Origin of the sequence: Pseudomonas moraviensis, from assembly GCF_900105805.1 — a bacterium.
Taxonomy (GTDB): domain Bacteria; phylum Pseudomonadota; class Gammaproteobacteria; order Pseudomonadales; family Pseudomonadaceae; genus Aquipseudomonas; species Aquipseudomonas moraviensis_A.
In genome coordinates this window covers 1,079,546-1,191,004 of sequence record NZ_LT629788.1, presented here as the reverse complement: position 1 = coordinate 1,191,004, position 111,459 = coordinate 1,079,546, and the positions used below count along the sequence as shown (strand labels likewise).

Annotated in this window: 112 protein-coding genes (2 of these 112 only partly in view); 57 read left to right on the top strand and 55 right to left on the bottom strand. The window is 60.7% G+C overall.

What is annotated here, in order from left to right:
• A protein-coding gene (locus tag BLU71_RS05735) for a hypothetical protein (RefSeq protein WP_173867309.1) crosses the window boundary here: on the top strand, nt 1–339 show its 3' portion. It extends 63 nt beyond the left edge of the window; only the last 339 of its 402 coding nucleotides appear in the window; the start codon falls outside the window, past its left edge; the stop codon is at nt 337–339.
• On the opposite strand, the gene ligD is transcribed toward BLU71_RS05735, so the two are convergent.
• Nucleotides 340–2,979 carry a DNA ligase D gene (ligD, locus tag BLU71_RS05730; RefSeq protein WP_083352516.1) on the bottom strand — a complete coding sequence of 880 codons (2,640 nt, stop codon included), beginning with the start codon at nt 2,977–2,979 and terminating at the stop codon, nt 340–342.
• Nucleotides 2,980–3,173: 194 nt separating this feature from the next.
• On the opposite strand from ligD, the gene BLU71_RS05725 reads away from it, so the two are divergent.
• Together BLU71_RS05725 and BLU71_RS27240 are read left to right on the top strand one after the other, a co-directional pair.
• Complete coding sequence (locus tag BLU71_RS05725) at nt 3,174–3,632, top strand: REP-associated tyrosine transposase (protein WP_080902509.1); 459 nt, start codon at nt 3,174–3,176, stop codon at nt 3,630–3,632.
• Nucleotides 3,526–3,861 (top strand): hypothetical protein, encoded by a 336-nt coding sequence (locus BLU71_RS27240; RefSeq protein ID WP_156889213.1) that lies wholly within the window; start codon nt 3,526–3,528, stop codon nt 3,859–3,861. Before BLU71_RS05725 ends, BLU71_RS27240 begins: the two co-directional genes overlap by 107 nt.
• Before the next feature lie 735 nt (nt 3,862–4,596).
• On the opposite strand, the gene BLU71_RS05720 is transcribed toward BLU71_RS27240, so the two are convergent.
• Nucleotides 4,597–5,334: a tellurite resistance TerB family protein gene (locus BLU71_RS05720; protein WP_083354303.1), complete on the bottom strand. Its 738-nt coding sequence runs from the start codon at nt 5,332–5,334 to the stop codon at nt 4,597–4,599.
• Between the two features lie 259 nt (nt 5,335–5,593).
• Between BLU71_RS05720 and pcsA the strand changes: the two genes are divergently transcribed.
• The gene (pcsA, locus tag BLU71_RS05715; RefSeq protein ID WP_042609341.1) at nt 5,594–6,316 is read left to right on the top strand and encodes a phosphatidylcholine synthase; all 723 of its coding nucleotides are present in this window, start codon (nt 5,594–5,596) and stop codon (nt 6,314–6,316) included.
• A gap of 122 nt (nt 6,317–6,438) precedes the next feature.
• On the opposite strand, the gene BLU71_RS05710 is transcribed toward pcsA, so the two are convergent.
• From BLU71_RS05710 to BLU71_RS05695, 4 genes are all read right to left on the bottom strand, one after another.
• On the bottom strand, nt 6,439–7,251 hold the full coding sequence (locus BLU71_RS05710; protein ID WP_083352515.1) for a class I SAM-dependent methyltransferase: 813 nt from the start codon (nt 7,249–7,251) through the stop codon (nt 6,439–6,441).
• A gap of 235 nt (nt 7,252–7,486) precedes the next feature.
• The gene (locus BLU71_RS05705; RefSeq protein ID WP_083352514.1) at nt 7,487–8,698 is read right to left on the bottom strand and encodes a cytochrome c biogenesis protein DipZ; all 1,212 of its coding nucleotides are present in this window, start codon (nt 8,696–8,698) and stop codon (nt 7,487–7,489) included.
• 90 nt (nt 8,699–8,788) lie between these two features.
• The gene (locus BLU71_RS05700; RefSeq protein WP_083352513.1) at nt 8,789–9,169 is read right to left on the bottom strand and encodes a hypothetical protein; all 381 of its coding nucleotides are present in this window, start codon (nt 9,167–9,169) and stop codon (nt 8,789–8,791) included.
• A gap of 33 nt (nt 9,170–9,202) precedes the next feature.
• The gene (locus tag BLU71_RS05695) at nt 9,203–9,466 is read right to left on the bottom strand and encodes a DUF2790 domain-containing protein (protein ID WP_042609337.1); all 264 of its coding nucleotides are present in this window, start codon (nt 9,464–9,466) and stop codon (nt 9,203–9,205) included.
• 298 nt (nt 9,467–9,764) lie between these two features.
• On the opposite strand from BLU71_RS05695, the gene BLU71_RS05690 reads away from it, so the two are divergent.
• The 4 genes from BLU71_RS05690 to BLU71_RS05675 all read left to right on the top strand — a co-directional run bounded on the left by BLU71_RS05690 (nt 9,765) and on the right by BLU71_RS05675 (nt 14,012).
• The gene (locus BLU71_RS05690; RefSeq protein ID WP_039762337.1) at nt 9,765–10,505 is read left to right on the top strand and encodes a response regulator; all 741 of its coding nucleotides are present in this window, start codon (nt 9,765–9,767) and stop codon (nt 10,503–10,505) included.
• Entirely contained in the window at nt 10,502–11,812 is a 1,311-nt protein-coding gene (locus tag BLU71_RS05685) for an ATP-binding protein (protein WP_042609336.1), read from the top strand. Before BLU71_RS05690 ends, BLU71_RS05685 begins: the two co-directional genes overlap by 4 nt.
• A 150-nt stretch (nt 11,813–11,962) precedes the next feature.
• Nucleotides 11,963–13,009 carry a class I SAM-dependent methyltransferase gene (locus tag BLU71_RS05680; protein WP_083352512.1) on the top strand — a complete coding sequence of 349 codons (1,047 nt, stop codon included), beginning with the start codon at nt 11,963–11,965 and terminating at the stop codon, nt 13,007–13,009.
• A gap of 160 nt (nt 13,010–13,169) precedes the next feature.
• Complete coding sequence (locus tag BLU71_RS05675; RefSeq protein ID WP_083352511.1) at nt 13,170–14,012, top strand: NAD-dependent protein deacetylase; 843 nt, start codon at nt 13,170–13,172, stop codon at nt 14,010–14,012.
• 85 nt (nt 14,013–14,097) lie between these two features.
• On the opposite strand, the gene BLU71_RS05670 is transcribed toward BLU71_RS05675, so the two are convergent.
• The gene (locus BLU71_RS05670) at nt 14,098–15,714 is read right to left on the bottom strand and encodes a L,D-transpeptidase family protein (protein WP_083352510.1); all 1,617 of its coding nucleotides are present in this window, start codon (nt 15,712–15,714) and stop codon (nt 14,098–14,100) included.
• Between the two features lie 153 nt (nt 15,715–15,867).
• Between BLU71_RS05670 and BLU71_RS05665 the strand changes: the two genes are divergently transcribed.
• Nucleotides 15,868–16,581 carry a murein L,D-transpeptidase catalytic domain family protein gene (locus BLU71_RS05665; protein WP_064363540.1) on the top strand — a complete coding sequence of 238 codons (714 nt, stop codon included), beginning with the start codon at nt 15,868–15,870 and terminating at the stop codon, nt 16,579–16,581.
• Here the strand turns inward: BLU71_RS05665 and BLU71_RS05660 are convergent.
• Nucleotides 16,578–17,198 (bottom strand): cell wall hydrolase, encoded by a 621-nt coding sequence (locus BLU71_RS05660; protein WP_083352509.1) that lies wholly within the window; start codon nt 17,196–17,198, stop codon nt 16,578–16,580. The genes BLU71_RS05665 and BLU71_RS05660 overlap by 4 nt on opposite strands.
• 197 nt (nt 17,199–17,395) lie before the next feature.
• On the opposite strand from BLU71_RS05660, the gene BLU71_RS05655 reads away from it, so the two are divergent.
• The 5 genes from BLU71_RS05655 to BLU71_RS05635 all read left to right on the top strand — a co-directional run bounded on the left by BLU71_RS05655 (nt 17,396) and on the right by BLU71_RS05635 (nt 23,736).
• A complete protein-coding gene (locus tag BLU71_RS05655; protein ID WP_042609330.1) occupies nt 17,396–18,247 on the top strand; it encodes a CAP domain-containing protein in 852 nt (283 codons plus the stop codon).
• 119 nt (nt 18,248–18,366) lie between these two features.
• Nucleotides 18,367–19,365, top strand: a complete 999-nt coding sequence (gene moaA / locus BLU71_RS05650; protein WP_041480911.1) for a GTP 3',8-cyclase MoaA — start codon at nt 18,367–18,369, stop codon at nt 19,363–19,365.
• 25 nt (nt 19,366–19,390) lie between these two features.
• Nucleotides 19,391–20,290, top strand: a complete 900-nt coding sequence (locus BLU71_RS05645) for a bestrophin family protein (protein WP_064363544.1) — start codon at nt 19,391–19,393, stop codon at nt 20,288–20,290.
• Nucleotides 20,291–20,942: 652 nt separating this feature from the next.
• On the top strand, nt 20,943–22,307 hold the full coding sequence (locus BLU71_RS05640; RefSeq protein ID WP_083352508.1) for a glutamine synthetase family protein: 1,365 nt from the start codon (nt 20,943–20,945) through the stop codon (nt 22,305–22,307).
• Between the two features lie 145 nt (nt 22,308–22,452).
• Complete coding sequence (locus tag BLU71_RS05635; protein ID WP_083352507.1) at nt 22,453–23,736, top strand: NAD(P)/FAD-dependent oxidoreductase; 1,284 nt, start codon at nt 22,453–22,455, stop codon at nt 23,734–23,736.
• Nucleotides 23,737–23,840: 104 nt separating this feature from the next.
• Here the strand turns inward: BLU71_RS05635 and BLU71_RS05630 are convergent, their stop codons facing one another.
• On the bottom strand, nt 23,841–24,626 hold the full coding sequence (locus BLU71_RS05630; protein WP_064363547.1) for a DeoR/GlpR family DNA-binding transcription regulator: 786 nt from the start codon (nt 24,624–24,626) through the stop codon (nt 23,841–23,843).
• Between the two features lie 83 nt (nt 24,627–24,709).
• Here BLU71_RS05630 and BLU71_RS27450 point away from each other — a divergent pair, with 83 nt between their 5' ends.
• A complete protein-coding gene (locus BLU71_RS27450) occupies nt 24,710–24,874 on the top strand; it encodes a hypothetical protein (protein ID WP_165839223.1) in 165 nt (54 codons plus the stop codon).
• A 7-nt stretch (nt 24,875–24,881) separates the two neighbouring features.
• Here the strand turns inward: BLU71_RS27450 and BLU71_RS05625 are convergent, their stop codons facing one another.
• Complete coding sequence (locus BLU71_RS05625; protein WP_173867294.1) at nt 24,882–25,775, bottom strand: LysR family transcriptional regulator; 894 nt, start codon at nt 25,773–25,775, stop codon at nt 24,882–24,884.
• Between the two features lie 85 nt (nt 25,776–25,860).
• Here BLU71_RS05625 and BLU71_RS05620 point away from each other — a divergent pair, with 85 nt between their 5' ends.
• On the top strand, nt 25,861–26,637 hold the full coding sequence (locus BLU71_RS05620) for an NAD(P)H-dependent oxidoreductase (protein ID WP_083352505.1): 777 nt from the start codon (nt 25,861–25,863) through the stop codon (nt 26,635–26,637).
• Nucleotides 26,638–26,833: 196 nt separating this feature from the next.
• Here the strand turns inward: BLU71_RS05620 and BLU71_RS05615 are convergent, their stop codons facing one another.
• On the bottom strand, nt 26,834–27,853 hold the full coding sequence (locus BLU71_RS05615) for an AbrB family transcriptional regulator (RefSeq protein WP_083352504.1): 1,020 nt from the start codon (nt 27,851–27,853) through the stop codon (nt 26,834–26,836).
• A gap of 134 nt (nt 27,854–27,987) precedes the next feature.
• Nucleotides 27,988–28,410 carry an HD domain-containing protein gene (locus BLU71_RS05610; RefSeq protein WP_083352503.1) on the bottom strand — a complete coding sequence of 141 codons (423 nt, stop codon included), beginning with the start codon at nt 28,408–28,410 and terminating at the stop codon, nt 27,988–27,990.
• A gap of 159 nt (nt 28,411–28,569) precedes the next feature.
• Between BLU71_RS05610 and BLU71_RS05605 the strand changes: the two genes are divergently transcribed.
• The gene (locus BLU71_RS05605; protein ID WP_042609320.1) at nt 28,570–29,001 is read left to right on the top strand and encodes a hypothetical protein; all 432 of its coding nucleotides are present in this window, start codon (nt 28,570–28,572) and stop codon (nt 28,999–29,001) included.
• Nucleotides 29,002–29,061: 60 nt separating this feature from the next.
• On the opposite strand, the gene BLU71_RS05600 is transcribed toward BLU71_RS05605, so the two are convergent.
• The 6 genes from BLU71_RS05600 to BLU71_RS05575 all read right to left on the bottom strand — a co-directional run bounded on the left by BLU71_RS05600 (nt 29,062) and on the right by BLU71_RS05575 (nt 35,428).
• A complete protein-coding gene (locus BLU71_RS05600) occupies nt 29,062–29,346 on the bottom strand; it encodes a hypothetical protein (protein WP_042609319.1) in 285 nt (94 codons plus the stop codon).
• A 188-nt stretch (nt 29,347–29,534) separates the two neighbouring features.
• On the bottom strand, nt 29,535–29,819 hold the full coding sequence (locus BLU71_RS05595; protein ID WP_042609318.1) for a hypothetical protein: 285 nt from the start codon (nt 29,817–29,819) through the stop codon (nt 29,535–29,537).
• A gap of 196 nt (nt 29,820–30,015) precedes the next feature.
• On the bottom strand, nt 30,016–30,564 hold the full coding sequence (locus BLU71_RS05590) for a cupin domain-containing protein (RefSeq protein WP_011333561.1): 549 nt from the start codon (nt 30,562–30,564) through the stop codon (nt 30,016–30,018).
• Nucleotides 30,565–30,958: 394 nt separating this feature from the next.
• Nucleotides 30,959–32,242, bottom strand: a complete 1,284-nt coding sequence (locus BLU71_RS05585) for an NAD(P)/FAD-dependent oxidoreductase (protein ID WP_083352502.1) — start codon at nt 32,240–32,242, stop codon at nt 30,959–30,961.
• A gap of 49 nt (nt 32,243–32,291) precedes the next feature.
• Nucleotides 32,292–33,782, bottom strand: coding sequence for an aldehyde dehydrogenase (locus BLU71_RS05580; RefSeq protein WP_083352501.1), 1,491 nt, complete (start codon nt 33,780–33,782; stop codon nt 32,292–32,294).
• Between the two features lie 269 nt (nt 33,783–34,051).
• Complete coding sequence (locus BLU71_RS05575; RefSeq protein WP_007918694.1) at nt 34,052–35,428, bottom strand: glutamine synthetase family protein; 1,377 nt, start codon at nt 35,426–35,428, stop codon at nt 34,052–34,054.
• Between the two features lie 282 nt (nt 35,429–35,710).
• Between BLU71_RS05575 and BLU71_RS05570 the strand changes: the two genes are divergently transcribed.
• The 5 genes from BLU71_RS05570 to BLU71_RS05550 all read left to right on the top strand — a co-directional run bounded on the left by BLU71_RS05570 (nt 35,711) and on the right by BLU71_RS05550 (nt 40,964).
• On the top strand, nt 35,711–36,472 hold the full coding sequence (locus BLU71_RS05570) for a gamma-glutamyl-gamma-aminobutyrate hydrolase family protein (protein WP_083352500.1): 762 nt from the start codon (nt 35,711–35,713) through the stop codon (nt 36,470–36,472).
• A gap of 290 nt (nt 36,473–36,762) precedes the next feature.
• On the top strand, nt 36,763–37,905 hold the full coding sequence (potA, locus tag BLU71_RS05565; RefSeq protein WP_042609314.1) for a polyamine ABC transporter ATP-binding protein: 1,143 nt from the start codon (nt 36,763–36,765) through the stop codon (nt 37,903–37,905).
• Nucleotides 37,902–38,816, top strand: a complete 915-nt coding sequence (locus tag BLU71_RS05560; protein WP_064363558.1) for an ABC transporter permease subunit — start codon at nt 37,902–37,904, stop codon at nt 38,814–38,816. The genes potA and BLU71_RS05560 overlap by 4 nt, the downstream gene beginning before the upstream one ends.
• The gene (locus BLU71_RS05555; RefSeq protein WP_083352499.1) at nt 38,813–39,691 is read left to right on the top strand and encodes an ABC transporter permease subunit; all 879 of its coding nucleotides are present in this window, start codon (nt 38,813–38,815) and stop codon (nt 39,689–39,691) included. Before BLU71_RS05560 ends, BLU71_RS05555 begins: the two co-directional genes overlap by 4 nt.
• A gap of 175 nt (nt 39,692–39,866) precedes the next feature.
• Nucleotides 39,867–40,964 carry a polyamine ABC transporter substrate-binding protein gene (locus BLU71_RS05550; protein ID WP_083352498.1) on the top strand — a complete coding sequence of 366 codons (1,098 nt, stop codon included), beginning with the start codon at nt 39,867–39,869 and terminating at the stop codon, nt 40,962–40,964.
• Between the two features lie 252 nt (nt 40,965–41,216).
• On the opposite strand, the gene thpR is transcribed toward BLU71_RS05550, so the two are convergent.
• Nucleotides 41,217–41,756, bottom strand: a complete 540-nt coding sequence (gene thpR / locus BLU71_RS05545; protein ID WP_083352497.1) for an RNA 2',3'-cyclic phosphodiesterase — start codon at nt 41,754–41,756, stop codon at nt 41,217–41,219.
• Between the two features lie 107 nt (nt 41,757–41,863).
• Here thpR and BLU71_RS05540 point away from each other — a divergent pair, with 107 nt between their 5' ends.
• Complete coding sequence (locus BLU71_RS05540) at nt 41,864–42,058, top strand: hypothetical protein (protein ID WP_064363697.1); 195 nt, start codon at nt 41,864–41,866, stop codon at nt 42,056–42,058.
• A 125-nt stretch (nt 42,059–42,183) separates the two neighbouring features.
• On the opposite strand, the gene BLU71_RS05535 is transcribed toward BLU71_RS05540, so the two are convergent.
• The gene (locus BLU71_RS05535) at nt 42,184–43,326 is read right to left on the bottom strand and encodes an HlyD family secretion protein (protein ID WP_083352496.1); all 1,143 of its coding nucleotides are present in this window, start codon (nt 43,324–43,326) and stop codon (nt 42,184–42,186) included.
• Complete coding sequence (locus BLU71_RS05530; RefSeq protein WP_042609308.1) at nt 43,323–44,978, bottom strand: MFS transporter; 1,656 nt, start codon at nt 44,976–44,978, stop codon at nt 43,323–43,325. The genes BLU71_RS05535 and BLU71_RS05530 overlap by 4 nt, the downstream gene beginning before the upstream one ends.
• Before the next feature lie 309 nt (nt 44,979–45,287).
• Here BLU71_RS05530 and BLU71_RS05525 point away from each other — a divergent pair, with 309 nt between their 5' ends.
• From BLU71_RS05525 to BLU71_RS05500, 6 genes are all read left to right on the top strand, one after another.
• Nucleotides 45,288–46,583, top strand: coding sequence for an OprD family porin (locus tag BLU71_RS05525; protein WP_064363563.1), 1,296 nt, complete (start codon nt 45,288–45,290; stop codon nt 46,581–46,583).
• 275 nt (nt 46,584–46,858) lie between these two features.
• Complete coding sequence (locus BLU71_RS05520; RefSeq protein ID WP_083352495.1) at nt 46,859–47,683, top strand: NAD-dependent epimerase/dehydratase family protein; 825 nt, start codon at nt 46,859–46,861, stop codon at nt 47,681–47,683.
• Between the two features lie 44 nt (nt 47,684–47,727).
• Entirely contained in the window at nt 47,728–48,621 is an 894-nt protein-coding gene (locus BLU71_RS05515; RefSeq protein ID WP_083352494.1) for an SMP-30/gluconolactonase/LRE family protein, read from the top strand.
• Between the two features lie 60 nt (nt 48,622–48,681).
• The gene (locus BLU71_RS05510; RefSeq protein ID WP_083352493.1) at nt 48,682–49,653 is read left to right on the top strand and encodes a TRAP transporter substrate-binding protein; all 972 of its coding nucleotides are present in this window, start codon (nt 48,682–48,684) and stop codon (nt 49,651–49,653) included.
• A 76-nt stretch (nt 49,654–49,729) separates the two neighbouring features.
• A complete protein-coding gene (locus tag BLU71_RS05505; protein WP_065616079.1) occupies nt 49,730–50,257 on the top strand; it encodes a TRAP transporter small permease in 528 nt (175 codons plus the stop codon).
• Nucleotides 50,257–51,537 (top strand): TRAP transporter large permease, encoded by a 1,281-nt coding sequence (locus BLU71_RS05500; RefSeq protein ID WP_042609302.1) that lies wholly within the window; start codon nt 50,257–50,259, stop codon nt 51,535–51,537. The genes BLU71_RS05505 and BLU71_RS05500 overlap by 1 nt, the downstream gene beginning before the upstream one ends.
• A 113-nt stretch (nt 51,538–51,650) precedes the next feature.
• Here the strand turns inward: BLU71_RS05500 and BLU71_RS05495 are convergent, their stop codons facing one another.
• The 3 genes from BLU71_RS05495 to BLU71_RS05485 all read right to left on the bottom strand — a co-directional run bounded on the left by BLU71_RS05495 (nt 51,651) and on the right by BLU71_RS05485 (nt 54,210).
• Nucleotides 51,651–52,451, bottom strand: a complete 801-nt coding sequence (locus tag BLU71_RS05495; RefSeq protein ID WP_064363566.1) for a sulfite exporter TauE/SafE family protein — start codon at nt 52,449–52,451, stop codon at nt 51,651–51,653.
• Nucleotides 52,452–52,460: 9 nt separating this feature from the next.
• Entirely contained in the window at nt 52,461–53,705 is a 1,245-nt protein-coding gene (locus BLU71_RS05490; protein WP_064363567.1) for an NAD(P)/FAD-dependent oxidoreductase, read from the bottom strand.
• Between the two features lie 163 nt (nt 53,706–53,868).
• A complete protein-coding gene (locus BLU71_RS05485) occupies nt 53,869–54,210 on the bottom strand; it encodes an ArsR/SmtB family transcription factor (RefSeq protein ID WP_083352492.1) in 342 nt (113 codons plus the stop codon).
• A gap of 92 nt (nt 54,211–54,302) precedes the next feature.
• Here BLU71_RS05485 and BLU71_RS05480 point away from each other — a divergent pair, with 92 nt between their 5' ends.
• On the top strand, nt 54,303–55,166 hold the full coding sequence (locus tag BLU71_RS05480; protein WP_083352491.1) for an MBL fold metallo-hydrolase: 864 nt from the start codon (nt 54,303–54,305) through the stop codon (nt 55,164–55,166).
• 87 nt (nt 55,167–55,253) lie between these two features.
• Here the strand turns inward: BLU71_RS05480 and bkdR are convergent, their stop codons facing one another.
• Entirely contained in the window at nt 55,254–55,742 is a 489-nt protein-coding gene (gene bkdR / locus BLU71_RS05475) for a Bkd operon transcriptional regulator BkdR (protein ID WP_039762201.1), read from the bottom strand.
• A gap of 185 nt (nt 55,743–55,927) precedes the next feature.
• Here bkdR and BLU71_RS05465 point away from each other — a divergent pair, with 185 nt between their 5' ends.
• The 5 genes from BLU71_RS05465 to BLU71_RS05445 all read left to right on the top strand — a co-directional run bounded on the left by BLU71_RS05465 (nt 55,928) and on the right by BLU71_RS05445 (nt 62,130).
• Nucleotides 55,928–57,163 (top strand): 3-methyl-2-oxobutanoate dehydrogenase (2-methylpropanoyl-transferring) subunit alpha, encoded by a 1,236-nt coding sequence (locus BLU71_RS05465; protein ID WP_083352489.1) that lies wholly within the window; start codon nt 55,928–55,930, stop codon nt 57,161–57,163.
• A gap of 1 nt (nt 57,164) precedes the next feature.
• Complete coding sequence (locus BLU71_RS05460) at nt 57,165–58,223, top strand: alpha-ketoacid dehydrogenase subunit beta (protein ID WP_003224000.1); 1,059 nt, start codon at nt 57,165–57,167, stop codon at nt 58,221–58,223.
• Nucleotides 58,224–59,495: a dihydrolipoamide acetyltransferase family protein gene (locus tag BLU71_RS05455; RefSeq protein WP_064363571.1), complete on the top strand. Its 1,272-nt coding sequence runs from the start codon at nt 58,224–58,226 to the stop codon at nt 59,493–59,495. It abuts the gene before it with no gap.
• A gap of 7 nt (nt 59,496–59,502) precedes the next feature.
• Nucleotides 59,503–60,876: a dihydrolipoyl dehydrogenase gene (gene lpdA, locus BLU71_RS05450; protein WP_083352488.1), complete on the top strand. Its 1,374-nt coding sequence runs from the start codon at nt 59,503–59,505 to the stop codon at nt 60,874–60,876.
• 234 nt (nt 60,877–61,110) lie between these two features.
• On the top strand, nt 61,111–62,130 hold the full coding sequence (locus BLU71_RS05445; RefSeq protein ID WP_008086978.1) for a branched-chain amino acid aminotransferase: 1,020 nt from the start codon (nt 61,111–61,113) through the stop codon (nt 62,128–62,130).
• A gap of 135 nt (nt 62,131–62,265) precedes the next feature.
• On the opposite strand, the gene BLU71_RS05440 is transcribed toward BLU71_RS05445, so the two are convergent.
• The 3 genes from BLU71_RS05440 to BLU71_RS05430 form a co-directional block, all read right to left on the bottom strand.
• Nucleotides 62,266–63,168: a TIGR03915 family putative DNA repair protein gene (locus BLU71_RS05440; RefSeq protein ID WP_083352487.1), complete on the bottom strand. Its 903-nt coding sequence runs from the start codon at nt 63,166–63,168 to the stop codon at nt 62,266–62,268.
• Nucleotides 63,165–64,385 (bottom strand): putative DNA modification/repair radical SAM protein, encoded by a 1,221-nt coding sequence (locus BLU71_RS05435; protein ID WP_042609293.1) that lies wholly within the window; start codon nt 64,383–64,385, stop codon nt 63,165–63,167. The genes BLU71_RS05440 and BLU71_RS05435 overlap by 4 nt, the downstream gene beginning before the upstream one ends.
• Before the next feature lie 112 nt (nt 64,386–64,497).
• On the bottom strand, nt 64,498–65,250 hold the full coding sequence (locus BLU71_RS05430) for an ArsR/SmtB family transcription factor (protein WP_064363574.1): 753 nt from the start codon (nt 65,248–65,250) through the stop codon (nt 64,498–64,500).
• A gap of 79 nt (nt 65,251–65,329) precedes the next feature.
• On the opposite strand from BLU71_RS05430, the gene BLU71_RS05425 reads away from it, so the two are divergent.
• On the top strand, nt 65,330–66,439 hold the full coding sequence (locus BLU71_RS05425) for a cytochrome P450 (protein ID WP_083352486.1): 1,110 nt from the start codon (nt 65,330–65,332) through the stop codon (nt 66,437–66,439).
• Nucleotides 66,440–66,531: 92 nt separating this feature from the next.
• Here BLU71_RS05425 and BLU71_RS05420 read toward each other — a convergent pair whose 3' ends face one another.
• Both BLU71_RS05420 and BLU71_RS05415 read right to left on the bottom strand, forming a co-directional pair.
• Complete coding sequence (locus tag BLU71_RS05420; protein WP_083352485.1) at nt 66,532–67,851, bottom strand: Nramp family divalent metal transporter; 1,320 nt, start codon at nt 67,849–67,851, stop codon at nt 66,532–66,534.
• 115 nt (nt 67,852–67,966) lie between these two features.
• Nucleotides 67,967–68,503, bottom strand: coding sequence for a chalcone isomerase family protein (locus BLU71_RS05415; RefSeq protein WP_064363577.1), 537 nt, complete (start codon nt 68,501–68,503; stop codon nt 67,967–67,969).
• Between the two features lie 145 nt (nt 68,504–68,648).
• On the opposite strand from BLU71_RS05415, the gene BLU71_RS05410 reads away from it, so the two are divergent.
• The gene (locus tag BLU71_RS05410) at nt 68,649–69,422 is read left to right on the top strand and encodes a hypothetical protein (protein ID WP_083352484.1); all 774 of its coding nucleotides are present in this window, start codon (nt 68,649–68,651) and stop codon (nt 69,420–69,422) included.
• 84 nt (nt 69,423–69,506) lie between these two features.
• Nucleotides 69,507–70,064 (top strand): hypothetical protein, encoded by a 558-nt coding sequence (locus BLU71_RS05405; protein WP_083352483.1) that lies wholly within the window; start codon nt 69,507–69,509, stop codon nt 70,062–70,064.
• Here the strand turns inward: BLU71_RS05405 and BLU71_RS05400 are convergent.
• The 4 genes from BLU71_RS05400 to BLU71_RS05385 all read right to left on the bottom strand — a co-directional run bounded on the left by BLU71_RS05400 (nt 70,054) and on the right by BLU71_RS05385 (nt 73,809).
• Nucleotides 70,054–70,770: an alpha/beta hydrolase gene (locus BLU71_RS05400; RefSeq protein ID WP_083352482.1), complete on the bottom strand. Its 717-nt coding sequence runs from the start codon at nt 70,768–70,770 to the stop codon at nt 70,054–70,056. The genes BLU71_RS05405 and BLU71_RS05400 overlap by 11 nt on opposite strands.
• Before the next feature lie 181 nt (nt 70,771–70,951).
• On the bottom strand, nt 70,952–72,064 hold the full coding sequence (locus tag BLU71_RS05395) for a succinylglutamate desuccinylase/aspartoacylase family protein (RefSeq protein ID WP_042609285.1): 1,113 nt from the start codon (nt 72,062–72,064) through the stop codon (nt 70,952–70,954).
• 187 nt (nt 72,065–72,251) lie between these two features.
• Nucleotides 72,252–73,031 carry an ABC transporter substrate-binding protein gene (locus BLU71_RS05390; RefSeq protein WP_064363581.1) on the bottom strand — a complete coding sequence of 260 codons (780 nt, stop codon included), beginning with the start codon at nt 73,029–73,031 and terminating at the stop codon, nt 72,252–72,254.
• 349 nt (nt 73,032–73,380) lie between these two features.
• A complete protein-coding gene (locus BLU71_RS05385; RefSeq protein WP_042609283.1) occupies nt 73,381–73,809 on the bottom strand; it encodes a rhodanese-like domain-containing protein in 429 nt (142 codons plus the stop codon).
• 101 nt (nt 73,810–73,910) lie between these two features.
• On the opposite strand from BLU71_RS05385, the gene ftrA reads away from it, so the two are divergent.
• From ftrA to BLU71_RS05370, 3 genes are all read left to right on the top strand, one after another.
• Complete coding sequence (gene ftrA / locus BLU71_RS05380; RefSeq protein WP_065616067.1) at nt 73,911–74,885, top strand: transcriptional regulator FtrA; 975 nt, start codon at nt 73,911–73,913, stop codon at nt 74,883–74,885.
• Between the two features lie 129 nt (nt 74,886–75,014).
• Nucleotides 75,015–76,253: an S-type pyocin domain-containing protein gene (locus tag BLU71_RS05375; protein WP_083352481.1), complete on the top strand. Its 1,239-nt coding sequence runs from the start codon at nt 75,015–75,017 to the stop codon at nt 76,251–76,253.
• Nucleotides 76,250–76,585: a hypothetical protein gene (locus BLU71_RS05370; RefSeq protein WP_083352480.1), complete on the top strand. Its 336-nt coding sequence runs from the start codon at nt 76,250–76,252 to the stop codon at nt 76,583–76,585. The genes BLU71_RS05375 and BLU71_RS05370 overlap by 4 nt, the downstream gene beginning before the upstream one ends.
• Nucleotides 76,586–76,647: 62 nt before the next feature.
• Here the strand turns inward: BLU71_RS05370 and BLU71_RS05365 are convergent, their stop codons facing one another.
• Nucleotides 76,648–76,986 carry an FKBP-type peptidyl-prolyl cis-trans isomerase gene (locus BLU71_RS05365; protein WP_065616063.1) on the bottom strand — a complete coding sequence of 113 codons (339 nt, stop codon included), beginning with the start codon at nt 76,984–76,986 and terminating at the stop codon, nt 76,648–76,650.
• 134 nt (nt 76,987–77,120) lie between these two features.
• Between BLU71_RS05365 and BLU71_RS05360 the strand changes: the two genes are divergently transcribed.
• Nucleotides 77,121–78,167 (top strand): M4 family metallopeptidase, encoded by a 1,047-nt coding sequence (locus tag BLU71_RS05360; protein ID WP_064363587.1) that lies wholly within the window; start codon nt 77,121–77,123, stop codon nt 78,165–78,167.
• Nucleotides 78,168–78,181: 14 nt separating this feature from the next.
• Nucleotides 78,182–78,493, top strand: coding sequence for a protealysin inhibitor emfourin (locus tag BLU71_RS05355; RefSeq protein WP_064363588.1), 312 nt, complete (start codon nt 78,182–78,184; stop codon nt 78,491–78,493).
• 1 nt (nt 78,494) lies between these two features.
• Here the strand turns inward: BLU71_RS05355 and BLU71_RS05350 are convergent, their stop codons facing one another.
• Together BLU71_RS05350 and BLU71_RS05345 are read right to left on the bottom strand one after the other, a co-directional pair.
• The gene (locus tag BLU71_RS05350) at nt 78,495–79,007 is read right to left on the bottom strand and encodes a hypothetical protein (protein WP_064363589.1); all 513 of its coding nucleotides are present in this window, start codon (nt 79,005–79,007) and stop codon (nt 78,495–78,497) included.
• An 88-nt stretch (nt 79,008–79,095) separates the two neighbouring features.
• Nucleotides 79,096–79,404, bottom strand: coding sequence for an RcnB family protein (locus BLU71_RS05345; RefSeq protein ID WP_042609276.1), 309 nt, complete (start codon nt 79,402–79,404; stop codon nt 79,096–79,098).
• Nucleotides 79,405–79,604: 200 nt separating this feature from the next.
• Between BLU71_RS05345 and BLU71_RS05340 the strand changes: the two genes are divergently transcribed.
• The 4 genes from BLU71_RS05340 (at nt 79,605) to BLU71_RS05325 (ending at nt 85,090) form a co-directional block, all read left to right on the top strand.
• Nucleotides 79,605–80,201, top strand: a complete 597-nt coding sequence (locus BLU71_RS05340; RefSeq protein WP_173867292.1) for a LemA family protein — start codon at nt 79,605–79,607, stop codon at nt 80,199–80,201.
• Between the two features lie 21 nt (nt 80,202–80,222).
• The gene (locus BLU71_RS05335) at nt 80,223–82,184 is read left to right on the top strand and encodes a M48 family metallopeptidase (protein ID WP_083352479.1); all 1,962 of its coding nucleotides are present in this window, start codon (nt 80,223–80,225) and stop codon (nt 82,182–82,184) included.
• A gap of 829 nt (nt 82,185–83,013) precedes the next feature.
• Nucleotides 83,014–84,306: an MFS transporter gene (locus BLU71_RS05330; protein ID WP_016775219.1), complete on the top strand. Its 1,293-nt coding sequence runs from the start codon at nt 83,014–83,016 to the stop codon at nt 84,304–84,306.
• A 13-nt stretch (nt 84,307–84,319) separates the two neighbouring features.
• Nucleotides 84,320–85,090, top strand: coding sequence for a substrate-binding domain-containing protein (locus BLU71_RS05325; RefSeq protein WP_083352478.1), 771 nt, complete (start codon nt 84,320–84,322; stop codon nt 85,088–85,090).
• Here BLU71_RS05325 and BLU71_RS05320 read toward each other — a convergent pair.
• On the bottom strand, nt 85,080–85,994 hold the full coding sequence (locus BLU71_RS05320; protein ID WP_083352477.1) for a LysR family transcriptional regulator: 915 nt from the start codon (nt 85,992–85,994) through the stop codon (nt 85,080–85,082). The genes BLU71_RS05325 and BLU71_RS05320 overlap by 11 nt on opposite strands.
• A gap of 251 nt (nt 85,995–86,245) precedes the next feature.
• On the opposite strand from BLU71_RS05320, the gene BLU71_RS05315 reads away from it, so the two are divergent.
• On the top strand, nt 86,246–88,054 hold the full coding sequence (locus BLU71_RS05315) for a monovalent cation:proton antiporter-2 (CPA2) family protein (protein WP_083352476.1): 1,809 nt from the start codon (nt 86,246–86,248) through the stop codon (nt 88,052–88,054).
• A gap of 115 nt (nt 88,055–88,169) precedes the next feature.
• Here the strand turns inward: BLU71_RS05315 and hcnC are convergent, their stop codons facing one another.
• From hcnC to BLU71_RS05290, 5 genes are all read right to left on the bottom strand, one after another.
• Nucleotides 88,170–89,429, bottom strand: coding sequence for a cyanide-forming glycine dehydrogenase subunit HcnC (hcnC, locus tag BLU71_RS05310; RefSeq protein ID WP_083352475.1), 1,260 nt, complete (start codon nt 89,427–89,429; stop codon nt 88,170–88,172).
• Nucleotides 89,422–90,831 (bottom strand): cyanide-forming glycine dehydrogenase subunit HcnB, encoded by a 1,410-nt coding sequence (hcnB, locus tag BLU71_RS05305; protein ID WP_083352474.1) that lies wholly within the window; start codon nt 90,829–90,831, stop codon nt 89,422–89,424. Before hcnB ends, hcnC begins: the two co-directional genes overlap by 8 nt.
• Nucleotides 90,828–91,142 (bottom strand): (2Fe-2S)-binding protein, encoded by a 315-nt coding sequence (locus tag BLU71_RS05300; RefSeq protein ID WP_083352473.1) that lies wholly within the window; start codon nt 91,140–91,142, stop codon nt 90,828–90,830. Before BLU71_RS05300 ends, hcnB begins: the two co-directional genes overlap by 4 nt.
• Nucleotides 91,143–91,380: 238 nt before the next feature.
• Nucleotides 91,381–91,929, bottom strand: a complete 549-nt coding sequence (locus BLU71_RS05295) for a hypothetical protein (protein WP_317615018.1) — start codon at nt 91,927–91,929, stop codon at nt 91,381–91,383.
• A gap of 211 nt (nt 91,930–92,140) precedes the next feature.
• Nucleotides 92,141–93,070: a hypothetical protein gene (locus tag BLU71_RS05290; RefSeq protein WP_016775227.1), complete on the bottom strand. Its 930-nt coding sequence runs from the start codon at nt 93,068–93,070 to the stop codon at nt 92,141–92,143.
• A 308-nt stretch (nt 93,071–93,378) separates the two neighbouring features.
• Between BLU71_RS05290 and BLU71_RS05285 the strand changes: the two genes are divergently transcribed.
• Nucleotides 93,379–94,062, top strand: a complete 684-nt coding sequence (locus BLU71_RS05285; RefSeq protein WP_083352472.1) for a response regulator transcription factor — start codon at nt 93,379–93,381, stop codon at nt 94,060–94,062.
• On the top strand, nt 94,040–95,434 hold the full coding sequence (locus BLU71_RS05280) for a sensor histidine kinase (RefSeq protein ID WP_065616057.1): 1,395 nt from the start codon (nt 94,040–94,042) through the stop codon (nt 95,432–95,434). The genes BLU71_RS05285 and BLU71_RS05280 overlap by 23 nt, the downstream gene beginning before the upstream one ends.
• Nucleotides 95,435–95,562: 128 nt before the next feature.
• On the opposite strand, the gene BLU71_RS05275 is transcribed toward BLU71_RS05280, so the two are convergent.
• The 4 genes from BLU71_RS05275 to BLU71_RS05260 form a co-directional block, all read right to left on the bottom strand.
• Entirely contained in the window at nt 95,563–95,976 is a 414-nt protein-coding gene (locus BLU71_RS05275; protein ID WP_065616056.1) for an SRPBCC family protein, read from the bottom strand.
• Nucleotides 95,977–95,997: 21 nt separating this feature from the next.
• Nucleotides 95,998–96,795 carry an SDR family NAD(P)-dependent oxidoreductase gene (locus BLU71_RS05270; protein ID WP_064363601.1) on the bottom strand — a complete coding sequence of 266 codons (798 nt, stop codon included), beginning with the start codon at nt 96,793–96,795 and terminating at the stop codon, nt 95,998–96,000.
• Nucleotides 96,796–97,147: 352 nt separating this feature from the next.
• A complete protein-coding gene (locus BLU71_RS05265) occupies nt 97,148–97,816 on the bottom strand; it encodes an HAD-IA family hydrolase (RefSeq protein ID WP_083352471.1) in 669 nt (222 codons plus the stop codon).
• Nucleotides 97,817–97,873: 57 nt separating this feature from the next.
• Nucleotides 97,874–98,293 (bottom strand): response regulator, encoded by a 420-nt coding sequence (locus BLU71_RS05260; RefSeq protein ID WP_065616054.1) that lies wholly within the window; start codon nt 98,291–98,293, stop codon nt 97,874–97,876.
• A gap of 200 nt (nt 98,294–98,493) precedes the next feature.
• Between BLU71_RS05260 and BLU71_RS05255 the strand changes: the two genes are divergently transcribed.
• Nucleotides 98,494–99,435, top strand: a complete 942-nt coding sequence (locus tag BLU71_RS05255) for a class I SAM-dependent methyltransferase (RefSeq protein ID WP_065616053.1) — start codon at nt 98,494–98,496, stop codon at nt 99,433–99,435.
• A 113-nt stretch (nt 99,436–99,548) separates the two neighbouring features.
• Here the strand turns inward: BLU71_RS05255 and BLU71_RS05250 are convergent, their stop codons facing one another.
• Entirely contained in the window at nt 99,549–100,172 is a 624-nt protein-coding gene (locus BLU71_RS05250) for a TetR/AcrR family transcriptional regulator (protein WP_083352470.1), read from the bottom strand.
• A gap of 160 nt (nt 100,173–100,332) precedes the next feature.
• Between BLU71_RS05250 and BLU71_RS05245 the strand changes: the two genes are divergently transcribed.
• The gene (locus BLU71_RS05245; RefSeq protein WP_083352469.1) at nt 100,333–100,773 is read left to right on the top strand and encodes a hotdog fold domain-containing protein; all 441 of its coding nucleotides are present in this window, start codon (nt 100,333–100,335) and stop codon (nt 100,771–100,773) included.
• Between the two features lie 64 nt (nt 100,774–100,837).
• Here BLU71_RS05245 and BLU71_RS05240 read toward each other — a convergent pair whose 3' ends face one another.
• Nucleotides 100,838–101,524, bottom strand: a complete 687-nt coding sequence (locus BLU71_RS05240) for a GNAT family N-acetyltransferase (protein ID WP_042609256.1) — start codon at nt 101,522–101,524, stop codon at nt 100,838–100,840.
• 151 nt (nt 101,525–101,675) lie between these two features.
• Here BLU71_RS05240 and BLU71_RS05235 point away from each other — a divergent pair, with 151 nt between their 5' ends.
• Nucleotides 101,676–102,161, top strand: coding sequence for a DUF3592 domain-containing protein (locus BLU71_RS05235; RefSeq protein ID WP_083354302.1), 486 nt, complete (start codon nt 101,676–101,678; stop codon nt 102,159–102,161).
• 4 nt (nt 102,162–102,165) lie between these two features.
• Here the strand turns inward: BLU71_RS05235 and BLU71_RS05230 are convergent, their stop codons facing one another.
• Together BLU71_RS05230 and BLU71_RS05225 are read right to left on the bottom strand one after the other, a co-directional pair.
• Nucleotides 102,166–102,723 (bottom strand): YceI family protein, encoded by a 558-nt coding sequence (locus tag BLU71_RS05230; protein WP_042609254.1) that lies wholly within the window; start codon nt 102,721–102,723, stop codon nt 102,166–102,168.
• Nucleotides 102,724–102,797: 74 nt separating this feature from the next.
• Nucleotides 102,798–104,156 (bottom strand): MATE family efflux transporter, encoded by a 1,359-nt coding sequence (locus BLU71_RS05225; RefSeq protein WP_064363607.1) that lies wholly within the window; start codon nt 104,154–104,156, stop codon nt 102,798–102,800.
• A 198-nt stretch (nt 104,157–104,354) separates the two neighbouring features.
• Between BLU71_RS05225 and BLU71_RS05220 the strand changes: the two genes are divergently transcribed.
• Together BLU71_RS05220 and BLU71_RS05215 are read left to right on the top strand one after the other, a co-directional pair.
• On the top strand, nt 104,355–104,924 hold the full coding sequence (locus tag BLU71_RS05220; RefSeq protein ID WP_083352468.1) for a chorismate mutase: 570 nt from the start codon (nt 104,355–104,357) through the stop codon (nt 104,922–104,924).
• 124 nt (nt 104,925–105,048) lie between these two features.
• Nucleotides 105,049–105,528, top strand: a complete 480-nt coding sequence (locus tag BLU71_RS05215) for a phage infection protein (protein ID WP_083352467.1) — start codon at nt 105,049–105,051, stop codon at nt 105,526–105,528.
• Between the two features lie 74 nt (nt 105,529–105,602).
• Here the strand turns inward: BLU71_RS05215 and BLU71_RS05210 are convergent, their stop codons facing one another.
• On the bottom strand, nt 105,603–105,938 hold the full coding sequence (locus BLU71_RS05210) for a hypothetical protein (protein ID WP_042609250.1): 336 nt from the start codon (nt 105,936–105,938) through the stop codon (nt 105,603–105,605).
• Between the two features lie 176 nt (nt 105,939–106,114).
• Between BLU71_RS05210 and BLU71_RS05205 the strand changes: the two genes are divergently transcribed.
• Entirely contained in the window at nt 106,115–107,770 is a 1,656-nt protein-coding gene (locus tag BLU71_RS05205; RefSeq protein ID WP_083352466.1) for a sensor domain-containing diguanylate cyclase, read from the top strand.
• A 398-nt stretch (nt 107,771–108,168) separates the two neighbouring features.
• On the opposite strand, the gene BLU71_RS05200 is transcribed toward BLU71_RS05205, so the two are convergent.
• Both BLU71_RS05200 and BLU71_RS05195 read right to left on the bottom strand, forming a co-directional pair.
• Nucleotides 108,169–108,546, bottom strand: a complete 378-nt coding sequence (locus BLU71_RS05200) for a c-type cytochrome (protein WP_065616045.1) — start codon at nt 108,544–108,546, stop codon at nt 108,169–108,171.
• A 40-nt stretch (nt 108,547–108,586) separates the two neighbouring features.
• Nucleotides 108,587–109,918 (bottom strand): PLP-dependent aminotransferase family protein, encoded by a 1,332-nt coding sequence (locus tag BLU71_RS05195; protein WP_083352465.1) that lies wholly within the window; start codon nt 109,916–109,918, stop codon nt 108,587–108,589.
• Between the two features lie 89 nt (nt 109,919–110,007).
• Between BLU71_RS05195 and BLU71_RS05190 the strand changes: the two genes are divergently transcribed.
• The gene (locus tag BLU71_RS05190) at nt 110,008–110,901 is read left to right on the top strand and encodes a DMT family transporter (RefSeq protein WP_083352464.1); all 894 of its coding nucleotides are present in this window, start codon (nt 110,008–110,010) and stop codon (nt 110,899–110,901) included.
• 3 nt (nt 110,902–110,904) lie between these two features.
• Here the strand turns inward: BLU71_RS05190 and BLU71_RS05185 are convergent, their stop codons facing one another.
• Nucleotides 110,905–111,459 carry the 3' portion of an AraC family transcriptional regulator gene (locus BLU71_RS05185; protein WP_083352463.1) on the bottom strand. Its footprint extends 261 nt past the window's final position, so 555 of the gene's 816 nt are visible here — the last part of the coding sequence; the start codon falls outside the window, past its right edge; the stop codon is at nt 110,905–110,907.

Genomic DNA, 111,459 nt, shown 5'->3' with positions numbered 1-111,459 from the left:
CCCTTGCTTGAAACGCCCGGAGCGGATCTGCGCATCCTGCGCCTGACTCGCGCAGAGGAAAAAATCCTCCTGGCGCGTCTCGAACAACTCAAAGACCTCGACGACCTCAAACGTCTGCAACAGCGCATGTATGAGCAGTTGGGCATCCGCGTCGACGTCGCACCGGGTTTCAACGAGGTACGCACCATGCGCGGCATTGCCATTCAGATTGACGACTTGCCGGGCCTGTGTCGAAAAACCCGTGCGGCAATCCCGGCGGCGATTCGCAAGGGTCTGGAAAACCACCCGCAAATCGCCTTCGAACTGCTCAACGCCCACGACTTGCTGCGCGACACCTGATCACTTTTTCATACCGACGCGCTTGCGCATCTCGGCGGTAATGGTCTGACGGGTTTTCTTCATGTCCGCCCAAGGCTCATCGCCGACTTCGGTCAGACGCTCGTGCACGTTGTAAATGTTCCAGTGATTACCGCCCTTGATTTCCGCGACCTCCTCTCGGTACAGCGGCACGGAAACCGGCATGCCTTCCCGCGCCCGTGCGGCATAGGCGCAGATGGTGGTGGCGCCGAGGCCGTTGCGCAGGTAATCGATAAAGATCCGCCCGACACGGTTTTTCGGTCCGGACACCGCCGAAATACGATCCGGCAGCAACTTGGCCATGTGGCTGACGATGGCGTGACTGAAGTCCTTCACTTCGTCCCAGCCGTGCTTGCGCGTCAAGGGCACCACCAGGTGAATGCCTTTGCCGCCACTGGTTTTCAGGAAGGCTTTGAGTCCCAGTTCATCGAGCACGGTGAGAGTCAGCGCGGTGGCTTCTACCATGCTTTTCCATGGCAACGCCGGATCCGGGTCGAGGTCGAGGACGAAGCGATCGGGCTTGTCCAGATCCACCGTCGTGGCGTTCCAGGTGTGCAGCTCCACCGTGCTCATCTGCACCGCGCCGACCAGCGCTTCGGGATTGTTGATCATCATCACTGGCTGGCCGGTGACGTCCTTGTCCAGTGTCGAAATCCCGGGGATGGCCAGGCGTTCGGCGTTCTTCTGAAAGAACAGTTCGCCGGCAATGCCATCCGGTGCGCGCACCAATGCCACGGGGCGATCCTTGAGTTGCGGGAGGATGTGTTCAGCAACGCTGGCGTAATACTGCGCCAGTTGCATCTTGGTGGTGCCGCTGACTGCATCGATCACCCGATCCGGGTGCGTGATGCGCACCTTGCCGCCGGCCAGCCCCGCCTGCGACGGTGCGGTTTCGGCTTTGCTGGCGGCGGTTTTCTTCGCTGGTTGTTTGGCGGCGGTTTTGGTTTTTTCGGTGGTTTTGGTTTTTTCGGTCTTCTCGGATTTTTCAGACTTGGCAGCTTTCACAGGCTTCGCTCGCTCCTCTGTAATGTCCTTGGCCGGTTTGTCATCGCGCAAACCATGGAACACGGCGTGCCGCACCGAGCCGTCCTTGGTCATCTCGGCGAACGCCACCTCCGCCAGCAATTTCGGTTTCAGCCAGTGCACGCCCTTGGCCTCGAAACCACTGGGCGGATTGACCACCGCAGCGCTTTTGGTCTGTAGCGGCTTGAGCTGGGCGAGGATGCTTTTCAACGTGGTTTCGTTGAACCCGGTGCCAACCTTGCCGGCATAGCGCAACTCGCCGCTGTCACCGTCGTGCAGACCGAGCAGCAAAGCACCGAAGGCACTGCGCGCACCTTTCGGATCGGTATAGCCAACGATGACGAACTCTTGCCGATGCTTGCATTTGAGCTTGATCCAGTCGCCACTGCGCCGCGACACGTAGGGCGAACCGAGGCGCTTGCCGATCAGGCCTTCCATCTGCATCTGGCAGGCGCTGTTGAGCAGTGCGTCGGGAGTTTCTTCGAAGGCTTCGGAGAAGCGCAGCGGTGAAGAATCTTTCTGTGCGCCAAGGATCGTGCTCAGCGCCGCACGCCGCTCTTCGACCGGAACATCACGCAGGTCGACGCCGTTGAGGTACGGCACGTCGAACAGGTAATAAACGATGTTGCCGCTGCGTCCGGCATCGAAGGCATTTTGCAGCGCCTGAAAATCCGGCACACCCTGCTCGTTGGCCACGACCATTTCGCCGTCAAGCCACGCCGATTCAAGGCCCAGTGCCGCCAGCGCCTTGGCCTGCTGCGGCAGTTTATGCGTCCAGTCGTGGCCATTGCGGGTAAACAGCTGCACCTCATCGTGATCGATCCGCGCCATGATCCGATAGCCATCGAACTTGATCTCGTAGCTCCACTGCCCTTCTGGCGCGCTATCGACCAATGTGGCCAGTTCCGGTTTGATCAACGCCGGCAGCTTGGCCTTGCGCGCGCCATTAAGCTGTCCAGACGCCTGTTTGCGTGGCTTGGCCGGGGCCTTCTTCAGCGGTTTGGCCTGTTCGGCGGCGAGCGTGGGTTTGCCGACAATCGTGCGCTCACTGAGCACGCTGTCGGGTTCGGCGACCAGCACGTCGAAGTCATCCTGCGGGCGCGCGGCATTGTCTTGATGCTTGATCAGAAACCATTGTTCTTTCTTGCCCGGCATGTGCGTGCGTACCAGATTCCACACGCCGCCGAGCTTCTCGCCCTGCAACTCGAACTTGAGCCGACCCTTGGCATAGGCCTTGTGCGGATCCTCCAGCGGAATCCACACGCCGCGATCCCAGACGATCACATCGCCCGCGCCGTAATGCCCCTCGGGAATGCTGCCCTCGAACGTCGCGTAATCGAGCGGATGATCCTCGACATGGATCGCCAGGCGCTTGACCTTGGGATCCAGCGACGGCCCCTTCGGCACCGCCCAGCTCTTCAGCGCGCCATCGAGTTCCAGGCGAAAGTCGTAATGCAGGTGCGAAGCATCGTGCTTCTGGATGCAGAACTGCAAAGCATGATCCTTGGCAGACTTGCGCCCCGGGCGCTTGACCGCAGCCGGTTCCGAAGTCGCGGAAAAATCACGCATGCGGTTGTAATCGTCGAGGTTCCTGTTCATGAGCACACCGATGGCAGACGGGTTCTGTTATGCAGAAGAGCGACACGGCGGCGGAAAAATTCAATCGACGTAAAAAAGCCCCGGACGGATGGAGCGGCCGGGGCTTGTAACGACACATCCAGTAATTGCCTGGGCTGGCTAAACACGGTGCAGACGCTAAGGTTTTTTCAGGATCTTGAAAGGGAGGCAATGGAATGCCTGCTGCTGCAAAAGCCTGTCGTCTGCGAAAGGGTCGGTACTCTGAAACCGGAAGAATTTATCTGCTTACAGCAGTGGTCAATCAACGCGAGCGTGTTTTCACCAACTGGCACGACGGTAGATTGCTGGTCAACGAGTTGAGACGGTGCAGTGAAGCCGGGTTAGCTACCTCTCTGGCTTGGGTCGTCATGCCAGACCATCTGCATTGGCTCGTTGCGCTTGATAAGGGTTCGCTTGCAGATTTGATGTGTCGCGTCAAATCGCGAAGTTGCCAGGCATACAATCGAAGACATGGGCGCCAGGGACAATTATGGCAGCGAGGTTATTACGACCGCGCCTTGAGGCGGGATGAAGATCTCAAAGCCGCTGCGCTCTATGTCGTCAAGAATCCTGTGCGAGCCGGTCTGGTGGCGCGCCTCGGGGACTACCCGCTGTGGGACGCAATCTGGCTTTGAAGATCAAAAGATCGCAGCCTTCGGCAGCTCCTACGGTTGCACCGTATTTCAAATGCAGGAGCTGCCGAAGGCTGCGATCTTTTATTTTGAGAACGCCGCACTCTGTGCAGGCAGGACACCATGCGAGCCGGTCTGGTGGCGCGCCTGGGGGATTACCCAATTTGGCTTTGAAGATCAAAAGATCGCAGCCTTCGGCAGCTCCTACGGTTGCACCGTATTTCAAATGTAGGAGCTGCCGAAGGCTGCGATCTTTTATTTTGAGAACGCCGCACTCTGAGCAGGCAGGAACAGCATGCTGGCCGGTCTGGTGGCGCGTCTCGGGGACTACCCGCTGTGGGACGCAATCTGGCTCTGAAGATCAAAAGATCGCAGCCTTCGGCAGCTCCTACGGTTGCACCGTATTTCAAATGCAGGAGCTGCCGAAGGCTGCGATCTTTTACTCTGAAAACGCCGCACTCTGTGCAGGCAGGACAGCATGCGAGCCGGCCTGGTGGCGCGCTTGGGGGATTACTCAATTTGGCTTTGAAGATCAAAAGATCGCAGCCTTCGGCAGCTCCTACGGTTGCACCGTATTTCAAATGTAGGAGCTGCCGAAGGCTGCGATCTCTTATGTTTGAAAACGCCACACTCTTTGCGGGCAGGAACACCATGCGAGCCGGTCTGGTGGCGCGCTTGGGGGATTACCCAATTTGGCTTTGAAGATCAAAAGATCGCAGCCTTCGGCAGCTCCTACGGTTGCACTGTATTTCAAATGCAGGAGCTGCCGAAGGCTGCGATCTCTTATGTTTGAAAACGCTACACTCCTTGCGGGCAGGAACACCATGCGAGCCGGTCTGGTGGCGCGCTTGGCGGATTACCCAATTTGGCTTTGAAGAACAAAAGATCGCAGCCTTCGGCATCTCCTACGGTTGCACCGTATTTCAAATGTAGGAGCTGCCGAAGGCTGCGATCTTTTGACGTTGGGTCAGGCTTGCCCTTTGGCCTGCTGTTCCAGATGCACCTGCAGTTCGGGATCAATCCGCAACGCTGCGGCCAGTTCATCCAGATAGCTGCGTTCGGCATCCTGTTGGTCGTCCACCAGCATCACGCTGGCCAGATACATTTCCGCGGCCACGGCCGGGTCGCCGTCCGCAGACTGCGCTACTTCGCTGGGATCCAGCGGTTTGGCGACTTCGGCGTCGAGCCATTGCTGCAACTGCGGATCCGCAGTGTGTTTGCCGATTTCGCTGCTGATCAGGTGCTTCTCTGCGTCGTCGATACGCCCGTCAGCCTTGGCGGCGGCGATCAAGGCGCGGAGCACCGCGTGGCTGTGGGTTTCGATTTGCGGGCCGGCGAGCAGGTCGGCGGTTTGTGGCAGGTCTGGCGGCGCCTTGCTGGCCTGGCTGCGTTGCCAGGCTTGATACGCCTGGTAGGCCATCATGCCCAGCGAAGCGAGGGCCGCGTAATGGGTGCCGCCGGAACGACTTCGGTTGCCGCCACCCAAGGCACTTCCCAAGCCGCCACCACCGAGCAAGCCTCCCAGTAACCCACCCAAGCCGCCGAGTCCGCCGGAAGCCGCGCCAGCACCTGCGCGGGTCTGCCCTCCACCGCCCAACAGGCCGCCAAGCAATCCGCCCAGGCCATCGCCGGCCGCAGCACCACGTTGTTGACCCGCCGAGGCCTGGCCTCGCAGCAGTTGTTCGAGCAAATCGCTGGTGTTCATGTCGTCATCCTCAAGGCCCCGGCCCGATTGCGTCAGGCAACGATAGACCGACGCGGCCATAGCGCCAGCACCGTTTGGCTGACGCCCGATAATCGATGAATCGCTACGCAAGAAATTTTCCGCCAGCCAGCTAAGATTCAAGGGTGGTGAACCTTATCCCGGCCAAACCGGTCGATAGCTGCAACCCGACCCGGTTTGCCGACGCCCTTCCTGACGATGGGCGATACCCGGCTTGCTTCACTTTCTGGAGAACGCCCCCGTGATATCCACCGTACACATCGCCAGGCTGAAAGCATGGGGCGCCCATGGTTTTACCGCGACCGGCGTGGTCACCGCCTTCCTTGCCACCCTCGCCCTGCTGGAAAACCAGCCGATCCATTGCCTGATGTGGCTGGGCGTAGCGCTGATCGTCGACGGCCTCGATGGCGCACTGGCGCGCAAGGTCAATGTGCAATCGGTGTTGCCGAGTTTCGACGGCTCGATTCTTGATCTGGTGATCGACTACCTGACTTATGTGTTCATCCCGGCACTGTTTATCTACCGCTACATTCCCCTCCCCGATTACACCTTGTTGCTGACGGTGTCGGTGATTCTGGTGTCCTCGCTGTTCTGCTTCTGCAACGTCAACATGAAGAGCAAGGACAACTACTTTGTCGGTTTCCCGGCGGCCTGGAACGTGGTTGCGCTGTGCCTGTACATCATTGGCCCGGGGCCGTGGATCACCTTCCTCACCGTGATCGGTCTGGCGCTGCTGACGGTGACGCGGATGAAGTTCCTGCACCCGTTCCGCGTTCGCCGCTTCATGCCGATCAACATTGCGGTGACGGCGATCTGGCTGTTGTGCAGTCTGTCGCTGGTGCTCAATCACCCGGTAATCAACCCGCTGGTGATGGGCTTGTGGCTGCTGATGTCGGCATATTTCCTGGGGATCTGCATCTGGCGCACGGCGCTGGAGTGGTTTGATCGCGGCCACTCGAAATAAGCAAATCCCCCTGTAGGAGTGAGCCTGCTCGCGATAGCGGTGGGTCAGCTGAAAATCATTCGACTGATACACCGCTATCGCGAGCAGGCTCACTCCTACAGGGGTTGTTTATTTGTCCGGAACTAACGTTTGGTTATCACCACTTCCAGATACTCACTCGGCACCACCAGCGACGCCTCCCCCGCCCGGTTCGAGCGGTTGAGCAACTCTGTCAGATCCTCCTCCAGCGCCTGCCCAGCCTCTGGCGTCAACACCGCAAACGCCTTGTGCACCGGCCCGTACCAGTGGCGAAAGATGTCAATGAAATGCGCCGCGGAGCGATAGCGGAAGTTGAAATGGTTGCGCGTCACCCGCACGACAAAATCGCGATCATCGAAATGCTTGTGCAGCCATGCATCCGAGCCCCAATTCGATGGAGGCTGTGCAACCGCAGGCGGTGGCAGATGCTGACCGAGGATCTTGAACATCTGACCGACGAAGCCCTCCGGCGTCCAGTTCGCCATACCGATCCGCCCGCCCCGACGACAGACCCGGCCCAGCTCACTCGCAGCGGTCACCTGATCGGGCGCAAACATCACCCCAAACGTGGACAGCACGGCGTCGTAGCTTTCGTCGGGAAACGGCAGCGCTTCGGCATCGGCCACATGGAAAATCACCTCCAGATGCTCGGCCCGGGCGCGGTCCTGACCGCGCTCCAGCAGTGCCGCCACGTAATCGGTCGAGGTCACCACACAACCGCGCCGCGCCGCTGCCAGAGTGGCGTTGCCGTTGCCGGCAGCGACATCCAGCACTTCTTCGTCACAACGCAGATCGCAGGCTTCGGCGAGGCATTCGCCGACGATTTGCAACGTGGTGCCGATCACGGCGTAGTCGCCACTGGCCCAAGCGACTTTCTGACGTTCCTTCAGGGCAGTGAGATCAATCGGGGTACTCATGACAGCGAGCTCCGTGGCAGAGAGAATGCACAGGCTGCGACGCGGACCGTGCTTGCTCACTATCGCGCCGAGGCTGCCCGGCGTCCCTGTCAATCGTCCGGCGAGCCCATAAACCGGGGACTTTGCCGATGAGCGGTGGAAATCTGTCAAGCCCATGAAACAGGTTGGCTGGCATAGGGCTGCAGATACTGGCAATGGCTCATGGGTCGCGACCCATGAGCCATTGTTGTTGTCATCAAGCCGCCGGCGCCTTGGCCTCCTCCAGCAACTGCTTGATCATCTGCTCCTGCTCCGCATAACGACCTTCACCGAAGTGGCTGTAACGCACTTGGCCCTTGGCGTCGATCAGGTAATGCGCCGGCCAGTACTGGTTGTCGAAGTGGCGCCAGATCGCATAGTCGTTGTCGATCGCGACCGGGTAGGTGATGCCGAGTTTTTTCACCTGATCCTTGACGTTGTCGATGATGCGTTCGTAGCCGTACTCCGGCGTATGCACGCCGATCACCACCAGGCCGTCCTTCTCATACTTCTGCGCCCAGTCTTTGACATACGGAAGGGTGTGCTGGCAGTTGATGCAGTCGTAGGTCCAGAAATCCACCAGCACCACTTTGCCGCGCAGGGATTCGGCGCTGAGTTCCGGGGAGTTGAGCCACTGCACGGCGCCGGACAGCGACGGCATCGCGCCTTGGGCGTCGTCCATCATCGAATCCGCGCGGACCTTGCTGACGAAGTAGTCGACCACTTTTGGCACGTTTTCCAGGACGTTTTTCTCGACGCTGGCAACGCCTTCCGAAGAGGTGTTGGCGAGCAGGGTTTTGTCCGCGCCGGTGGCGATCACTGCGACCGTAGCCAGCACCGCAACCCCGGCACCGCGGCGCAACCAGCCACTGAACGGGATCGACGGCTTCAGTCGATTGACCAGACCGCGCCCGGCGAAGATCAACGTGCCCAGCGACAAGGCGCTGCCGGCACCGTAAGCCAGCAGCAACAGGCTGGTCTGGGCATTGGCACCTTGCAGCATCGCGCCGGTGAGAATTACTCCAAGGATCGGCCCGGCACAAGGCGCCCACAACAGGCCGGTGGCGACACCGAGCATGATCGAGGCCATGGGTCCTGCGCGTTTACGGGTGTCCTGATCGAGGCGATTGCCCAACGCGACAAAGGGTTTGGTCAGCCAGTCGCCGACCCGGGCCGAGATCAGCGACAGGGCAAACAGCGCCATGACCAACAGGGCCACGTGGCGGCCGGTGTTGCTGGCCTCAATCACCCACTCGCTGCTGACCACGGCGAGGCTGGAGATCAACGCAAAGGTCAGCGCCATGCCGCCGAGGGTGAGCAGGATCGAGGAGCGTGTACGGTTGGCGCCAGCGAACAGAAACGGCACCACCGGGAGGATGCACGGACTGAGGACGGTCAGCAGACCGCCGAGAAATGCGATGAGGTACATGACGGGTCACCTTGAAATGGGGGCTGGGCGCACAACCGGGCAGCGAGGGGATATGTCCGCCTCGCTAGCTCGCTTTATTGACGCCGTGGCTCATGCGTTCTGGCCGTCCAGCAACTGCGCTTGTGGCGTGCGACTGGCACCGTTTTCCGCGACCAGTTGGCCCTGCGGTGTGCGGCTGGAACCGTCAGCGGCAAGCGTCTGGCCCTGCGGCGTGCGGCTCGAACCATCAGCGGCAAGCGTCTGGCCCTGCGGCGTGCGGCTGGAGCCGTCAGCGGCGAGCGTCTGGCCCTGCGGCGTGCGGCTGGAGCCGTCAGCGGCGATCAGTGCATCGCTGCCCTCCTTCGCCACTGTGGTCAGCTGGAAGCAGGTGCTGCTGGCGCAACTGCTCTGCTCCAAGGCACTGTTGGCGTGGGCGGCGGCACCGGTGAAGGCGAAGGCTGCTGCGGTCAGAAAGCGCGAGACGTTGTTCATGGCAAAACTCCTTGCAGAAAAAGTAGGGATGACTCAGTTCTGGTTGTTGCAGCCGTCAGCGAATTTGCTGTAATCCAGCTCGCGGGTCTTGCCGGCGGAATCGAGGTAGGTCATGCGCGCCTCGGTGATGCCGCAGGTCACCGAGGTGTCTTCGGTCATCGACAGCACTTTCTTGATATCCAGATGGGTGCCGTAGGTGTAGGTTTGCCGGCTGACGTCAGCTTCGGCGTGGGCCGACAGGGTGCAGATGTTCAGAGCGGCGAACAGGCAGGCGGCGAATACGGATTTGTTGTTCATGGTGGTGTCCTCAAGGCTTCAGTGGGTTTTGAGCCGAGGCAATCTGTGTGTGCCTCGATGGAGCCTATTTGAGGCGCTCGAGGTATCGCGTCTGTGTCAGGAAAGGACGAGAATCACTCGTTGTGTATCCACGCCATGTGTAGATACACAGCGATACAAACCCCGGTAAAAATCGCGTTTTTGCGTCGGCGTGTATCCGCCGTTGCGGCAGATACACTGCAATACAAAGGCAGGCAGGCGTGCGGTTTCCGGCGCTATAGACTGCACGGCATTCCCCTTTTGACAGAGGCTTGAACCGATGGAACATGTCGATCACATTCTCATCGTCGACGACGACCGCGAGATCCGTGAACTGGTAGGCAACTACCTGAAGAAAAACGGCCTGCGCACCACAGTGGTCGCCGATGGCCGGCAGATGCGCAGCTTCCTGGATGCCAATACTGTCGACCTGATCGTGCTCGACATCATGATGCCCGGCGACGATGGTCTGCAGCTGTGCCGCGAATTGCGCGTGGGCAAACACAAGGCGACGCCGGTGCTGATGCTCACCGCGCGCAACGATGAAACCGACCGCATCATCGGCCTGGAAATGGGCGCCGACGATTACCTGACCAAACCGTTCGCCGCCCGCGAACTGCTGGCGCGGATCAACGCGGTATTGCGCCGCACCCGCATGCTGCCGCCGAACCTGGTGGTCACCGAAGCCGGACGCTTGCTGGCCTTCGGTCGCTGGCAACTGGACACTTCGGCGCGTCACCTGCTCGACAGCGACGGCACCATGGTTGCCCTCAGTGGCGCCGAATACCGCCTGCTGCGGGTGTTCCTCGACCACCCGCAACGGGTGCTCAGCCGCGATCAGTTGCTCAACCTGACCCAGGGACGCGAAGCCGACTTGTTCGACCGTTCCATCGATCTGTTGGTCAGTCGCTTGCGTCAACGTCTGCTTGACGATGCCCGCGAACCGGCCTACATCAAGACTGTGCGCAGTGAAGGTTATGTGTTTTCGCTGCCGGTCGAACTGCTTGGGGCGTCGGCATGAAACTCAAGCTGCAATGGCCGCGCACCCTCGCCTCGCGCCTCTCGCTGATTTTTCTGATCGGGCTGATTCTGGCGCAGGGCCTGTCGTTCGGCGCGCAGTATTACGAGCGCTACCAGAGCGCGAAAAGCACCATGCTCGGCAACCTTGAAACCGACGTCTCGACCTCGATGGCGATCCTCGATCGCCTGCCCGCCGCCGAACGCGAGGCCTGGTTGCCGCGCCTGGCACGGCGCAATTACGGCTACCTGCTCAATGAGGGCGAACCGGGCATGCCGGTGACCTCGGCTGAAGAATCCGTTGCGATTGCCTCGATTACCGCGGCCATCGGCGGCACTTATCCATTGGTGTTTACCGAGGTTCCCGGCGGTCCGAGACGGCATTTCCAGGGCCATCTGCGCCTGAGCGACGGTAGCCCGGTGACCATCGATATCCGTCCGGCGATGGTGCCGCTGTCGCCGTGGTTGCCAGTGGTGCTGCTGGGCCAGCTGGCGCTGCTGATCCTCTGCACCTGGCTCGCCGTGCGCATCGCCATTCGCCCCCTCACCCGCCTGGCCAATGCGGTGGAAACGCTCGACCCCAACGCGCATCCGATCAAACTCGACGAGCAGGGACCGACCGAAGTGGTCCACGCAGCGCGGGCGTTCAACGCCATGCAGACGCGCATCGCCGCCTACCTGAAAGAACGCATGCAACTGCTCGCCGCGATTTCCCACGACTTGCAAACACCGATCACCCGGATGAAATTGCGTGCGGAGTTCATGGACGACTCGGTGGAAAAAGACAAACTGAGCAGCGACCTCGGCGAGATCGAACATCTGGTGCGCGAAGGCGTGGCCTACGCCCGCAGCGTTCACGGCGCCACCGAAGAAAGCCGCCGTACCGATCTCGACTCGTTCCTCGACAGCCTCGTGTTCGACTATCAGGACATGGGCAAGGACGTGCAGCTCGGCGGCAAGAGCAAAGCGGTGATCGAAACCCGTCCGCAAGCGCTGCGCCGGGTCCTGGTGAACCTGACCGACAACGCCCTGAAATTCGCCGGCGCCGCGCAACTGCAGGTCGAAGCGCAGGGCAACAGCCTGTCGGTGAAAGTCCTCGATCGCGGCCCGGGCATCGCCGAGGCCGAACTGGCGCAGGTGCTGGAACCGTTTTATCGCGTGGAAAACTCGCGCAACCGCGACACCGGTGGCACCGGACTCGGGCTGGCAATTGCCCAGCAATTGGCGATGGCGCTGGGTGGTTCGCTGCTGCTGAGCAATCGCGAGGGCGGCGGCCTGTGCGCTGAGCTCAGGTTGCCGCTGCCACGCTGAGAAAAACACCGACTAGACTCAATCAGTACCCAGTCGAGGGGGCCGCAGGACTTCTGCTGTGCCCTGCCCCTATCCGTGACCACCGCCCGGTGGCGCCTGCCTCGACATTCAACGCCGCCGGACCTTGATCCTGTTTCAGGAGCACACGTGATGAATGAGGCGAAGCTCAACGAATTCATGGGCAAACTGGTCAGCGACATGGGCGGCGCGGCGATGCTGGCCAATGTCATCGTCGGCGAAGAACTCGGTCTGTACCGGGCGATGGCCGACAGCCAACCGATCAGCCCCGAAGCCCTCGCAGCAAAAACCACCTGCAATCCGCGTCTGGTACGCGAGTGGCTCAGCGCCCACGCCGCATCCGGTTACATGGAGCACCTCGACGGTCAGTTTCGCTTGCCGGAAGAACAGGCGCTGGCGTTGGCCGTGGAGGATTCGCCGGTGTACGTCGCCGGCGGTCTCGGCGTAGTGGCGTCGTTTTTCCATGACAAGGACAAACTGGTCAAAGCCATGCGTGGCAATGGCGCGCTGTCCTGGGGCGATCACCACCCGTGCATGTTCAGCGGCACCGAACGCTTCTTCCGCCCCGGCTACAAAGGTCACCTGATCGCTGAATGGCTGCCGGCACTGGAAGGCGTGGTGGCGAAACTGGAACGCGGCGCCAAAGTCGCCGACATCGGCTGCGGCCACGGCGCCTCGACGGTGATCATGGCCCAGGCGTTTCCCAGGTCGCAGTTTGTCGGCTTCGACTTCCACGCGCCCTCCGTCACCGTCGCCACGCAACGGGCCGAAGAAGGTGGCGTGGGCAACCGCGCCAGATTCTTCGAGGGCACGGCGAAAAACTATCCCGGCAGCGACTACGACCTGATTTGCTTTTTCGATTGCCTGCACGACATGGGCGACCCGGTCGGCGCCGCCCGCCATGCCCATGAGGCGCTGAAAGACGACGGCACGGTGTTGCTGGTCGAACCCTTCGCCAACGACAAACTGGACGACAATCTCAACGCGGTCGGGCGCCTGTTCTACGCCGCCTCGACGTTTATTTGCACACCCAATTCGCTGTCACAGGAAGTCGGCCTCGGGCTCGGTGCCCAGGCCGGAGAGCTACGCTTGCGCAAGGTATTCACCGAAGCCGGGTTCAAGCAGTTCCGCCGCGCCGCGCAGACACCGTTCAACCTGATACTGGAGGCGCGCAAGTAACCGACTGAAAACGCGAAACCTGTGGCGAGGGAGCTTGCTCCCGCTGGACTGCGCAGCAGGCCCTTCTTCTGCGGCCGCTTCGCCCCCCAGCGGGAGCAAGCTCCCTCGCCACAGTGGTTGATGCTAACCTGCGGGCACTGCCCATTCTGGAGTGCTGAGCATGCTCGACAGCCCGATCCGCGAACACCTCGATACGCTGGTGCAGGCCATGACCGAGGATAAGTTTCTAGTCCTGACCGGCGCTGGCATCAGCACGCCTTCGGGCATTCCGGACTACCGCGACAGCGACGGCGTGCGTCGCGGGCGGCAGCCGATGATGTATCAGGAATTCCTTTCTGCCCCGGAATCACGCCGTCGCTATTGGGCCCGAGCCATGCTCGGCTGGCCGCGCGTGCGCCAGGCGCGGCCGAATGCAGCGCATCAGGCGCTGGCGACGCTGCAGCAGCGTGGCCGGATCAGCGATCTGATCACGCAGAACGTCGACACCTTGCACGATCAGGCCGGTAGTCACGATGTGATCGAACTGCATGGCAGCCTGCATCGAGTGCTGTGTCTGGACTGCGGGCAGCGCAGTCCGCGCGATGAGATTCAGCGCCAGATGGAAGCGGAGAATCCCTATCTGAGCGGCGTTGATGCGGTGCAGGCGCCGGATGGCGATACCTTGCTCGACCCGGCATTTGAAGCGCGCTTCCAGGTGCCGCAGTGCCCGCATTGCGCGGGTGAGCGGATGAAACCGGATGTGGTGTTTTTTGGCGAGAACGTGGCACAGGCGACCGCAGCGCGGGCCATGGCAGCTGCCGAGAATGCGGCGGGGTTGCTGGTGGTTGGGTCATCGTTGATGGCGTATTCGGCGTTTCGTTTGTGTCGCGTGATTGCCGAGCGTGGCAAGCCGCTGATGGCGATCAATCTGGGCAGGACCCGGGCGGATGATCTGCTGGATTTGAAGATTGAAGGGTCGTGTGAGGTGCTTTTGCCTTGGATAGTTGAAAAGCTGGAACGGTGAGATTTTGAGTATTGGGTTCGGCTTGAAATCGGCCCCTCACCCTAGCCCTCTCCCGAGGGAGAGGGCTAGGGTGAGGTGGTCTGGCTCAATGCGCCCGATCCAGGCCCACCAATAAAGCGCTGTCGCGACTGTAGATATCCGGCGCGTATCGCACGTGGCCGCTGCTGTCGACTTGCGCCGTCCAGTAGGTCATCAGGATCGGCACGGGGGAAGACAGGCGAAATTCGTGGGTGGTACCGCTGGCGAGCAGTGTGTCGGTGCGGGTCTTTTCTGCCGGCGACAGCAGCAGATCGCGCAGTTGCAGCGGATGCTCGACACGCACGCAACCGGAGCTGAACGCCCGTGGACCTTTTTCAAACAGCGCCTTGCTCGGCGTGTCGTGCAGGTACACCGAGAACGGGTTGGGGAAACGAATGACCATTTGCCCCAGCGGATTGCGCGGGCCGGCGTCCTGGCGCAGGAGGATGTTGCCGGGGTTGTCCCAGTCGATGTCCGCTGCCGCCAGGGGCTGACCGTTGGCATCGAGCACTTGCAGGTTCTGGCGGCTGAGGAAGGTCTGGTCCTTGCGGATTTCCGGCAGCTTGTCTTCTTTCCAGATGGTGGGCGGCACAGTCCAGGTCGGGTTCAGCGTGAGCCGGGTGACGCGGGATTTCAGCAGCGGTGTCTGGCGCTCGGCGCGGCCGACCTGGGTGCGGGTCTGCCACACCGGCTGACCGCCCTGATACAGCGTCAGCTCAGCGGCCGCGACGTTGACCACCAGACCGCTGGGCTCCATGTCCTGGGCCATCCAGCGGAAACGTTCGAGATTGACGCGCAACTGATCGCGGCGAGTCAGCGGGCTGATGTTCAGCTCGGCAATCGTACCCGGCCCGACCACGCCGTCAGCCTGCAACGAGTGACTGGCCTGAAAATGCTTCACCGCTTCCACCAGCACGTCATCGTAGGCGTTGTCCGGCGTCACGATCACGTCTGCCAGATAACCTTCGTTGTACAGACGCCGGGCGAGTTCCGGCACGCGCTGGTCTTCCATCGCCGGGCGCAGCAGCGGCCCGTTGCCGACCGGCTGCCACTGCGGCAGGGCCTGCAAACGTTGTGCGGCATACAACTGACGCAGGCTCTGATACTGAGGCAGATGCGGACGGGCGAGGTCGAACGCTGCAGCAATGTCGTTCACCCCCGGCACGGCAATGCTGAGCAACTGCGCCTGACGATCGGTCGGCGGGCCGTCGACATGCCACAGCGGTTCGAAATGCGACTGCAACAGACGACCGTAATGCAGATCCTGCAAGGCCTGCAGGTAATGGCGGCTGATATCGATATCGGCACACAACTCGCCGTCCTGCGGCGGTGACGCCGGCACAGCATAGCGATTGGGATTCAGCCCATCGTCGGCCAACAGCTGCAATTGCGCGCGCAATGCCGGCAATCGAGCCGACTCACTGGCCCACACAGGCATCCAGTCCTGCTGTGCATAGAACGCCTGCAATTGACTCAGCGCCGGGCCGTTGAGACGCGGAGCAATGGCCGGGCACGACTGCGCCAGGCTGATCAACACGGCCTGCAACGGGCTGCGCGGCTCCACCGGCAGGTCCGTCGTCGGCGTCGCCAGGGTTTCGAGCGGGGGCAGCGGCTCATCGGCGCAAGCGACAAACGGCGCAGCGAGCAAACAAATGCTCAAGTAGCATGCGTACTTTTTGAACAACTGCTTTACTCCAATCCATGGCCGTCCAGATGACGGTCAACCTTACATCAGGTGCGCTGAACAGTCAGGCTCCAGCCTCGGAGCCTGCGGGTATTGACTGGGAGTCAGGAGCCAAAGTGCCGTTTATGTAGCAAGTTGAGGACACTTTATAAAATGTTGACGTTTTTGCGCCGACTTCTGTTGAGCACCGCGACCCTTGTCGCCGTGACCAGCCCAGTATTTGCCGCCGGCAAGCCATCGCCGGTTCTCTATAACAGCCTCGCCCACGCCGCGCCGGAACTCAATCCCCAAGCGCTCAAAGGTGCATTGAACGCCATGCAGTGCGCGGTCAACAACGGCGCAAAGCCCTCGCGGCATCTGGCGATCATCGACTATTCGCAACCGTCCACCGAACGTCGTCTGTGGATCTTCGACCTGAGCAAACAGAAATTGGTGCTGCGGGATCTGGTCGCCCACGGTTCCAATTCCGGGGAAAACTTCGCCACACAGTTTTCCAACCGCGAAGGCAGTTATCAGTCCAGTCTCGGCCTGTTCCGCACCCAGGAAAGCTACGAAGGCACCCACGGCTATTCACTGCGCATGGACGGCCTGGAACCCGGTTTCAATGATCTGGCCCGCGATCGCGCGATCGTGATTCATGCCGCCAGCTACGTGAACCCGCTGTGGAGCAAGCGTCAGGGCCGCATCGGCCGCAGTCAGGGTTGCCCCGCCGTGCGGCCGCAGATTGCCAAACAGGTGATCGATCGCCTGAAGAACGGCCAGTTCATGTTTTCCTGGTACCCGGATCAGCGCTGGCTGCAAAAGTCACCGTACCTGAACTGCCAGCCGCAGCAGGTGGCGAGCATTCTCAACACCCACGCCAGTTAACGCGCGTCGCCGCCGGCGGGTTTGTAGAACAGGAACCTGCCGGTCTGCGCGGTGTTGCGATAAGCCTTGGCCCAGCTCGGGTGCACGCCGCGGTCGTGAAAATACAGGGCGCCGCGGGTGCGGTCCTTGAGCTGGCGATTCAACGCCTTGCCAGCGATTTCCTTGGCCAGCGCGTATTCGGCGTCTTCCTTGACCTGATCGGGCTTGCCATCGCACCACCAGGAAAACTGGCAGTTGCCGCTTTCCGAGCCTTGCTTGACCACCGCGCACACCGTGTCGGGAAAGCCTTCATGGCCAAGGCGATTCATCACCACGCTGGCGACGGCCTCCATTTCCGGGGTGTCCTTGCCCTTGGCTTCCCAATAGATGCTGCGCGCCAGACAGGTCAGCGGATCGTCCAGCGGCGCGGCGCCGGCCGGGTCCACTGCCTGCGCTTCGGTGGGGGTGATGGCCTCGGATTTCGGCGCCGGAGCAGCACTGACTTTATCCGCCGCTTTCTCCTCCAGCACCTCGGCTTTCTGTTCCGCCTTGGCCTCGATAGGGGCCTGAGCGCCGGCCCATGCTGCGCCGGCAAAAACAATCCACAACAAACCGCCCGCCAAGCCTTTCAATCCCATGTCGGTTCTTCCGTCAGCGCCCGTCGGGGGCAAGATGTTACGTCGGTGAGACGCCCGGTTTGCGGGGTCTTCGCAGAGTGTAGCGAGCAAATACGCGGGCACACCAGTGCAGAAAAAATCCGCCGCAAAGAAAAACACATTCACCCACCGGGGGCCTTTCGCGCATCATGGGCGCATTCAGCTCAAGGGAGATTTCCATGCGCTTCATGCCGTCCGTTTTGCGTTGTGCCGCATTGTCGCTGGGCGTGGTGTTCGCCACCTCGGCGCTGGCCGCCGATGAACTGCAATTGATCGAGTCGATCAACAGCTATCGCAGCCAGCCGCAGCGTTGCGGCAGCCAGGCGTCGAACGAGTTGCCACCGTTGTCGGCCGACCCGCGCCTGCGACTGCCCGCCAGTGGCGCGGTCGATTTGCAGCAGGCCATGGCCAGCGCCCGCTATCCGATGGTCAACGTTCAAGCGATCACTCTCAACGGCCCGCGCGATGCGGCGTCAGCAATGAAGGCGATTCAGGAAAGCTTCTGTCAGGTGGTGCTCGACCCGCAGTTTGTCGATATCGGCGTCAACCGCGTTGACCGTGACTGGCGCATCGTCCTCGCGCGGCCGTTGCTGACGGCGAAACTCGGCGATGCGCAAAGCGAAGGGCAAAAGCTGTTGGCGCAACTCAATACCGCGCGCAGTCAGGCCCGTCAGTGCGGCGGCCAGTCCTTCGCGGCGGCAGCACCGCTGGCCTGGAACGCCACGCTGGGCACCGTTGCCCAGGATCACAGCCGCGACATGGCCAACAATAATTATCTCGACCACAAGGACCGCGACGGCCGCACACCCGGCGACCGCGCCGAACTGTCCGGTTACAGTGGGCAACTGGTTGGCGAAAACATCGCCGCCGGGCAGGACACCGTCGGCAAGGTCGTCGACGGCTGGCTCGCCAGCCCCGGTCATTGCGCCAACCTGATGAACCCGCAATATCAGGAACTGGGCGCCGCGTACGCAACCGATCCGAAAAGCAACGCCGGCATTTACTGGACGGCAATGTTTGGCGCACCGTAAGGCATCATCGACGCCGTCAATCACTCGGTCAGCCAGAGTGATTGGACGGCGTGGCGAGCGCAGCCTACCCTGCGCGATCTGCGCCCGCTGACGGCGCTCCACATCCACGAGGCGAGCCCATGACACAGCGTGAATTGATCGATGGTCACAACCGCCGCGTGGATTATCTGCGCCTGTCGGTCACCGATCGCTGCGATTTTCGCTGCGTCTACTGCATGGCCGAGGACATGCAGTTCCTGCCGCGCCAGCAGATCCTCACCCTCGAAGAACTGTTTCAGGTAGCGCAAAGCTTCGTCGCCCTCGGCACGCGCAAGATCCGCCTGACTGGCGGCGAGCCGCTGATCCGCCCCGGTGTCGTGCAGCTGTGTGAGCAGATTGCCGCCCTGCCCGGCCTGCGCGAACTGTGCCTGACCACCAACGGCTCGCAACTGGGCCGACTGGCCAGGCCGCTGTTCGACGCCGGGGTCAAGCGCCTCAATATCAGCCTCGACAGCCTCGACCCGCAGCGTTTCAAGGAACTGACGCGCACCGGCGATCTGGCGCAAGTCATCGACGGCATCGATGCCGCCCGTGCCGCCGGGTTCACTCGCACCAAACTCAATTGCGTGGTGATGCAAGGGCGTAACGACCACGAGATCAACGATCTGGTCAGTTTCGCCATCGAGCGTGATCTGGATATTTCCTTCATCGAAGAAATGCCGCTGGGCGCGATTGCCGAACACAGCCGCGCCGAGTCGTTCTATTCCAGCGCGCAGGTGCGTGAACGCATCGCCGAACGCTTTACCCTGATCGACTCCACCGAATCCACGCAAGGGCCGTCGCGCTACTGGCGCGTAGCCGAAGCGCCGAACATTCGCCTGGGGTTCATTTCACCGCACAGCCACAACTTTTGCGGCACCTGCAACCGCGTGCGCCTGACCGTCGAAGGTCGCTTGCTGCTGTGTCTGGGCAACGAGCATTCGATGGACCTCAAAGCGGTGTTGCGCGCGCATCCGGGCCACCCGGAACGCTTGGAAAACGCGATCATCGAGGCAATGAAACTCAAGCCCTATCGACACAACTTCGAAGTCAACGACGACGTGCAAGTGGTGCGTTTCATGAACATGACCGGCGGCTGATCCGCCGCGCAACAGGGACCGCGAGATGATCGTCAGACCGAGACCCAATCAGTTCGCCGTGCTCTTCACCCTCAGAGGTTCGATCGCCAAACGCATTGCCGTGCGCACCTTGATGCTGACGCTGCTGGCGGCGGTGATTGTGCTGGTTGAAATCCTTGTGCCGCGCTACTTCGCCGAGATCAACGCGACACCGTTCACCCTGCTCGGCCTGTCGCTGTCGATTTTCCTCAGCTTTCGCAACAACGCCTGTTACGACCGCTGGTACGAAGGCCGCAAGGCCTGGGGCGAAGTGCTGCTGCGGGTGCGCGCGGTGATGCGCGAAACCCAGGGCATCGACGACGCCAGCCTGCGTCGGCAACTGTTGCGCAATTTGTGCGGGTTTGCCCATGCATTGAACGCCCGGCTACGCACAGAGAGTGAGGCGCAGGCCAGTGCCGACTGGGTCAGCCCGCCGATCGACGAGGCTGTACCGGACCACTGCGGGCAGATCCTGCACCAGGTCGGGCGCCAGTTTTCCGAGCTGGAAACGGCCGGTGTGCTGTCGCCATGGCGTTATCAATTACTGGCCAGTCACCTGACCTGCCTGAGCCAGGCCCAGGCCGTGTGCGACCGGATCAAGAACACGCCGCTGCCCTTCCCTTATACCCTGCTGCTGCACCGCACTATCTACCTGTTCTGCCTTTTGCTGCCCTTCGCCATGGCGCAATCGCTGGGTTGGTTGACGCCGCTGTTCACGGCGATTGTCAGTTACACCTTTTTCGGCTTCGACGCGATTGCCGATGAACTCGAAGACCCGTTCGGGCGTGATGAAAACGACCTGCCGACCGACGCACTGGTGCGTACCCTGGAGCGCGACGTGCTGCACGAACTCGGCGTCTCGCCATTGCCGCCCGCGCCGCAACCGGACGATTACGTGCTGCGCTGAATGGCACAGCGGCGGGCCCGGCGTGTTCACTCTGGACCGAGGTGCGGACATTCGCGAGCAGGCTCGCTCCCACAGTTGAAATGCATTCCAATGTGGGAGCGAGCCTGCTCGCGAAAAAGGCAACTCGGTCAATCAGACCAAACGCACCAAGCGACACCGGCAAATTTTGCGTTTACACGCGCGCGAATTCCCCCTTACTATCCGGGCACACCGGTCGCCGGGCCCGCCCTGCCGCCGACGCTTTCCGCCAACGGAAACACGCGTTATGAGTACGTCACCACAACAACCCAAAAGGTTGCACGTCTCTGCCGTACGCGCCCACTGCAACCGGGGCCGCGTATGAACCGCATCGTCAATCTGCCCATGGCCCTGCGCCGTTCCAAGCTGCGTCACTCCGCACGCCCGCCGGATATCGCCTGCTGATTTCTGTCAGTCACTAAGCCATTGTGGCGAGGGAGCGTGCTCCCGCTGGACTGCCTGGCAGCCCCGCCTTTGAACAACAAGCGAGAGCCGCTTCGCGCCTCAGCGGGAGCAAGCTCCCTCGCCACAGGTTCTGTGTCCTTTGACTGATCTCCCTATGAAATCCCTGCCGGGACGCCCTGCGTCCGGCCGAATCTGCGCGCCCGTGCGGCGCCATCGTGAGTGATTTGCCATGAAATTCGCAGCCATCGAAGACGCACGCCTGTTCCTCGAACAGAACCCCGATATCGACATGTTCGAGCTGTTCATTCTCGACGCCAACGGCGTGCCGCGCGGCAAGCTGTTGCACCGTGAAGAGCTGCTCGCCGTGTATGAAAGCGGCCGGCCACTGCCGAGCACGATTCTCGGTTTGACCGTGCAGGGCGAGGACGTCGAGAACTCCGGACTGGTCTGGGACGTCGGCGATATCGACTGCCGCGCCTATCCGCTGCAAGGCAGTCTGGTGCGCCTGCCATGGCGGCAGATTCCGACTGCAGCGGTGCAGGTCAGCATGCACCCGACCGAAGGCCTGCCGGCGAGCATCGCTGATCCTCGGCACTTGCTGATCAAGGTGATCGACGGGCTCAAGGCCGAGGGATATCACCCGATCATGGCCTGCGAGCTGGAGTTCTATCTGCTCGACGCCAAACGCGATCACAACGGCCGCCCGCAACCGGCGCTGGACGCTGATGGCGGGCGACCGCGACACACGCAAGTCTACGGTTTGCGCGAGCTGGAACAGATCGAACCGTTCCTCGCTGACCTCTACAGCGCCTGCAAACTGCACGGCATTCCGGCGCGCACGGCAATCTCCGAATACGCCCCGGGCCAGGTGGAAATCACCCTCGAACACGGCGATGCACTGGCTGCGATGGATCAGGCGGTGCGTTACAAACGCCTGGTCAAAGGCGTGGCGCACAAGCACGGCATGCAGGCGACATTCATGGCCAAGCCGTTCGACGATCTGGCCGGCACCGGCATGCACATGCACGTCAGCCTCGCGGACGCCGACGGCCGTAATCTGTTCGCCTCGCAAGACCCGGCCGGCACCCCGCTGTTGCGCACGGCGATTGGCGGCATGCTCGCGTCCCTGCTCGACTCGCTGCTGCTGTTTTGCCCCAACGCCAACTCCTACCGACGTTTCCAGGCCAACAGCTACGCGCCACTGGCGCCGACCTGGGGCGTCGACAACCGCACCGTCAGCCTGCGCGTTCCCGGCGGGCCAGCGCCGACGCGGCACATCGAACACCGCATCTGTGGCGCCGACGCCAACCCCTATCTGGCAGCGGCGGCGATCCTCGCCGGCATTCATCGTGGCATTCGTGAAGAGCTGGATCCGGGGGCGCCGGTCGAGGGCAATGGCTATGCCCAGGCTAAAGAGTTGTTGCCGACCGATTGGCTGACGTCGTTACAGGCGCTGGAAAATTCCGCGTGGGCACGGGAGGCGCTAGGGCAGGAATTCCTCGGGGTGTATCTGGCGGTGAAGCGTGCCGAGTATCGGCAGTTCATGGCGGAAGTGGGTGAGCAGGATTGGCGGTGGTACCTCACCGAAGCCTGAGGATTCACCACAACCCCTGTAGGAGTGAGCCTGCTCGCGATAGCGGTGTGTCAGACAATTGATTTTTGACTGACGCACCGCTATCGCGAGCAGGCTCACTCCTACAGGGGACCGTGTACCAACCTGAATTTTTGTGGACGCTGACATGACCATTCGCTGCAATTCCTACTACACCACCACCCTCAACCAGGACACCGACTACCCCACCCTGCAAGGCCGGCACAAGGTCGATGTGGTGATTATCGGCGGCGGTTTCACCGGTGTCGCCACTGCTGTCGAGCTGGCGGAAAAAGGCCTGAAAGTCGCCATCGTCGAAAGCCACAAAATTGGCTGGGGCGCCACCGGACGCAATGGCGGGCAAGTCACCGGCAGCCTCTCCGGCGACGGTGCGATGCGCAAACAGATGCGCGCCAGTCTTGGCGATGACGTCGACGATTTCATCTGGCACCTGCGCTGGCGCGGGCATGAAATCATCCGCCAGCGCGTCGAGAAATATGCGATCCAGTGCGACCTCAAACACGGCCATCTGCACGCGGCGTATAAGCCGAGCCACATGACCGATCTGCGCAAGGACTACGACGAAGCCGTGCGCCGAGGTCTGGGCGATGAAGTGAGCCTGCTCGACCGCAGCCAGGTTTGCGATCTGCTGCAAAGCGAGCTGTACCACGGCGCGATCAAGAACACCCGCAACATGCACCTGCACCCGCTCAACCTGTGCATCGGCGAAGCGCGGGCGGCCGAAAGCCTCGGTGCGCTGATCTTCGAAAACAGTGAAGTGCTGGAGATCATGCACGGCGACAACCCTGGCGTGCGCACCGCCCACGGCCAGATCGACGCCAATCAGGTGATGCTTGCCGGCGACGTCTATCACAAACTCGAACCGGGCCAGCTCAAGGGCAAGATTTTTCCGGCCATGGGCGGCATCGTCACCACCGCGCCGCTCGGCGATCTGGCGCAACAGATCAACCGCGAAGACCTCGCCGTCTATGACTGCCGATTCGTCCTCGATTACTACCGGCTCACCGCCGACGGCAGGTTGCTGTTTGGTGGTGGCGCGAATTACAGCGGCAAGGATTCGCGCAACATTGCTGCGGAGCTGCGCCCGTGCATCGAGCGCACGTTCCCGGCGCTAAAAGGCGTGCCGATCGATTACCAGTGGAGCTGCGCCATGGGCATCGTCATCAACCGCATCCCGCAACTGGGCAAGCTCTCGGACAACGTCTGGTACTGCCAAGGCTACTCGGGACACGGCATCGCCACCACGCACATCATGGGCGAAATCATGAGCCGGGCGATCACCGGACAGCTGGAGCAGTTCGACACCTTCGCCGCGTGCCAGCACATTCGCGTACCGATGGGCGACCTGCTCGGCAACCCGTTGCTGGCGGCGGGGATGTGGTATTACCAGATGCTTGAGCGGTTGCGCTGACCGGACCGGCCCTTTCGCGAGCAGGCTCACTCCTACATTTTGAAATGCGGTCCCCTGTAGGAGTGAGCCTGCTCGCGATGAGGCCCTCAAACCCAACAAAAAACTCAATCCGGCAACTGCTCCACCACAATCCCCAACCGCTGGTAATCCTCGACATTCCCCGACCCCGGATGCCGCTCGGTAATCAGCCTGTGCAGGCGCGTGCACGGCGCCACCACAAACGGCTCCACCGCCCCCAGCTTGTCCGCCGTGGTCACTGCAATTACCCGCGTCGCGCTGTTGAGCATCGCCTGTTTGATCGGCACTTCATCGAAATGCAGCGAGGTGATCCCGACCTCGGGATGAATCGCACAAACGCCGGTAATCGCCAGATCAGCCTTGATCCCCGCCAGCAGTCGCAGCGCTTCCTGACCACTCGCCGACATCGAATGCGGATTCAATTCGCCGCCCGCCAGAATCACTTTCACGCCCTTGTATTCGGACAGGGCAATCGCCGTCAGCGGTGATGCGGTCACGGCGGTAATGCAGATGTCGGCGGGTAACGCCCGCGCTACCTGCAAAGTGGTCGAGCCGGAGTCGAACAACACAATCTGCCCGTTCTCGATGTGCTGGGCCGCCAATTGCGCCAGGCGCACTTTGATCTCGTCCGTCTCATCCAGGCGGGTGAAGTAATCCTTGCCGGAATCTTTCGGTCGCGGCAACGCCCCGCCATGCACGCGCTGCACCAGACCGGCGTTGTCCAGTTCGGCGAGATCGCGGCGGATGGTGTCTTCGGAGACTGCAAAATGCTGGCTCAGCTCGGAGGCCATGACCTTGCCGTCACGCTCAAGAAGCAAAAGGATTTTCTGCCGGCGCAGCGAAGGCAATTCAGCGATGGAGTGGTCGTGCATGGTTGTGCCTGTTTGTGCTTGTAATTGCAGGTTTCAGCGACACTAGCGAAAGTCTCGGGCGAATACAAACGCGACGGCTATCAATGCTTTCGATCATTGGAATCAACAAGGCGAATTTTTTCTTTGCGTTGCGCCTGTTCACAATGGCCCCACTCTTAAAAGCTCAGGATGAACCGCCCATGAATCTCAATTTCGCCTTCGCCTGCATGATCGTCGTGTCGTTCGCGATTGCCTTGGGCCACGCCTGACAGCAAGTCAAACCGAGGCGAGCAATTGCTCACGCAACCATTTATGTGCCGGATCGCGGTGCATGCGCTCAGCCCAGAACATCGCCATTTCATAGCCGGGCACCTGCAACGGTGCATCGACCACTTGCAGCGCCGGATTGCCGCGGACCAGGCGTGACGGCAGCATCGCCACCAGATCGGTGCTGGCCAGTACCGACATCGCCATCAGAAAGTGCGGCACCGACAACACCACTTTCCGTGCCAGGCCGACCTCGGCCAGCGCCTTGTCGGTCACGCCGAAAAAGCCCCCACCCTCCCGCGACACCAGCACGTGCTCCAGCGCGCAGAATTGTTCGCGGCTGGGCGCCTGGGTCAATCCCGGATGACCGATGCGCCCGGCCAGCACATAGCGTTCAGTGAACAACGGTCGCCGATGCAACTCCGCCGGCGCGTCCTCGCTGATGTGCAGGGCCAGATCGAACACGCCCTGCTCGGCCTGCTTGACCATTTGCGCGGGCGTCAGGTCGATGATCGCCAGCCGGGTGCCCGGGGCCTGTTCGCGCAAATGGCTGAGCGCTGGCAGCACGACAGTGGATTCACCGTAATCGGTCGCGGCGATTTTCCAGCTGTTATTCGCCTGCGCCGGGTCGAACACATCCGCTGGCGCCACCGCCCTTTCCAACGCCTCCAGCGCTTCACGCAATGGCTCGCGCAGTTCATCGGCGCGCGCGGTCGGGCGCATGCCTCTTGGGCCGGGCAGCAACAGCGGATCGTTGAAGATTTCGCGCAGTCTGGCCAAGTGCACGCTCACCGACGGCTGCGACAAATGCAGACGCTGCGCCGCGCGGGTGACGTTGTGTTCGGCGAGCAATACGTCGAGGGTCAGCAGCAGGTTGATATCGAGGCGTCTCAAATTATTCATGGCTATACCAGACATATCAGACATTCATTTCCAATATACCTGGCGAGCGCCGATCCTGCAGTCATCAACTCAAGGAGCACCCGACATGAATGTATTACTGGTTTACGCTCACCCTGAATCGACTTCGCTCAACGGCTCGCTGCGCGACTTCACCGTCCAGCGCCTGCAAGCCGCCGGCCACACCGTGCAGGTCTCCGATCTGTACGCAATGAACTGGAAACCCGTGCTCGACGCCGATGACGCACCGCAGCGCGATCAATCGCAACCGTTCCACGCCTCCCTCGACTCGAAACGCGCCTACGCCGACGGCACCCAGGCCGCCGACATCGCCCGCGAGCAAGAGAAACTGCGCTGGGCCGACGCACTGATCCTGCAATTCCCGATGTGGTGGTTCAGCATGCCGGCGATCCTCAAGGGCTGGTTCGACCGTGTCTACGCCTACGGCTTCGCCTATGGCGTCGGCGAACACTCCGACAGCCGCTGGGGCGAGCGATACGGCGAGGGGAAAATGAAGGGCAAACGGGCGATGTTGCTGGTTACCACCGGCGGCTGGGAATCGCACTACAGCCCACGCGGGATCAATGGGCCGATGGACGATTTACTGTTTCCGATTCAACACGGGATTCTGTATTACCCAGGGTTTGATGTGGTGCCACCGTTTGTGGTGTATCGCACCAGCCGGATGGATGAGGCGCGGTATGGCCAGACCACTGAGGAACTGGGGTTGCGCCTGGATGAAATGTGGAGTGTGCGGCCGATCGGGTTTCGGCAGCAGAATGGTGGGGAGTATGCGATTCCGGGGTTGACGTTGAAGGATGAGATTGCGCCGGGCCTGGAGGGTTTTTCAGCGCACATCCGCTAGCCCCTCACCCTAACCCTCTCCTAAAGGGAGAGGGGACTGACCGAGTTGTTCTGGCAAATTACGCCGATCTGGGATATCGAGCCGAACTCAAGTTTTGAACAGCCCCCGCTCTGCTCCCTTCCCCCTCGCCCCCTTTGGGGGAGAGGGGGATGGATCTGACTGACACGCCGCAATCGCCAGGCACCACTGGCTTGCTTCAAGTTTCCTGGCGCACCCGCCGAAACTGCACCAACAATGCCGGGGCAAAATGCAGCAGCACCATCCGGCTCAGATGATGCGTCAGGATAAACACCACATTCAGCCCGCCACCAAACGCGACGATCGCAATCGTCTCGATCGCGCCAGGCATGTACGCGAGCCACAACGACAGCGGATCACTGCCCAGCCAACTTGCGGCCCCTTCAGCAAACACCGCCGCGACCACAATCATCAACCCCACCGAGACCAACGCCGTGCGCCCATGTCGCGCCAGTTCCGCGACGCCGAGTCCCTTAAACCGCGAGCCGATGCGCACGCCGAGAATCAGTGCCGCCAGGTTCAAACTCCACTCCGGCATGTGAAAGCCATGCAGCCATCCTGATTTCACAAACCCCGCGGTAATGAGGATCGCAGTAAGCATGAATGGCGCCGGGACGCCGATCAGCAGCAGCAAACGCCCGAGCAATACGCTCAAAGCGATAACTGAGCACGCGGTCAGCGCCATGCCTGTGGTCAACGGATCGCTGGCGACTTCAGCAACCCCTGCTTGCCCGGGAATGAGCACGCTCACCAGCACGGTGATCAATAGCAGCCGCATCAGGTGCACGATGATGACCTTGCTCGAAGCCTTTTCCGATTCAAGCAAATCGAACACCGCGGCCAATGCGCCGGGATACACCGCCAACAGCGCATCGGTGCGATTCCAGCCAGCGCCGCGTGTCAGCCACCAGCCAGCGAGGGCGATTTGGAAAGTCAGGCAGATCAGCAAGATGCCAAGGCTGGGCAACATCGTCGAGGCCGTTTCGCTGTCCCAAGCTTCGAACATCAGCCCGGTGGCGATACCCAGCGTGACCTGGATGTAGCCAAGTCCATAAGGGGTTGCCAGGGCAATGCCGGTTTTGCTGGCAAACAACGCGGTCACCACAATTGAGCCCAACAACAAACCGTGGGGAACGCCTTCAAACTGCAACAACGCGCCGAAACCGGCGGCAATCAACAAGCACACAATGGATTTCATAGTCGCCTTCCTGGCTATCCAACTGACACACCACCATTTCCCTGTAGGAGCTGCCGAAGGCTGCGATCTTTTGATTTTTTAAGATCAAGATCAAAAGATCGCAGCCTTCGGCAGCTCCTACGGGGGGTTGCGTTTTATGCGCGAAGCCGTGCAATCGCCCGCCGATACTTCTCGACCCGCTCCAGATCCTCCCAACTCGGCGAGGCGATCCGCGAGATATCGCTGTTCTCCTCCAGATCCGCCAGCTTCACTACCCGGCCGATCGGGTTCTGCGCGGCGCGATCGACGAAATCCTCGTAGGACTCGCCGGGCACTTTGCTCACCGCTGCAATCGCCGCCAGCACCTCTTCGCTGAAACCTTCCCCGCGCAAATCATCCAGACTCACCCCGCAATCCTCGACCACATCGTGCAGCACAGCGACGATGCGTTCTTCCAGCGTGTTCATGCGCAACATGACTTTCAGCGGATGCAAAATGTACGGCGCGCCGCCCTTGTCCACCTGCCCGCTGTGGGCCGTGGCGGCAATGGCGATGGCGCGTTCGAGGGTTTGGGCCATGGGAATCGAATCCTGCGCTGAATGTTTCTGATTGTTGCGCAGTGTACGCGAAGATCGTGCAGCGCAAAGCCGATTGAACCTTGCCCGCCCTCGCCGCCTCGAAACCAGACAAGCGCCAAATCACCGATCGGACGCGGCGCCATTGGAGAGGAACTGCCGATGAAAACCCGACTGCTGCTCCTGATCGCCACATTCGCCATCATCCCCACTTGCGTCATGGCCGAAGGCTGCGACGTCCAGACCCGCTCCTCCAGCGCCGCAGTGCCCGCCGTGGAAACCCACAGCTGCTACGAATACGAAGGCATGCCCGTGGACTCCATCAACTGGTCGTGCAGCAACGAAAGCAAGGACACCCTCAACGCCACCAAGAAAAAAGTCGAGCGCTGCGACGACCACTACCAGGCCACCTGCACCGCCCGCCTCACCCAGGAATCCCTCGCTAATCCGCACTCGACCAGCAAAGACAAAAGCGCCAAACCGCTGAACATGCCCGACAACGCCAAAGTCACCACGTATTACTACGACGGTGAGCATCTGGCTCAGGCGAAGATTGATTGTGAGAACAGTGGTGGTGACTGGAAGGCCAAGTAGTTTCCAGGATCTGTCAAAAAGCCCGGCTGGATGCCGGGCTTGCTGTATTTGAACCCACCATCAGCCCTCACCAGCGCCGCTGCTGGTACCGCTGTCGTTCGACTGCTTCGAACCACTGGGCTTGGAGCCCGAAGGTGTCGAGCCATCATTGTTGGTGGTGTTGCCCTGAGTGCCCTTGGGCACGGTGGCGCCGTTGGAATGAATGTCTTCCGGCGCACTCGGGTTGGTTTGGCTGTTGCCGTCGTTTGCAGTGGGTTCAGGGGTGTCGCTGGCGGCTGTTGCGTAGAGCGAGGTGGCGGATAACAGGGTGGCCAGGGAGAGTGCTGCGAGTTTGACTGGGCGCATATCGATGGTTCCTTTGCGGGGTGAGTTACGCATTGGAAACAGGTATTCGGTGAAAATGCGGGGTGGCTGACGAATGGCAGGGATAAATAACCCGACGCCTCGAAGAGACATCAGGTTAATAAAGACAACATCTTGTGCGCAGAAAAAAGCCCGGCTCAAAAGACCGGGCTTTCAGCTTGCGACACTCATCAACTACCGCCGCTCCCGCCACTGCTGCTACCGGACGGTTGACCCGCAGGGCTGGGTTTGGAGGCAGATGGCACCGGCCCATTGTCGGTCTTGCCACCATCACCACCTTGGGGCAGCGAATCGGCATCCGGGTCGGCATTGGTGGCTGGAGACGCCGGTTCTCGAGTCTGGCTGGTGCCGTCGCTCGCCTTCGGGGTCGACGTTTCGCCCGCCGCGAGCGTGTACGGCGAACTGCCGAACAGCAATGCCGCGAGGGTAATCACCGCAAATCTATGGTTCAGCATGGTGGCTCTTCCTTTGCGTGTGGAGTTACAGCATTGGAAGCAGGTGCACGGCGAACGTGCGACGCGTCGGACGAATGGTTATCACCCGGATGTTTCGCCAAATTACGACGCCTGAACGCTTCGCGGCAAAACACCCGAACGGCCCGCGGGTTCCTGAAAAATCAACCTCGATAAAGCTATGCGAAATGCATGCCCCTCAAAAATTCGCCGGCGTATTCGCACTGATAATCTCAGCCTCATCCGCCCCGATATTGCGGAACTTGTGCGGCAGCGTGGTCGGAAAGTAATACCCATCGCCCGCACTCAACACACTCACCTGCCCGTCCACGGTCAATTCCACCGTGCCGCGCGTCACCAGCCCGCACTCTTCGCCTTCGGCATGCACGATCGGCTCTTCGCCGGAGCTCGCGCCGGGGGCGTATTGTTCGCGCAGCAGACGCATCTGGCGGCTGGGGACGGAGGCGCCGATGAGCAGCAGGCGCAGGCCGTGGCGGCCGAGGTCGGGTTGTTCGTTGGCGCGGAAGACGTATTGGTGTTCGCGCGGCGGCTGGTCGAAGGTGAAGAAATCGGCCAGAGACATCGGAATGCCTTCGAGCAGCTTTTTCAGCGAGCTGACGGAGGGGCTGACGCGGTTCTGTTCGATCAGCGAGATGGTCGCGTTGGTCACGCCGCTACGCCGGGCGAGCTCGCGCTGAGAGAGTTTGTAGCTTTCGCGTACTAGTTTGAGTCGAGAACCCGTATCCATGACTGCCTTATGTTGAGGTACTTAAGGGTAATGGGGGTGGGTGGCGGGTGACGCGCAGGTCGCGCGGATCACGTTGCTCCCGTGTCCCGGAACCGTGAAAGGCGGCTATTAAATCACGTTTGCGGGTGTTGCTCAGCAGGTTCGATGGATGGTTGGGCAAAAGTCATTTATGCCTTGGTAATCCGGATCTGTAGGAGTGAGCCTGCTCGCGATGGCGGTGTGTCAGGTAATGATTCGGGGCTGACAAACCGCTATCGCGAGCAGGCTCGCTCCTACAGTTGGATTCTGGTGTGTCAGGAATTGCATTGGTGGCTGGAGTGGCCTCTTCGCGAGCAGGCTCGCTCCCACAGGGAAAAACCGGCGCGGTCTTGGGGACCGTCGCCGGTGAGGTCAATCAGACGCCGAAACGGTCGCGCAGGGAATAGTAGACCGCGCCCAAAGCGGTGAGCGGTGCGGAGAAGGTGCGGCCGCCGAGCATCGGCATGTGCGGCAGTGAGGCGAAGGCGTTGAAGCGTTCGGCGTCGCCGCGGATCATTTCCGAGATCAGTTTGCCGGCCAGGTGTGAGCAGGTAACGCCGTGGCCGCTGTAGCCCTGCATGTAGTAGGCGTTTTTTTCGATGCGGCCGAATTGCGGCATGCGCGACATGGTCAGCAGGAAATTGCCGGTCCAGCGGTAGTCGATCTTCACGTCCTTGAGCTGCGGGAAGGTCTTGAGGATCTTCGGCCGAATCAGCTGTTCGATGTCGTCCGGCTCCCGCGCGCCGTAGACCACGCCGCCGCCATAAAGCAGACGGTTGTCAGCGGTGAGGCGATAGTAATCGAGCAGGTAATTACAGTCTTCGACGCAATAGTTGTTGGTGATCAGGCTGCGTGCCTGCTGCTCGGTCAGCGGTTCGGTGACGACGATCTGAGAGCCGCACGGCATGCTTTTCGCGGTGACGCGGTTGTCGAGGCCTTGCGGCAGATAAGCATTGCCGGCGATCAGCAGGTATTTGGCGCGGACCAGCCCTTTGCCGGTGCGCACGGTGATCGGCTCGCCGTAGGTAATTTCCACCGCCGCCGATTGCTCGTAGATCTTGCCGCCCAAACGCACGATGGCAGCGGCCTCCCCTAGCGCCAGATTCAACGGATGAACGTGGCCACCCTGCATGTCCAGCAAACCGCCAACGTAAGCATCGGAGTCGACTTCACGACGAATGTCCGCTGCATCGAGCATCTGCAGATTGCGGTTGCCGTAGCGTTCCCAGTTGCGCTTCTGCTCGGCCAGACCGTTGAGTTGCTTCTTGTTCATCGCCGCGAAAATACCGCCCGGGCGATAGTCGCACTTGATATCGTAATCCTGGATGCGCGAACGGATGATGTCGGCGCCTTCGAAGATCATGCTGCCGAGGATTTCCGCTGTCTTGTCACCGTAGCGCTCTTCGATGACATCGACATCGCGGCTGTAGGAGTTGACCAATTGCCCGCCGTTGCGACCGCTGGCGCCGTAGCCGACTTTCGCCGCTTCCAGCACCGTGACTTTGTAGCCGGCTTCGCAGAGGAACAGCGCCGAAGACAGGCCGGTATAGCCGGCGCCGATGATGCAGACGTCGCAGTCCAGCGCTTCTTCGAGAATCGGAAAGTCGATGACTTCGTTGCGGGTGGCGGCGTAGTAGCTGTTGACGTGTTGCTGTTTCATACATTTCTCCGAGGGTCGCCAACCAGGGACGACCGCCGCTGTAAAAGAATTAGAGCTTGATCCAGGTCGCTTTCAGCTCGGTGTACTTGTCGAACGCATGCAGCGATTTGTCGCGACCGTTGCCCGATTGCTTGAAACCACCGAACGGTGCGGTCATGTCGCCGCCGTCGTACTGGTTGACCCAGACGCTACCGGCACGCAGGCCACGGGCGAAGGTGTGCGCCTTGCTCAGGTTGCTGGTCCACACACCGGCGGCGAGGCCGAAGATGCTGTCGTTGGCGATCTGCAGGGCTTCTTCAGCGGTGTCGAAGGTGATCAGCGACAGCACCGGGCCGAAGATTTCTTCCTGGGCGATAGTCATCGCGTTGGTCACGCCGTCGAAAATCGCTGGCTGCACGTAGAGGCCACCGGTTTCTTCAAGGGTGCGCTGGCCGCCGGCAATCAGCTCGGCGCCCTCCTCGCGACCGATGCTGATGTAGCGCAGCACGTTGTCGAGCTGACGCTGGTCGACCACGGCGCCGACAGTGGTGGCCGGATCCAGCGCATGCCCCGGTTTCCACGCTTGCAGCGCTTCCACCAGCAGCGGAATAAACTGCTCGCGGATCGAACGTTCGACCAGCAGGCGCGAACCGGCGGTGCAGACTTCACCCTGATTGAAGGCGATGGCACCGGCCGCTGCTTGGGCTGCGGCGCGCAGATCCGGTGCGTCGGCAAACACCACGTTCGGGCTCTTGCCGCCGGCCTCGAGCCAGACGCGTTTCATGTTGCTTTGGCCGGCGTAAATCATCAGTTGCTTGGCGATCGCCGTGGAGCCGGTGAAGGCCAGGACGTCGACATCCATATGCAACGCCAGCGCCTTGCCGACGGTGTGACCGAAGCCCGGCAGCACGTTGAACACGCCCTTCGGAATCCCGGCCTCCAGCCCAAGCTGCGCAATACGGATGGCGGTCAGTGGCGACTTTTCCGAAGGCTTGAGAATGAACGAGTTACCCGCTGCCAGCGCTGGAGCGAACTTCCAGCTGGCCATGATCAGCGGGAAATTCCACGGCACGATCGCCGCGACCACACCGGCGGGCTCGCGGGTGACGAGGCCGAGTTGGTCGTGCGGGGTGGCGGCGACTTCGTCGTAGATCTTGTCGATGGCCTCGGCGCTCCAGCGGATCGCGTTGGCGGTGGCCGGGATGTCGATGCTCATCGAATCGCTGATCGGTTTGCCCATGTCGAGGGTTTCCAGCAGCGCCAGTTCTTCCTGGTGCTGCAGGATCAGATCGGCGAAGCGGATCAGGATGCGCTTGCGCTCGGCCGGGGCCTTTTTCGCCCAGATGCCGGAGTTGAACGATTGACGCGCGGCTTCCACCGCGAGGTTGGCGTCGGCTTCATCGGTACTGGCGACGGCGGCGAGAAAGCGGCCATCGACCGGGCTCAGGCATTCGAAGGTGTCGCCACTGATCGCCGGGCGGTATTCACCGTTGATGAAGGCGCGGGATTCGATGGACAGGGACTGGAAGCGTTGTTCCCAGTCGTTGCGGGTTGTGGTCATTGTTTTGAGCTCGACAAGGGGGAATTGGGGGGTGTCGGGTTGCTGTGTCTGGCCTGAGATGGCTGCCCTCACCCTAGCCCTCTCCCGGAGGGAGAGCGGACCGATTGGGGGATGCTCAGAATTTCCGCCGACCTGAAAAATCGATACCGAATCCATAATCGACTGGATCGTTCAGGTCACTGAATATCCCAAGACAACTCGGTCAGTCCCCTCTCCCTCCGGGAGAGGGTTAGGGTGAGGGGCCTTTGGCTTTTGGGGCCTTCAGACACTCACACGGTATGCAGATACCAGTTGTACTCAAGGTCAGAAATCGAGTTCTCGAACTCGGCCAGCTCGCTTTCCTTGCATGCGACAAACACGTCGATGTACATCGGGTCGATGTAGCGCGCCATGACTTCGCTGTCGTCGAGCTCGCGCAGGGCGTCGCGCAGGTTGTTCGGCAGGCTCTGCTCGTTCTGCTCGTAGCTGTTGCCTTCGACCGGAGCGCCCGGTTCGATCTGGTTGGTCAGACCGTGGTGAATACCGGCCAGCACCGAAGCCATCAGCAGATACGGGTTGGCATCAGCACCGGCGACGCGGTGTTCGATGCGCACGGCATCCGCTGAACCGGTCGGCACGCGCACGGCGACGGTGCGGTTGTCGATGCCCCAGCTCGGCGAGTTCGGCACATAGAACTGCGCGCCGAAGCGGCGATAGGAGTTCACGTTCGGGCAGAGGAACGCCATTTGCGCCGGCAGGGTCTCGAGCACACCGCCGATCGCGTGACGCAGCGCGGCGTTCTGCTCGGGATCCTCGCTGGCGAAGATGTTGTTGCCTTCTTTATCCAGAATCGAAATGTGCACATGCAAACCGTTGCCGGCCTGGCCCGGATACGGCTTGGCCATGAAAGTCGTGTCCATCTCGTGGTCGTAGGCGATGTTTTTCACCAGACGCTTGAGCAGCACCGCGTAATCACAGGCCTTGATCGGGTCGGAGACGTGATGCAGGTTGACTTCGAACTGCGCCGGGGCGCTTTCCTTGACGATCGCGTCAGCCGGGATGCCCTGCTCTTTCGCGCCTTCGAGGATGTCTTGCAGGCAGTCGACGTATTCGTCGAGATCGTCGATCAGGTACACCTGAGTCGATACCGGACGTTTGCCCGACACTGGCGAGCGTGGCGACTGCGGACGGCCGTTCACGTTGTCCTGGTCAATCAGATAGAACTCCAGTTCGAACGCGGCGCAAATGGTCAGGCCGAGGTCGTCGAACTTGCGCACCACATTGGCCAGCACTTCACGCGGGTCGGCGAAGAACGGCTGGCCTTCGATCTCGTGCATGGTCATCAGCAGTTGTGCGGTCGGGCGCTTTTGCCACGGCTCGATGCTCAAGGTGCCGGGAATCGGATAGCAGATGCGATCGGCATCGCCAATGTCCAGACCCAGGCCGGTGCTTTCCACCGTCGAGCCATTGATGTCCAGCGCGAACAGCGACGCCGGCAGGTTAATGCCTTTTTCGTACACCTTATGAAGACTGGTGCGTTCGATGCGCTTGCCGCGCACCACACCGTTCATATCCGCAATCAGAAGGTCGACGTACAAAACCTCAGGATATTTCTTAAGGAATGCGTTGGCTTCGTTGAGTTGAACGGTACGCAGAGGGACCGACATGATGCACCTATTTAGCTGTTAATTATTATGTTCACCACCGTGTTGCGCAGCCAGTCAATCCGAAAGGCAAAGTGAAGTCAATAGCGAACAGCTGGCCCCGCAGCCTTTATTTTTCGGGCTTTTATTCACACTCTCGTGCCAGATCCGCCGTCAAACCCCATGAAACCAGCGCAACCTGATGACCGGCGTTTAGAATTTTTTACATGGCAGTTGTTAATTAAAATCAACGAGGCTAAGCTCCGGAAAAGCTCGTTCAAGTGACAGACTTCGAGGTGAATAAAAATGGCATTCAAGCCATTGATCGGCGTTACTGCGTGCGTCAAACAGATTGGCCTGCATCCCTTTCACATCAGCGGCGACAAGTACGTACGTGCTGTCAGCGTTGGCGCTGAAGGGCTGCCAGTGGTCATTCCTTCCCTCGGCAACCTGACTGAAATCGACGACCTGCTCGGTCAACTCGACGGTCTGTTGCTGACCGGCTCACCTTCGAATGTGCAGCCCTTCCACTATCAAGGCCCGGCCAGTGAGCCCGGCACGGATCACGACCCGGCCCGCGACGCCACCACCCTTCCTTTATTGCGTGCAGCCATCGCGGCGGGCGTTCCGGTGCTCGGCATTTGCCGTGGCTTTCAGGAAATGAACGTGGCCTTCGGCGGCAGTCTGCATCAGAAGGTGCATGAGCTGGCGGGCATGCTCGATCACCGTGAGGCGGACAGCCCGGATGTCGCGGTGCAATACGCCCCGGCCCATGCGGTCAGCGTGCTCGCTGGCGGGGTGTTCGAAGCGCTGGAGTTGCCCAACGAGTTTCAGGTCAATTCGATTCACAGCCAGGGCATCGACCGCCTCGCTCCTGGCCTGCGTGCCGAAGCGGTGGCGCCGGACGGTTTGATCGAAGCGATCTCGGTCGAGCACAGCCCGACCTTCGCCCTCGGCGTGCAATGGCACCCGGAGTGGCAAGTGCTGGACAACCCGAATTATCTGAAGATTTTCCAGGCGTTCGGCGCAGCGTGCCGGCAACGGGCGGCGCGGCGCAACCAGCGCTGACGCAACCACGAATCAAGTAACGATTTACTGCCCCCGCGGCTGGCGGGTGTGCGTTTGCACACCTGTCAGTCGTGAACCGCGACACCCGTAATAACAACAAGTACGACCCAAGCCGCAGGGCAGGAGCCCTGTAGGAGCTGCCGAAGGCTGCGATCCCTTGATCTTGATCCTGAAAAACAAAATCAAAAGATCGCAGCCTTCGGCAGCTCCTACAGGTGCACTTGCAGGCTTGCAATCCACTTAAGCCCGGCCACGTTGGCCAGGCACACGAAACCTGTTGGGAGTTTCACATGGCAAACGCCTCCAGCACTTACCGGAAGGCACTCGAAGGTCATCAGCAACCGAAAAAGGTGTTGGTGAAAGTCGACCGTGTCACCAAGAAGTTCGACGAAACCGTGGCCGTGGACGATGTGTCCCTGGAGATCCATCAGGGCGAAATCTTCGCGCTGCTGGGTGGCTCCGGATCGGGCAAATCGACCCTGCTGCGCATGCTCGCCGGTTTCGAGCGGCCGACCGAGGGGCGGATTCTGCTCGATGGCGTGGACATCACCGACATGCCGCCGTACGAGCGGCCGATCAACATGATGTTCCAGTCCTACGCGTTATTCCCGCACATGACCGTGGCGCAGAACATCGCCTTCGGCCTCAAACAGGACCGTTTGCCTGCCAGTGAAATCGATGCCCGCGTCGAAGAAATGCTGCGTCTGGTGCACATGACCCAATACGCCAAACGCCGCCCGCACCAATTGTCCGGCGGTCAGCGGCAGCGCGTCGCCCTCGCCCGCTCGCTGGCGAAACGGCCGAAACTGTTGCTGCTCGACGAGCCGATGGGGGCGCTGGACAAGAAACTGCGTTCGCAGATGCAGCTTGAGCTTGTGGAGATCATCGAACGCGTCGGCGTGACCTGCGTGATGGTGACCCACGACCAGGAAGAAGCCATGACCATGGCTCAGCGCATCGCAATCATGCACCTGGGCTGGATCGCGCAGATCGGCAGCCCGGTCGACATTTATGAAGCGCCGGTCAGCCGCATGGTCTGCGAGTTCATCGGCAACGTGAACGCCTTCGACGGCACCGTGGTGGAAGATCTGGAAGGCCACGCGATCATCCACAGCCCGGATTTGCAGCAGAAGATTTACGTCGGTCACGGCGTCAGCACTTCGGTGCAGGACAAGTCGATCACCTACGCCATCCGCCCGGAGAAAATGCTCGTCAGCACCAGCCAACCGGAGTTCCGCTACAACTGGTCCGAAGGCAAGGTGCACGACATCGCCTACCTCGGCGGTCACTCGGTGTTCTACGTCGAGCTGCCCGGCGGCAAGATCGTCCAGTCGTTCATGGCCAACGCCGAACGCCGTGGCGCGCGGCCGACCTGGGACGACAAGGTCTACGTCTGGTGGGAAGACGACAGCGGCGTGGTACTGCGCTCATGAGAACCTTCAATCAGCAATTCCTGCGCCTGGTGCCCAGCGGACGAAAACTGGTGATCGGCATTCCGTTCATCTGGCTGTTCCTGTTTTTCATGCTGCCGTTTTTTCTGGTGATGAAGATCAGCTTCTCGGAAGCCGCACTGTCGATCCCGCCATACTCGGAGATCTACACCTTCGCCGAACAGAAATTCCAGCTGCTGCTGAACATCGGCAACTACACCCTGCTCGGCGAAGACGAGCTATACCTGTCGGCCTACCTCGGTTCGCTGAAGGTCGCAGCACTGAGCACGCTGATGTGCCTGGCGATCGGTTTTCCGATGGCCTACGCAATCACCAAGACCGGCAAGGAAACGCAAAACGTCCTGCTGCTGTTGATCATGATGCCGACCTGGACGGCGATTCTGATCCGCGTTTATGCGTGGATGGGCATCCTCAGCAACAACGGTTTGCTCAATGCGTTTCTGATGTGGACCGGGCTCACCGATCACCCGATCGAGATCCTCAACACCAACACTGCCGTCTATATAGGTGTCGTGTACGCGTATTTGCCGTTCATGGTTCTGCCGCTCTACGCCAACCTCGTCAAGCACGACAACAGCCTGCTGGAAGCCGCGCAGGACTTGGGTTCGAGCAACTTCAACAACTTCTGGAAGATCACCGTGCCACTGGCCAAGAACGGGATCATTGCCGGCTGCATGCTGGTGTTTATTCCGGTGGTCGGCGAGTTCGTGATTCCGGAACTGTTGGGTGGCCCGGAGACGCTGATGATCGGTCGCGTGCTGTGGCAAGAGTTCTTCAATAACCGCGACTGGCCGGTGGCGTCCGCCCTGGCGGTGGTGATGCTGTTGATCCTGATTGTGCCGATTCTGCTGTTCAACCGCAGTCAGGCCAAAGAGATGGAGGCACGGGGATGAAACGCTTCAACTTTTCCAGGTTCATGCTGATCTTCGGCCTGATGTTCATTTATCTGCCGATGCTGATTCTGGTGATCTACTCGTTCAACGCCTCGAAACTGGTGACCGTGTGGGGTGGCTGGTCGATCAAGTGGTATGCCGGCCTGCTCGACAACACGCAACTGATGGGCTCGGTGGTGCGCTCGCTGGAGATTGCCTGCTACACCGCGATTGCTGCGGTGGCGCTGGGCACCCTCGCCGCTTTTGTCCTGACTCGCGTCACGCGCTTCAAGGGTCGCACGCTGTTTGGCGGCCTGGTGACCGCGCCGCTGGTGATGCCGGAAGTGATCACCGGTCTGTCGTTGTTGCTGCTGTTCGTAGCGATGGCGCAGCTGATCGGCTGGCCGCAGGAGCGAGGCATCGTCACCATCTGGATTGCTCACACGACCTTTTGTGCGGCTTATGTCGCGGTGGTAGTCTCCGCCCGCCTGCGCGAGCTGGATCTGTCGATCGAAGAAGCGGCGATGGACCTCGGCGCGAAACCGTTCAAGGTGTTTTTCCTGATCACCATCCCCATGATCGCGCCGTCGCTGGCGGCAGGCGGGATGATGTCGTTTGCCTTGTCGCTGGATGACCTGGTGCTGGCGAGTTTCGTCTCCGGGCCGGGCTCGACGACGCTGCCGATGGAAGTGTTCTCGGCGGTACGTCTGGGTGTGAAACCCGAGATCAACGCGGTGGCCAGCCTGATTCTGCTGGCGGTGTCGCTGGTGACTTTCCTCGTCTGGTACTTCGGCCGCAAAGCGGAAGCCAATCGCAAACGGGCAATCCAGGAAGCAATGGATCAGACCGCGAATGAGTCGTGGCAGCCGCCACGTGCCGCAGCGGCCACAGCCTGAATCAAGGACTATAAGAACCTGTGGCGAGGGAGCTTGCTCCCGCTTGAGTGCGCAGCGCTCACAAGATTTTGCGGCCGCTTCGCAGCCCAGCGGGAGCAAGCTCCTCGCCACAATGGTTCTGTGTACATCATGTTTTGTGTTGGGTTTTTTGAATAAGAACAAGGGAGTTGTACCGATGAAAATGCTTGGCAGGACTCTGCTGACACTGTCCTTAATGGGCGCAATGGTCATGGGCGCCCAGGCCAACGACAAGGTGCTGCGTGTTTACAACTGGTCCGATTACATCGCGCCGGACACCGTGAAGAAGTTCGAAGACGAGACCGGTATTCGCGTGACCTACGACGTCTTCGACAGCAACGAAACCCTCGAGGCGCGCCTGCTGGCGGGCAAATCCGGTTACGACATCGTCGTACCGTCCAACAGTTTTCTGGCCAAGCAGATCAAGGCCGGCGTCTATCAGACGCTGGACAAATCGAAGCTGCCGAACTGGAAGAATCTCAACCCGGTACTGCTGAAAAACGCCTCCGCCAGTGATCCGGACAACGCGCACGCGTTCCCGTACATGTGGGGCTCGATCGGTATCGGCTTCAATCCGGCCAAGGTCAAGGAAGTGCTCGGCGCCACCGCCCCGACCAACTCCTGGGACTTGCTGTTCAAACCGCAGAACGCGGAAAAACTCAAAGCCTGCGGCATCAGTTTTCTCGATTCGCCGACCGAGATGCTCCCGGCCGCCCTGCACTACCTGGGCTATCCGGTGAACGACAAGGACAAGGCGCACATCGCCGAGGCGGAAGCGCTGTTCATGAAAATCCGCCCGTACGTGGCGTATTTCCATTCCTCTAAGTACATCTCCGATCTGGCCAACGGCAACATCTGCGTAGCGGTCGGCTATTCCGGCGACGTCCTGCAGGCCAAGGCCCGGGCGGTGGAATCGGGCAACAAGGTGGTGATCGACTACAGCATTCCCAAGGAAGGCGCCGGCAGTTTCTACGACATGGTCGCCATCCCGCGCGACGCTGCGAACGTCGACAACGCCTACCTGTTCATGGACTTCCTGATGCGCCCGGACATCATCGCCGAAGTCACCAACAGCATCGGCTACAGCAACGCCAACGCAGCGGCCACGCCACTGGTGGACGAAGCGATCCGCAATGAACCGGGCTCGTATCCATCGCAAGCGGTGATGGCGACGTTGTATGCCGTGCCGGATCAGCCAATTGCGACACAGCGCATCATGACGCGCGGCTGGACGCGGGTGAAGCTCGGGAAATAAGCACACCAGTGATCCACATGTAGGAGTGAGCCTGCTCGCGATAGCGGTGTTTCAGCCAGCTTCGATAGTGAATGTGCTGACGTCATCGCGAGCAGGCTCACTCCTAAAGTGGTTCGGCGTTATGCCAGACAGAATCACAGGTTTCCCGTTCACGCAGCGCCTTACCACCGCCGCCCCCTGCTCTGAACGGCCTCACCCGGCTCTCTCGGCCCGGGTGAATGTGCAGGCGCCTTCGGGCGCCTTTTTTGTCGCTCAGATCAGCGGCCAGTCCTGCACCACCCGATAGCGGCCCTTGTGCGATTCGAACAAGGCGAAGCGTTCAGCGCGCAGGAAAAACTCCGGCGGCGTGCCCGCTTCCGGCTCCGGCGCACGGTATTCGCGAGCCAGGGTCAGGTGCGGGCGGAACTCATGGGTGGGTTCTTCAAAACCGAACGGCAGCATCGCTTGCTCCAGCGCATAGACCAGGCGCAACAATCCCGGCGGCGCCTGCTCCGGTGCCAATGACAGGACACCGGCGCGATGCCAGACCTGCAAGCGATCCAGCGAAATCCGCAACGCTTCCCCCGGCGTGCGCACACTGCCGGCGGCTTCGCAGACGCCATGAATCTGCGCCAGCGGCACCGCGCCGAGGAACAGCAAGGTCAGATGAAAGTTGTCCGCTGGTACCGGTTTTCCGGTTCGCAGGCCCAGTTCCGCGCGCCACTGGGCGATCGCCTTGCGCTGCGCTGGCGGGCAATCCAAAGCAAAAAACAATCGCTTCGACGGCTCATCCCTGCGCACCCCATCAATCATTGCCCTCTCCCCTTGTTCGTCATGATCGCGCCGATTCTACACAGCCTGTTCTGACGACTCGCGACAGGAAGCTATAGTTCATGGATTGCCATTAACCGGAGGCTGCCATGCGCAAGATCCTCAGCAAAGAACCCTGGTGGGCCCGGCCACCACAACCCGGGCAGAACGAAAGCGAACTGGAATGGGGCTGGCTGGTGCATTACAGCGAAGGCGAACCGCGCTTCGAGTTCGTCCGCGAACGACCCAGCGACGAGCAGATTCGCAACCGCAAGAGTTGCCGGGTCACCCCCTCGCCCGAGTGAATAGAGCCCGTGAGCACTAATCCTGTGGGAGCGAGCCAGCTCGCGAAAGCGTCGTATCAGTAACATTTCTTTATCTGAGACACCGCTTTCGCGAGCAGGCTCGCTCCCACAGGGTTATGCATTGATCAGTGGGGTTGGGTGTCGCCGGCTGCGGTGTCGATGCTCACCACCACCGACATGCCCGGTCGTAGCCGTTCCTGTTCCTGCTGATCGGGATCGATGGTGATGCGCACTGGCACGCGCTGAGCGATCTTGACGAAGTTGCCAGTGGCATTGTCGGCCTGGAGCAAGGCAAATTCCGAACCGGTGCCCGGCGAAATATGCTGCACATGGCCGGTGAATCGGCGGTGGTTCAAGGCGTCGACGGTGAAGCGCACCGGTTGCCCGACACGCACGTTGGCCATCTGGGTTTCCTTCATGTTGGCGATCACCCATTTCTGATCCGGCACCAATGCCATCAATTGCGCGCCGGAGTTGACGTAGGCGCCGAGGCGCACGCCGATCTGCCCGAGCTGGCCGTCGCGCGGGGCGACAATCCGCGTGTTCGATAGATCGATCCGTGCCAGTTGCACCGCCGCTTCGGCGCTGGCCACCGCAGCTTCCAGCGAGCCGCGATTGACGATCACCGTTTGCAGGTCCTGCCGGGCGATTTCCAGATTGGCCTTGGCCTGCGCCACTGCCGCCGTGCTCTGCGCATTGGCGGCGAGGGTCACGTCGAACTCGCGTTTCGACACCGAACCGTCGCGCACCAGTTCCTGATTACGCCGCAGATCGGCCTCGCTCTTGCGCAACTGCGCCTGGCTGTCGGCCAACACCGCCTGGCGCAATTTGATCGTTGCCTCGGCGCTGTTGCGCTGCTGCACGACGTTGGCCAGCCCGGCCTTTTGCACCGCCAGTTGCGCCAGCGACTGGTCGAGGCGCTGCTGATAAATGCGGTCATCCAGTCGCACCAGCAGATCCCCGGCCTTGACGTACTGGAAGTCCTGCACCGGCACCTCGAACACGTAACCGCTGAGCTGCGGGCCGATGATCGTCACCTGCCCGCGCACCAAGGCGTTTTCGGTGGTTTCCACGGCGCTGCTGAACGGCGGCAATTGCCAGGCATAGAGCACGATCAGCACGCCGACGATGGCGATCGCCGCAAAGCCCAGCGAAGAAATGATCCGCACCCGCAGCGAACGCGGCTCGGTATTGGCTGACGACGGCGGCGCCTCCCCTTCAGGCGTGGCGGCAATGGCGTTGGTAGTTGTGGTGGTCGGTTCGGTCATGAAGAAATGGCGCCGCTTGATGGTACGGAAGGTGTCGGCTCAATGGCTTTGGTGGTACTCATCAGCCACAACGCGCGAATCGAAAGCCAGATCATGGTCAGTACGGCAATGACCGCGATCAGCATGAAGACATCGTTATAGGCCAGCACGTTCGCTTCGCGTGTCGCTGCATTGGCGAGGCTGCGGATCCCGGCCAGATTGCGCAGGCTCGGGTCGGCCAGCAAACCGCCATAGGCTGAACCGCCGCTCTGCACGCGCGCGGCCACCAAGGGATCGGACATCACCAGATGATCGACGATGTGGCTGGAATGGTACTTCTCCCGCACGATCTGAAACGTGCCAAGCAACGCCGCGCCGAGCAGCCCGCCGAGGTTGTTGCAGATCCCGAACAGCACGGAAAAACTCACCAGGTTGCGCGGGTTGGTCAGCACGTTGCGCGTCCCGAACACCATGGTCGGGCCGAGAAAAAACGTACTGCCGAACGCCAGCAGGAACTGGCTGAAGTAGAGATTTTGCGGGCGGGTCAGGTTGTTGGAAAAACTGTCCATCACCGAACCGGTGGCCATCAGTGCGAGCGAGATGATCAACGGCATCAGCAAGTGTTTGGGGTCAATGGTCAGCGCGCTGGTGGCAAGCCCGGCGACGCTGCCGATCAGCATCACCACGTACAGGCTGTGCAGTTGCTCATAGCCCATGTTGAGGTTCTGCATGAAACCGACCGCACCGGTGGATTGCTCCGAGGTGACCATGCGGATCAGGGTCACCGCCAGCGCCAGACGAATCATCGTGCCGCTGCCCAGCCAGCGGGTCATCAGCATCGGGTTGCTGCGGTTATGTTCGATGGCCAGGCCCATGATGATCAGCGCAATCGAACAGGCGAGCGCGACGCCGATCCAGTCGGCCTCCAGCCACCAGTCGATGCGCCCCAGCGACAGCACCGCGCACAACAACGCCACACCGGTGGCGAGGATGGCGAAGGTCAGGAAGTCGAGTTTTTCAAAGGTCTTGAAGCGGTCACCGGGCGGCAACTTCAGCAGCAATACACAGCCGAGTGACAACAGGGCCATGCCCAATTCGAACAGGTAGAGGCCGCGCCACTCGGCGATCTGCAACAAGTCTTCGGAAAACAGCCGCGCCAGCGGCAACGCCAGTTGCGAAGTGCCAAGACCGAGAACCAGCGCTTTGAGTCGCCACTTCGCCGGGAACGCCTGAACCATGTAATACAACCCCAGCGAACTCAGCGCCGCGCCGACCATGCCGTGGGCGGCACGCACCGCCACCGCAGAATTGAGATCGTTGACGAACAGGTGGCCGAAGGTCACCAGCGCATAGAGCACCAGGAATACTTCGGTGAACGCGCGCAAGCCGAACTGCTGGCGAAACTTCACCAGCAGCAGGTTCATCGATACGTTGGTCATCACATAGGCGGCCGGCAGCCAGGCCATTTCCGCAGTGGTCGCGCCGAGCGAGCCTTGCAGATAAGGCAGGTTGGCGACCACCAGCGAATTCCCCAGCCCACCAGTCACCGCCACCAGCACACCGACCGCCGCGTACGCCAGGCGCTTGGGCGTGGAGTGCAGTGGTGTCGACGGCGAACCGGGCAGGCTGGGCTTTTCGTGAGGTTGCCAGTTGCGCGGGGCGTACTTATCCATGGATCGGCCTGGTGCTGGGTGTGAGGGAAGTTTGCCGCATATTTCTTTGCAGCACACTTTTCCATGGACAACAAAAAACCCTGTAGGAGTGAGCCTGCTCGCGATAACGGTGAATCACTCGCCATTTTCTTCGCTGACACACCGCTATCGCGAGCAGGCTCACTCCTACAGTGGAGAATGCGTGGCTGGACGAGTGATCGTATAACTTCCAGTTGACAATCCTCGAAAATCTGGGAAATATCCCCAGCGATGTTGTACGACGACGTATGACAAATAATAAAAACAACAAACGAATCAGGGAGCGTCACAGTGAGCACACTCGCCCGCAATTCCGTCCGCCCTCCACGTTTTGCCACTTTCAAGCCGCGTTCGACCCTCAGCCTGCTCGGCTGCAGCAGCCTCGCCCTCGCCCTGCCAATGAGCGCCGATGCCGAAGGCTTTCTCGAAGACAGCAAAGCCACGCTTAACCTGCGCAACGCCTACTTCAACCGCAACTTCGTCAACCCGGCCTATCCCCAGGGCAAGGCTGAAGAGTGGACGCAGAACTTCATCCTCGACGCCAAATCCGGCTTCACCCAAGGCACCGTCGGCTTCGGTCTCGACATCCTTGGCCTGTACTCGCAGAAGCTCGATGGCGGCAAAGGCACTGGCGGCACGCAGCTGTTGCCGATCCACGATGACGGGCGCCCGGCCGACAACTTCGGCCGGCTCGGCGTGGCGCTGAAAGCCAAAGTCTCGAAGACCGAATTGAAGGTCGGCGAATGGATGCCGGTCCTGCCGATCCTGCGCTCCGACGATGGTCGTTCCCTGCCGCAGACCTTTCGCGGCGGCCAGATCACGTCCACCGAGATCAACGGCCTGACCGTTTACGGCGGCCAGTTCCGTGGCAACAGCCCGCGCAACGACGCGAGCATGGAAGACATGTCGATGAACGGCCGCGGTGCATTCACCTCTGATCGCTTCAACTTCGGCGGCGGCGAATACACCTTCAACGAGAAACGCACCATGGTCGGCGTGTGGTACGCCGAGCTGACCGATATCTATCAGCAGCAGTATTTCAACCTCAGCCACAGCCAGCCAATGGGCGATTGGACGCTGGGCGCCAACCTCGGTTTCTTCACCGGCAAGGAAGACGGCAGCGCCCAGGCCGGCGACCTCGACAACAAGACCGCGTTCGCCCTGTTGTCGGCCAAGTACGGCGGCCACACTTTCTACGTCGGCCTGCAGAAACTCACCGGCGACGATGCCTGGATGCGCGTCAACGGCACCAGCGGCGGCACCCTGGCCAACGACAGTTACAACGCCAGTTATGACAACGCCAAGGAGCGCTCCTGGCAGTTGCGTCACGACTACAACTTTGTGGCGCTGGGCGTGCCTGGCCTGACCCTGATGAACCGCTACATCAGCGGCGATAACGTGCACACCGCGACCACCAATGACGGCAAGGAATGGGGCCGCGAATCGGAACTGGCCTACACCGTGCAGAGCGGCCCGCTGAAGAACCTCAACGTGAAATGGCGCAATGCGACCATCCGCCGGGATTTCAGCACCAACGAATTTGACGAGAACCGGATCTTCATCAGCTATCCGATTTCATTGTTGTAATTTCCAAGGCGACACCGACCCCCTGTAGGAGTGAGCCTGCTCGCGATAGCGGTATATCAGTCAGAGCAAATGTCAGTTGATGCACCGCTATCGCGAGCAGGCTCACTCCTACAAGGAAATGCATTTCAAGGCGAAGCAACTGGAAAAACACCTTTCCGCCTTCCGTCATCTACACCAAAAGTCGCGTTGACAAGATCCGGAAACCCTACCGATACTTCAGCGCAGTCATACGACAACCTACAACAAACCTAATAACAATGTGTCCAGGGATTGCCATGACGTCTACTTCTACCCCCCGCGTACCTTTCAATCGCCTGCTGCTGACCGGTGCCGCCGGAGGCCTGGGCAAAGTCCTGCGCGAACGCCTGCGCCCTTATGCCAACGTGCTGCGCCTGTCCGATATCGCCGCCCTCGCCCCAGCCGTCGATGAACATGAAGAAATCGTGCTCTGCGACCTCGCCGACAAACAAGCCGTGCATCAACTGGTCGAAGGCGTCGATGCGATCCTGCATTTCGGCGGCGTTTCGGTCGAGCGGCCGTTCGAAGAAATTCTCGGTGCGAACATCTGCGGCGTCTTCCACATTTACGAAGCCGCGCGCCGCCATGGCGTCAAACGCGTGATTTTCGCCAGCTCCAATCACGTCATCGGCTTCTACAAGCAGGACGAAAACCTCGACGCCACTTCCCCGCGCCGTCCTGACGGTTACTACGGCCTCTCCAAGTCCTACGGCGAAGACATGGCGAGTTTCTACTTCGATCGCTATGGCATCGAAACCGTCAGCATCCGCATCGGTTCCTCGTTCCCCGAGCCGCAGAACCGCCGGATGATGCACACCTGGCTGAGCTTCGACGACCTTACGCAACTGCTCGAACGCGCGCTGTACACACCGAATGTCGGTCACACCGTGGTCTACGGCATGTCCGCCAACAAGGAGGTCTGGTGGGACAACCGCTACGCCAGCCACCTCGGTTTCGAAGCCAGGGACAGCTCGGAAGTGTTCCGCGACAAGGTCGAAGCCCAGCCGATGCCGGCCGATGACGATCCGGCGCGGATCTATCAGGGCGGCGCGTTCGTTGCAGCAGGCCCGTTCGGCGACTGATCGCTCGACTTGATCCCCCTCCAATAAAAACCAAGGGAATGAGTATGCAAGCCGAATTGATCGTCGACGCCCGCAACGCGGTCGGTGAAAGCCCGGTCTGGGTGCCGCAGGAAAACGCGCTGTACTGGGTGGATATTCCCAACGGCGGGCTGCAACGCTGGAGCGCCGACACTGGCCATGTTGCTTCGTGGAAAGCCCCGGAAATGCTCGCCTGCATCACCCGCCACCGCAGCGGTGGCTGGGTCGCTGGTATGCAAAGCGGTTTCTTTCGCCTGCACGCGCACAGCGACGGCAGCCTCGACAGCGAATTGCTCGCCACCGTCGAGCACAGCCGCCCGGACATGCGCCTTAACGATGGTCGTTGCGACCGCCAGGGGCGTTTCTGGGCCGGCAGCATGGTCTTGAACATGGGCCTGAATGCGTCTGAAGGCCGGCTGTATCGCTTCGGCGCCGGGCAGGCTGGCGTGGTTGAAGCGCAGCTGGATGGCTTCATCGTGCCCAACGGCCTCGGTTTCAGCCCTGACGGCAAAACCATGTACCTGTCGGATTCGCATCCCAACGTGCAACTGATCTGGGCGTTCGATTACGACACCGAAACCGGTACGCCATCGAATCGCCGCATCTTCGTCGACATGAACCACTTCCCCGGCCGCCCCGACGGCGCCGCCGTGGATGCCGAAGGTTGCTACTGGATCTGTGCCAACGACGCCGGCCTGATTCACCGTTTCGCCCCGGACGGTCGCCTCGATTTCTCGCTGGAAGTGCCGGTGAAAAAACCGACCATGTGCGCTTTCGGCGGCAGCAACCTGGACACCTTGTTCGTCGCCTCGATTCGTCCCGGCGATGACCTCGATCCGCAATCCCTGGCCGGCGGCGTGTTCGCCTTGAAGCCCGGCGTCAAAGGCCTCGCCGAACCTGAATTCAACGATCTGCTTTAGACCTTCTGCTGCACCGCTGCGCCTTGAACACAAAAATAACAAGACTGGAGACTCACCCCCATGAACTTCAAACGCACCTTGCTCGCCGCTGCACTCCCGCTGATTTTTACCCTCGCTAGCGCCGCTCAGGCACTGGAACTTAAAGTCGCCGACATCCACCCCAAGGGTTATCCAACCACGGTGGCGGAAGAAAGCATGGGCAAAATGCTGACCAAAGAGACCAACGGCGAGCTGACTTTCAAGTACTTCCCGGGCGGTGTGCTGGGTTCTGAAAAGGAAGTCATCGAGCAGATGCAAGTCGGCGCGATACAGATGTCCCGGGTCAGCCTGGGGATCGTCGGCCCTGTCGTACCGGACGTGAACGTCTTCAACATGCCGTTCATCTTCCGAGACCACCAGCACATGCGCAATGTCATCGATGGGCCGGTGGGCGATGAGATCCTCGACAAGATCACCAACTCGGAATTCGGCCTGGTGGCCCTGGCCTGGATGGACGGCGGCACGCGCAACATCTACACCAAAAAACCGGTGCGCAAGCTCGAAGACCTCAAGGGCATGAAAATTCGTGTGCAAGGCAACCCGATGTTCATCGAGATGATGAACGCCATGGGAGCCAACGGGATCGCCATGGACACCGGCGAGATCTTCAGCGCCCTGCAAACCGGCGTGATCGACGGCGCGGAAAACAACCCGCCGACCCTGCTCGAACACAACCACTTCCAGAACGCCAAATTCTACAGCCTGACCGGTCACCTGATCCTGCCAGAGCCTATCGTGATGTCGAAAATCACCTGGGAGAAACTCACTCCGGATCAACAGACACTGGTCAAGAAAGCCGCCAAGGCTGCCCAGGCTGAAGAGCGCGAGCTGTGGGACAAGAAGTCCGCTGCCAGTGAAGAAAAACTCAAGGCCGCCGGCGTCGAGTTCATCAAGGTCGACAAAAAACCCTTCTACGACGCCACTGCACCGGTGCGGGCCAAGTACGGTGCGCCGTATGCCGACCTGATCAAGAAAATCGAAGCCGTTCAGTAACGCCTCCCGCTCCGTACTCATGAATAAGGCCCGGCGCGCCTGATGTTCGAGGCGCGCCCGGTTACGGTGAAACCCGATGAAGAATTTGCTGCTGCGTATCAACGACAAGATCTACATGACCTGCATCTGGGTGGCCGGCCTTTCCGTTCTGGCAGTTTCCCTGATGATTCCCTGGGGCGTGTTTGCCCGCTACGTGCTGGGTACCGGTTCGAGCTGGCCCGAGCCTACGGCCATTCTGCTGATGATCGTGTTCACCTTTATTGGCGCCGCTGCCAGCTACCGCGCCGGTGCGCACATGGCCGTGGCCATGGTGACCGACCGCATGCCGCCGCATCTGCGCCGCGCCGCGTCGATTTTTTCCCAACTGCTGATGGCCCTGATCTGCATTTTCATGACGATCTGGGGATTCAAGTTGTGCATGTCCACCTGGAACCAGTTCATGGCGTCCCTGCCCACCCTGCGGGTGGGCGTGACCTATTTGCCGATTCCCGTGGGCGGTTTGCTGACCCTGGTTTTTGTCCTGGAAAAACTGTTTTTCGGTGACCAGAGCAAGCGTCGGGTCGTGCAGTTCGATCTGGTTGAAGAAAGCGAAGGTGCCGTTTAATGGACGCTCTGATTCTGCTGGGCAGTTTTATCGTATTGATCCTGATCGGCATGCCGGTCGCCTACGCCCTCGGCGCCGCCGCGCTGATCGGTGCGTGGTGGATCGACATCCCCTTCCAGGCCGTAATGATCCAAGTCGCGGGCGGGGTAAACAAGTTCTCACTGCTGGCCATTCCGTTCTTTGTCCTCGCCGGCGCGATCATGGCCGAGGGCGGCATGTCCCGGCGGTTGGTGGCGTGTGCCGGGGTGCTGGTGGGTTTCGTCCGTGGTGGCCTGTCACTGGTCAACATCGTCGCCTCGACCTTCTTCGGTGCGATCTCCGGTTCGTCGGTGGCCGACACCGCGTCGGTGGGTTCGGTGCTGATTCCGGAAATGGAGCGCAAGGGTTATCCGCGCGACTTCTCCACCGCTGTGACCGTCAGCGGTTCGGTGCAGGCCCTGCTGACCCCGCCAAGTCATAACTCAGTGCTCTACTCGCTGGCCGCAGGCGGTACCGTTTCGATCGCCTCGCTGTTCATGGCGGGCATCGTGCCGGGCTTGCTGATGAGCGCGTGCCTGATGGTGCTGTGCCTGATCTTCGCGAAAAAGCGCAACTACCCCAAGGGCGAAGTGATCCCGATGCGCCAGGCGCTGAAAATCGTCGGCGAAGCCCTTTGGGGCCTGATGGCGATGGTGATCATCCTCGGCGGTATCCTCTCCGGGGTCTTCACCGCGACCGAGTCGGCCGCCATTGCCGTGGTGTGGTCGTTCTTCGTGACCATGTTCATCTACCGCGACTACAAGTGGCGTGAACTGCCCAAGCTGATGCACCGCACCGTGCGGACGATCTCGATCGTGATGATCCTGATCGGCTTCGCCGCCAGCTTCGGCTACATCATGACCCTGATGCAGATTCCGGCGAAGATCACCACGGCGTTCCTGACCCTGTCGGACAACCGTTACGTGATCCTGATGTGCATCAATGTCATGTTGCTGCTGTTGGGCACGGTGATGGACATGGCGCCACTGATCCTGATCCTGACGCCCATCCTGATGCCGGTGATTCTGGACATCGGCGTCGATCCGGTGCAGTTCGGCATGATCATGCTGGTCAACCTGGGGATCGGATTGATAACACCGCCCGTGGGTGCGGTGCTATTCGTCGGCTCCGCCATCGGCAAGGTCAGTATTGAAAGCACTGTGAAAGCCCTGCTGCCGTTCTACGCCGTGCTGTTCCTGGTGCTGATGCTGGTCACCTACATTCCGGCTCTGTCGCTGTGGCTGCCGCACCTGGTGTTGTAACAATGTGACTGTGGCGGGGAGTTTGCTCCCGCTCGGGCGCGCAGCGGTCGCTCTTTAAAAAAGGGCCTGCTGCGCAGTCCAGCGGGAGCAAGCTCCCTCGCCACAGAAGTGTTTCAGGTCCGAAAAAGCATGCAGGCTGCCACCACCAGACAGACACTGGCAAACCCCACCTGCAACGCCCGCGCCGGCACCCGTGCGCACAGCCTGCGGCCGATGATCATGCCGACGATGCTCGCGACGATGAACGCGGCGCCCTGGCTATCGATGCGTACGCCCGCATGCAACGAGCCGATCACCCCGATCGCTGAAATCAGACTGATCACCATCAACGATGTCGCAACAATTCCACGCATCTGCACATCGGTCAGTTGCTTGAACGCCGGCACGATCAGGAACCCGCCACCGACGCCAAGCAATCCCGAGACCACACCGGTAATCGCCCCCAGTGCGGCGAGAGTTGCGGTGCATTTGGCGGTCCAGTCGAAGCGCCCGGTCTGCTCGTTGAGCATGCAGTTCTTCTGGCCCCAACTGGCATGCCCGTGATCGCTCGGCCCCGCTTGCTGACGGTCTCTTCTGAACATTCGCCAGGCAACCATGACCATCAGCAGGCTGAACAGGATCATCAGAACCTTCTCCGGCAACTGATGCGCGAAGTAGATTCCCAGCGGCGAAAACACCGCGCCCAGGGCCGCAATCAATAGCGCCGCGCGGTAACGGACCAGGCCATGGCGCAAACCATCGATTGCCCCGACCGCTGCCGCGCTGCCGACCGCAAACAAGGCCACCGGCGCCGCTTGCGTCATCGTCCAGCCAAGCCCGAGCACCAGCGCCGGCACCGCGAGAATCCCGCCGCCCGCGCCGGTCAGACCGAGCACCAACCCCATCACCACGCCAAACAGACTTGCCAGCAACATAGGGTTTTCTCAGTCGACCCTGGACAGACGCGTTAGCCACTCGCGGCCCTTGAGCATGCCGTGCCAGTAGAACCACGGCAGCAGCGTCGCTTTCAGCCACCACGCCGACCGCCGCGGCACGGTCGGGTCGAGCGGGAAGGTCGGCAGCAGTTTGCCGGCATAGCCGAACTCGGCAAGGATCACCTTGCCCTTCTCCACCGTCAGCGGGCACGAGCCGTAGCCGTCGTACTTCAGCGGCAGCGGCTGTTGTTTGCGCGCGGCCAGGAGGTTTTGCGCAACGACGACAATCTGCTTGCGCACCGCCGCTGCAGTTTTCGCGTTGCTGGTGCCGCAGATATCGCCGAGTGCGAACACTTCGGGATAACGCGGATGTTGCAGGCTGTGCGGGTTGACTTCGCACCAGCCGGCGGCGTCGGCCAGAGCGCTTTGCGCGATGAAGTCCGGCGAAACCTGCGGCGGCACGACGTGGAGCAGATCGAAGCTTTTCGCCTCGCGGGTGACGTTGCCGTCGGCGTCCTTGATCTCGAACCACGCGGTTTTTGCCGGGCCGTCGACCTTGACCAGATTGGAGTTGAAGGCCAGTTGCGCGTTGTACTGTTCGATGTACTTCATCAGCGGCGGGACGAAGGTCGGCACGCCAAACAGCGCGGCCCCGGCCAGGTTGAATTCAACCTTGATGTTGCGCAGCACCCCGGATTTGCGCCAGTGATCGCAGGAGAGATACAGGGCTTTTTGTGGCGCGCCGGCGCATTTGATCGGCATCGCCGGCTGGGTGAACAGCGCCCGGCCATCGCGCAGTTTCTGCACTTGATCCCAGGTGTACCGGGCATGTTGGTAGCTGTAGTTCGAGGTGACACCGTGCTGGCCGAGGCTTTCCTGCAAGCCTTCGATTCTCTCCCAGGCCAGGCGCAGGCCGGGACAGACGATCAGATTCTGGTAGCTGACGGTGCGCTGATCATCGAGGGTGAGTTGACGCTGAGCCGGGTCAATGGCGCTGACGCTCGCCTGAATCCACGTTGCCTGACGCGGCATGACTTTGCTCATCGGCCTGACGGTGTCTTTCACATCAAATGCGCCACCGCCAACCAGCGTCCAGGCCGGTTGGTAGTAGTGTTGTGAACTGGGCTCGATGACTGTGACGTTAAGGTGCGGGTCACGCTTGAGCAGACTGGCGACAAAACCGATGCCGGCCGTCCCGCCGCCGATGACCACGATGTCCGCACTGATGGATGGGCCCCAGTGTTGATCGTTCATTGCTTGTTCCTTTTGCTGCACGCAAGGATTTCTCAGCCTTCACACAAAACCTGTAGGAGTGAGCCTGCTCGCGATAGCGGTGTACCAGCCGACATCTTCATTGACTGTTTCACCGCTATCGCGAGCAGGCTCACTCCTACAAGGGGCGTGTGGGGGCTGGCATTTATTGCTGTTCCCAGCTCTTGAGTACCGCTCCGCAATAGAGCCCCGAGAGAGTCTTCATCACCTGAATCACTTCGTGACTGGCCAGGCCATAGAAAATGTACTTGCCTTCACGGCGGGTCGCGACCAGCCCTTCGTCACGCAAAATGCCCAGTTGCTGGGACAGCGTCGGCTGGCGTACGCCGGTCATGGTTTCCAGTTCGCCGACATTGCGTTCGCCCTGGGTCAGTTGACAGAGAATCAGCAGGCGATCCTCATTGGCCAGGGCCTTGAGCAGCGCGCAGGCTTTGGAGGCCGAGGCACGCAGTTGGGCGACTTCACATTCGGTCAGACTGGATTGCATTTGCACGAGGCCTTGAAGGTCACTTAAGCTGCGAACATTATGTTTTTACATAAAGTGTTGCAACCCGAAATTCCCCAGCACAGGTTTTTGCCATGCCCGCCCTGATTGAAGCGTTCCTCGACCCCGCCTCTTCGACCTACAGCTACGTGGTCTATGAAGCCGACGGCGGACACTGCGCAATCGTTGACCCGGTGCTCGATTACGACGGCGCCGCCGGGCGCACCGGCACCGAGCAGGCGGACAGGATCATCGCCTTCGTCCGTGCGCACCGGCTGCAGGTGCAATGGCTGCTGGAAACCCACGCCCATGCCGATCACCTGTCCGCTGCGCCGTACTTGCGTCGCGAGCTGGGCGGCAAGATCGCCATCGGCGAATCGATCAGCAAGGTGCAGAATGTGTTCAAGGCGCTGTTCAACCTCGAGCCGGAATTTCGTATCGACGGCTCGCAGTTCGATCACCTGTTTGCGCCGAACGAGTCGTTCATGATCGGCAACCTCAAGGCCACCGCCCTGCACGTCCCCGGCCATACCCCAGCGGACATGGCTTACGTGATCGACGGCGAGCAGATCCTCGTTGGCGACACGCTGTTCATGCCCGACGTCGGCACCGCGCGCTGTGATTTCCCCGGTGGCAATGCCCAGCAATTGTTCAGGTCGATCCAGAAGTTGCTGGCTTTTCCGGCCAGCGTGAAGCTTTACGTGTGTCACGATTACCCGCCTGAAGGGCGCGCTTCGCAGTGCCAGACCACAGTCGGCGAACAGCGCAAAAGCAATATTCATGTGCATGACGGGATCGATGAAGCCGCGTTCGTCGAGATGCGTACCCAGCGTGATGCCGGATTGGGCATGCCGACGTTATTGCTGCCGGCGATTCAGGTGAACGTGCGGGCGGGGAATATGCCAACGGCGGAAGACAACGGCGTGGTTTACCTGAAGATCCCGCTCAACAAACTTTAACGTCAAAATATCGCAGCCTGCGGCAGCTCCTACATTTGGAATACGGTGCAAATGTAGGAGCTGCCGAAGGCTGCGATATTTTGATCTTCAGGTTCCCAACGTCAATCCATTAGCCGGCAACGGCAACGCGGTCTTATAACGCACCTGCTTCAGCGCAAAGCTCGAACGAATATTCGCCACGCCGGGAACCTTGGTCAGAAAATCCATCATGAAGCGCTCCAGCGACTGGATGCTTGGCACCAGCACGCGGATCAGGTAGTCCGGGTCGCCCGCCATCAGATAACACTCCATCACCTCCGGCCGATCAGAGATCGCTTCCTCGAAATGCTGCAGCGCCTCCTCCACCTGTTTCTCCAGGCTGACGTGAATGAACACGTTCACGTGCAGCCCCAGCAGGTCAGCATCCAGCAGCGTGACCTGTTCGCGAATCAGGCCCAGTTCCTCCATCGCCTTGACCCGGTTGAAGCATGGCGTCGGTGAAAGATTCACCGAGCGGGCGAGGTCGGCATTGGTGATGCGCGCGTTCTCCTGAAGGCTATTGAGAATGCCGATGTCGGTACGGTCCAGTTTGCGCATGAGACAAAACCACCTGTTTTTTATGTTTATGCAGAATTTCTATCTGCAAATGGCCGCCAGCGCAACGAAACACAGAGAAATATTCTTCTTGCCCGCGCCTATGATTGTTGTAGGACAAGATTTCCTCTATCCAGGAATGACTGCCAGCTCACTACAAGAAATTCACAAGATCGAGCGTAGAAGCCATGACCCAAGCGTATGAACCGCTGCGCCTGCACGTCCCTGAACCCTCGGGCCGTCCCGGCTGCAAAACCGATTTTTCCTACCTGCATCTGACCGATGCCGGTACGGTGCGCAAACCTCCTGTCGATGTAGAACCTGCTGACACCGCCGACCTCGCCCGTGGCCTGATTCGCGTGCTCGACGACCAGGGCAACGCCCTCGGCCCATGGGCTGATAACGTGCCGGTCGAGATCCTGCGCAAAGGCATGCGCGCGATGCTCAAGACGCGCATCTACGACAACCGCATGGTCGTCGCCCAGCGGCAGAAAAAGATGTCGTTCTACATGCAGAGCCTTGGCGAGGAAGCCATCGGCAGCGCTCAGGCTCTGGCGCTGAACATCGACGACATGTGCTTCCCGACCTACCGCCAGCAAAGCATCCTCATGGCGCGCGATGTGCCGCTGGTCGACCTGATCTGCCAGTTGCTGTCCAACGAGCGCGATCCGCTCAAGGGCCGCCAGTTGCCGATCATGTACTCGGTCAAGGACGCCGGGTTCTTCACCATTTCCGGCAACCTCGCCACCCAGTTCATTCAGGGCGTCGGCTGGGGCATGGCCTCGGCGATCAAGGGCGATACCAAAATCGCCTCGGCGTGGATCGGTGACGGCGCCACCGCCGAATCGGACTTCCACACCGCCCTCACCTTCGCTCACGTCTATCGCGCGCCGGTGATCCTCAACGTCGTGAACAACCAGTGGGCGATCTCGACCTTCCAGGCTATCGCTGGCGGTGAAGCCACCACCTTCGCCGGGCGCGGCGTCGGTTGCGGCATCGCCTCGCTGCGGGTCGATGGCAATGATTTCTACGCGGTCTACGCGGCTTCCGCCTGGGCTGCCGAACGCGCCCGACGCAACCTCGGCCCGACCATGATCGAATGGGTCACCTACCGCGCCGGCCCGCACTCGACCTCCGACGATCCCTCCAAATACCGCCCTGCCGATGACTGGAGCCACTTCCCCCTTGGCGATCCGATCGCGCGTCTGAAACAGCACCTGATCAAGGCCGGCCACTGGTCGGAGGAAGAACACGCCGCCGTCAGCGCCGAACTCGAAGCCGAAGTGATTGCCGCGCAGAAACAGGCCGAACAGTACGGCACCCTCGCCGGCGGCCAGATCCCGAGCGCCGCGACCATGTTCGAAGACGTCTACAAAGAGATGCCGGAGCACTTGAAGCGCCAGCGTCAGCAGTTGGGGATCTGACATGAACGATCACAACAACAATATTCAGTTGGAAACCGCCATGACCACGACCACCATGACCATGATCCAGGCCCTGCGCTCGGCCATGGATGTGATGCTTGAGCGCGATGACAACGTCGTCGTCTTCGGGCAGGACGTCGGTTACTTCGGCGGCGTGTTCCGCTGCACCGAAGGCCTGCAGACCAAGTACGGCACCTCGCGGGTGTTCGACGCGCCGATTTCGGAAAGCGGCATCGTCGGCGTGGCTGTCGGCATGGGCGCCTACGGACTGCGTCCGGTCGCCGAAATCCAGTTCGCCGACTACGTCTACCCTGCCTCCGACCAGATCATTTCCGAAGCGGCGCGTCTGCGTTATCGCTCGGCCGGCGAGTTCACCGCACCGATGACCCTGCGCATGCCCTGCGGCGGCGGCATCTATGGCGGCCAGACTCACAGCCAGAGCATCGAGGCGATGTTCACTCAGGTCTGCGGTCTGCGTACGGTGATGCCGTCCAACCCGTATGACGCCAAAGGCCTGCTGATCGCCTCCATCGAAAACGATGACCCGGTGATCTTCCTTGAGCCGAAACGCCTGTACAACGGCCCGTTCGACGGCCACCACGACCGCCCGGTAACCCCGTGGTCGAAACACCCGCAAGCCCAGGTGCCGGACGGTTACTACACCGTGCCGCTGGACGTTGCCGCGATCACTCGTCCGGGCAAGGACGTGACGGTGCTGACCTATGGCACCACCGTTTATGTCTCGCAAGTGGCTGCCGAAGAGTCCGGCGTCGATGCCGAAGTCATCGACCTGCGCAGCCTGTGGCCGCTGGATCTGGAAACCATCGTCAAGTCGGTGAAGAAAACCGGTCGCTGCGTGGTGGTTCACGAAGCCACGCGCACCTGCGGTTTCGGCGCCGAGCTGGTGTCGTTGGTGCAAGAGCATTGCTTCCATCACCTGGAAGCGCCGATCGAGCGCGTCACCGGTTGGGACACCCCCTACCCGCACGCGCAGGAGTGGGCGTATTTCCCAGGGCCGTCCCGAGTGGGCGCGGCGTTGAAACGGGTCATGGAGGTCTGAATGGGCACGCACGTTATCAAGATGCCGGACATCGGCGAAGGCATCGCAGAAGTAGAACTGTCGCAGTGGCACGTCAAGGTTGGCGACCTGGTCGTAGAAGATCAGGTGCTGGCGGACGTGATGACCGACAAGGCGATGGTCGATATCCCGTCGCCAGTACATGGCAAAGTCATTGCCCTCGGCGGTCAGCCGGGTGAAGTGATGGCAGTCGGCAGTGTGCTGATCAGCATCGAGGTCGAGGGGGCTGGCAATCTTAAAGAGTCCGCCGCACCTGTTGTCGATAAAGAGCCTGTCACGCCGAAAGTTGAAGCCGTTGTTGTTGAGAGCAAACCTGCTGCAGCCGCGCCGCGCCCTGCGCCTGTTTGCCAAGGCCCGATGGTTGCTCGCGAAGCAGACGAACGCCCCCTCGCATCGCCCGCCGTGCGCAAACATGCGCTGGATCTGGGTATTCAATTGCGTCTGGTGCGCGGCTCCGGCCCGGCCGGTCGTGTGCTGCACGAAGACCTTGAGGCCTATCTGGCGCAAGGTCAGTCGAACGCTTCGGCACCCGTTGCCGCCGCGTACGCTCAACGTAATGACGAAGAACAGATTCAAGTCATCGGCATGCGCCGCAAGATTGCTCAGCGCATGCAGGACGCCACGCAACGTGCCGCGCACTTCAGCTACGTCGAGGAAATCGACGTCACCGCGATCGAAGAACTGCGCGCTCATCTGAATGAGAAGCACGGCACCAGCCGTGGCAAGTTGACCTTGCTGCCGTTCCTCGTCCGCGCTCTGGTTGTGGCCCTGCGCGACTTCCCGCAGATGAACGCCCGTTATGACGACGAAGCTCAGGTCATCACTCGCCTCGGAGCGGTACATGTCGGTGTCGCCACACAAAGCGATGTTGGCTTGATGGTGCCGGTTGTGCGTCACGCCGAAGCCCGCAGCCTGTGGGACAGTGCCACGGAGATTTCACGTTTGGCCAACGCCGCGCGCAATGGCAAGGCCAGCCGCGATGAGCTGTCCGGTTCGACCATCACCCTGACCAGTCTCGGCGCATTGGGCGGTATTGTCAGCACGCCGGTGCTGAACCTGCCGGAAGTGGCCATCGTCGGTGTGAACAAAATCGTCGAGCGGCCCATGGTGGTCAAAGGCCAAGTGGTGATCCGCAAGATGATGAACCTCTCCAGCTCGTTCGATCACCGCGTGGTCGATGGCATGGACGCGGCACTCTTCATCCAGGCCATTCGTGGCTTGCTCGAACAACCTGCCACTTTGTTTGTGGAGTAAGGCGCGCATGCAATCTCTGAACACTACGCTGCTGATCATCGGCGGCGGCCCCGGCGGTTACGTTACGGCGATCCGCGCCGGGCAACTGGGCATTCCGACCATTCTGGTCGAAGGCCAGTCGTTGGGCGGTACCTGCCTGAACGTCGGCTGCATTCCGTCGAAGGCGCTGATTCATGTGGCTGAGCAGTTTCATCAGACGCAGCATCACAGCCAGCATTCGGCGTTGGGCATCAATGTTTCCGCGCCGACCCTCGACATCAGCAAAAGCGTCGAGTGGAAGGACGGTATCGTTGATCGCCTGACCACCGGCGTCGCTGCGCTGCTGAAGAAGAACAAGGTTCAGGTCGTCAACGGCTGGGCGAAAATCATCGACGGCAAAACCGTGGAAGTCGGCGATACGCGCATTCAGTGTGAGCATCTGGTGCTGGCCACCGGTTCGACCAGCGTCAACCTGCCGATCCTGCCGATTGGCGGGCCGATCATCTCCTCCACCGAAGCGCTGGCGCCGACGTCTGTACCGAAACGCCTGATCGTGGTCGGCGGCGGTTACATCGGTCTGGAGCTGGGCATCGCTTATCGCAAGCTCGGCGCCGAGGTCAGTGTGGTAGAAGCGCAGGACCGTATCTTGCCCGCTTACGATGCTGAACTGACGCAACCGGTGCATGACGCATTGAAGCAACTGGGCGTGAAGCTGTATCTGAAACACAGCGTGCTGGGTTTCGACGGCACGTTGCAGGTGCGCGATCCGCAAGGCGAAACCCTGAATCTGGAAACCGATCAGGTGCTGGTCGCGGTCGGTCGCAGGCCCAACACCCAGGGCTTCAATCTCGAAGCGCTGAATCTGGACATGAACGGTTCGGCCATCAGGATCGACAGCCGCTGCCAGACCAGCATGCGCAACGTCTACGCCATTGGCGACGTGAGCGGCGAACCGATGCTCGCTCACCGCGCCATGGCCCAGGGCGAGATGGTTGCCGAGCTGATCAGCGGCAAAAGCCGTGAATTCAATCCGACCGCGATCGCCGCCGTGTGCTTTACCGACCCGGAACTGGTGGTAGTCGGCAAGACCCCCGACGAAGCCGCCGTAGCCGGGCTGGACTGCATTGTTTCCAGCTTTCCGTTCGCTGCCAATGGTCGGGCGATGACCCTGGAATCGAAGAGCGGCTTCGTGCGTGTGGTCGCGCGTCGCGACAACCATGTGATTGTCGGCTGGCAAGCGGTGGGCGTTGGCGTGTCGGAATTGTCGACGGCATTTGCGCAAAGCCTGGAAATGGGCGCGCGGCTGGAAGACATCGGCGGCACCATCCATGCCCATCCGACCCTGGGTGAGGCGGTGCAGGAAGCGGCGTTGCGTGCGTTGGGGCATGCGCTGCACCTGTAAGCGTTGGTGGAATTGATGGCCCCATCGCGAGCAGGCTCACTCCTACATTCTGGAATGCATTCCCCTGTAGGAGCGAGCCTGCTCGCGAATTCCTGAGGCTGACGCGGTCTATCTGTCGCTCATCCGATAGTCCGGGCTGCGAAACCGCTCAAGAATGAAGTATTGTTGTGCCCATCCAAAAAAACGTCAGAAGCCTTGAACCGTTTCGGCGGTTGTTCAGTGATAGAGGGTGTCATGGGTAACGAAAGCATCAATTGGGACAAGCTGGGTTTTGACTACATCAAGACCGACAAGCGCTATCTGTCGTACTTTCGCGATGGCGAGTGGGACAAAGGCACCCTGACCGAAGATAACGTCCTGCACATCAGCGAAGGCTCCACCGCCCTTCACTATGGTCAGCAGTGCTTCGAAGGCATGAAGGCCTATCGCTGCAAGGACGGTTCGATCAACCTGTTCCGTCCGGACCAGAACGCCCTGCGCATGCAACGCAGCTGCGCGCGCCTGCTGATGCCGACGGTCGACACCGAGCAGTTCATCGAAGCCTGCAAAGCCGTGGTTCGCGCCAACGAGCGTTTCATCCCGCCGTACGGCACCGGCGGCGCGCTGTACCTGCGTCCGTTCGTGATCGGCGTGGGTGACAACATCGGCGTGCGCACCGCGCCCGAGTTCATCTTCTCGATCTTCTGCATTCCGGTCGGCGCCTACTTCAAGGGCGGCCTGACTCCGCACAACTTCCAGATCTCCAGCTACGACCGCGCGGCCCCACAAGGGACCGGCGCGGCCAAGGTCGGTGGCAACTATGCCGCCAGCCTGATGCCGGGCTCGAAAGCCAAGAAAGCCAACTTCGCTGACGCGATCTACCTCGATCCGATGACCCACACCAAGATCGAGGAAGTCGGTTCGGCCAACTTCTTCGGGATCACCCACGACAACAAGTTCATCACCCCGAACTCGCCGTCGGTGCTACCAGGCATCACCCGCCTGTCGCTGATCGAACTGGCGAAATCGCGCCTGGGTCTGGAAGTGGTTGAAGGCGACGTGCTGATCGACAAGCTGTCGGACTTCAAGGAAGCCGGTGCCTGCGGTACCGCTGCGGTGATCACGCCGATTGGCGGCATCAGCTATAACGATCACCTGCATGTGTTCCACAGCGAAACCGAGGTGGGCCCGGTGACCCAGAAGCTCTACAAAGAGCTGACTGGCGTGCAGACCGGCGACATCGAAGCGCCTGCGGGCTGGATCGTCAAGGTTTGATCTGACGACTGCGGATGCTCAAAAGCCCTCCACCGAGTGATTGGTGGGGGGCTTTTTTGATTGTGGTTGTTGGTTTTGTTTGTGTAAGGCTGGAGATCTTTTGTGCTTTTCAAAACCCGAGTTCGACGCGAACTTTCAAGTCGGTGTAGGACGGGAGAACACCTCGGTCGGCCCCCTCTCCCTCTGGGAGAGGGCTGGGGTGAGGGCTTGCTTTTGATTTTTGGCGGCAATGCGTTTGCCCGAGCGACTCGAAATCCCGCTCGCCTGCCCATTCTGCTGCTTGCCCATTCGCGCCTGGGTAATCAATCCCGGGATCAACTCACCCTCCGGCAGATTCTTCCAGAACCGCACTGGCAGATGCCCTTGCATGACCTTCGGATTCAACCGTGCCGGATTGAAGATGTGGCTGTAGTAGGTCAACCACAAATCGCCATGGGGGTCGTCGACGTTCTGCGCCAGTTGCTGCCATTCGATCGGGCACTGCCGCTCGTGAATCAATTGCTCACCGTCGTAATACACACCGTCGCGCGGCGTGGCGATCAACCAGCGATGCTGGCCCATTCGCCCGATGAAGTGCTCGCTGGCGCTGTGCAAAATGTCATGCGCCGGTTCGTGCCACGCCACATATTGCGGCCCGGGCAGATCCTTTGGGCGCTCGATGAAACGCACAAAGGCATGCAGATGATGGGCCTCGCGGCTGACCTGCTTGATGCGTCGCTGCAACTCACTGCCAAGCTTGTCGCCGGCCATCATCGCCGTGCGGTCGCCATGGCTGACGCGCCATAGCACTTCATACAACAGGCTCCAGCGTTGCTCGCCGCGATAGCGCGCCGCCTGTTCGAGGGTGTCGAGCAGCGCGCGCGGAATACGCGCCTGAAACGGCCCCTGGCCTTCGGGCACCTGTTCATCACTGGCAAACAGATCGCCCACTCCTTCCGCCGCCCAGCTCACCAGACTCGGATCGACTTCATGACTGAGCAACCAGCGCGCCTGCTGGCGCCAGGTGTCGAACAGATCGTCACAATCCAGACTGATCATCCCCACAACCCCATCTGCTGCGGCATCGGCCGGTCGCGCAATTGCTGATAGAGCATGTGGCTGGTGACTTCCGCCTGCTGCGGGTGATAGTCACTGGTGATGATGAACGGCTTGGCCTTGGCCAGCACACAACGCATTCGCGCCACGTCTTCGTAACGGATCCGTCGCTGACGACGCAGCTCGACCAGGCGTTCGGTGGTGCGCAAGCCGATGCCGGGAATACGCGCGATCAGCGACGCGTCGGCATGGTTCAGGTCCAGCGGGAACACCTCGCGATTCTCCAAGGCCCAGGCCAGCTTGGGATCGATGTCGAGCGCCAGGTTTCCCGGGCCTTTGAGCAGTTCGTCCGCGCGATAGCCGTAGCTGCGCAGGAGGAAATCGGCCTGATACAGGCGATGCTCGCGCATCAGCGGCGGCGCGGCGAGCGGTACGCTTTTCGGACTGTCAGGGATCGGGCTGAACGCCGAATAATAGACCCGCCGCAGGCTGAAGTTGCCATACAGCGATTGGGCGCTGTGGAGGATGGTGCTGTCATCGGTGTCATCGGCACCGACGATCAGTTGGGTACTTTGCCCGGCCGGTGCGAACCTGGCCGAGCGCGGCTCGTTCAATACGGTCTGCACGCCAGTGTAGATGGTGTTCATCGCTTGTTTGATCGAAGTGATGTCTTTCTCCGGCGCCAGAGTTTGCAGGCTGGCATCGGTAGGCAATTCAATGTTGACGCTCAGGCGATCAGCGTACCGCCCCGCTTCCTCGATCAAGGCAGGATCGGCTTCCGGAATGGTCTTGAGATGGATATAGCCGCGAAACTCGTGCTCTTCACGGAGCAACTTCGCCACCCGCACCAGTTGCTCCATGGTGTAGTCGGCCGAGCGAATGATCCCGGAGCTGAGAAACAGACCGCTGACACAGTTGCGCCGGTAGAAATCCATGGTCAGCGTGACGACTTCTTCAGGGGTGAAGCGCGCACGCGGCACATCGCTGGAACGGCGATTGACACAATACTGGCAATCGTAAAGACAGAAGTTGGTCAGCAAAATCTTCAACAACGACACACAGCGCCCGTCCGGCGTATAGCTGTGGCAAATGCCCATGCCGTCCGTCGAACCGAGCCCGCTCTTGCCCTCGGAGCTACGCTTGGGCGCACCGCTGCTGGCGCAGGAGGCGTCGTACTTGGCGGCGTCGGCGAGGATGCTGAGCTTGTCGATGATTTGCATGGCACGGACTCTTTACTGTGTGCATATACAGTATAGGCTCGACCGCCGTGAAACAAGCCGATGGATGACCCCTCGTCGGCTGCCAGTGAATCCTGTGGGATGGTGGTGACAGTCAGGAAGTATGAAACCCCTCAGAACGCAAAGGCTGCGATCTTTTGATCTGCCCGTCCAACGGCAACTCAAAGCCGAAACGCGCACTGATCTCCTTGCGCCCCACCGCCGTCAACGCCAGCGCCCGACTGTCCAGATCCTGCGTCACCCATTTGCGCTTCAGCGCCGTTTGCAACAAGGCCGCGCCCAGCGAGCCACCGAGATGCGGCCGGCGCATGCTCCAGTCGAGGCACGGGCAGGCAAACTTGCGGCGCAGAGTCGTCAGGTCCCGCACTTCGATACCCAGCCCGAGAAACAACGCCTCGCCACTGTCGCTCAGGCGATACGCCCGCTCGTCGGTTTGCACCAGCCAACCGCCTGCAATCAAGCGGTCATGCAACAACACCGCCAGCGTTCCGGCCATGTGGTCATAGCACGTGCGGGCGAATTGCAGGCGATCCGGGGTGTGCGCCTTGAACGTCGGCGCGGCATTCTGGCCAATCACCATCAACGCTTCCAGCGCTTGCGCCACCCGCTGATCGGCAAGGCTGTAATAGCGATGACGGCCCTGCACATGCAGGCGCACCAGTGCCAGATCCTTGAGTTTCGCCAGGTGCGCACTGGCGGTCGAGGCGCTGACTTCGGCGATCGTCGCCAATTCGGTGCTGGTGCGGGCGTGGCCGTCCATCAGCGAACAGAGGATTTTCGTTCGCGCCGGCTCGGCGATGGCGGCGGCCACTTGGGAAACGCCGATGTCCTGATGTTCAGCGTGCATAGTTCGCTCCCGGACGAATCGTCGCCTGCAAGGACTGCAGATAGTAGCAACACTTTCTCTGCTGACAAGGCTGCCAACCATGGACCCGCTCCGCGCTGCGACTCACGCCGATCCCTATCCTTACTATTCAGAGCTGCGTGCTGGCGGCGGACTGGCCTTTAACGAGGATTTGCAACTGTGGGTTGCCAGCAGCGCGCGGGCGGTGTGTGCGGTGCTGGCGCACGCCGATTGCCGGGTGCGCCCGGTGCAGGAACCGGTGCCTCAAGCCATTGCCCAAGGTCCGGCCGGCGAGGTGATCGGCCGACTGATGCGCATGAATGACGGCGAGCGCCAGCGCTGCCCACGCTCGGCCATCGAACCGGCGCTGGGGCTGATCGATCAGAGCGAGGCAGGTGAGCTGGTTGCTGCCCGACTGTTCACAGCGGATGCCGACGGTTTGTACAACGCAATGTTCCGCGGCCCGGTCGCCGTGGTCGCAACGTCGCTCGGCTTCACGCCGGCGCAGAGCCGGACGATCAGCGAACTGACCGCCGATTTCGTCGCGTGCCTGTCACCGTTGAGCAATGACCTGCAACTCGCCGCCGCGCATGCTGCAGCAACCCAGTTGCGCGGTTATTTCATCGAATTGTTGACCAATCCCGACATGAACAGCGCGCTATTGCAGGGGATCACCCAACGTTTCGAAGGCGATCAAGATACATTGATCGCCAACCTCATCGGCCTGTGCTCGCAGACATTCGAAGCCTGCGGCGGCCTGATCGGCAATGCGTTGGTAATGTTGCAGCGCCAGCCTGAATTACATGCAACACCGATAGAGAATCTATTGGCGGAAGTTCAGCGCTTCGACCCGCCCGTACAGAACACCCGACGCTTTGTTGCTGCCCCATGCGAAATCGATGGCGCGCGGCTTGAAGCGGGTGATGCAGTTCTCCTGCTGTTGGCCGCAGCCAATCGCGATCCGGCGCTGAATGAACGCCCGGAGGAGTTCGTGCCGCAGCGCGCCAACCGTCGAAGTTTCAGTTTTGGCAGTGGTCGGCATCAGTGTCCGGGGCAAGCGTTGGCGATGAGTATTGCCGGGGCGACTTTGAATCAAATCCTTGCCAGCGGCCTTGGTCTGAATAGCCTGAGCTGGGATTACAGGCCATCGCTCAATGGCCGGGTTCCACTGTTCAACATTAGCGGCGGCTGATGATCAGTCTTCGCGAGCAGGCTCGCTCCCACATTGGCCCAGTGATGAACTCAACATTGTGGGAGCGAGCCTGCTCGCGAAGAGGCCAACAATCAAACCGCCCACTGCAAGATCAACCAACTGTTCGCCCCACTGATCAACACAAACAGCCCCCACGCCAGCACCCGGGTTGGCCAGCGATTGACGAACGGCCCCATCAGCTGTCTGTCGTTGGTCATGCGGATCAACGGATACAAGGCAAACGGCAGTTGCAGGCTGAGCACTACCTGGCTCAATACCAGCAACTTGCCGATCGCGTTATCGCCCATCAGCCACACGCCGATAAAAGCCGGAATCAGCGCCAGCCCGCGGGTGATCAGGCGCCGCTGCCAGCACGGGATGCGCAGGTTCAAATAGCCCTCCATGATCACCTGCCCGGCGATGGTCCCGGTGAAGGTCGAACTCTGTCCGGACGCGAGCAGCGCCACGCCGAACAACACACTCGCCAGCGCACCGCCGACCAGCGGATCGAGCAAGTGATAGGCGTCCTGAATGTCGACCACATCGGTGTGCCCGGACTGGTGAAACGCCGCCGCTGCGAGAATCAGGATTGCCGCATTGACCAGCAGCGCCAGGGCCAGCGAACCGATGGTGTCGATGCGCGCCAGTTTCACCGCATCCTGCTTGCTCGCCAGATCCTTGCCGATCATTCGCGTCTGCACGATCGAGGTGTGCAGGTAAAGGTTATGCGGCATGACGGTGGCGCCGAGGATGCCAATGGCCAGATACAGCGGTGCGGCATCGCCGATGGCCGACAGCGAAGGTTTGAAGCCCTGCGCCACGTCCGGCCAGTAAGGTTTGATCAGCAACAGCTCAACGAAAAAACACACGCCGATGGTCGCGACCAGCACCAGCATGATCGCTTCCAGCCGGCGGAAACCACGGTTCTGCAGGGCCAGCACCAGCAGTGTGTCGAACGCGGTCAGGGCGATGCCGAAAGTCAGCGAACAGCCGAGCAGCAAGTGAAACGCGAGTGCGCAGCCAAGCACTTCGGCGAGGTCGGTGGCGATGATCGAGATTTCCGCCAGCCCCCATTGCAGGCGTGCGGTCGGCGTGCTGTAGCGCTCGCGGGACAGTTGCGCCAGATCGCGGCCGGTGGCGATGCCCAGCCGCGAGCACAGGCACTGCACCACCATGCCAGCCAGACTCGCCAACAGCACCACGAACAACAGGCTGTAACCAAAACGCGATCCGGCCTCGATCGCGGTGGCCCAGTTGCCCGGATCCATGTAGCCGATCGACACCAGCAAACCGGGGCCGGCAAAACGCAGCACGCGCTTGAAGAATGAAGCAGTCGGATCGACCGCGACACTGCCGGCCACTTCCGGCGGGCAAAACGGCGCAGTGGCGATTTTGGGCAAGCTGAATTTCACGCACACATCCAGAAACAAACACGGGAGCCCGGCAGCTTAGTCGTTTCGAACAAAGCGTTGAAGAGCAAAAGATCGCAGCTGGCGGCGCCCGCATGTGGAATGCGAACTTCTGATCTTATTGACTCACGCCCAACAACTGCTCGCGCAACTCAGGACTGCGCGTACGCGGATCCAGCCAGATATCAAAAAACGCCTTGGCAAATTGCGGATCTTCGATTTCATGCTGAAGCTTCTGACCGATAAAAAATCGCGCACCCTGCCCCGGCAGATACACGCCGGTAATACGCGTGCCGGCCTGCACATCGACGAACGATTGCTGCATCTGCACCTGCCAGTCGGCCAGTTGCGCCGGACTGACGCGGGGGCCGCCAAGGCGTTTGATTTCGTCGACGCTGGTGCTGACCAGATCATCGCGCGAGATCGCCCGGCGGTAGATCAGCTCCAGGGCAAAGGGCTGGCCGGCCGCCAGCGGTCGCGCGGCACTCCACAGGCGTGCACTGTAGACATCGAAACCGAACACACTGAAATCGCCGCTGCCGATGATCTGCGCACCGGGCACGGCGTCTTGCCAACTGGCCCATGTCGGTGTGAGCAGTAGCGCCCACAAGCCAATGCCACAGCAGCCACGGACGAGCTTCGGTGTCCTGTTCATCGCCGTTATGTCTCCGCGCGTCGTGATGCTCCAAGCATAGCCGGATTCACGCCTGAAATTTTGTATACAAACTTTGCACACATAGGCAGCAATCTTCTCACCGCAGTGCTAACGTGACTCACCCTGACCCGACGGAGACACCCGCGTGCTGATTCTCAAACTGCTGCTGATTCCCGGTTTCCTCCTGCTGATTTCTCTGGCAGGCAAGCGCTGGGGCCCGAGCGTGGCGGGATGGCTATCGGGTTTGCCGGTGGTGGTCGGGCCGATTCTGTTTTTCCTCGCCATCGAACAAGGCCCGCAGTTCGCTGCGCAATCCGCGGTGGCGGCGCTGTCGGCAATGTTCGCGATGATTGCCTTCTGCATCACCTATGCGCAGGTCGCGCAACGCGCCAATTGGCCGTGGGCACTTACGATCTCGCTGGCGGTTTGGGGCTTGCTGGCGGCGGTGTTATCGGTGATTCCGGGGTCCTTGGCGTTCTCGGTAATTGCTGCGGCGGTAGCACTGCTGGCATCGCCTTACCTGTTTCCTGAAGTGCAACCCGTATTGAACGGGCCGGCGCCGAAGTCGGACAAACTGATCTGGCGGATGATTGCCGGCGCGGCGCTGACGCTGGTAGTGACGATGCTCGCCAGCACCGTTGGCGAACGCTGGAGCGGCCTGCTCGCGGTATTCCCGGTGCTCGGCAGCGTCATGGCGGTGTTCTCGCAACAGACCCGCGGCCCAGCGTTTACCGCCGCGTTACTGCGCGCAACGGCGACCGGCATGTATTCGTTTTCGGCATTCTGCCTGGTGTCGGCATTGACGTTGCCGAGCATGGGCCTCAGCGGTTTTGCCGTAGGCGTGGCGGTTTCGGTCGCGATGCTGGGGGTGACCCGGCGTCTGCTGGCGCGGCCAGTGGCCAGGGCGCAAGCGCAATAACCGTCCGGACGAATCGCGCTGGAATCCCCGGCACGCTCCGTGGGATGATCGCCCGCCTTGCGCGACCAATTCCCGGAGATTCAGATGTCATTGTTGAGCAAAAAAGCCGTCATCCTGATGTTGGCGGCCGTCGCCGGTTTCACCGCGATCAATGCGCACGCCGCCAAGGAAAAAGTCAAAACCGAGAAGGTCTCGATGCTCGACGGCAAGTTTGCCTTTGTCCTGCCCAAAGGCTTTGTCGCCGACCCGCTGCCCGCCAGCCCGAGCGGCGCCAAGGGCACGATGTACACCAATCAGGCGACCAAAACCGTGGTCATCGCCGCGGAAAACCAGATCCCCGCAGGGCAGAACGTCAAGAATAACGACAGTGAATTCCTCGACGGCAGCGTGTCGAGTTTCATCGACGATCAGCGCAAGGCGCTGCCGGACTTCAACAAGCTCAGCGAAAAAAGCCTGACCCAGAAAGGCACCGGCCTCGGCCTGCGCCAGGTTGACAGCACCGCCACCCAAGGCGGTGGCCAGACGCTGAACACCACGCTACTGGCCGGCTCAGGGACGAAGATGGCGCTGGTGCAGGTGATTTCCCGCGCCAGCGACAAGAAGACTCACGATGCCTTGGTCAAAGCCATCGTCAAGGATTGAGCCGCTGCAACCAGCCATTCAGATCGCGCAATTCGGCCGCACTGATGCTGTGGCCGACGCCCGGATAAGCGTGAAACTCGGGCTGGTAATCGAGTTTCTGCAGTAGCGCGTTGGCCTCGGTGCCATGGCGGTAAGGCACCGGATCATCGGCGGTGCCGTGGCCGATAAAGATGCTCAGCGGCAGCGGCGCCTGTCCGGGCTTGAGTTCGGCCTTGAGCACCGGCAACAAGCGCCCGCTCGACGCGGCAAAGCCGCCCACGGCCGCTGGCGCGCGCAGGCCCACTTCGTAGCTCATCATCGCGCCTTGGCTGAAACCGATCAGGTACACCTTGTCCGGCGCGGCGTGATATTTCTTCGCCGCCTGAGCGATAAAGTCGCGCAGCTTCTGGCCGCTGACCTTCAGATCATCGGTCTCACCGTTGTAGGCACCGTCGCCCTTCTTGCGAAACCACTGGTAACGTCCTTCACCCAGACTCATCGGCGCGCGCACGGAAAGGTAGTTGTACTGCGCCGGCAGCTGAAATTTCATACCGATCAGATCGGCCTCGTTACTGCCATAACCGTGCAGGAAAATCACCAGCGGACGCGGTTCGGCATCGGCGTGGACCTGTTCGAGGTATTTGAGCGGCAGGTCGGATTGCAGGGTGGTTTGGGCGTGGACGGCGGTGGATGCGAGCAGCGTTAGCAGGGCGAATAGTTTCAGCATGGAGCGTTCCTTCACAGAGTGTCGGGTTCGCGGGGGAGCCTAACATCCTCGGCGGAGGATCCAAATTTTGTGGTGTGGCTGATGGCCCTTTCGCGAGCAGGCTCGCTCCTACATTTGGAATGCGTTCCCCCTGTAGGAGTGAGCCTGCTCGCGATGAGGCCATTGAAGCCGACGGAAATCCTCAGTCGTTGGTCAACTTGCCGGTACGAAACGGCACCCGCCCCGCCACTTTCGCCTGCCAGATCCCCGGTTCGGTATACCGCCCGCGATCAATCGCAAACAGCACCCCGCTGGTGCCGGCGCGCACGGTGGTCACGCGATCCTGCAATGGATCAACGACCTCGAACAGCGCGTCGCCCTGCTCTACCCATTCACCGGCATTGCGCAAGAAACTCACTACGCCGTGGTGCGGGGCGAACAGGTATTCGGTGCCTTCGAACGGCAGGCCTTCACAGCACTCGTTCGGGGCTGCCGGCCATTCGCCGCTGATGAAACCCTGCTCGGCGAGAAAGCCGAGAATCGCTTCGCAGTTGGCCCGGGCCTGATCGACACGGGTGTCGCCCATGCTGCCCAGCTCCAGCGTGGTTGCCAGGTTCGCCGCCGGAATCGCCGCATGCGGGAATGCTTTAGCCAGACGCAACCAGGGCGTCGAGCAGGACTCATCGAACGAGCTGCCGCCGGAATCCTCGCACAGCAACGCCACACCCGCCTTCAGCCGCGCCGCCAGTGGTTGCCACTGCGGCCAGTGTTGCGGCAGCGCGTACAGGTGAATGGCAGCGTCGAAGTCGCAATGCAGATCGAGGGTGATGTCGGCGTCGCAGGCGTGGCGCAGCAATAAGCGATGCAAGGCTTCCAGTTGAGATTTGGCCGCCGGCAACTCGTCAAAGACCTGAGCCATGGCCTCGCGGATCAACGCGACGTTGGCCTCGGCATCCGCACCGAGCCGCTCCCCTGCCAGCGCTGCCACCGGGGCGCTGAGCTCGACGAACGCGCGGTTGAAATTCTTGCCGCTGCCCAGCTCGAAGCGGCCCATGTGATTGCCTTGCAGATGCTGATCAAGGCCGATCGGATTGGCCACCGGCACCAGTTCGATGACGCCCTGCAAGCGGCCCTGCTGTTCCAGCTCGCTCAGGCGCAGCTTGAGTTCCCACGCAGTGCGCATGCCCGGCAGCTCGTCGGCATGCAGGCTGGCCTGGATGTACACCTTACGGCTGCCGGCGCCATAGCGGAACACGCTGAGAGAGCGCTCGCTGCCCAAATGGCTCCAGGGCAGAACGTGGTCGATGCGTTGCATGGGAAATCTCCGATTTTTCTGTAGGAGCTGCCGAAGGCTGCGATCTTTTGATCTTGTTTTTTACAAGCAAAGTCAAAAGATCGCAGCCTTCGGCAGCTCCTACATGGCAAATATGAACGCAGGATAAATCATGGGTGCAAAAAAAGTGGCCTCCGCGCAAACGGGGCCACTTTTTTCTTACGGCTTATTAATGGCCGTACACGTCAAAGTCGAAGTACTTGTCCTGGACTTTCTTGTACTCGCCATTGGTGCGGATTTCGGTGATGGCCTTGTTGAACTGCTCAGCCAGTGCGGTATCGCCCTTGCGCACGGCAATGCCGGCACCGCCGCCGAAGTACTTGGCGTCTTCATAGGTAGGGCCGACGAATTCGAAGCCTTTGCCGGCGTCGGTTTTCAGGAAGCCGTCGCTGAGGTTGACCGAGTCGGCCAGCATCGCGTCGATACGCCCGGACACCATGTCGAGGTTGGCTTCCTGCTGCGAGCCGTAGCGCACCAGTTCGATCCCGGCCGGAACCAGCACTTCTGTGGCGTAGCGGTCGTGGGTGCTGGCGCGCAGCACGCCGACTTTCTTGCCCTTGAGCTCGGTCAGCGGGTCTTTGACGCCGGAGCCTTCCTTCATCACGAAGCGCGCCGGGGTGTGGTAGTACTTGATGGTGAAATCGACGTTTTTCTTGCGATCGTCGGTGATGGTCATCGACGACAGAATCGCATCGATCTTTTTCACTTTCAGAGCCGGGATCAGACCATCGAACTCTTGCTCGACCCACGTGCATTTGACCTTCATCTGCGCACACAGCGCGTCGCCGATGTCCACGTCGAAACCGGTGAGTTTGCCGTCAGGGGTTTTCATCGAGAATGGCGGGTATCCGGCTTCGATGCCGATGCGGATCGGCTTGGCATCATCGGCCACAGCGGTCAGGGACAACATCGACAGTGCCAGGGCACCGAACATCACTAGCTTTTTCATTTATTACTCCCGTGCGGAGGCTTTTATTGGCAGCTTTCGATTCAGCGTTCGGTCATGGCGTTCTAACAGCAAAAACCGAAGTGGCCGGCAGTCTATGGCGACGCGCACGGGGGCAATTGTTTTTAAGCGACAAATACTTACAGAACATCGGCGCACGCATTGACGGGGGTCAAGGCGTGCGCCGTGGTGGTGCGAAGGCTGTAGGACAAGACTGTTTTCAGAGCAAGAAACGTTGATCCTTCCCGTAGGAGCTGCCGAAGGCTGCGATCTTTTGATCTTGATCGTCCCCACGCAGAGCGTGGGAACATTCGTCAAAAGATCGCAGCCTCCGGCAGCTCCTGCACAGGGATCAGCATTCGCAGGCGACAGGTGTGTTGGCGACTGACGCCGCGCTCAGTTTGAAGCCTTCATCCAGCCATCCGGTAACGCCGCCGATCATCTCCTTCACCGGGTAATCCAGTGCGGCCAGTTTCACCGCCGCCTTGTTCGCGCCGTTGCAATGCGGTCCGGCGCAATAGACCACGAACAACGTGTTTTTCGGGTAATCGGCCAAGCGTTCCGCCGTGAGCAAGCGTGTCGGGATATTGATCGCGCCAGGCACATGCCCGCGCTCGAACGCCAATGGGCCGCGCACATCCACCAGAACAAAATCGACCTCGCCGGCCTCGTGACTGCTGAATACGTCGGAACAATCGGTTTCGAAGGTCAGACGATTGCTGAAATGCATCAGGGCAATCGCCGAAGGTGCGGCGGGGATGTCGCGAACCAGGCTGGTCATGTTGTGTGGCTCCTTTGTCTGTGGGGGATGAACAGACTTTATCGAGACGGCGCTTACCGCTACAGTGGCGCGCAAGACACCGACCGGGAGTTTTCCGCCAAATGCTCACTCAGCCCAATCTGGTTGCCATTCTGGCCTACGATGGCCTCTGCACGTTCGAGTTTGGCATTGCCGTGGAGATCTTCGGCCTGGCCCGGCCGGAGTTCGAGTTCCCTTGGTATGAGCATGCGATCGCCGCGGTCGATCAAGGCCCGATGCGCGCCATGGGCGGCATTCAGGTGCTGGCCGATGGCGGCCTCGAACTCCTCGCCGAAGCGCGCACCATCGTCATCCCCGGCTGGCGCGACCGCAACGCCCCGGTACCGCCAGCGCTGATCGACGCATTGCGTCAGGCCCATGGCCGAGGCGCGCGGTTGCTGTCGATCTGCTCCGGGGTGTTCGTCCTTGCGGCCAGCGGCTTGCTCGACGGCCACCGCGCCACCACCCACTGGCGCTACACCAGCGAACTGGCCCAACGTTTTCCGGCCATCGAGGTCGATCCGGACGTGCTGTATGTCGATGCAGGCCAACTGATCACCTCCGCCGGCAGCGCGGCGGGCATTGACGCCTGCCTGCATCTGGTGGCACGCGACTTCGGCACACAGGTCGCCAACGCCGTCGCGCGGCGCCTGGTCATGTCGCCGCAACGCACCGGCGGCCAGGCCCAATTCATCCCCACCCCGGTCAGCCCGACACCACGCAGCGATTTATCGCGAGTCATGCAATGGGCCCGCGAACGCCTGCACGAACCGCTGGAAGTCCGCGATCTGGCCAGCGAAGCAGCAATGAGCGAGCGCACGTTTCTGCGGCGCTTCACCGAAGCCAGCGGCCAATCGCCGAAAGCCTGGCTGCAACATGAACGCCTGGCGCGAGCGCGGGAGTTGCTGGAAAGCACACACCAACACACCGAGCAGATCGCCCAGCGCTGCGGCTATCGATCGGTGGAGAGTTTTCGCGTGGCGTTTCGCAGCGTGGTGGGCGTACCGCCGTCGGTTTATCGGGAGCGGTTTGGGCGGGAGGGTAAAGCGATATGTTGACCTGTCTGGCAATGGATTTGATCTTTTTACAGTCCTGACAACTGCAAAAATTTCAGACGCGTCCTACATCCATCACTCCGTCGTTGCTTTAGCGTCCGCTTCGTTTTTTAACAACGGACAAGGACGCTCATGGCTCGCAAGAAAGACATCCCCCGGGTCCAAAACCCGCCAGAGGGAGATGGACACCACATCACCACCCGCTACATGACTGCCAGCGAACTTGCTGAGCGCGAGGCCGCGCATGGCGCTTATGAAGACATGCTGGCGCGGCAACAGGTTCACGAAGATCGACTTGGCAATCAGGCCATACGACAACAGCACAATTTAAGCGGCTGTGTGTTTGCGAAGAGTTGCAAGCTGCCGAACGGCGTCATCAATGATGCCAATCCATCCGGATTCATACCGGTTGGGAAAATTTCGGATTATGGAACGCTGTCCTTGCTAGCGGGGCGTGAACGTGACGCCGCCGGGAATATCGCACTCAAGGCAATTGGCGCGAGCAGTTTGCAAGCGTCGATCGGAGCTTTTGCTCTCGGCAGCTCTGGCAGTCTGAGCGCCAGCGCTGCGACCGCAAGTAGCACAAGCCTGGCTACCGGCGGTGTCGTCGCAGGCGGGTTGCTCGGATTGGTTGCGCTGCTGTGGCCATCGAGTCTCGCCGATAGCGCTCTCTACACAGAGGAGCAGCTACAGTCGCTTGAGACGGCTCGGACTCGGGTTCGATTGCACGTAGAACAGCAGCCCGACGGCACGTTGAAAGGATACGGATACAACACTCAAACGCGCAGCGATTGGGAAATGATTCCTGTCGTCCAGTTCGTCAAGCAAGGCGCCTCGCACGTCGCAGATTTTGGCAATGGGTCGACCCTACTCTGGACTCCCTCAGTAGACTCGTCACGCGGATCGGCAATTCCGCCGCTGGAAAGTGCGCCGCAGGTTCCCCACATCTGGGTATATCCGCCGACCGAGCAGGCGGACAAAATCATTGTCAATCCAGTTTACCCGCCTGAATACCTAGACTTTATCCTGGTCTTTCCGGCTGGCTCGGGAATAAAGCCTCTTTACATTGTCTTGGCACTTGAGTTCGACGCTGCCAGTTATCATGGAAAAAAAGACACGCCAGTCAAAAGCAAAGGCCCCTCGAATGGGCAGAACGCGTTGGAGAGTTCGGTTCAGGTAAAGCCTACATCTGCGCGCAGGATTGGAGTCGATCCCGATGCTAATGAGTTAGTCATTTTTGATCGCACTGGTGGAGACGTCTACCACGGACACGTAAGGCCATGGGATAAACTCCATCAGGACATGAAAAACGCATTGATCAAAGCCAAGAAAGTAGATACCAAAGGCAATATTTTGGGAGCAAGAAAGTGAGCCTCACCTACCAAGACCCGTCAATAGATCATGATGAATCCATACGATTACTGGCCAGCGGCGCTCAGGAAAATGTCATTCGCGCACTGATTTCCATTGGTTTGAATGAACCCGATGGCAACTGGGCTCAGCAAATCTGCTTCCAGCATCTCTCCAGCGAAACCGAAGCGATCGCTGCCTCTGCCATCACCGCCCTGGGCCATATCGCTCGTCGGCATGGAAGACTGGATACCGAAACCATTTTGCCGGAGCTTGAAAACCTAAAGCGCCGGATGCCCTCGCTGCAGGGCGTCATTGAGGACACGATTGACGATATAGAGATGTTCACCTGAGCATCCGAAGTTGCGAGCGTTTGGATGAGGGTGGCTTCATCCAGACGCACGTTCCTCAGACCTCAATCCTCCCGCGTCAAAACCTCCAGCAACTCAATTTCAAACACCAGATTCGAATTCGGCGGAATCTTGCCCATGGTCCGCTCGCCGTACCCCAGATGCGCCGGCACCCGCAATTTGCGTTTGCCGCCGACCTGCATGCCCATCAGGCCCTGATCCCAGCCTTTGATCACGCGGCCAGTGCCGATCACGCACTGAAACGGTTTGCCTCGGCTCCAGGACGAGTCGAACTCAGTACCGTCTTCCAGCCAGCCGGTGTATTGGGTGGTGATCAGTGCGCCTTTCACCGCGGCTTTGCCGTCGCCCGGTTGTAGGTCGATGATTTGCAGTTCGTCTGTCATGTCGTTGGCTCTGTTGAGATTTTTCGCAGGCGGCGTTTTTCGCAGAATCCGTTGCCGATGGCAATCCATGGAACCGAAAACCCGCGTCGCCGCTCACATGTGTATCGACATCGTATGACGACAAGGATGCTTTGATGACCGACTCTCGATTGCTGCGCAGTTTCATTCCGCCCTACATCCTCAACCGCATCATTGCGCACGGCTCCGAGCCGCAACGCAACGCTGCGATGCAAACACTCAACCATGTACGCAGCCTGCTGCCCAACCCCGGCCGCCCTTCGCAGCCGCCGGCGCGGGCGATTCTGCCGGAGGCGACCAAACCCGGCCTGGCCCGGCGCAGCGTGCATGATGCGCAGAACAAAATGCTCTTGCCGGGCATGCCGGTGCGCCTCGAGGGCCAGCCGGCGTCGGGGGATCCGGCGGTCGATGAGGCTTACGATGCGCTGGGTGCCAGCTATGATTTCTTCTGGAAAGTGCTCGGTCGCGACTCGATCGACAATCAGGGATTCGCCCTGATTGGCAGCGTGCACTACGGGCAAGGTTATGAGAACGCATTCTGGAACGGCGCGCAGATGGTCTTCGGGGACGGCGACGGCGAAATCTTCCAGCGCTTCACCCGCTCGCTCGACGTCATCGGCCATGAACTGGCCCACGGCGTCACCGAAAGCGAGGCCGGTCTGATTTACGCCAATCAGTCCGGCGCGCTGAACGAGTCGCTCTCGGACGTATTCGGTGTGCTGACCAAGCAATACACCCTCGGGCAAACCGCCGAGCAGGCCGACTGGTTGATCGGCGCCGACCTGCTGATGCCGAAGATCCAGGGCAAGGGCCTGCGCTCGATGTCACACCCCGGCACGGCATATGACGACCCGCTGCTGGGCAAGGATCCGCAACCGGATCACATGCGCAAGTTCGTCATCACCAGCGAAGACAATGGCGGCGTGCACATCAATTCCGGCATTCCCAACCGTGCGTTTTATCTGGCGGCCCAGGCGTTCGGCGGCTTTGCCTGGGAAAAGGCCGGGAAGATCTGGTATGACACGCTGTGCGATGACCGATTGAGCCAGGAGGCAACGTTCGACGCGTTCGCAAAATTGACCATCGACCATGCCGGCCAGCGCTTCGGCGCCGAAGCAGCCGACGCAGTTCAGCAAGCCTGGGCACAGGTCGGTATCGAATAATCCGAGGAGGCTGTATGAAAACGCTACCCGAGCTGGATGACGATTCCGTTTTGCGCGTATCTCGCCAGGGTGGCGTTGCAGCGATTCACAGCCTGAGCCGCCCACGGGAAATCGAATTCGCGCAATGCGACATCAATCAGCGTTCGAGAATCTGCTCGGTGCTGGAGGGCTGTCTGCCATTGGACAACAGCGAATCCGGGCGTGGGGATCAACGCTTCTTTCAGATTGAAGTACGCTATCAGTCCGGGGAAATGGTGCTGAAAGTGCCGGAGAACCAGGCGCCCGGGGAGCTGGTGAGTCTGTGGGACAAGGGAGAACTGCTCTGATTCATGCTGGCGGGTCTTCTGCGTCGACAACTGACGATGTGCGGGGGCCCAATCCTGCGGTTTGTCCAAAGACCACACCGTTGAATGTGTGCGTACAGCACTCGCAATGCGGCGTCATGTCCTGCGCCGTCAGTTTCGGATTGACCATTTGCAGCCGATTTTGCTCATCGACATACAGCCCGCTGAAATAGCTGGATTCACCTAGTCGCACGATGTCCTGGCGATCTTCTTCATGGATGGCAACCATCCAGAACACTGGGGCGGATTGATCAAGTCGCGCGACAGCCTCACCGAAAATGGAATCCCAAGGGCCGCCAACGCGAGACAACAGGAAGCGAAAAAGCGGGGTGTAGTCTCTTCCGTATTGTTTGCCCGGATGCATCGAACTTCGCATGGCTTCGTGACGGCTTGCGGCTTTGCTGTTGCGCTGATCGCGGTAATGCGCAACTGATTCGTTGCGACGAACACCCCACGTACGAGTATTCACTTTGCGGTAAAGAAGTTTCTTGTCCAATCCCTTGTTCCTCATTCAAACGCCCGCTGTTTTACCGGAACGCCGTTCGAATACAATCAGCCATCCATGGCCAATTGTAAAACCGGGCCTATCGCTCGACCGGCTGCATCTCGACAATCGTGCCGTTGGTGATCATCACCATCACGTACTTGTCATTGATCTGCACCCACTGCGCCTGTTCGATCGGTGCTTTCAGACCTTTGGCTTTCCAGTTCTTCAAAGCCTTGTCCTCGCGCTGGTACATTTCCGGCGCGCGGTCGTTGACCTTCAGTTGGCGGTCGCTGGTCGGCGATTGCACGGCGGGTTCGCTGGAGGTTTGCGCCGCTTGAACAATGGGCGTGATCCCGGCAATACCGGCAACGAGGGCCAGACTGGCGATTAGGGTTTTGCTGTTCATCGGTGAACCTCTTTCAGATGAGTAGTACCTGAACTCCGACTGCGCGGCGCGGGAAACATTCCTTGTTTTTGTGCTCAGGCAGGCTGAGAAATTGACGCTGCCGATCTGGCCCGCAGCGAAAGGTGGCCCGCTGCCACAGACCCGTCGGATTTGCGCTAACATGCCGCGCCCCTTTCTGCCGTGTGAATAAGGACATCACCGTGAACAGCACTCTCATCATCCTTTTGGTCATTGCCGGCCTCCTCGCCCTCTACGCCATCCAGCTCTTCAACCGCCTCGTTGCCCGCCGCAATCAAATCAACAATGCGTTTGCGCAACTCGAGGTGCAGCTCAAACGTCGCTACGACCTGATCCCCAATCTGGTGGCAACCGCCAAGGGCTATATGGCTCATGAGCGTGAGACGTTGGAAGCAGTGATCGCAGCGCGCAACCACGCGGTTGCAGGCCTGCAGGCAGCTCAGGCGCAGCCGGGCAATGCCCAGAACATCGTCCAGCTCGGGCAGGCGGACAGCGCACTGAGTAGTGCGATGGGCCGGTTGAACGTGACGGTCGAAGCCTATCCGGATCTCAAGGCTTCGCAAAACATGCAGCAATTGAGCGAAGAGCTGAGCAGCACCGAGAACAAAGTCAGCTTTGCTCGCCAGGCTTACAACGATGCGGTGATGAGCTACAACACCCTCAAACAGAGCTTTCCGGCTGCCGTGTTCGCCCCGCTGTTCGGCCATGCTGCCGACGCGTCGCTGCTGACATTCGCCGACAGCGCGGCGATTCAGCAAGCGCCACAGGTTTCGTTCTGACCCCAGCCAACGGATGGCACCATGAATTTTTTCCAACAACAGCGCCAGGCCAAGCGCCGCACTCTGCTGCTCATCGTTCTGATGGGATTGGCCGTTCTGAGCCTGATCGCCGCGTCCTGCTTGATGATGATCATTCCGGTGGAAGACGGCGACGGCAATGTCCTCTTCGATCTAGAAATGAGCTGGGAGCTGGTCGGAACCGTATCCGCGGTAGTTATCAGCGTCGTGCTGCTGGGCAGTACGGCGAAGCATTCGGAGTTGTCCGCCGGCGGCAAAGTCATTGCGCGTAGCCTCAATGGCCGGCTGATCAACCATAACGCGCAGACTCTTGAAGAGCAGCGCCTGCTCAACGTGGTGGAAGAAATGGCCATCGCCTCAGGCACGGCCGTTCCGCCGGTGTATTTGCTGCCGGAGCTGGGCATCAACGCCTTCGCCGCAGGCATGACGCCGCAAAACGCGGTGATCGGCGTGACTCAGGGCGCGATCAATCTGCTGACTCGCGAAGAGTTGCAAGGTGTCATCGCCCATGAGTTCAGCCACATCTACAACGGTGACATGCGCCTGAATACCCGGTTGATCGCTATCGTTCACGGCATCCTCGTGCTCGGCCTGACCGGAAGCTACATCCTGCGTGGCACCGAAACGGTGGGCAAAGAAGCCGCGCGTCGCAGCAAGTTTGTCGCGCTCACCGCGCTGGTGGGTTTTGTCCTGTGCGTTGCAGGATTTGCCGGGTCGTATTTCGGCAACCTGATCAAGGCAGCGATCGGGCGCCAGCGCGAGTTCCTCGCTGACGCGACGGCTGTGCAATACACGCGCAACCCGCAAAGCATTGCCGGTGCACTGAAAAAAATCGGTGGTTATGAATTGGGCGCCACGCTCAATGCCGCGCGTGCTGCCGAGTTCAGCCATCTGTATTTCGGCTCGGGCACTTCTTCGTTCGACCTGATGGCCTCGCATCCGGATTTGAGCGAGCGGATCCGCCGGGTCGATGCGCAATGGGATGGCAGCTTCGTCAAGATCGCCGCGCCGAGCGTAGAGCTGCCGGCCAAACCCGACCTGCCGATGGCGGATGCATTTGGCGGTGTCCCGGCTGCCGCCATGGCGGTGCTTTACGACTTCAGTGCGGCGCAAGCCTCAGTTGCAGCGATCGGCGCGCCGCAGGCAGAACATTTGCTTGAGGCGCGCCGTTTGCTCGACGATATTCCGCAGGTACTCAGAGACGCTGCGCGCAGCGTCGATGGCGCTCAAGCCATCGTTTACGGGTTGTTGCTGTCACGCTCGGCGCCCGTGCTGGGCATGCAGTTCGACATACTGAGGGGATCCGTCGACGACGCGGTGTTCGAGCATTTGGAACAGCTGCAAAATCCACTGTTGTCACTACAGCCGGGCCTGCGTTTGCCACTGCTCGATCTGGCGACACCAAGCCTGCAACAGCTCGGCAAAAGTTTCCCCAGGGTCGATGCCAACCTGATCGCGCTGATTGAAGCCGACAACCAGACCGAACTGCTTGAGTGGACGCTGTTGCGCATCGTCGAACGCAATGTGCTGGGCGCGGCGCCGGTGCAGTTCAAATTCGGTCTGTTCCAGTGCGCCGAAGAACTCTTGGCACTGCTCAGCGCGCTGGCCCGCGCCGGTCAAAATGATCAAGCGACGGTGGCGCAGGCGCTGGAATCTGCGTGGCAAGGGCTCGCATTCGAGCGACCACCAGAGATTCGCGCCGATCTGGAAGAACTAATCGGGCTGGAAACCGCGCTCAGCCGTCTGCGCCATCTCATGCCGGAGGAGCGCCCCGCCCTGCTCGATGCGATGACCCGCTGCGTGATGCACGACGGCGTGATCACCGTGGCCGAAGCGGAGTTGTTCCGGGCCGTCGCCGACTTGCTCGATTGCCCGCTTCCGCCGTTTCTGAGCATGCCTGTGCAGGTTGGGAACGGCGCGACTGAGGTACCTCGCGAACCAAGTGCAGTGTCGGCTACGGCGTAGGCAGAGTGGTAACCCGCCCCTATAGGAGTGAGCCTGCTCGCGATGGCATTCGACCGGCCAACATCGGTTTCGCCTGACATATCGCTATCGCGAGCAGGCTCACTCCTACAAAGAGCAGGAGCAAAAGCAAAAGCAAGATCAAAAGATCGCAGCCTTCGGCAGCTCCTACAGTTGGATTGGGCACAACCTCAAGATCAGGTCGGCTGTCAGGCCGTCTTCGCGAGCAGGCTCGCTCCCACAGAAAAGCAATGCAGCGCAGCTGCTCGCGGCGAAGCCGCCCCACTCAACAATGAGCGTTAGCTCGAGTGCTTTTGATCTTGATCTACGGGCGACGTCGGAAGGCTGAGTGGAGGGATTGATCCGGGCGTGGGAGCGCAGCGACCGTACGACGCAGTCGTACACAGCGAGTGTAGGTGCAGCGAAGCAAACCGGAGCCGCTGCGCCAGGATCGATCCCGCAGCGAAGGAACCCGAGCCTGCGAGGGCCGAACGCAGGAGCAAGCCTTTTGGGTTACCTTTTTGCTGGGCCGGCACTCCGGCGTTTGAAAAAGGTGACCCGCCGTAAGGGCGGAACCCTAAGCCGCCGTTACCGCAGCAACGGATATGTACCCGGTCGACCTGCAAAAATCACCGCCTGACCAGACGCCTTCGCGAGCAGGCTCGCTCCCACATTGACAGCGCTCCACGTCACGGATTGATCCGCAACACGCATCAATCCATGCCAACAATGCAATTAACAGATTGTTACATCTGCGCCACCATCCACCTCAATAAAAACCGTGCGCCGCTTCTCCGTAGCGCACGTCATAAAAGCGGTGGAGTACTTTTCAATGACAGCCTCAATCCCTACCAACGGCTCGCGGGCCGGTGCCATCTTCCGGGTGACCTCGGGCAACTTCCTCGAACAGTTCGATTTCTTTCTGTTCGGCTTCTACGCCACGCAGATCGCGGCGGTGTTCTTCCCGGCGAGCAGCGAGTTCGCCTCCCTGATGATGACTTTCGCGGTGTTTGGCGCAGGCTTCCTGATGCGTCCGCTGGGCGCTATCGTGCTCGGTGCGTACATCGATGATGTCGGTCGGCGCAAAGGTCTGATCGTCACCCTGTCGATCATGGCCAGCGGCACGATATTGATCGTGCTGGTGCCCGGATACGAAACCATAGGCTTGTTCGCACCGGCGCTGGTGCTGATCGGCCGGCTGCTGCAAGGCTTCTCCGCCGGTGCAGAACTGGGTGGTGTTTCGGTGTATCTGTCCGAGATCGCGACACCGGGCCGCAAGGGCTTTTTCACCGCTTGGCAGTCGGCCAGTCAACAAGTGGCGATCATCGTCGCGGCTGCGCTGGGCTACGGTCTGAATCAGTGGATGGAGCCGCAAGCAGTGGCGGCCTGGGGCTGGCGCATTCCGTTTTTCGTCGGTTGCATGATTGTCCCGTTCATCTTCTTCCTGCGCCGCAACCTGGCGGAGACCGAAGAGTTCGCCGCGCGCAAACATCGTCCGAGCATGCGCGAAGTATTCCGCACCCTGGGTCAGAACTGGGGCGTGGTGCTGGGCGGGATGTTGATGGTCGCGCTGACCACCACCGCGTTCTACCTGATCACCGTGTACGCGCCGACCTTCGGTAAAACCGTGCTGCACCTGAGCACTTCCGACGCGCTGCTGGTGACGCTGCTGGTGGGTGTGTCGAACTTCTTCTGGCTGCCGATTGGCGGCGCGTTGTCGGACCGCATCGGCCGTCGCCCGGTGCTGATCGGCATGGCCCTGCTGGCCCTGGCCACGACTTATCCGGCGCTGTCGTTCCTGGTGCAGGCGCCGAGTTTTACCAACATGCTGCTGTCGTTGTTGTGGCTGTCGTTCATCTACGGTCTGTACAACGGCGCGATGATTCCGGCGCTGACCGAAATCATGCCGGTGGAAGTGCGCGTCGCCGGTTTCTCGCTGGCCTACAGCCTGGCCACAGCGATCTTCGGTGGGTTCACCCCGGCGATGTCGACCTTCCTGATCCAGTACACCGGCGACAAAGCCGCGCCGGGTTACTGGATGAGCATCGGTGCCCTGTGCGCACTGTGCGCCACGCTTTATCTGTACCGCCGTGCCGGTGGTCGTCTGCAACCTGTCGCGGCCTGAGGAAAAACTCGCCATGAAAAAACTCTTTACTGTCACCGCCCTGCTCGCCGGTCTCGCCTTCAACTTCGCGGCCCAGGCGGAAGAATTGAGCGTGATGACCTCCGGTGGTTTCACTGCCGCCTACAAGATCCTCGGGCCGAAATTCGCCGCTGCGACTGGCAACACCCTGACCACCAGCCTCGGCCCGTCGATGGGCAAGGCACCGGAAGCGATCCCCAATCGTCTGGCGCGCGGTGAGCACGCCGACGTGGTGATCATGGTCGGTTACGCCCTTGATGAACTGATCAAACAGGGCAAGGTTGACCCGGCGTCCCGCGTTGAACTGGCGGATTCGCGGATCGGTATGGTGGTGCGTGAAGGTGCAGCGAAACCGGACATCAGCAGCGTTGACGGCCTGAAGAAGACCCTGCTCGACGCGCAATCGGTGGCGTACTCCGACAGCGCCAGCGGCGTGTATATCGAGCAGCAGTTGTTCAAGAAACTCGGTATCGAAGATCAGCTGAAACCGAAAGCCAAGATGATCGCCAAGATCCCGGTCGGTTCGGTGGTTGCCACGGGCGACTATCAACTGGGCTTCCAGCAGGTCAGTGAATTGCTGCCGGTACCGGGCGTGAGCTTCGTCGCGAAGATTCCGGAATCGGTGCAGTCGGTGACGCGTTTTGCCGCGGGTATTCCGGTCACGGCCGAGCATCCAGAAGAGGCCAAAGCCTTGCTCGCCTACCTCGCAGCACCGGCCGCTCAGGCTGACGTGCAGGCCACCGGACTGGATTCGGTCAAGCGCTGATCGTTGGCGGCTGGACGCGCATCTCGACGACCAGCCGCTCCAGTTCCAATGCCGCCGGGGTCAACGTACGATCCCGGCGCTTGATGATGCCGACACTGCGCATCACTTGCGGCTCGGTCAGCGGCACCCGCGTCAGGATCGGATGGTCCGGCCCGGGCATCGCCATCAACGGCACCGCCGCCACGCCCAAACCCGCCTCCACCAGGCCGATCATCGTCGTCACGTGCCGCGTCTCGCAAATGCTCTGACGCTGCGGCACCACCCCGCCCAAGGCCTGATCAAGCAGGAAGCGATTGCCCGAAGTCTTGTCCAGCGCGATGTAGTCCTGCTGATAGAACTCGTCCCAGCTGACGCTGCTGCGCCCGGCCAGCGGATGATCGCGGCGACAGGCGACGACATAGCACTCCTGCACAAGCGGTTCGAACTCGACTTTGGCATCCTGCGTGCCGAGAAAACTCAAACCGAAATCCGCCTCGCCATTGACCACCGCACTCAACACATCATGCGCGCTGGAATCGAGGACTTTGACTTTGATTCGCGGAAATTGCTGGTGATAGCGCGCGACCACGCGCGGCATGAAGTAGTACGCCGCCGATGGCACACAGGCGACGGTGACATGCGCCAAACGGGTCGAGGCGACTTCGCTGATGCCGAGCAAGGCGATGTCGAGATCATCCAGCAACCGCTCGACGCTGGGCATGAAACCGCGTCCGGCTTGGGTCAGGCTGACCTTGCGCGTGGTGCGCTCGAACAGTTTCACGCCGAGGGCGTCTTCGAGCTTTTCGATGCGCCGACTCAGCGCCGGCTGCGACAGGCGCACGGTGTCGGCAGCCTTGCGAAAACTGCCCTGCTCGACCACCGCGCGAAAGGCTTGCAGGTCGTTGAGGTCGAAGTTGATGGCCATGGCGTTTCCGGAAATTGATGCGCAAGGGTTATAAATGTAACCAGTTGATGCAAATTATTACAGCGACACCGGAAATCCAGTGTAGGAGTGAGCCTGCTCGCGATAGCGGTTTGTCAGTCACGGATGATGTCGACTGTTCCACCGCGATCGCGAGCAGGCTCACTCCTACAAGGGATCTTTGGTGGATCTGAAATCCGGTCAACCCTTATCCTTGCCACCCCCCGCCGTATCCGTAGTCAGGAGTCGTTCCAATGCCCCATGAAGGCAATCTGTTGCAAGCCGCTGTCGTGTTTCTGTTCGCGGCGGTGCTCACCGTGCCTTTGGCCAAACGTCTGCAACTGGGCGCTGTGCTCGGTTATCTGTTTGCCGGGGTGATCATCGGCCCGTCCGTGCTGGGCCTGATCGGTAATCCGCAAAGCGTTGCGCATATTTCCGAGCTGGGCGTGGTGTTGCTGCTGTTCATCATCGGCCTGGAGCTGTCGCCGCGACGCTTGTGGGTGATGCGCAAATCGGTGTTCGGCGTTGGCCTGGCGCAGGTGCTGCTGACCGCGTCGGTGATCGGCGGGCTGGCGCTGTCGGTGTTCGGTCAGCCGCTGAACAGCGCGATTGTGCTGGGCCTCGGTCTGGCGCTGTCTTCTACCGCTTTTGGCCTGCAAAGCCTCGCCGAACGCAAGGAACTGACCAGTCCCCACGGGCGTCTGGCGTTTGCCATTCTGCTGTTCCAGGACATCGCCGCGATTCCGTTGATTGCGCTGGTGCCGATGCTCGCTGGCGTCGATCACCACACCAGCACCGCCGACGATATCCGCCACAGCTTGCAGGTGCTCGGCGGCATTGCTGTGGTGGTGATCGGTGGGCGTTATCTGCTGCGTCCGGTGTTCCGCGTGGTGGCGAAAACCGGACTGCCGGAAGTGTCCACCGCCACCGCGTTGCTGGTGGTGATCGGCACGGCGTGGCTGATGGATCTGGTCGGTGTGTCGATGGCGCTGGGGGCGTTTCTCGCCGGTCTGCTGCTGGCGGATTCGGAATATCGCCATGAGCTGGAAGCGCAGATCGAACCGTTCAAAGGCCTGCTGCTCGGGCTGTTTTTCATCAGCGTCGGCATGGGCGCCAATCTCAGCCTGTTGTTGAGCGCGCCGATCACCGTGTTGGGCCTTACCCTGCTGCTGATCGGGCTGAAATTGCCGCTGCTGTTCGTCGTCGGGCGTCTGGCCGGCGGGCTGAACAAGATCAGCGCAATTCGCCTCGGTATCGTTCTGGCTGCCGGCGGTGAGTTTGCGTTTGTGGTGTTCAAGATCGGTCGCGATCAGGGCCTGTTCGAGCCGCGTCTGTACGACCTGCTGGTGCTGACCATCACCCTGTCGATGGCGCTGACGCCATTGCTGCTGTTGATCTGCGCACGCTTGGTAAGTCCGAGGGTGCAGCCGGTGGAAGTGCCGGAAAAATTCCGCGAGATCGACACCGAAGCGCCGCGGGTGGTGATTGCCGGCATGGGCCGGATGGGCCAGATCGTGGCGCGGATTCTGCGCGCGCAGAACATCAAGTTCGTCGCGCTGGACACCTCGGTGGAAACCATCGAACTGTCGCGCAGCTTCGGCGGTGTGCCGGTGTTCTACGGCGACCCGATGCGCCCGGAAATTCTCCACGCGGCCAAGGTCGGCGAGGCGGAATATTTTGTCATCGCCACGGATGATCCGGAGACCAACATCAAGACTGCCGAGGTGGTGCACAAGCTGTATCCGCACATGAAAATCATTGCCCGCGCGCGTAACCGCCAGCACGTGCATCGCTTGATCGATGTGGGCGCGGAGGCGATTCGTGAGACCTACTATTCGAGTCTGGAAATGAGCCGTCGTACATTGGTCGGCCTCGGTCTGACCCAGGCCCAGGCCGATGCGCGGATCAAGCGTTTCAAGCATCACGACGAACAGGTGCTGGAGGCGCAACACACCGTTTACGACGACGCCGCCAAAGTCCTGCAGACCGCCCAGGAAGCCCGGGCGGAATTGGCCAAACTGTTCGAATCGGATCAGCTCGAAGAAGAATCCCGCAACACCTGAGCCCTGCACAAAACCTGTAGGAGTGAGCCTGCTCGCGATGGCGGTGTGTCAGTCGACTTATTCATTACTGACACACTGCTATCGCGAGCAGGCTCACTCCTACAGGGGATCGGTGTCAGGCCAGTTCTAATTCCAGTGTCGGTTTGACCGGTACCACTTCAAACCGATCCGCGAGAAACGGCGTGATATCCAGCGGCAGCGGTTCGTCATTCACCAGTTTGTCCAGCAACACCCCGGTGATCGCTGACGTCAGAATCCCCGTGCGGAAGTGTCCGCAGGCATTCAGATACCCCTCGACCCCACGCATCGGCCCGAGGATCGGCAGCTCATCCGGCGACCCCGGACGCAGTCCTGCCCAGGTGCGCTTGAGGTTGACGTCCGCCAGCTCCGGCAGGCAGCGCACCGCGCCCTGCACCAGCCCGGCAATCTCCGGGAAGGTGGTGGTGACGTCAAATCCTTTGTCTTCGGTGGTGCTGCCGATGAGGATTTCGCCATTGTCCTTTTGCGCCACGTAGCAATCGCTGGTGGTCAGACAGCCGTTGAGGATTTTCGGCATTCGCTCGGTCAGTAGAATCTGGCCTTTCACCGGTTTCACCGGAATACGAATCCCCGTCGCCCACTCACTCAGATCCGCCGCCCAGGCGCCGGCGGCGTTGATCAGCGTTTTGCAATGAAACACCCCCGCCTCCGCCGTCTGCACACCCGTGACGCGAGTACCGTGATGCAGCACGCCGGTGACGTGGGTGTTGACGAAGAGGTCGACGCCGTTCTGCCGCGCACCTTCCATGTAGGCATCCGCGAGGCGGAACGGACTGACCTGATGATCGCAGAGAAACTCCAGCGCCCCGCGCGCCTCATGGCTGACGCTCGGCTCCGCCGCGCGCAACGCCGCTTGATCGAGCCAGCGCACCTGATCGGCCAGATGCGGAATGCAGCCGACGATGTGCTCGGCGTAGAGCCGGTCTTCGTCGTCATAGATCACGAACTTCAACCCGGTCTTTTCGAACTTGCAATCCATGCCGTGGTTGTCTTTCAGCTCGCGATGCAGCGCCGGGTAAAGAGCGTTGGACTGCAAGGCAAAATCGAAGAAGGATTCCGGCAAGATATGCGGGGTACTGGCGTCCACCGCCACCGCTGCGCCCTGGGTTGCGCGCTTGCGATTGGCCGACATCATGCGAAAGAAGATCACCCCGCAACCGAGGCCGACCGACTCGCCAATCGCCCACAAACCGCCAGCCGAAGCGCGGGTCGCATTGCCGGGACGCTTGGCGTCGATCAGCGCAACTTTCAGATCTTTGCGCTTGGACAATTGGTAGGCGCAGGAGGCGCCGATCACTCCGCCACCGGCAATGACCACGTCGTAGAACTTACTCATGGCAAGCGCCCTCCTTGCCGAGGGACTGGAACGCGGAAAACGGTACCGGATCAATCGGGAAGCGCGGGCGCAGCCAGCCGACATCCTGACGTCCGGTGGCCTGGCGCAGGCGATCGCTGCAATAGCCCACGCACATCCGTCCCTGACAATCGCCCATGCTCACGCGGGTGCGCATTTTCAGGCTGGCGATGTCTTGCACGCCCTGCTCCAGCGCCAGGTCGATGTCAGCGCGGGTCGCGTGTTCGCAGCGGCAAATCACCGTGTCGGCCGCAGGCAGAGCAATCTGACCGACGCCGCGCTCGGTGTAGCGATCCACCGCCGCACGAAAGCGCACGATGGCTCTGAGTTTGCTCGCGAAGCGATCGCGGCGCACGCGGGCCAGTTCGGCGTCGAGCACGCCGCGTTGCAGCAGGATGGAAGTGGCGGCGATCCTGCCGGCCAGCATCGCCGCTTCACCACCACGGATCCCGCCCATGTCGCCGGCCAGATGCACATGCGCCACGTTGCTTTGTTGCCAGTCATTCGCGTGGGCACGCAGGTAGCCGTCGTCGCTGAAACCATGATCGAGGCCCATCTGCTGGCTCAATTGCGTGCGCGGAATAAAACCGTAACCGACCGCCAGCGTCTGCGCTTCGAAGCGTTCGACCCGCGACAGATCCGCCTCCCAGGTCGCCGAATACGGCGCGACGCTGACGCTTTTCAACTCGCCTTCACCGTGGGCTTCCACCACACCCCAGCCGTAGTTCATCGGGACGCCGTGCAACTTCAGATAAGCGAGCATGCTCAAGCCGTCGAGGAACAGTTGCGGCTTGTTCAAGAGCGCCAGACTCTCGCGGGCGATCTTGCCGAATGCACACGCCTCGTAGACGCCAGCGACGCGCACGCCGGAGGCATGCAATTGCGTCGCGACCAAGGGCAGCAGCGGCCCGGTGCCAGCGATGATCACCGGCCCTTGCGGCTTGACCACGCCACTCTTGATCTGCAATTGCAGACCACCGAGCAGAATCACTCCCGGCAACGTCCAGCCGGGAAACGGCACGCTGCGTTCGTGACAACCGGCGGCGAGCAGCAGCTGCGGATAAGCGATCTCGTGCAGCTGTTCATCGCCGTCAAGCACCACCATTGCGCGAGTGCCTTCGGCGCCGACCACGCGGTGGTTGAGTCGCACGTCGATCAGGCCCGACTGCTGCTGAAATTCACCGTGCAGTTTGTCCAGCGCTTCCGAGTAACGCGGCCCGAGATAATCCAATTGCACGCCATCGCGCAACGGCCCGCGATACACCACCCCACCGAGGCGCGAGGCCTCTTCGAGCAAGGTGCAGCGCACCCCATGGCGCGCCAGCTCGATGGCCGCCGCCATCCCCGCGGGCCCGCCGCCAACAATCAACGGTTGCAGGCTCATACGACCTCCTGCGCGACGACGCGGTTGACCTGGGTCTCGATCAGCATGCCGTCACGCACCACGGTCTGACAGGCGCGGCGCTTGTGGCGACCGTTGATTTTCACCAGACAGCACTGGCACACGCCCATGCCGCAATAGGCGCCGCTGATCTGATCGTGATCGTTGCGTGCGATCTGACGCACGCCGAGGGACTGGATGACGCTGAGGACGGTTTCGCCGATAGCGGCGCTGACCGCTTGGCCATTGATGTGCACGGTCATGTCCGCCTGCACCAAGGGCTGGATATCGAAGGTTCTTTCTAGGCAGTTCATTACGGTGTTCGTCCGTGAAGATTCGGTTGAGGTTGTGTCAGCTCCTTGCTGCACTACGCCTCGTCGACGCTTTTATTGCTGTGTTTTCAACGTCGACGCGGATACTTCGTCAGCGCAACAAGGTGCGCGACAAGCACTGTAGCTCATACCTCAGCAAAGGCCTGGGTCATTTACGGTAGGTGATAGCGCCAACGGAAATATTGATCCAGGCCAATGAAATTGGCGGGACGGGCAACGATCAATTGGAGAAGACGAACTGGCCTTTGATTTTCTTTGCGCCGAAGAAACCAAGGTCGGGGAACAGCAGGTTTTTCAGCCAGGCCACGTAGAAAATCATCGCCAGGGTGATTGCCACGCCGATCACCGTACCGGTCGGGTCATCCCCGTATTCCTTGAACATGCGCGGAACCTGGCTGATCGAGAGCACCACGTACACCGTGTAAGCATGAGCCGCGTTGCGATAAAAACCCCAGGCAAAGAGCAAAGGCACGCCACCGGCGAACAAACCAAGTCCGATGGCAAAACCGGTACTGATGGTCAGCCCGAGGAGATAGCCACCCACCAGACCGATCAGGGCCTGAACGTAAGTCAGTCCGAGGAGGATCTTGATCTTGCCGGCGTGGCGTTCGAGCAGATCCGGATCCGGGCGCGAACCGATCAGATAGGCCAGCGCCTTATCTTTCAGCGCTCCACCGGAGAAGGCCTTGAAAGTTTCGGTTTTCGAGCGCCCGGCATCGAGCATTTCGGCGACCTGGCGTTTGATTTCCTTCTTGTCCAACTGACTCATCCTTAAAGTGAAAAAGCGGAACGCCCGCTTTGCGCGGGGATTTTCGCTTTTGGCCCCGCAGAAAGCAAAAAGCCGCTTTCACCCGAAGATGAAAGCGGCAGAGGCATCCTGCCTCAGAGGGATCAGTGTACGAACAGGGCGATCAGGATGATGATCGGGATCGGTACGCCGAGGAAGAACAGCAGTAATGAGCGCATGGTGACTCTCCTTTTTAACGAACCGGAGTGGTAGTGGTGTAGGTGTCGACTTCGACGTACTCGACCGCATCGCGACGACGACCGCCGAAGGTGGCTGCGAGGCTGGCGAAGAATGCGCCGGCCAGCAGCGCAACGAACATCCACAGCGAGGTGTAGGCAGCAACTTTCGCGGCGGTGTCAGCTGCTTGCTGAGCTTTCAGTTTCGCGTCAGCGATGGCTTTCTGCGTGTTGGCGTAGATCTCGTCGACACGACGCTCGGCATCGGCCTGGCTCAGATTGGTACGTTGCGACACCAGTTGTGCCAGATACGTGCGATCTTCGGCGCTGAGCTGACCGTTGGCCAGGCTCTGGGCGAAGATGCGGGTCACGGTGCCGCGTGCGGCGTCATCGCTGACGGCAGCAGGACGATCATCGCGGAACAGGCTGTCGACGAAGTAGCCGTACTGATCGCTGTCAGTGTTGGCAGCAGCCGAGCCGGCGGCCTGGCTCATCGCACCGGCAGCACCGCCGACTACATTGGCACCGGCCTGCACACCACCGCTGACGACGCTGCTCACCGAACCGACAACCAGCACAGCCGTGACCAGCGTAGCGACGCACCAGGCGAGGAAGCCGTGGGCGGTGTCGCGGAAGTAGACTTCGTCACCGTGCATGTTGGCCCACTTCACGCGCAGACGGCCGGCAATATAGCCGCCCATGCCGGAGGCAATGATCTGCGTTACCGCCAGCCAGACAATCGTCGAAATGCCCAGGCCTTTGGCGCTGACGCCCTCTCCGGCCCACGGTGATACAGCCGAAAAGCCCAGGCCGAAGCCGAGCAGTACCAAAATCATCGACAGTGCTGCGGCAGCCGCTGCACCCGCGAAGATCGCGCCCCAGGACACGCCTGAGACACTGCTCGACTCTTCCACGGCAGGATAATAGCCATCAGGGGATCTGTTCATTGTTGTGCTGCTCCAGGCATGAAAAATGGTGTTACAACTCGTCAAGTGAGGAATTGCAGTGACCGTGCCAGTTACAGCCTTTTAATAAATCGATATTTTTCAATGATTTATAAAACTTGAACTTCCTAAGCCCGTGCAATTTGCAATAAAGGGCGAACTGCTGCGGGTTTTCTGCATTGACGCCAGAGTGGCAAATCCGATCAGTTCTGATTTGCGTGGGCGACCAAGATGAAAGTTAATTTAAAGCGTCACGGTAATTTCTTGGCAAAATGCTGCCATTCCGTTTGAACCGATCAGCAGGCCTGCCTATGACTCGTATCTTGACCATCGAAGACGACGCCGTGACCGCGCGGGAAATCGTCGCCGAACTGAGCAGCCACGGGCTGGACGTCGACTGGGTCGACAATGGCCGCGAAGGCCTCGACCGCGCCGTCAGCGGCAACTATGACCTGATTACCCTCGATCGCATGTTGCCCGAGCTCGATGGCCTGGCGATTGTCACCACGTTGCGCACCATGGGCGTGGTGACGCCGATTCTGATGATCAGCGCCCTCTCCGATGTCGATGAGCGCGTGCGCGGCTTGCGCGCGGGTGGCGATGATTACCTGACCAAACCGTTCGCTACCGATGAAATGGCCGCGCGGGTCGAAGTGTTACTGCGCCGGCAGAACAGTGTTGCCACCCAGGCCACCACGCTAAAAGTCGCCGACCTCGAACTCGACCTGATCAGCCACGAAGCCCGCCGCGCCGAGCAAGTGCTGACGCTGCTGCCGACCGAATACAAACTGCTGGAGTTTCTGATGCGCAACAGCGGCCAGATTCTTTCGCGAATGATGATCTTCGAAGAGGTCTGGGGTTATCACTTCGATCCGGGCACCAACCTGATCGACGTGCACATCGGCCGTCTGCGCAAGAAGATCGACGCTGCGGGCCATGTTCCGCTGATCCGCACGGTACGGGGCTCGGGCTATGTCATTGCCGAACCCGTCTGACGGCTGGCGCTCCTCCAGCAGTCGCTTGCTGGCGCTGTACAGCACGCTGTTCGTGGCCTGGAGCGCAATTCTCATGGGGGTCATGTACTACGAGGTGTCCGGCTACCTCGACAAGCTCGCCAAACACTCATTGATGCAACGTCAGCACCTGTTCTCGCACTTTCGCGGCGAGCAGCTGGAAGACGCCCTCGCCGCCAGCATGACCTTCGACATTCGCGGCATCGACGCCTACGGTCTGTTCGACGCCCAGGGCAATTACCTGGGCGGTGCGCTGCAACAAATCCCCGAAGGACTGCCGCTGGACGGCAAGATCCACATGCTCGCCGAGTGCGCCGATTCCGACGACCCGACCCTGCCAAGCGACAGCTGCGACGCGGTGGCCACACAAACCCGTGACGGGCGCTGGCTGGTGTTGCTGCGCGACAATGGCTCGTTGTTTGCGGTCACGCGGATCATTCTGCACGCGTTGTTCTGGGGCGTGTCACTGACGATCCTGCCGGGCATCGCTGGCTGGCATCTGCTGCGGCGCCGGCCGTTGCAGCGCATTCGGGCGATCCAGAACAGCGCCCAGGCGATCGTTGCCGGTGACCTGACGCACCGTTTGCCGCTGTCCAATCGCCGCGATGAACTGGACATGCTCGCCGCCATCGTCAACGCCATGCTCGAGCGCATCGAGCGCTTGATGAACGAGGTCAAAGGTGTCTGCGACAACATCGCCCACGATTTGCGCACCCCGCTGACCCGCTTGCGCGCGCAGTTGTATCGCATGCAGCAACAGGCCGGCGAAGGCTCGCAGGAAGCGGCGCAACTGGATCTGGTACTGGCTGAAGCGGATACGCTGATGGCACGGTTTCGTGGTCTGTTGCGGATTTCCGAACTGGAAGATCGCCAGCGTCGTTCCGGCTTTGTCGAGCTTGATCCGGTGCAACTGCTGGAAGAGTTGCACGAGTTCTACCTGCCGCTGGCCGAGGAAGGCGATCTGCGTTTCCAACTGAACATGCCGGAGACGCTGCCGCCGCTCAATGGCGACCGGGCGTTGTTGTTCGAAGCGCTGGCGAATCTGCTGAGCAACTCGATCAAATTCACCCCGCCCGGCGGCACGGTGATGCTGCGTGGGGTCAATGCGAACGGGCAGACGCGGATCGAGGTGCATGATTCAGGGCCGGGGATTCCCGAGGCTGAACGTGAGGCGGTGTTTCAGCGGTTCTATCGCACTGAAGGTGGCCAGCCGCAAAGTGGTTTTGGCCTGGGACTGTCGATCGTCGCGGCGATTGTCAGCCTGCACGGCTTCAGTCTTGAGGTCGGCAGCAGTGATCTGGGTGGGGCGAAACTGGTGCTGGATTGCCGGCAGAGTTTGATTGAAAACTCCTGATTCCGAACTTGAAACGCAACCCCCCTGTAGGAGTGAGCCTGCTCGCGATTGCGGTGTGTCAGTCAACATAGGTATCGACTGGGACGACGCTATCGCGAGCAGGCTCACTCCTACAGGGGGTTGCGGTGTCATCTGGTTGGGTAATTGGCCCGCAGGGCGTCGAGCCCGCCCTGATAGATGCCGTTGAACAACGCCACCACTTCTTCATCGCTCACGCCGACCGCGTTAAAGCGCCCCGACCACGTCACCCGCGCGCCCTGCCCTTGGGCTTCAACCTTGATCGTCGCCAGGTAATCACTGGCCGGGAACGGCGCCTGTTCGATCGAATAGCTGTAGGTTCGAGCGGCGTTATCGAAGGTCTGCAGACGTTCGACCACCACGCCGCCGTCAGCGGTCTTCAGGGTGCGTACGCGCCCGCCTTCGCTCAGTTCGCTGTTGGTGATCAATGGCAGCCAGTCCGGCAGCGTGTTGAAGCCGCCGATCAATTGCCAGACCTTATCGGCCGAGACCGGGATGTCGATGGTTGCGGATGCTGTTGGCATAAAACCTCTCTTTTGAAAAATTCAGATAGTCAGGCTGTCGACCACACCGCCATCGACGCGCAACGCGGCGCCAGTGGTGGCCGAGGACAGCGGCGAAGCGATGTAAGTCACCAGATGCGCCACCTCCGACACATCCGCCACGCGCTGGATGATCGAGGTCGGACGCGCCTTGCGCACAAAGGCGTCGGCTTCGTCACGCAGGTCGCGCCCGGACTCGGCGGCCGCGTCCTTGAGCATGTCCTGCAGGCCATCGGTAAAGGTCGGCCCCGGCAGGATCGCATTGACCGTGACTCCGGTGCCAGCCAGACGTTTGGCCAGGCCGTGGGACACTGCGAGGTTGGCACTTTTGGTCACACCGTAATTGAGCATGTCCGCCGGCGTCGCCACGCCGGATTCCGATGACAGGAAGATCACCCGGCCCCAGCCCTGCTCGACCATCGCTGGCACGTAATGCCGCGCCAGGCGCACGCCGGAGATCACGTTGACCTCGTAGAAGCGCGTCCACTCGCTGTCGGGCGTTTCGAAGAAATCGACGTCATTGAAGATGCCCAGGTTGTTCACCAGAATGTCCGCGCGCGGCTCTGCAGCGAAAAGCTTTTCCGCGCCCTCGGCGGTGCCCAGATCGGCGGTCAGACCGCGCACCTGCGCGCCCGGCACGGCTTGGCGAATGCTCGCCAGCGCCTGCTCGACCTTGGCCGTGTCGCGACCGATCACCACCACCGTGGCCCCGGCTTCGGCCAGCGACTGGCTGATGCCCAGACCGATGCCGGCGGTGCTGCCGCTGACGATGGCCAGTTTTCCACTCAGATCAATCTTCATGCGTTTACCTCATTGGCAAGGGGTTTCACCGCGCTCGACTTTGGCGACGATTTCAGAAGCATGGATCAGCGTAGTTGCGATATTGCCGGCATGGTTGAGCTGCCGACCGGTGACGGGGATGTTGCCTGGTTCGAGAATTTTCTGCGCTTGGCAGAACGCAGCCCCTCACCCTAGCCCTCTCCCGGGGGAGAGGGAACCGACCGAGTTGTGCTGAATTTGACGTCGACCTGAAAGACCATAGCGATTATGGATTCAAAGAAGACCTTTCACGTCGGCGTATTACCTGAATATCCCCCGGTCAGTCCCCTCTCCCTCCGGGAGAGGGCTAGGGTGAGGGGCATTTCGGAACAGATCAGATTTCCGTCAGACGAAGCAGACCATCGGCGCCGACCCTGACGCCGATCGCATCGTAACTGGCCAACGTAGCGTGAGCCGTTTCAATCGGATGCTGATGCGTAGTGGTGATGACCATCAACGCCGCGCCCGCCGCTTCCGCAGCCTGAATACCAACCGTCGCGTCTTCAAAAATCAGACAGTCAGCCGGCTCGGCGCCCAGCTTTTTCGCCGCCAGCAGATACCCCGACGGATCAGGCTTGCCGGCCTTCACATCTTCAGCCGTGATCATCACTGCCGGCTCCGGAATCCCCGCCGCTGCCATCCGGCGCAGAGCTAGATCCCGCGGCGCTGACGTCACCATCGCCCAGCGATCTTTCGGCAGACCATTGAGAAACGCTGCTGCCGCAGGAATTTCGACAATGCCTTCAACATCTTCGATTTCAGCGGCGGTAATGAACGCCGACTGTTGCTCGGCATCCACACCCGGCAGATTGAGGCGGGTGATCGTGTCGATCGCCCGCGCGCCATGGATGGTCGGCAAAAACGTCTCGACCTCCACGCCATGGCGCACCGCCCACGCTGACCAGATGCGCTCGGCGGCGGCGATGGAGTTAAGGACGGTGCCGTCCATGTCGAACAGAAACGCAGCGAATGCGCGATCAAAAACCGATGCTTGTGCAGACAAAAGAGCAAATCCTCTGACAGATGGCCGGGGCAGACAGCCCCGGCAATGTAGCACTTGTCAATGCAGCTGCGGATGCGGAGCCTTGGATTTGAACGCACTTTCCACACAGTCGAGCAACTGACCGATCGCCCACGGCTTCTTGATGAACGCCACCGAATGCTTGACCCCGGAGGTCTCCGGCGTTTCATAGCCGGACATCACCATCACCGGTTTTTCCGGCCAGCGATCGCCGACCAGATTCGCCAGGTCGGCGCCGTTAAGCGTGCCGGGCATGGTGATGTCGGTCAGCAATAGCGCGACTTTCGCCGCGTGTTCTTCCAGATACAGTGAGGCGGCGTCGGCGCTGGTTTGCGGTTCGACCTTGAACCCTTCCTCCTGGAGAATTTCGCAAAGAAATTCCAGAATCAACGGATCGTCCTCGACAACCAGAATCAACCCGTCAGGAAGGTGCGCGCTCGACCTAGGTGTAGGGCACATGAACAGCACTCCCCCGAATTACATTTTTTGAATAGCGGTTTTGAATCCGCTGCTTATCTGGTATGAGCAGCGCGTCTTGTAGAAATTCATTTTTGATACAGCAGATTTCGCCAAGGTGTTGTTTTTCGAGGTGCAGCGGCCGTCTGCAACCCTCATTTGTGGTTAAAATGCCGGCCCTTTGAAAGGCCGAACCGTAATCCATGAACCCTGAAGCCCTCGCCACCCTCCACGCCCATTTGCTGCCCGCGCTGGCAGCGGCACCCAGCGAAACCCGCCGTTTGTTTCATGGCCGCGGGCGCTGCTGGCCGGGGCTGGAACAGCTGACCGTGGACTGGTTGCAGGGCGTGGTGCTGGTGGCGCTGTTCAAGGAGCCGGCGCCCGAGCAATTGCAACATCTGAGGCATTCACTGTTGCAACTCGCTGCCACGAGCGAATGGCAGCAGTCCGGCGCACACACTCTGCTGATCCAGCATCGTTACCTGCCGCAAAGCACAGCGGAATGGCTGATCGGCGAGGAAATCGAGGAAATGACCATCGTCGAGGGTGGCTTGCAGTACCGCGTCGATCTGGGCCGCAAGCAAAACACCGGTCTGTTTCTCGACATGCGTTACGGCCGCAACTGGGTGCGCGAACAAGCGGCGGGCAAGCGGGTATTGAACCTGTTCGCTTACACCTGCGGCTTTTCCGTAGCAGCGATCGAGGGCGGCGCCAGTCATGTGGTCAATCTCGACATGTCCCGCGCGGCCCTGAGCCGTGGTCGCGACAATCATCGGCTGAACGGCCACGACCTGAGCAAAGTCAGCTTCCTCGGTCACGACCTGTTCAAGTCCTGGGGCAAGGTGATCAACAGCGGCCCGTACGATCTGGTGATCATCGACCCGCCGTCGTTCCAGAAGGGCAGTTTTCTGCTGACCAAAGACTATCAGCGCGTGTTGCGCCGCTTGCCGGAGCTGCTGACCGCGCAAGGCACGGTGCTGGCGTGCATGAACGATCCGTCGTTCGGTTCGGACTTTCTGATTGACGGCGTTACCCAGGAAGCGCCAAGCCTGCGCTTCGAACAACGACTGGAAAATCCGCCGGAGTTCCCCGATATCGACCCGGAGAGTGGCCTGAAAGCCCTGGTCTTCCAGCGCATCAGCTGACACAGAAATCCCCTGTAGGAGTGAGCCTGCTCGCGATAGCGGTGTGTCAGTCAGCAAATGGTTAACTGACACACCGCTATCGCGAGCAGGCTCACTCCTACAGGGGGACGTGCTCAGCAGACCTCAGCGCGAATCGACCGCCATGCCGCCTGCGCAAGCATTTCGCGATAGTCCGTCGGGCTGCCTTTCACCCGCCCTGCCAGCCAGGCCCGGCAGTAACTGTCCGCCTGCCCGATGATCAGCGATGGCAGCAGCTCGGCAGGCAATTCCTGAAGCTCGCCAGCGCGACCCGGTTCGGCCAGCCACTGGCGCAAGCGCAGATTGCGCGTCCTGTTGCGCTCGGCCAGTTCGTCCTTGAACGGGCCTTTGGTTACGGCGAAGCGTGCGTGGTACTGGAATCGTGCCCACTGCGGCTGTTGCTCGACCCAGTCGACATAGCTGAATACCAACGCCTGCACGCCTCCTTCGGTGGTATCGGCCGCGTCCAGATACGCGTCCCGCAAACGCCCTTGATCCTCCAGCGCAGTGAAAAAAAGCGCCGCGACCAGCCCTTCCTTGTTGCCGAAATGGTGATAGATCGCGCCAACGCTGGTGTCGCATTCGGCGCGAATCATCTCGATGGTGGTCGCCTCGATCCCCTGTTCATTGAACAGGCTCAGGGCCTTGCGAAAGATATCGCGTTTGAGTTCGGCGCGGCGGCCGGGGTAGCTGCGTTCGAGTAGATCGGCGGTGTCCATGCTGCTTGTGGTCCGAGAACAAATTTCGAATAAGGCGTTGAGTGCCCGCGAACAAATCGCGCCTAGGTTGACAGATTTGCCGGGAACAGAATACCGTTCCGATACAGAACATTATTCTGTAGCGGAACATCATTCTGTAAAAACCTAAACGAGGCTTTCCATGAGTCAATCTCTCAGCATGTTCAACAGTGTCGGCCCTGATGCATTCAGCAAAATGGCCTGCCAGTTCGCTCCGTACTTCAACAGCATCAATCCGCTGATCTCCGAGCTGCGTGCGAATGCCGCCACGGTGCAGGTGCCGTTTCGTAAGGAAATCACCAATCACCTCGGCACGGTGCATGCGATCGCCATGTGCAATGCGGCGGAACTGGCCGGCGGCATGATGACCGACGTATCCATCCCGGCCGGCGCGCGCTGGATTCCCAAAGGCATGACCGTGGAATACCTGGCGAAGGCGAAAACCGACGTCACCGCCGTGGCCAGTGCTGAAGGCGTGGATTGGCAAAGCGATGGCGACAAGGTGGTCAACGTCGACATTCACGATACCGAAGGCAAGAAAGTCTTCACCGCGCGCATCACCATGAACGTCAAGCTCGGTTGAGATTGCAGGCACAAAAAAGCCCTTGCTGCGGAGTGCGCGGCAAGGGCTGTTTATTGGCGGTTGATCAGTGCAGGGTCAGGCGCTGGCGGACAAATTCTTCAACGTGGCGACTGGTCTGATCCAGATGCCGGTCGCGTTGTTTTTCCGCATCGAGCATCGCGCGCTTGCCATTCTTCTGCAGCAGGTAGGTGTGAATCTGCTGCACTTCCAGCGACCGGTAGATGGGCGTGGTGTCGATAAAGCCGCGCAAGCCGTTGCTGCGATAATGCCGCGTGCTCATCAGCACCTGCGTCTCGCGCTGGCCGATCACTTCAAACCCCAGCGCCTCGAAGTACGGCACCTTGCCGATGCTGCAGGCCAGCTCCGCATGCGGATAGCGCCCGACCATGTGCGCGAGCATCGCCCGCGCCACACCCTGACGCCGATGCCCCTCCCGCACCGCCATATAAGCGACGCTACACGCCTCCCAATCGCCCTGCACCGGCAGACAGATGAGAAACCCGATGACCTGCTCCGGATCCTCATCGTCAGTGGCCACCAGCAACTCCACCTCGGTACCCTTCTGGCCATTCAAGGCTTCGAGATACAGATGCACCTCGTAGCCGACCGCGTACTGATAGACGTTGTACAGCAGATTGCTCGGGCCGAGGCCCACCGCACTGATGTCGGTGAGGTAGTCGACGACCATTTGCAGGATCTGGCTGTTGACGCTTTCGGGGCATGGGGAGGTGTAGTGGGTGATGCGTGGCATGAGCAAACTCCGGCGGTAAAAAACGTTGCCGATGATCAGAGCCGTCGACGACCGCGACATCATACCGTGCCAGGGTCGGTCGCCGTTTAAAGATCCGGTGCCGAAGGCCGATGTAACGATCACCCTTCATTTCACCACCAAGGATCGGGCCATGTATTACCCGCGCGAAGCCGCAAAAGATCATCTTTACAACCGCATCGTCATGCTCACCGTCGCCTGCTGCGTGGTCCTGTTATTGGCCGGCATGGCGCGCCATCAGGGCATTCTGTATGCGCTGCTGAATTTCAACGGCGCGCAAACCGACGGCACTGTCACGCAGTTGGAAGCGATCATGATGAACAAGAACGGCAAGATCATTCACTATCGCTATGCCGACGAACACGGCCAGCTTCATGAAGGTGATTTCGTCGACGAACGCTACGCCGAACACACCCAGTACGAACTCAACGGACCGATTGCCCTATTGGTCTCGCCATGGATGCCGGAAAAAAGCGCCATCGCCACCCAGCTGCAAAGCTACCGCGCAGGTTTTTACATCATGACCGGCGGTGTGATCCTCGCCCTGCTGTTCCTGCTGATTTCCGGTCGGACGTTCTGGCAGATTCAGGCGATGAAGGAACAAGACCGGTACTACTGAACGGTCACTGTTGCGGCGCCACCACTCTGAATCTGATGTTGATGTCCCTGGACACCACGCTGTCCGCCCACTCCCCCGCTCCGAGGCCGAACTCGTCGCGATTGAGCACCAGCTCGCCGTCGAAAATACCGATGGCGTTGTCCGGTTTCAGCTCAACCGGAACCTCGACCTCGCGAGTGATTCCCTTGAGCGTGAGCTGACCGGCGATCTGGTAACGGTGCTCGGCCACCTGAGTGAAACGGCTGGATTCGAACACCGCAAGCGGGAATTTCTCGGTGTCGAACCAGGCCGGTTTAACCAGCTCGGTATTGGCGTCTTCGCTTCCGGCGTCGATGCTGCTGAGGTCGATATGCAATATGGTGCGGGCGGTGGCGAGGTTGTCGGTGTCGAAATCCAGCATCGCCTCGAACCTGCCGAAGGTGCCGTACATCCGCGAGCCCATCTGCTGGTAGGTGAAGCTGATCTGGCTGGCGCTGGTGTTGACGCGCGTATATTGGGCAGCCTGCGCGCCGGCCGTGGCACAGAGCCAGAACGCGGCAACCAGCAGCAATCGCATCGACATGGAGTTCTCCGGGCGTCGCGCGCCGTCCAGGGCCTTGGTTGACTTAAGCAAACAACCGCCTGTTGTGCCAGCGCCTATATCAACCGCTCGATCTTCTGATGCTTCCAGACCAGTCGGTAATACAGCGTCTGCAAAACAAGCATCCCCAGGTAGGCAACCGGAAACGCCATCCAGACACCCTGCAAACCGAACTGCCCGTCCAGCCAGTAAGCCGCCGGCAGTTGCACGCCGACCACGCAGATAATCGAAATGAACACTGGCACCAATACCGTGCCGCTGGCGCGCATGATGCCGCCGATGATCGCCTGGAAACCGAATACCAGAAGGCTCCAGAGCATGATGTGCAACAGGTGCTCGGCCATGGCTCGGGTCGAGTCTTCCGTGAGGAACAGGCCCAGCAACCAGTGCGAGAGCAGATAGCCCAGCACAATCAGGCCGCCGGTCAGGCACACGTTGATCAACAACCCGGTGCGCAGGATTGGGCTCATACGCTGCAGATGTCCCGCGCCGATCGCCTGGGCGCCGAGAATCGATGCGGTGATCGCAATCGACAGCGCCGGGAATTGCACGTAATTGACGATCTGCGTCACCGCGCCGTAGGCCGCTGTCGCTTGCGAGCCGTGCTGATTGACCAATGCCAGGATTACCAGCTCCGACAACGACAGCACGATCATCTGCACTCCGGTCGGCAGGCCGATGCGCAAGACCTTGCCAAGGATCACCCGGTCCAGGCGCAGCGCTGCAAAGAATTCTCGGTCCGGCGCCAGCGGATGGCCGTTGCGGATCAGCCGCCATGCCAGCCAGGCCATCGCTGCCAGATTGCCGGCCAGCCCGGCATAGGCTGCACTCTGGATGCCCAGTGGCGGCAAACCAAGCCAGCCGCGAATCAGCGCCGGCGTCAGCGCCAGCCCCACCGCGGTTGAGACGATCAGTGCGAGCAGTGGCGACAACGTATCGCTGACCCCGCGCAGCAATTGGGTGAACAGCACGAATACCAACAGTGACGGCAAAATCCACAGCATGACGTGGGCATAGTCCACCGCATCGTCGAGCACATCCGCCGGCGTGCCCAGCCCCGTCAGCGCCTGTCGCGCAAATACGCTGCCCAGCACTGCCGCGACCAGGCCGATCAACACTCCCAACAGCAACGTCGCTCCGGCAATCGCTTTGACCAGATGCGTTTCACGCGCGCCCCACGCCTGGCCGATCAGCACGCCCGCACCGGCGCCGAGGCCGATGACCAGGGCAATGAAAAAGAACACAACGGGGAACATCCCGGACACTGCCGCCAGCGCTTGAGTGCCGAGCATCTGGCCAATGTAGATACTGTTGACCGTGCCGGACATCGACTGCAGAAAATTCGACAGCACCATCGGTGCGAGAAACAGTAGATAGGTTTGCCAGAGGGGCTTGGCGAAGGTGGCGCTTTGCATTGAATGGAGGTCCATCTCGACGGCGGCAGGCCTGATTGACGATAGCTTCGGTGAGTTGCGTGCAGCGTGCAATCAACATTTCCAATCGGTGTTGATCGCCTGTTTTGCATTTGTGTAAATGCCGGAGACCGCTTTGTGTCAGTGTGCGGCTGTGGTAAATCACGGTTCTTCCGACAGGTACTTATTGAGGCTCGGCTCATGCGTAAGGTTGCAAATTTTCTGGTCACTACCCTCCTCGCGTTGTTCGCCGCGTGTACTCAGGCCGCCGCACCTGCAGCGGCACCCGACTCGTTGAAACCTTTACTCGCCACCCTGAACGAACGCTTGAACATCGGTGATCTGGTTGCACTGACCAAGTGGGACAGCGGCAAACCGATTCAGGACAGCCCGCGTGAGGCGCAAGTCATCGCCAACGCCCGGACGCTGGCCGCCGAACACAAACTGGACCCGGACGATGTCGCGCAGCTGATCGCCGCACAGATGGAAGCGAACAAACTGGTGCAGTACGGTCTGCTCGCGCAATGGCAGGCGGCAGGTGCGGCACCGGACACTCCGCGCCCGGACCTGGCGAAACAGATACGCCCGCGCCTGGATGAACTGCAAAAGCGGCTGTTAAGGCAGTACGCCGGGTTCGCGCCCTATCGGCAGGATCCGAATTGCCCGTCATGGCTGGCCAATGCCCGCAGCGGTCTGGCGGCCGACGCGTTGCATGACCTGGCGCTGATCCGTGCCAGCGGCGAGTTGTGCATACGGACCAAAACGCTCTGAGTCGCGAGTCAGAGCAAACATCATCGGCGTCGATGTTCACCATCACGTCAATGAAGTTCTCATAAAAACTGCGCGGCGTAACATCGGCTCCAGACAAACAAACAACTTCCTGGAGCACACGATCATGAAACGCCAAATCCTTCTCGGCATCGCTTTCTCGGTTTTCGCAGTCAACACTTTTGCCGCAACCCCCGTGCACACTCTGGTCGCTGAAGGCGGCTCGGACAAGCTGATCGAAAGCCGCTTGGCTGAGGGAGGTTCGGATCGTCTGATCGAGCGCCGCGTTGCCGAAGGTGGCTCTGATCGTCTGATCGAGCGCCGCGTGGCCGAAGGTGGGTCTGATCGTCTGATCGAACGCCGCGTGGCCGAAGGTGGGTCTGATCGTCTGATCGAACGCCGCGTTGCCGAAGGTGGTTCTGATCGTCTGATCGAGCGCCGCGTGGCCGAGGGTGGCTCGGATCGTCTGATCGAGCGCCGCGTTGCCGAAGGTGGCTCGGATCGTCTGATCGAGCGCCGCGTTGCCGAAGGTGGCTCGGATCGTCTGATCGAGCGCCGCGTTGCCGAAGGTGGCTCGGATCGTCTGATCGAGCGCCGCGTGGCATGAATCAATTGCACTACTGCAACACCCATGAAAAAGCCCGGCCTGATCAGCCGGGCTTTTTTGCATTCAGCCGTCGCTTATTGCGCGGTTTTCAGCTTGACCACGTCGCCGGAAATCGTGGTGGTGTAGCCGGTCAGAACCCAGGCCCAGAACCAGTTTTCCTGAACCTGCGTATTGATCATTGCATCGCCGCCCTTGGCTTTGATGGCCGCGTCTTGCGCGCGTACGAAGCGGCTGTTCTGGCGGATCGGGATGACGCCAAACAGCAGCAGGCCGGTGGCCGAAGCTTCGCTGTGGCCAACCACGGTGTACTGGTTGCTGTCGTAATGTGAGGTTTTCATCGGGGCGCCGGTGCAACCTGCCAGAACCACACCGAACAGTGCGGCGGCGACTACTTTGCTGAGGTATTTCACAGTAAAACTCCATGGGGGAACGCCCGGGATCCATCTCTCGGACGGCGCGCACTTTAACGCAAATGCTGGCTCATTAGCATCAGGCATCTTGCATTTCTATGAACCCGTTCGCTGGCCGGGCGTCGGGGATGTCGCATACCATGGCGCCACTTCAATAAAGACAGACACCCGCCTCCATGTTCAAAGCCAGTCTGCGTAGCCATCTCACTCTCTGGTTCGGCGGTTTGTCCCTGCTGACGCTGCTGAGTGTGGGTTTTTATGTCGGTCACATCGCCACTGAACAAATGAAACAGGCCAGCGGCAACGCCTTGCTGAACACGGCACGGTCGGCGGCGACGTTATTGGGAGAGCAACTGCGCGAACGGCAGTTGGAGGTTTACCTGCTCAGCCGCGCCCCGCATCTGGAGCGTGGCGATCTGGACAATCCAGCCATCCTCAAATCGATGCAACTGCGCACCCAGGCGCGCGCTGAATATGCGTGGATGGGCGTCACCGATGCCGAGGGCAACGTCCGTCAAGCGGTAAATGATCTGCTGGTCGGCCAATCGGTGCAAAAACGTCCGTGGTTCCAGATCGGCTTGCGCCGGCAATACACCGGTGATCCCCACGAAGCGGTGTTACTGGCGAAGTTGTTGCCGGGCCTGCCCAATGGCGAGCCGCTGCGCTTTATCGACTTCGCCGCGCCGATCCATAACGCCGAAGGTCAGGTGATCGGTGTACTGGGCGCGCATGCGCACTGGAGCTGGGTGACGCGCATCGTCGATTCGGCGGCGTTTTCCCATAAAAACTCGGCGCCGGATGTCGAGGCACTGATCGTCGACCACGATGGCAAGGTGCTTTACCCCGAAGCACTGATGGGCCAGCAACTGGCGACCAGAGGTTCGGTAACGCCAGGCTGGACGGCGGCCAACGGTTACCTGACCAGTATGGTCACCGTGCCGACACCATCGGGGACGGCGCTGTCTTGGTCGATCGCCATCCGTCAGCCCTTGGAGACGGCCCTGCAACCGGCGCGAACGTTGCTATATGAATTGCTGATACTGGGCGTATTCGCCGCCATCGTTTTCGGGCTGGTGGCTTATTACCTGGCGCTGTACCTGAGCCGCCCGATCGAACAACTCGCACGCTCGGCGAAACAGGTGCAGAACAACCAGACCGGCGCACACTTCCAACTGCAGCATCCAGTGCTGGAAATCGCCCAGCTCGGCCAGTCCATCGATGCGATGACCCAATCGCTGCTCGGCAAGGAACGCGAGCTGCAGGAAGCCAACGCTTCGCTGGAAGCTACCGTGGCGCAACGCACCGCCGCGCTCACCGAGGCCAACGCCGAGCTGCTGAGCCTGGCAACACACGACGGCCTGACCGGCGTTTACAACCGCCGCCGGTTTGATGAAAAAATCACTGAGTACTCATTGCTGTCGCGACGCACCGGGCGTCCGTATGCCCTGCTGCTGATCGATGCCGACCACTTCAAACGCATCAATGATAGCCACGGCCACGCGGTGGGTGATGAGGTCCTGCAACAACTGGCGACATTGATTCAGAACAGCGTGCGCAGCACCGATTTCGTCGCGCGTTACGGTGGAGAAGAGTTCGCCGTACTGTTACCGGAAGTCGCGCAACCCGACACCCCGGAAGTCGTCGCCGAGAAAATTCGTACGGCAGTGGCCGAAGCAGACTTTCCCGGCGTCGGCAGCGTCACCGTGAGTATCGGTCTCGGCCTGGCAGATCCGGCAGACAACAACCACACGGCCCTGATCAAACGTGCCGATCAGCAGCTGTACCAGGCGAAGGCTGCGGGGCGTAATCAGGTGGCGTTTCATGCCCACTGAGGGAAGGGCAAGATCAAAAGATCGCAGCCTTCGGCAGCTCCTACGGTGATCGCGCCCACCATGAGGTCGAGTGTCAGCTCGCCTGCTCTTGATCTTGATCCACGGGCGACGTCGGAAGGCTGAGTGGAGGGATTGATCCGGGCGTGGGAGCGCAGCGACCGTCTGGCGCAGCCAGACACAGCGGAAGGAGGTGCAGCGAAGCAAACCGGAGCCGCTGCGCCGGGATCGATCCCGCAGCGAAGGAACCCCGAGCTTGCGAGGGGCCGAACGCAGGAGCAAGCCTTTTGGGTTACCTTTTCGGCGTCTGGAAAAGGTGACCCGCCGTAAGGGCGGAACCCTAAGCAGCCGTTACCGCAGCAATGGATATGTACCCAATCAGATGGTAAACCATCGCCCGACTAGGGCTCAGCACTGAACCTCTGCAAATACGCCAGCAAATTATCCAACTTCTCCTCATCACTCAGCCCCCAGAAAATCATCCGCGTGCCCGGCACCACGCCTTTCGGGTCTTCGAGATACGCCTTCAGCGTCGCCCGATCCCAGGTAATCCCCGAATTTTTCATCGCATCGGAATAAACATAATTGGCCGAAGTCCCGGCCGCCCGGCCAATGATGCCGTTGAGCTGCGGGCCAAACCCCGGCCGTGCCGACTCGCCGACCTGATGACAACCGCCGCACAGGCGCGGGAAGATCTTCGCCCCGGCTTCAGGATCGCCCTCAGCCTGGACGCTGGCACTGAAGATCAAAACGAGAAACAGTGTTGTGGTGAATTTCATTGAACAGTCCAAACCCGGCTTTTCATGGCGTGAGCGCAGTTTACAGATAAGCGCCGACGATCGTTCTGACGGTGGTCAACGCCTGACGCAACACGTCCATGTTGACCGAACCCAGCGCCAGACGAATCGCATGGGGCGTATTGGTCGACAGGGAAAACGGCTCGGCGGTGGTGACGGAAACCTGGTGTTGCATCAACTCGACCACGACCTGATCGGCGCGCACGTCTTCGGGCAACGGCAGCCACAGAAAATACGAAGCCGGATGAGCGATATAGCGCAGCCCTTTCAGCACCTCGGCCGCCAAGGCCTGACGCGCCATCGCATCGTTACGTTTTTGCTGTTCAAGCACCGTGACCGTCCCGTCATCGAGCCAGCCGCAGGCAATGGCGGTCATCACCCCGGGCGTGTTCCACGTCGTCGCGCGAATGATCCTCTCCAGCGCCGGCACTTGCGACAACGGCGCCGCAATAAAGCCGACCCGCAAACCGGTGGCGATGTTTTTCGACAGACCCGAGACGTAAAACGTCCGTTCCGGCGCCAGGTCGATCAAGGTTCGCGGCGGGCTCGCGACCAGAAACGCGTAGGCCGCGTCTTCTATCAGCGTCAGATCATGCCGACGGGCAATCGCGACCAATTGCTCGCGCTGTTCCAGCGGCATGACACCGCCCAGCGGATTGTGCAGCGTCGGTATGCTGTACACGGCACGCACCGCCCGCTGGCGGCAGAGTTTGTCCAGCGCCTGAAGATCCGGGCCATGTTCCGTCATCGGGATCGCCAGCACTTCCAGATACAACGCGTCGGCCAGCACCTTGAATCCCGAATAGGTCAGCGCATCGGCGGCGATCACATCGCCGGGTTTGAGCAGTGCCATCAGCGTCACCGCCAGGCCTTGCTGAGCGCCGTTGACGATCAGCACTTGCCCGGCATCGACCGTCACGCCGCGTGTCGATAAATGCCGCGCCACCGAGGCGCGTTCGTGGGCACGCCCGGCGTGGGGCTGATAACGCAGCAGTGCTTCGAGATCACCGGACAACGCCAGTTGGCGCAACGCCGTGCGCAACAGCTCGGCCTGACCGGGCAACGCTGGGTAGTTGAAATTCAGGTCGATCATGCCGATCGCCACGTCTTTCTGATCGATACCCTGCCCCGGCGCCAGCGAGGTTTCACGGACGAAAGTGCCGCGCCCGGCTTCGCCACTGACCAGCCCCATCGCCTCGAGCTCGGCGTACACCCGTGAGGCGGTGACCAGCGCCAGTCCTTCCTGCGCGGCCAGTTGCCGGTGGGTCGGCAATCGCGTGCCCGGCGCCAATCGTCCACCACGAATGTCCGCCGCATAACGGTCAACCAGCGCTTTGTAACGAGACTTGGGCATGTCGGCTGTATCCATGACAATTTTTTGATTGTGCTGATTCTCGACCCTAGGATCGCAGCGACACAAGCCACTTCTCGAGCGCGACCGCCATGAGCACTACTTCGACCGCAACCAACCCGACGCTGGAAAAAACCGGTGGCTGGATCAACGGTTTTATCGGCGTGCTGATCTTCAGCGGGTCGCTGCCGGCCACACGTCTGGCGGTGCTGGAGTTCGACCCGGTGTTCTTGACCGTGGTGCGAGCAGCGATTGCCGGTGTGTTGGCTGTGGGGCTTTTGTTGTTGTTCAAACAGCGGCGACCGGCGCGTCATCAGTGGCTGTCACTGCTGATTGTGGCGCTGGGCGTGGTGTTGGGTTTTCCGCTATTGACCGCGTTGGCGTTGCAGCACGTAACGTCAGCGCATTCGATCGTCTTTGTAGGATTGCTACCGCTGGCCACCGCGATGTTTGGCGTGTTGCGCGGCGGTGAGCGGCCACGACCGGTGTTCTGGATCTTCTCGATCCTGGGCAGTGCACTGGTGGTGGGCTTCGCCCTGTCCCAAGGCTTGAGCGCGTCGCCGACTGGGGACTTGCTGATGCTCGCGGCGATTCTGGCCTGCGGCCTCGGTTACGCCGAAGGCGCGAAACTCTCACGCAGCCTCGGCGGCTGGCAGGTGATCTGCTGGGCGCTGGTGGTGTCGTTACCACCGATGGCGCTGCTGAGCCTGTGGCTGGCGCCCGCCTCTTTCGCCAACATCAGTGTGTCGGCGTGGATGTGTCTGGGTTACGTATCGCTGTTCAGCATGCTGATCGGCTTCGTGTTCTGGTATCGCGGTCTGGCCCAGGGTGGGATCGCAGCGGTCGGGCAGTTGCAATTGCTGCAGCCGTTTTTTGGTTTGGCACTGGCGGCGACGTTGCTGCATGAGCAAGTCAGCGTGGGCATGCTCGGCGTCACGCTTGGGGTGATTCTCTGTGTGGCCGGGGCAAAGAAATTTGCCAGATAGTGTTCAGTGTTCGGCTTTCCATTGCCGAGGACTGAGTCCGGTCTTGCGCCGAAACGCCCGGGCCAGCGCCGACGGACTTTCATATCCCACCTCCTCGGCTATCAGTGCAATCGGCCGGCCTTCGCGCAGGCGTTTTTGCGCAAGACTGACGCGCCAGCTCAACAGGTAATCGGCCGGCGTTTGCCCGACCACGCGGCGAAACTGCTCGGCAAAACCGGCGCGGGACTGGTTCGCGGCTGCGGCCAGATCGGCGACGCTCCACGGCTTGTGCGGTTGTTCATGGATCAGGTTCAAAGCGCGGGATAAACGCGGGTCAGCCAGCCCGGCCATCATGCCCGGCTGCTGATCGCGACTGCCGATAAGATGGCGCAGCAGCAGAATCACCAGCAATTCGAACAGGCGATCCATCACCGCGACGCGCCCGCAATGCCCTTCGAAAGCTTCGTTGAACAGCCAGTCGAGGGTGCTGCGCAATTGCGGAATATCCGTGAGCTTCAACACCAGATAGTCGGGTAACGCGGCGGCCAGGGCATTGCCCGAACCGCCATCGAAGGTCAG

Excerpts from the sequence above, each read along its gene's own strand:
- BLU71_RS05195 (WP_083352465.1), bottom strand. The coding sequence starts at position 109,918 with ATGCCCAAGTCTCGTTACAAAGCGCTGGTTGACCGTTATGCGGCGGAC.
- hcnB (WP_083352474.1), bottom strand. The coding sequence starts at position 90,831 with ATGAGCCTGCAACCGTTGATTGTTGGCGGCGGGCCCGCGGGGATGGCG.
- BLU71_RS05580 (WP_083352501.1), bottom strand. The coding sequence starts at position 33,782 with ATGACCACAACCCGCAACGACTGGGAACAACGCTTCCAGTCCCTGTCC.
- BLU71_RS05685 (WP_042609336.1), top strand. The coding sequence starts at position 10,502 with ATGAAACTCAAGCTGCAATGGCCGCGCACCCTCGCCTCGCGCCTCTCG.
- BLU71_RS05220 (WP_083352468.1), top strand. The coding sequence starts at position 104,355 with ATGCGTAAGGTTGCAAATTTTCTGGTCACTACCCTCCTCGCGTTGTTC.
- ftrA (WP_065616067.1), top strand. The coding sequence starts at position 73,911 with ATGCTCACTCAGCCCAATCTGGTTGCCATTCTGGCCTACGATGGCCTC.
- BLU71_RS05425 (WP_083352486.1), top strand. The coding sequence starts at position 65,330 with ATGGACCCGCTCCGCGCTGCGACTCACGCCGATCCCTATCCTTACTAT.
- BLU71_RS05620 (WP_083352505.1), top strand. The coding sequence starts at position 25,861 with ATGAATGTATTACTGGTTTACGCTCACCCTGAATCGACTTCGCTCAAC.
- BLU71_RS05520 (WP_083352495.1), top strand. The coding sequence starts at position 46,859 with ATGACGTCTACTTCTACCCCCCGCGTACCTTTCAATCGCCTGCTGCTG.
- BLU71_RS05325 (WP_083352478.1), top strand. The coding sequence starts at position 84,320 with ATGAAAAAACTCTTTACTGTCACCGCCCTGCTCGCCGGTCTCGCCTTC.
- BLU71_RS05435 (WP_042609293.1), bottom strand. The coding sequence starts at position 64,385 with ATGCAAATCATCGACAAGCTCAGCATCCTCGCCGACGCCGCCAAGTAC.
- BLU71_RS05285 (WP_083352472.1), top strand. The coding sequence starts at position 93,379 with ATGACTCGTATCTTGACCATCGAAGACGACGCCGTGACCGCGCGGGAA.
- BLU71_RS05300 (WP_083352473.1), bottom strand. The coding sequence starts at position 91,142 with ATGAACTGCCTAGAAAGAACCTTCGATATCCAGCCCTTGGTGCAGGCG.
- BLU71_RS05555 (WP_083352499.1), top strand. The coding sequence starts at position 38,813 with ATGAAACGCTTCAACTTTTCCAGGTTCATGCTGATCTTCGGCCTGATG.
- BLU71_RS05595 (WP_042609318.1), bottom strand. The coding sequence starts at position 29,819 with ATGCTGAACCATAGATTTGCGGTGATTACCCTCGCGGCATTGCTGTTC.
- BLU71_RS05375 (WP_083352481.1), top strand. The coding sequence starts at position 75,015 with ATGGCTCGCAAGAAAGACATCCCCCGGGTCCAAAACCCGCCAGAGGGA.
- BLU71_RS05240 (WP_042609256.1), bottom strand. The coding sequence starts at position 101,524 with ATGCCACGCATCACCCACTACACCTCCCCATGCCCCGAAAGCGTCAAC.
- BLU71_RS05645 (WP_064363544.1), top strand. The coding sequence starts at position 19,391 with ATGATCGTCAGACCGAGACCCAATCAGTTCGCCGTGCTCTTCACCCTC.
- BLU71_RS05430 (WP_064363574.1), bottom strand. The coding sequence starts at position 65,250 with ATGCACGCTGAACATCAGGACATCGGCGTTTCCCAAGTGGCCGCCGCC.
- BLU71_RS05575 (WP_007918694.1), bottom strand. The coding sequence starts at position 35,428 with ATGTCGGTCCCTCTGCGTACCGTTCAACTCAACGAAGCCAACGCATTC.
- BLU71_RS05460 (WP_003224000.1), top strand. The coding sequence starts at position 57,165 with ATGAACGATCACAACAACAATATTCAGTTGGAAACCGCCATGACCACG.
- BLU71_RS05390 (WP_064363581.1), bottom strand. The coding sequence starts at position 73,031 with ATGAAAAAGCTAGTGATGTTCGGTGCCCTGGCACTGTCGATGTTGTCC.
- BLU71_RS05280 (WP_065616057.1), top strand. The coding sequence starts at position 94,040 with ATGTCATTGCCGAACCCGTCTGACGGCTGGCGCTCCTCCAGCAGTCGC.
- BLU71_RS05560 (WP_064363558.1), top strand. The coding sequence starts at position 37,902 with ATGAGAACCTTCAATCAGCAATTCCTGCGCCTGGTGCCCAGCGGACGA.
- BLU71_RS05405 (WP_083352483.1), top strand. The coding sequence starts at position 69,507 with ATGTCATTGTTGAGCAAAAAAGCCGTCATCCTGATGTTGGCGGCCGTC.
- BLU71_RS05440 (WP_083352487.1), bottom strand. The coding sequence starts at position 63,168 with ATGATCAGTCTGGATTGTGACGATCTGTTCGACACCTGGCGCCAGCAG.
- BLU71_RS05255 (WP_065616053.1), top strand. The coding sequence starts at position 98,494 with ATGAACCCTGAAGCCCTCGCCACCCTCCACGCCCATTTGCTGCCCGCG.
- BLU71_RS05665 (WP_064363540.1), top strand. The coding sequence starts at position 15,868 with ATGTTGACGTTTTTGCGCCGACTTCTGTTGAGCACCGCGACCCTTGTC.
- BLU71_RS05625 (WP_173867294.1), bottom strand. The coding sequence starts at position 25,775 with ATGAATAATTTGAGACGCCTCGATATCAACCTGCTGCTGACCCTCGAC.
- ligD (WP_083352516.1), bottom strand. The coding sequence starts at position 2,979 with ATGAACAGGAACCTCGACGATTACAACCGCATGCGTGATTTTTCCGCG.
- BLU71_RS05480 (WP_083352491.1), top strand. The coding sequence starts at position 54,303 with ATGCCCGCCCTGATTGAAGCGTTCCTCGACCCCGCCTCTTCGACCTAC.
- BLU71_RS05570 (WP_083352500.1), top strand. The coding sequence starts at position 35,711 with ATGGCATTCAAGCCATTGATCGGCGTTACTGCGTGCGTCAAACAGATT.
- BLU71_RS05615 (WP_083352504.1), bottom strand. The coding sequence starts at position 27,853 with ATGAAATCCATTGTGTGCTTGTTGATTGCCGCCGGTTTCGGCGCGTTG.
- BLU71_RS05720 (WP_083354303.1), bottom strand. The coding sequence starts at position 5,334 with ATGAACACCAGCGATTTGCTCGAACAACTGCTGCGAGGCCAGGCCTCG.
- BLU71_RS05535 (WP_083352496.1), bottom strand. The coding sequence starts at position 43,326 with ATGACCGAACCGACCACCACAACTACCAACGCCATTGCCGCCACGCCT.
- BLU71_RS05705 (WP_083352514.1), bottom strand. The coding sequence starts at position 8,698 with ATGTACCTCATCGCATTTCTCGGCGGTCTGCTGACCGTCCTCAGTCCG.
- BLU71_RS05385 (WP_042609283.1), bottom strand. The coding sequence starts at position 73,809 with ATGACCAGCCTGGTTCGCGACATCCCCGCCGCACCTTCGGCGATTGCC.
- BLU71_RS05500 (WP_042609302.1), top strand. The coding sequence starts at position 50,257 with ATGGACGCTCTGATTCTGCTGGGCAGTTTTATCGTATTGATCCTGATC.
- BLU71_RS05320 (WP_083352477.1), bottom strand. The coding sequence starts at position 85,994 with ATGGCCATCAACTTCGACCTCAACGACCTGCAAGCCTTTCGCGCGGTG.
- BLU71_RS05680 (WP_083352512.1), top strand. The coding sequence starts at position 11,963 with ATGAATGAGGCGAAGCTCAACGAATTCATGGGCAAACTGGTCAGCGAC.
- BLU71_RS05235 (WP_083354302.1), top strand. The coding sequence starts at position 101,676 with ATGTATTACCCGCGCGAAGCCGCAAAAGATCATCTTTACAACCGCATC.
- BLU71_RS05635 (WP_083352507.1), top strand. The coding sequence starts at position 22,453 with ATGACCATTCGCTGCAATTCCTACTACACCACCACCCTCAACCAGGAC.
- hcnC (WP_083352475.1), bottom strand. The coding sequence starts at position 89,429 with ATGAGTAAGTTCTACGACGTGGTCATTGCCGGTGGCGGAGTGATCGGC.
- BLU71_RS05610 (WP_083352503.1), bottom strand. The coding sequence starts at position 28,410 with ATGGCCCAAACCCTCGAACGCGCCATCGCCATTGCCGCCACGGCCCAC.
- BLU71_RS05245 (WP_083352469.1), top strand. The coding sequence starts at position 100,333 with ATGAGTCAATCTCTCAGCATGTTCAACAGTGTCGGCCCTGATGCATTC.
- BLU71_RS05675 (WP_083352511.1), top strand. The coding sequence starts at position 13,170 with ATGCTCGACAGCCCGATCCGCGAACACCTCGATACGCTGGTGCAGGCC.
- BLU71_RS05465 (WP_083352489.1), top strand. The coding sequence starts at position 55,928 with ATGACCCAAGCGTATGAACCGCTGCGCCTGCACGTCCCTGAACCCTCG.
- BLU71_RS05365 (WP_065616063.1), bottom strand. The coding sequence starts at position 76,986 with ATGACAGACGAACTGCAAATCATCGACCTACAACCGGGCGACGGCAAA.
- BLU71_RS05295 (WP_317615018.1), bottom strand. The coding sequence starts at position 91,929 with ATGAGTCAGTTGGACAAGAAGGAAATCAAACGCCAGGTCGCCGAAATG.
- BLU71_RS05660 (WP_083352509.1), bottom strand. The coding sequence starts at position 17,198 with ATGGGATTGAAAGGCTTGGCGGGCGGTTTGTTGTGGATTGTTTTTGCC.
- BLU71_RS05275 (WP_065616056.1), bottom strand. The coding sequence starts at position 95,976 with ATGCCAACAGCATCCGCAACCATCGACATCCCGGTCTCGGCCGATAAG.
- BLU71_RS05335 (WP_083352479.1), top strand. The coding sequence starts at position 80,223 with ATGAATTTTTTCCAACAACAGCGCCAGGCCAAGCGCCGCACTCTGCTG.
- BLU71_RS05700 (WP_083352513.1), bottom strand. The coding sequence starts at position 9,169 with ATGAACAACGTCTCGCGCTTTCTGACCGCAGCAGCCTTCGCCTTCACC.
- BLU71_RS05725 (WP_080902509.1), top strand. The coding sequence starts at position 3,174 with ATGCCTGCTGCTGCAAAAGCCTGTCGTCTGCGAAAGGGTCGGTACTCT.
- BLU71_RS27450 (WP_165839223.1), top strand. The coding sequence starts at position 24,710 with ATGCTTTCGATCATTGGAATCAACAAGGCGAATTTTTTCTTTGCGTTG.
- BLU71_RS05490 (WP_064363567.1), bottom strand. The coding sequence starts at position 53,705 with ATGAACGATCAACACTGGGGCCCATCCATCAGTGCGGACATCGTGGTC.
- BLU71_RS05190 (WP_083352464.1), top strand. The coding sequence starts at position 110,008 with ATGAGCACTACTTCGACCGCAACCAACCCGACGCTGGAAAAAACCGGT.
- lpdA (WP_083352488.1), top strand. The coding sequence starts at position 59,503 with ATGCAATCTCTGAACACTACGCTGCTGATCATCGGCGGCGGCCCCGGC.
- BLU71_RS05400 (WP_083352482.1), bottom strand. The coding sequence starts at position 70,770 with ATGCTGAAACTATTCGCCCTGCTAACGCTGCTCGCATCCACCGCCGTC.
- BLU71_RS05415 (WP_064363577.1), bottom strand. The coding sequence starts at position 68,503 with ATGAACAGGACACCGAAGCTCGTCCGTGGCTGCTGTGGCATTGGCTTG.
- BLU71_RS05640 (WP_083352508.1), top strand. The coding sequence starts at position 20,943 with ATGAAATTCGCAGCCATCGAAGACGCACGCCTGTTCCTCGAACAGAAC.
- BLU71_RS05250 (WP_083352470.1), bottom strand. The coding sequence starts at position 100,172 with ATGGACACCGCCGATCTACTCGAACGCAGCTACCCCGGCCGCCGCGCC.
- BLU71_RS05515 (WP_083352494.1), top strand. The coding sequence starts at position 47,728 with ATGCAAGCCGAATTGATCGTCGACGCCCGCAACGCGGTCGGTGAAAGC.
- BLU71_RS05530 (WP_042609308.1), bottom strand. The coding sequence starts at position 44,978 with ATGGATAAGTACGCCCCGCGCAACTGGCAACCTCACGAAAAGCCCAGC.
- BLU71_RS05540 (WP_064363697.1), top strand. The coding sequence starts at position 41,864 with ATGCGCAAGATCCTCAGCAAAGAACCCTGGTGGGCCCGGCCACCACAA.
- BLU71_RS05710 (WP_083352515.1), bottom strand. The coding sequence starts at position 7,251 with ATGAGTACCCCGATTGATCTCACTGCCCTGAAGGAACGTCAGAAAGTC.
- BLU71_RS05495 (WP_064363566.1), bottom strand. The coding sequence starts at position 52,451 with ATGTTGCTGGCAAGTCTGTTTGGCGTGGTGATGGGGTTGGTGCTCGGT.
- BLU71_RS05360 (WP_064363587.1), top strand. The coding sequence starts at position 77,121 with ATGACCGACTCTCGATTGCTGCGCAGTTTCATTCCGCCCTACATCCTC.
- BLU71_RS05330 (WP_016775219.1), top strand. The coding sequence starts at position 83,014 with ATGACAGCCTCAATCCCTACCAACGGCTCGCGGGCCGGTGCCATCTTC.
- BLU71_RS05590 (WP_011333561.1), bottom strand. The coding sequence starts at position 30,564 with ATGGATACGGGTTCTCGACTCAAACTAGTACGCGAAAGCTACAAACTC.
- BLU71_RS05600 (WP_042609319.1), bottom strand. The coding sequence starts at position 29,346 with ATGCGCCCAGTCAAACTCGCAGCACTCTCCCTGGCCACCCTGTTATCC.
- BLU71_RS05455 (WP_064363571.1), top strand. The coding sequence starts at position 58,224 with ATGGGCACGCACGTTATCAAGATGCCGGACATCGGCGAAGGCATCGCA.
- bkdR (WP_039762201.1), bottom strand. The coding sequence starts at position 55,742 with ATGCGCAAACTGGACCGTACCGACATCGGCATTCTCAATAGCCTTCAG.
- BLU71_RS05215 (WP_083352467.1), top strand. The coding sequence starts at position 105,049 with ATGAAACGCCAAATCCTTCTCGGCATCGCTTTCTCGGTTTTCGCAGTC.
- potA (WP_042609314.1), top strand. The coding sequence starts at position 36,763 with ATGGCAAACGCCTCCAGCACTTACCGGAAGGCACTCGAAGGTCATCAG.
- BLU71_RS05485 (WP_083352492.1), bottom strand. The coding sequence starts at position 54,210 with ATGCAATCCAGTCTGACCGAATGTGAAGTCGCCCAACTGCGTGCCTCG.
- thpR (WP_083352497.1), bottom strand. The coding sequence starts at position 41,756 with ATGATTGATGGGGTGCGCAGGGATGAGCCGTCGAAGCGATTGTTTTTT.
- moaA (WP_041480911.1), top strand. The coding sequence starts at position 18,367 with ATGACACAGCGTGAATTGATCGATGGTCACAACCGCCGCGTGGATTAT.
- BLU71_RS05695 (WP_042609337.1), bottom strand. The coding sequence starts at position 9,466 with ATGAACAACAAATCCGTATTCGCCGCCTGCCTGTTCGCCGCTCTGAAC.
- BLU71_RS05550 (WP_083352498.1), top strand. The coding sequence starts at position 39,867 with ATGAAAATGCTTGGCAGGACTCTGCTGACACTGTCCTTAATGGGCGCA.
- BLU71_RS05655 (WP_042609330.1), top strand. The coding sequence starts at position 17,396 with ATGCGCTTCATGCCGTCCGTTTTGCGTTGTGCCGCATTGTCGCTGGGC.
- BLU71_RS05605 (WP_042609320.1), top strand. The coding sequence starts at position 28,570 with ATGAAAACCCGACTGCTGCTCCTGATCGCCACATTCGCCATCATCCCC.
- BLU71_RS05690 (WP_039762337.1), top strand. The coding sequence starts at position 9,765 with ATGGAACATGTCGATCACATTCTCATCGTCGACGACGACCGCGAGATC.
- BLU71_RS27240 (WP_156889213.1), top strand. The coding sequence starts at position 3,526 with ATGAAGATCTCAAAGCCGCTGCGCTCTATGTCGTCAAGAATCCTGTGC.
- BLU71_RS05585 (WP_083352502.1), bottom strand. The coding sequence starts at position 32,242 with ATGAAACAGCAACACGTCAACAGCTACTACGCCGCCACCCGCAACGAA.
- BLU71_RS05345 (WP_042609276.1), bottom strand. The coding sequence starts at position 79,404 with ATGAACAGCAAAACCCTAATCGCCAGTCTGGCCCTCGTTGCCGGTATT.
- BLU71_RS05395 (WP_042609285.1), bottom strand. The coding sequence starts at position 72,064 with ATGCAACGCATCGACCACGTTCTGCCCTGGAGCCATTTGGGCAGCGAG.
- BLU71_RS05230 (WP_042609254.1), bottom strand. The coding sequence starts at position 102,723 with ATGTCGATGCGATTGCTGCTGGTTGCCGCGTTCTGGCTCTGTGCCACG.
- BLU71_RS05355 (WP_064363588.1), top strand. The coding sequence starts at position 78,182 with ATGAAAACGCTACCCGAGCTGGATGACGATTCCGTTTTGCGCGTATCT.
- BLU71_RS05200 (WP_065616045.1), bottom strand. The coding sequence starts at position 108,546 with ATGAAATTCACCACAACACTGTTTCTCGTTTTGATCTTCAGTGCCAGC.
- BLU71_RS05445 (WP_008086978.1), top strand. The coding sequence starts at position 61,111 with ATGGGTAACGAAAGCATCAATTGGGACAAGCTGGGTTTTGACTACATC.
- BLU71_RS05630 (WP_064363547.1), bottom strand. The coding sequence starts at position 24,626 with ATGCACGACCACTCCATCGCTGAATTGCCTTCGCTGCGCCGGCAGAAA.
- BLU71_RS05225 (WP_064363607.1), bottom strand. The coding sequence starts at position 104,156 with ATGCAAAGCGCCACCTTCGCCAAGCCCCTCTGGCAAACCTATCTACTG.
- BLU71_RS05510 (WP_083352493.1), top strand. The coding sequence starts at position 48,682 with ATGAACTTCAAACGCACCTTGCTCGCCGCTGCACTCCCGCTGATTTTT.
- BLU71_RS05505 (WP_065616079.1), top strand. The coding sequence starts at position 49,730 with ATGAAGAATTTGCTGCTGCGTATCAACGACAAGATCTACATGACCTGC.
- BLU71_RS05290 (WP_016775227.1), bottom strand. The coding sequence starts at position 93,070 with ATGAACAGATCCCCTGATGGCTATTATCCTGCCGTGGAAGAGTCGAGC.
- BLU71_RS05315 (WP_083352476.1), top strand. The coding sequence starts at position 86,246 with ATGCCCCATGAAGGCAATCTGTTGCAAGCCGCTGTCGTGTTTCTGTTC.
- BLU71_RS05270 (WP_064363601.1), bottom strand. The coding sequence starts at position 96,795 with ATGAAGATTGATCTGAGTGGAAAACTGGCCATCGTCAGCGGCAGCACC.
- BLU71_RS05260 (WP_065616054.1), bottom strand. The coding sequence starts at position 98,293 with ATGTGCCCTACACCTAGGTCGAGCGCGCACCTTCCTGACGGGTTGATT.
- BLU71_RS05205 (WP_083352466.1), top strand. The coding sequence starts at position 106,115 with ATGTTCAAAGCCAGTCTGCGTAGCCATCTCACTCTCTGGTTCGGCGGT.